Source organism: Paenibacillus brevis (assembly GCF_018919145.1).
Taxonomy (GTDB): domain Bacteria; phylum Bacillota; class Bacilli; order Paenibacillales; family Paenibacillaceae; genus Fontibacillus; species Fontibacillus brevis.
The window spans coordinates 1-115,343 of sequence record NZ_JAHLQJ010000002.1; the positions used below are offsets into that span (position 1 = coordinate 1).

At 50.2% G+C, this 115,343-nt stretch carries 94 protein-coding genes, 1 pseudogene and 1 riboswitch (1 of these 96 running past the window's edge); of the genes and pseudogenes, 59 read left to right on the forward strand and 36 right to left on the reverse strand.

Annotated elements, in window-relative coordinates; genetic code table 11:
- The first annotated feature begins 225 nt into the window (after positions 1 to 225).
- Positions 226 to 3,063, forward strand: a complete 2,838-nt coding sequence (locus KQJ23_RS02300; RefSeq protein WP_346779329.1) for a glycoside hydrolase family 2 TIM barrel-domain containing protein — start codon at positions 226 to 228, stop codon at positions 3,061 to 3,063.
- A 570-nt stretch (positions 3,064 to 3,633) separates the two neighbouring features.
- On the opposite strand, the gene KQJ23_RS02305 is transcribed toward KQJ23_RS02300, so the two are convergent.
- On the reverse strand, positions 3,634 to 4,224 hold the full coding sequence (locus KQJ23_RS02305; protein ID WP_216477072.1) for a GbsR/MarR family transcriptional regulator: 591 nt from the start codon (positions 4,222 to 4,224) through the stop codon (positions 3,634 to 3,636).
- A gap of 177 nt (positions 4,225 to 4,401) precedes the next feature.
- Here KQJ23_RS02305 and KQJ23_RS02310 point away from each other — a divergent pair, with 177 nt between their 5' ends.
- From KQJ23_RS02310 to KQJ23_RS02345, 8 genes are all read left to right on the forward strand, one after another.
- The gene (locus KQJ23_RS02310; protein WP_216477073.1) at positions 4,402 to 5,283 is read left to right on the forward strand and encodes a carbohydrate ABC transporter permease; all 882 of its coding nucleotides are present in this window, start codon (positions 4,402 to 4,404) and stop codon (positions 5,281 to 5,283) included.
- 24 nt (positions 5,284 to 5,307) lie between these two features.
- Positions 5,308 to 6,150 carry a carbohydrate ABC transporter permease gene (locus KQJ23_RS02315; protein ID WP_216477074.1) on the forward strand — a complete coding sequence of 281 codons (843 nt, stop codon included), beginning with the start codon at positions 5,308 to 5,310 and terminating at the stop codon, positions 6,148 to 6,150.
- Positions 6,151 to 6,193: 43 nt separating this feature from the next.
- The gene (locus KQJ23_RS02320) at positions 6,194 to 7,549 is read left to right on the forward strand and encodes an ABC transporter substrate-binding protein (protein WP_216477075.1); all 1,356 of its coding nucleotides are present in this window, start codon (positions 6,194 to 6,196) and stop codon (positions 7,547 to 7,549) included.
- Positions 7,524 to 8,336: an HAD family hydrolase gene (locus KQJ23_RS02325; RefSeq protein ID WP_346779330.1), complete on the forward strand. Its 813-nt coding sequence runs from the start codon at positions 7,524 to 7,526 to the stop codon at positions 8,334 to 8,336. Before KQJ23_RS02320 ends, KQJ23_RS02325 begins: the two co-directional genes overlap by 26 nt.
- A 25-nt stretch (positions 8,337 to 8,361) precedes the next feature.
- Positions 8,362 to 8,685 (forward strand): DMT family transporter, encoded by a 324-nt coding sequence (locus KQJ23_RS02330; RefSeq protein ID WP_216477076.1) that lies wholly within the window; start codon positions 8,362 to 8,364, stop codon positions 8,683 to 8,685.
- A 44-nt stretch (positions 8,686 to 8,729) separates the two neighbouring features.
- Positions 8,730 to 9,578, forward strand: coding sequence for a metallophosphoesterase family protein (locus KQJ23_RS02335; RefSeq protein WP_216477077.1), 849 nt, complete (start codon positions 8,730 to 8,732; stop codon positions 9,576 to 9,578).
- Between the two features lie 271 nt (positions 9,579 to 9,849).
- Complete coding sequence (locus tag KQJ23_RS02340; RefSeq protein WP_216477078.1) at positions 9,850 to 12,210, forward strand: glycoside hydrolase family 16 protein; 2,361 nt, start codon at positions 9,850 to 9,852, stop codon at positions 12,208 to 12,210.
- 263 nt (positions 12,211 to 12,473) lie between these two features.
- Positions 12,474 to 13,232, forward strand: a complete 759-nt coding sequence (locus tag KQJ23_RS02345) for an AAC(3) family N-acetyltransferase (protein WP_216477079.1) — start codon at positions 12,474 to 12,476, stop codon at positions 13,230 to 13,232.
- Between the two features lie 13 nt (positions 13,233 to 13,245).
- Here the strand turns inward: KQJ23_RS02345 and KQJ23_RS02350 are convergent, their stop codons facing one another.
- The 3 genes from KQJ23_RS02350 to KQJ23_RS02360 are packed head-to-tail and all read right to left on the reverse strand — an operon-like array spanning position 13,246 to position 17,184.
- The gene (locus KQJ23_RS02350; protein WP_216477080.1) at positions 13,246 to 14,439 is read right to left on the reverse strand and encodes a Ger(x)C family spore germination protein; all 1,194 of its coding nucleotides are present in this window, start codon (positions 14,437 to 14,439) and stop codon (positions 13,246 to 13,248) included.
- Complete coding sequence (locus KQJ23_RS02355; RefSeq protein WP_216477081.1) at positions 14,432 to 15,535, reverse strand: GerAB/ArcD/ProY family transporter; 1,104 nt, start codon at positions 15,533 to 15,535, stop codon at positions 14,432 to 14,434. The genes KQJ23_RS02350 and KQJ23_RS02355 overlap by 8 nt, the downstream gene beginning before the upstream one ends.
- A 20-nt stretch (positions 15,536 to 15,555) precedes the next feature.
- Positions 15,556 to 17,184: a spore germination protein gene (locus KQJ23_RS02360; RefSeq protein ID WP_216477082.1), complete on the reverse strand. Its 1,629-nt coding sequence runs from the start codon at positions 17,182 to 17,184 to the stop codon at positions 15,556 to 15,558.
- 295 nt (positions 17,185 to 17,479) lie between these two features.
- Here KQJ23_RS02360 and KQJ23_RS23610 point away from each other — a divergent pair.
- A pseudogene (locus tag KQJ23_RS23610) lies at positions 17,480 to 17,686 on the forward strand (helix-turn-helix transcriptional regulator); the annotation flags it as partial.
- Positions 17,687 to 17,767: 81 nt separating this feature from the next.
- A complete protein-coding gene (locus KQJ23_RS23615; protein WP_249529482.1) occupies positions 17,768 to 18,577 on the forward strand; it encodes a class I SAM-dependent methyltransferase in 810 nt (269 codons plus the stop codon).
- A 77-nt stretch (positions 18,578 to 18,654) separates the two neighbouring features.
- Here the strand turns inward: KQJ23_RS23615 and KQJ23_RS02370 are convergent, their stop codons facing one another.
- Complete coding sequence (locus KQJ23_RS02370) at positions 18,655 to 20,397, reverse strand: flavocytochrome c (protein WP_249529454.1); 1,743 nt, start codon at positions 20,395 to 20,397, stop codon at positions 18,655 to 18,657.
- A 351-nt stretch (positions 20,398 to 20,748) separates the two neighbouring features.
- Here KQJ23_RS02370 and KQJ23_RS02375 point away from each other — a divergent pair, with 351 nt between their 5' ends.
- Complete coding sequence (locus KQJ23_RS02375; RefSeq protein ID WP_216477085.1) at positions 20,749 to 21,189, forward strand: Hsp20/alpha crystallin family protein; 441 nt, start codon at positions 20,749 to 20,751, stop codon at positions 21,187 to 21,189.
- Between the two features lie 152 nt (positions 21,190 to 21,341).
- Here KQJ23_RS02375 and KQJ23_RS02380 read toward each other — a convergent pair whose 3' ends face one another.
- From KQJ23_RS02380 to KQJ23_RS02395, 4 genes are all read right to left on the reverse strand, one after another.
- Positions 21,342 to 21,620 (reverse strand): hypothetical protein, encoded by a 279-nt coding sequence (locus tag KQJ23_RS02380; RefSeq protein WP_249529455.1) that lies wholly within the window; start codon positions 21,618 to 21,620, stop codon positions 21,342 to 21,344.
- 80 nt (positions 21,621 to 21,700) lie between these two features.
- On the reverse strand, positions 21,701 to 22,528 hold the full coding sequence (locus KQJ23_RS02385) for a hypothetical protein (RefSeq protein ID WP_216477086.1): 828 nt from the start codon (positions 22,526 to 22,528) through the stop codon (positions 21,701 to 21,703).
- A gap of 471 nt (positions 22,529 to 22,999) precedes the next feature.
- On the reverse strand, positions 23,000 to 23,974 hold the full coding sequence (locus KQJ23_RS02390) for an aldo/keto reductase (protein ID WP_216477087.1): 975 nt from the start codon (positions 23,972 to 23,974) through the stop codon (positions 23,000 to 23,002).
- A 160-nt stretch (positions 23,975 to 24,134) separates the two neighbouring features.
- Entirely contained in the window at positions 24,135 to 25,223 is a 1,089-nt protein-coding gene (locus KQJ23_RS02395; protein WP_216477088.1) for an NAD(P)/FAD-dependent oxidoreductase, read from the reverse strand.
- Positions 25,224 to 25,464: 241 nt separating this feature from the next.
- On the opposite strand from KQJ23_RS02395, the gene KQJ23_RS02400 reads away from it, so the two are divergent.
- Positions 25,465 to 26,340, forward strand: a complete 876-nt coding sequence (locus KQJ23_RS02400) for a MerR family transcriptional regulator (RefSeq protein WP_216477089.1) — start codon at positions 25,465 to 25,467, stop codon at positions 26,338 to 26,340.
- A gap of 180 nt (positions 26,341 to 26,520) precedes the next feature.
- On the opposite strand, the gene KQJ23_RS02405 is transcribed toward KQJ23_RS02400, so the two are convergent.
- The 4 genes from KQJ23_RS02405 to KQJ23_RS02420 all read right to left on the reverse strand — a co-directional run bounded on the left by KQJ23_RS02405 (position 26,521) and on the right by KQJ23_RS02420 (position 31,025).
- Entirely contained in the window at positions 26,521 to 27,867 is a 1,347-nt protein-coding gene (locus KQJ23_RS02405) for a glycoside hydrolase family 5 protein (protein ID WP_216477090.1), read from the reverse strand.
- An 18-nt stretch (positions 27,868 to 27,885) separates the two neighbouring features.
- The gene (locus KQJ23_RS02410; protein ID WP_216477091.1) at positions 27,886 to 28,731 is read right to left on the reverse strand and encodes a carbohydrate ABC transporter permease; all 846 of its coding nucleotides are present in this window, start codon (positions 28,729 to 28,731) and stop codon (positions 27,886 to 27,888) included.
- A gap of 21 nt (positions 28,732 to 28,752) precedes the next feature.
- Positions 28,753 to 29,643, reverse strand: coding sequence for a carbohydrate ABC transporter permease (locus KQJ23_RS02415; RefSeq protein WP_216477092.1), 891 nt, complete (start codon positions 29,641 to 29,643; stop codon positions 28,753 to 28,755).
- 89 nt (positions 29,644 to 29,732) lie between these two features.
- The gene (locus tag KQJ23_RS02420) at positions 29,733 to 31,025 is read right to left on the reverse strand and encodes an ABC transporter substrate-binding protein (RefSeq protein ID WP_216477093.1); all 1,293 of its coding nucleotides are present in this window, start codon (positions 31,023 to 31,025) and stop codon (positions 29,733 to 29,735) included.
- Positions 31,026 to 31,266: 241 nt separating this feature from the next.
- Between KQJ23_RS02420 and KQJ23_RS02425 the strand changes: the two genes are divergently transcribed.
- Together KQJ23_RS02425 and KQJ23_RS02430 are read left to right on the forward strand one after the other, a co-directional pair.
- Positions 31,267 to 32,802 (forward strand): sensor histidine kinase, encoded by a 1,536-nt coding sequence (locus KQJ23_RS02425; RefSeq protein WP_216477094.1) that lies wholly within the window; start codon positions 31,267 to 31,269, stop codon positions 32,800 to 32,802.
- A gap of 131 nt (positions 32,803 to 32,933) precedes the next feature.
- Positions 32,934 to 33,644, forward strand: a complete 711-nt coding sequence (locus tag KQJ23_RS02430; RefSeq protein WP_216477095.1) for a response regulator transcription factor — start codon at positions 32,934 to 32,936, stop codon at positions 33,642 to 33,644.
- A 136-nt stretch (positions 33,645 to 33,780) separates the two neighbouring features.
- Here KQJ23_RS02430 and KQJ23_RS02435 read toward each other — a convergent pair whose 3' ends face one another.
- Positions 33,781 to 37,770 (reverse strand): carbohydrate-binding protein, encoded by a 3,990-nt coding sequence (locus tag KQJ23_RS02435; RefSeq protein ID WP_216477349.1) that lies wholly within the window; start codon positions 37,768 to 37,770, stop codon positions 33,781 to 33,783.
- Positions 37,771 to 38,063: 293 nt separating this feature from the next.
- On the opposite strand from KQJ23_RS02435, the gene hprK reads away from it, so the two are divergent.
- The 6 genes from hprK to sfsA all read left to right on the forward strand — a co-directional run bounded on the left by hprK (position 38,064) and on the right by sfsA (position 43,839).
- Positions 38,064 to 38,978: an HPr(Ser) kinase/phosphatase gene (gene hprK / locus KQJ23_RS02440; RefSeq protein WP_216477096.1), complete on the forward strand. Its 915-nt coding sequence runs from the start codon at positions 38,064 to 38,066 to the stop codon at positions 38,976 to 38,978.
- 223 nt (positions 38,979 to 39,201) lie between these two features.
- Positions 39,202 to 40,371, forward strand: coding sequence for an oxalate decarboxylase family bicupin (locus KQJ23_RS02445; RefSeq protein WP_216477097.1), 1,170 nt, complete (start codon positions 39,202 to 39,204; stop codon positions 40,369 to 40,371).
- Between the two features lie 140 nt (positions 40,372 to 40,511).
- Positions 40,512 to 41,192, forward strand: a complete 681-nt coding sequence (gene pnuC / locus KQJ23_RS02450; RefSeq protein WP_216477098.1) for a nicotinamide riboside transporter PnuC — start codon at positions 40,512 to 40,514, stop codon at positions 41,190 to 41,192.
- Positions 41,189 to 42,199 carry an AAA family ATPase gene (locus tag KQJ23_RS02455; RefSeq protein ID WP_216477099.1) on the forward strand — a complete coding sequence of 337 codons (1,011 nt, stop codon included), beginning with the start codon at positions 41,189 to 41,191 and terminating at the stop codon, positions 42,197 to 42,199. The genes pnuC and KQJ23_RS02455 overlap by 4 nt, the downstream gene beginning before the upstream one ends.
- A gap of 42 nt (positions 42,200 to 42,241) precedes the next feature.
- Positions 42,242 to 43,135, forward strand: coding sequence for an NUDIX hydrolase (locus KQJ23_RS02460; protein ID WP_216477100.1), 894 nt, complete (start codon positions 42,242 to 42,244; stop codon positions 43,133 to 43,135).
- Positions 43,132 to 43,839: a DNA/RNA nuclease SfsA gene (gene sfsA, locus KQJ23_RS02465; protein ID WP_216477101.1), complete on the forward strand. Its 708-nt coding sequence runs from the start codon at positions 43,132 to 43,134 to the stop codon at positions 43,837 to 43,839. Before KQJ23_RS02460 ends, sfsA begins: the two co-directional genes overlap by 4 nt.
- 5 nt (positions 43,840 to 43,844) lie before the next feature.
- On the opposite strand, the gene KQJ23_RS02470 is transcribed toward sfsA, so the two are convergent.
- Positions 43,845 to 44,237: a hypothetical protein gene (locus KQJ23_RS02470; RefSeq protein WP_216477102.1), complete on the reverse strand. Its 393-nt coding sequence runs from the start codon at positions 44,235 to 44,237 to the stop codon at positions 43,845 to 43,847.
- A gap of 243 nt (positions 44,238 to 44,480) precedes the next feature.
- Positions 44,481 to 45,353: an alpha/beta fold hydrolase gene (locus tag KQJ23_RS02475; RefSeq protein ID WP_216477103.1), complete on the reverse strand. Its 873-nt coding sequence runs from the start codon at positions 45,351 to 45,353 to the stop codon at positions 44,481 to 44,483.
- A 150-nt stretch (positions 45,354 to 45,503) separates the two neighbouring features.
- On the opposite strand from KQJ23_RS02475, the gene KQJ23_RS02480 reads away from it, so the two are divergent.
- A complete protein-coding gene (locus KQJ23_RS02480) occupies positions 45,504 to 46,229 on the forward strand; it encodes a MerR family DNA-binding transcriptional regulator (RefSeq protein ID WP_216477104.1) in 726 nt (241 codons plus the stop codon).
- Here KQJ23_RS02480 and KQJ23_RS02485 read toward each other — a convergent pair.
- Positions 46,226 to 46,690: a DUF2798 domain-containing protein gene (locus KQJ23_RS02485; protein ID WP_216477105.1), complete on the reverse strand. Its 465-nt coding sequence runs from the start codon at positions 46,688 to 46,690 to the stop codon at positions 46,226 to 46,228. The two genes, KQJ23_RS02480 and KQJ23_RS02485, sit on opposite strands and share 4 nt — an antisense overlap.
- Before the next feature lie 452 nt (positions 46,691 to 47,142).
- On the opposite strand from KQJ23_RS02485, the gene KQJ23_RS02490 reads away from it, so the two are divergent.
- The 3 genes from KQJ23_RS02490 (at position 47,143) to KQJ23_RS02500 (ending at position 50,203) form a co-directional block, all read left to right on the forward strand.
- Complete coding sequence (locus KQJ23_RS02490; RefSeq protein WP_216477106.1) at positions 47,143 to 48,024, forward strand: putative RNA methyltransferase; 882 nt, start codon at positions 47,143 to 47,145, stop codon at positions 48,022 to 48,024.
- A gap of 273 nt (positions 48,025 to 48,297) precedes the next feature.
- A complete protein-coding gene (locus tag KQJ23_RS02495) occupies positions 48,298 to 49,155 on the forward strand; it encodes an EAL domain-containing protein (protein WP_216477107.1) in 858 nt (285 codons plus the stop codon).
- Between the two features lie 70 nt (positions 49,156 to 49,225).
- Entirely contained in the window at positions 49,226 to 50,203 is a 978-nt protein-coding gene (locus KQJ23_RS02500; protein WP_216477108.1) for a GGDEF domain-containing protein, read from the forward strand.
- Positions 50,204 to 50,267: 64 nt separating this feature from the next.
- Here the strand turns inward: KQJ23_RS02500 and KQJ23_RS02505 are convergent, their stop codons facing one another.
- From KQJ23_RS02505 to KQJ23_RS02515, 3 genes are all read right to left on the reverse strand, one after another.
- Positions 50,268 to 52,265 carry a flavocytochrome c gene (locus KQJ23_RS02505; RefSeq protein WP_216477109.1) on the reverse strand — a complete coding sequence of 666 codons (1,998 nt, stop codon included), beginning with the start codon at positions 52,263 to 52,265 and terminating at the stop codon, positions 50,268 to 50,270.
- A gap of 271 nt (positions 52,266 to 52,536) precedes the next feature.
- Complete coding sequence (locus tag KQJ23_RS02510; RefSeq protein ID WP_216477110.1) at positions 52,537 to 53,850, reverse strand: alkaline phosphatase family protein; 1,314 nt, start codon at positions 53,848 to 53,850, stop codon at positions 52,537 to 52,539.
- The gene (locus KQJ23_RS02515) at positions 53,847 to 55,079 is read right to left on the reverse strand and encodes an MFS transporter (protein ID WP_216477111.1); all 1,233 of its coding nucleotides are present in this window, start codon (positions 55,077 to 55,079) and stop codon (positions 53,847 to 53,849) included. The genes KQJ23_RS02510 and KQJ23_RS02515 overlap by 4 nt, the downstream gene beginning before the upstream one ends.
- Positions 55,080 to 55,262: 183 nt before the next feature.
- Here KQJ23_RS02515 and KQJ23_RS02520 point away from each other — a divergent pair, with 183 nt between their 5' ends.
- Together KQJ23_RS02520 and KQJ23_RS02525 are read left to right on the forward strand one after the other, a co-directional pair.
- A complete protein-coding gene (locus tag KQJ23_RS02520) occupies positions 55,263 to 55,748 on the forward strand; it encodes a pyridoxamine 5'-phosphate oxidase family protein (protein ID WP_216477112.1) in 486 nt (161 codons plus the stop codon).
- 36 nt (positions 55,749 to 55,784) lie between these two features.
- Entirely contained in the window at positions 55,785 to 57,263 is a 1,479-nt protein-coding gene (locus KQJ23_RS02525; RefSeq protein ID WP_216477113.1) for a protein adenylyltransferase SelO, read from the forward strand.
- Positions 57,264 to 57,359: 96 nt separating this feature from the next.
- Here the strand turns inward: KQJ23_RS02525 and KQJ23_RS02530 are convergent, their stop codons facing one another.
- Both KQJ23_RS02530 and KQJ23_RS02535 read right to left on the reverse strand, forming a co-directional pair.
- Entirely contained in the window at positions 57,360 to 58,682 is a 1,323-nt protein-coding gene (locus KQJ23_RS02530; RefSeq protein ID WP_216477114.1) for a sensor histidine kinase, read from the reverse strand.
- Positions 58,682 to 59,359 (reverse strand): response regulator transcription factor, encoded by a 678-nt coding sequence (locus tag KQJ23_RS02535; RefSeq protein ID WP_216477115.1) that lies wholly within the window; start codon positions 59,357 to 59,359, stop codon positions 58,682 to 58,684. The genes KQJ23_RS02530 and KQJ23_RS02535 overlap by 1 nt, the downstream gene beginning before the upstream one ends.
- A gap of 316 nt (positions 59,360 to 59,675) precedes the next feature.
- On the opposite strand from KQJ23_RS02535, the gene KQJ23_RS02540 reads away from it, so the two are divergent.
- From KQJ23_RS02540 to KQJ23_RS02550, 3 genes are read left to right on the forward strand one after another with little or no spacing between them, the layout of a single operon-like run.
- On the forward strand, positions 59,676 to 60,455 hold the full coding sequence (locus tag KQJ23_RS02540) for a polyphosphate polymerase domain-containing protein (RefSeq protein WP_216477116.1): 780 nt from the start codon (positions 59,676 to 59,678) through the stop codon (positions 60,453 to 60,455).
- On the forward strand, positions 60,452 to 61,138 hold the full coding sequence (locus KQJ23_RS02545; protein WP_216477117.1) for a DUF4956 domain-containing protein: 687 nt from the start codon (positions 60,452 to 60,454) through the stop codon (positions 61,136 to 61,138). The genes KQJ23_RS02540 and KQJ23_RS02545 overlap by 4 nt, the downstream gene beginning before the upstream one ends.
- A gap of 24 nt (positions 61,139 to 61,162) precedes the next feature.
- The gene (locus tag KQJ23_RS02550; RefSeq protein ID WP_216477118.1) at positions 61,163 to 63,355 is read left to right on the forward strand and encodes a carbohydrate-binding domain-containing protein; all 2,193 of its coding nucleotides are present in this window, start codon (positions 61,163 to 61,165) and stop codon (positions 63,353 to 63,355) included.
- A 60-nt stretch (positions 63,356 to 63,415) separates the two neighbouring features.
- Here KQJ23_RS02550 and KQJ23_RS24060 read toward each other — a convergent pair whose 3' ends face one another.
- Both KQJ23_RS24060 and KQJ23_RS02560 read right to left on the reverse strand, forming a co-directional pair.
- The gene (locus KQJ23_RS24060) at positions 63,416 to 68,359 is read right to left on the reverse strand and encodes an S-layer homology domain-containing protein (RefSeq protein ID WP_216477119.1); all 4,944 of its coding nucleotides are present in this window, start codon (positions 68,357 to 68,359) and stop codon (positions 63,416 to 63,418) included.
- Positions 68,360 to 68,652: 293 nt separating this feature from the next.
- Positions 68,653 to 70,977, reverse strand: coding sequence for a helix-turn-helix domain-containing protein (locus KQJ23_RS02560; protein WP_216477120.1), 2,325 nt, complete (start codon positions 70,975 to 70,977; stop codon positions 68,653 to 68,655).
- A gap of 246 nt (positions 70,978 to 71,223) precedes the next feature.
- Here KQJ23_RS02560 and KQJ23_RS02565 point away from each other — a divergent pair, with 246 nt between their 5' ends.
- From KQJ23_RS02565 to KQJ23_RS02630, 14 genes are all read left to right on the forward strand, one after another.
- Positions 71,224 to 72,048: an endonuclease/exonuclease/phosphatase family protein gene (locus tag KQJ23_RS02565; RefSeq protein WP_216477121.1), complete on the forward strand. Its 825-nt coding sequence runs from the start codon at positions 71,224 to 71,226 to the stop codon at positions 72,046 to 72,048.
- Between the two features lie 158 nt (positions 72,049 to 72,206).
- Positions 72,207 to 73,142 carry an ABC transporter permease gene (locus tag KQJ23_RS02570; protein WP_249529456.1) on the forward strand — a complete coding sequence of 312 codons (936 nt, stop codon included), beginning with the start codon at positions 72,207 to 72,209 and terminating at the stop codon, positions 73,140 to 73,142.
- Positions 73,143 to 73,193: 51 nt separating this feature from the next.
- On the forward strand, positions 73,194 to 74,066 hold the full coding sequence (locus KQJ23_RS02575; protein WP_216477123.1) for a carbohydrate ABC transporter permease: 873 nt from the start codon (positions 73,194 to 73,196) through the stop codon (positions 74,064 to 74,066).
- Between the two features lie 58 nt (positions 74,067 to 74,124).
- Positions 74,125 to 75,696, forward strand: coding sequence for an extracellular solute-binding protein (locus tag KQJ23_RS02580; RefSeq protein ID WP_216477124.1), 1,572 nt, complete (start codon positions 74,125 to 74,127; stop codon positions 75,694 to 75,696).
- Between the two features lie 26 nt (positions 75,697 to 75,722).
- Entirely contained in the window at positions 75,723 to 76,682 is a 960-nt protein-coding gene (locus KQJ23_RS02585) for an MTP-1 family protein (RefSeq protein ID WP_346779332.1), read from the forward strand.
- A gap of 15 nt (positions 76,683 to 76,697) precedes the next feature.
- Positions 76,698 to 77,393, forward strand: coding sequence for an MgtC/SapB family protein (locus KQJ23_RS02590; RefSeq protein ID WP_216477126.1), 696 nt, complete (start codon positions 76,698 to 76,700; stop codon positions 77,391 to 77,393).
- Positions 77,394 to 77,405: 12 nt separating this feature from the next.
- On the forward strand, positions 77,406 to 78,152 hold the full coding sequence (locus KQJ23_RS02595; protein ID WP_346779333.1) for a Cof-type HAD-IIB family hydrolase: 747 nt from the start codon (positions 77,406 to 77,408) through the stop codon (positions 78,150 to 78,152).
- A 35-nt stretch (positions 78,153 to 78,187) separates the two neighbouring features.
- The gene (locus tag KQJ23_RS02600; protein WP_216477127.1) at positions 78,188 to 81,409 is read left to right on the forward strand and encodes an alpha-mannosidase; all 3,222 of its coding nucleotides are present in this window, start codon (positions 78,188 to 78,190) and stop codon (positions 81,407 to 81,409) included.
- Between the two features lie 58 nt (positions 81,410 to 81,467).
- Entirely contained in the window at positions 81,468 to 83,063 is a 1,596-nt protein-coding gene (locus KQJ23_RS02605) for a discoidin domain-containing protein (RefSeq protein ID WP_216477128.1), read from the forward strand.
- A 202-nt stretch (positions 83,064 to 83,265) separates the two neighbouring features.
- Entirely contained in the window at positions 83,266 to 83,805 is a 540-nt protein-coding gene (locus KQJ23_RS02610) for an NADPH-dependent FMN reductase (RefSeq protein WP_216477129.1), read from the forward strand.
- Between the two features lie 161 nt (positions 83,806 to 83,966).
- Positions 83,967 to 84,151, forward strand: a riboswitch (Lysine riboswitch).
- A 344-nt stretch (positions 84,152 to 84,495) separates the two neighbouring features.
- A complete protein-coding gene (locus KQJ23_RS02615; protein ID WP_216477130.1) occupies positions 84,496 to 85,320 on the forward strand; it encodes a transporter substrate-binding domain-containing protein in 825 nt (274 codons plus the stop codon).
- A gap of 18 nt (positions 85,321 to 85,338) precedes the next feature.
- Positions 85,339 to 86,052, forward strand: a complete 714-nt coding sequence (locus KQJ23_RS02620; RefSeq protein WP_216477131.1) for an amino acid ABC transporter permease — start codon at positions 85,339 to 85,341, stop codon at positions 86,050 to 86,052.
- Between the two features lie 18 nt (positions 86,053 to 86,070).
- Positions 86,071 to 86,805, forward strand: a complete 735-nt coding sequence (locus KQJ23_RS02625) for an amino acid ABC transporter ATP-binding protein (RefSeq protein ID WP_216477132.1) — start codon at positions 86,071 to 86,073, stop codon at positions 86,803 to 86,805.
- Between the two features lie 54 nt (positions 86,806 to 86,859).
- Entirely contained in the window at positions 86,860 to 87,822 is a 963-nt protein-coding gene (locus KQJ23_RS02630; protein WP_216477133.1) for an acetylxylan esterase, read from the forward strand.
- 54 nt (positions 87,823 to 87,876) lie between these two features.
- Here KQJ23_RS02630 and KQJ23_RS02635 read toward each other — a convergent pair whose 3' ends face one another.
- On the reverse strand, positions 87,877 to 88,452 hold the full coding sequence (locus tag KQJ23_RS02635) for a DUF421 domain-containing protein (protein WP_216477134.1): 576 nt from the start codon (positions 88,450 to 88,452) through the stop codon (positions 87,877 to 87,879).
- Positions 88,453 to 88,668: 216 nt separating this feature from the next.
- On the opposite strand from KQJ23_RS02635, the gene KQJ23_RS02640 reads away from it, so the two are divergent.
- Positions 88,669 to 89,964, forward strand: coding sequence for a GntP family permease (locus KQJ23_RS02640; protein WP_216477135.1), 1,296 nt, complete (start codon positions 88,669 to 88,671; stop codon positions 89,962 to 89,964).
- Between the two features lie 51 nt (positions 89,965 to 90,015).
- Complete coding sequence (locus tag KQJ23_RS02645; protein ID WP_216477351.1) at positions 90,016 to 91,158, forward strand: glycerate kinase; 1,143 nt, start codon at positions 90,016 to 90,018, stop codon at positions 91,156 to 91,158.
- 58 nt (positions 91,159 to 91,216) lie between these two features.
- On the opposite strand, the gene KQJ23_RS02650 is transcribed toward KQJ23_RS02645, so the two are convergent.
- Both KQJ23_RS02650 and KQJ23_RS02655 read right to left on the reverse strand, forming a co-directional pair.
- Positions 91,217 to 92,245 carry a CdaR family transcriptional regulator gene (locus KQJ23_RS02650; RefSeq protein WP_216477136.1) on the reverse strand — a complete coding sequence of 343 codons (1,029 nt, stop codon included), beginning with the start codon at positions 92,243 to 92,245 and terminating at the stop codon, positions 91,217 to 91,219.
- The gene (locus tag KQJ23_RS02655; RefSeq protein ID WP_216477137.1) at positions 92,233 to 93,096 is read right to left on the reverse strand and encodes an AraC family transcriptional regulator; all 864 of its coding nucleotides are present in this window, start codon (positions 93,094 to 93,096) and stop codon (positions 92,233 to 92,235) included. Before KQJ23_RS02655 ends, KQJ23_RS02650 begins: the two co-directional genes overlap by 13 nt.
- Positions 93,097 to 93,522: 426 nt before the next feature.
- Here KQJ23_RS02655 and melA point away from each other — a divergent pair, with 426 nt between their 5' ends.
- From melA to KQJ23_RS02670, 3 genes are all read left to right on the forward strand, one after another.
- Positions 93,523 to 94,821: an alpha-glucosidase/alpha-galactosidase gene (gene melA, locus KQJ23_RS02660; RefSeq protein WP_216477138.1), complete on the forward strand. Its 1,299-nt coding sequence runs from the start codon at positions 93,523 to 93,525 to the stop codon at positions 94,819 to 94,821.
- 203 nt (positions 94,822 to 95,024) lie between these two features.
- On the forward strand, positions 95,025 to 95,531 hold the full coding sequence (locus KQJ23_RS02665; protein WP_216477139.1) for an SRPBCC domain-containing protein: 507 nt from the start codon (positions 95,025 to 95,027) through the stop codon (positions 95,529 to 95,531).
- Positions 95,532 to 95,681: 150 nt separating this feature from the next.
- Complete coding sequence (locus KQJ23_RS02670; protein WP_216477140.1) at positions 95,682 to 96,743, forward strand: LLM class flavin-dependent oxidoreductase; 1,062 nt, start codon at positions 95,682 to 95,684, stop codon at positions 96,741 to 96,743.
- 71 nt (positions 96,744 to 96,814) lie between these two features.
- On the opposite strand, the gene serS is transcribed toward KQJ23_RS02670, so the two are convergent.
- On the reverse strand, positions 96,815 to 98,140 hold the full coding sequence (serS, locus tag KQJ23_RS02675) for a serine--tRNA ligase (RefSeq protein ID WP_216477141.1): 1,326 nt from the start codon (positions 98,138 to 98,140) through the stop codon (positions 96,815 to 96,817).
- A 294-nt stretch (positions 98,141 to 98,434) separates the two neighbouring features.
- Between serS and KQJ23_RS02680 the strand changes: the two genes are divergently transcribed.
- From KQJ23_RS02680 to KQJ23_RS24065, 4 genes are all read left to right on the forward strand, one after another.
- On the forward strand, positions 98,435 to 99,313 hold the full coding sequence (locus tag KQJ23_RS02680; RefSeq protein WP_216477142.1) for a TolB family protein: 879 nt from the start codon (positions 98,435 to 98,437) through the stop codon (positions 99,311 to 99,313).
- Positions 99,314 to 99,542: 229 nt separating this feature from the next.
- Entirely contained in the window at positions 99,543 to 100,580 is a 1,038-nt protein-coding gene (locus KQJ23_RS02685; protein WP_216477352.1) for an agmatine deiminase family protein, read from the forward strand.
- Between the two features lie 18 nt (positions 100,581 to 100,598).
- Positions 100,599 to 101,477: an N-carbamoylputrescine amidase gene (gene aguB / locus KQJ23_RS02690; RefSeq protein WP_216477143.1), complete on the forward strand. Its 879-nt coding sequence runs from the start codon at positions 100,599 to 100,601 to the stop codon at positions 101,475 to 101,477.
- Between the two features lie 131 nt (positions 101,478 to 101,608).
- Complete coding sequence (locus KQJ23_RS24065; protein ID WP_216477144.1) at positions 101,609 to 102,202, forward strand: CPBP family intramembrane glutamic endopeptidase; 594 nt, start codon at positions 101,609 to 101,611, stop codon at positions 102,200 to 102,202.
- A gap of 92 nt (positions 102,203 to 102,294) precedes the next feature.
- Here KQJ23_RS24065 and KQJ23_RS02700 read toward each other — a convergent pair whose 3' ends face one another.
- Positions 102,295 to 102,726 carry a MarR family winged helix-turn-helix transcriptional regulator gene (locus KQJ23_RS02700; RefSeq protein WP_216477145.1) on the reverse strand — a complete coding sequence of 144 codons (432 nt, stop codon included), beginning with the start codon at positions 102,724 to 102,726 and terminating at the stop codon, positions 102,295 to 102,297.
- A 117-nt stretch (positions 102,727 to 102,843) separates the two neighbouring features.
- On the opposite strand from KQJ23_RS02700, the gene KQJ23_RS02705 reads away from it, so the two are divergent.
- Complete coding sequence (locus KQJ23_RS02705) at positions 102,844 to 103,431, forward strand: NAD(P)H-dependent oxidoreductase (protein ID WP_216477146.1); 588 nt, start codon at positions 102,844 to 102,846, stop codon at positions 103,429 to 103,431.
- Between the two features lie 5 nt (positions 103,432 to 103,436).
- Here KQJ23_RS02705 and KQJ23_RS02710 read toward each other — a convergent pair whose 3' ends face one another.
- The 3 genes from KQJ23_RS02710 to KQJ23_RS02720 form a co-directional block, all read right to left on the reverse strand.
- Positions 103,437 to 104,918: an aminotransferase class V-fold PLP-dependent enzyme gene (locus KQJ23_RS02710; RefSeq protein ID WP_249529458.1), complete on the reverse strand. Its 1,482-nt coding sequence runs from the start codon at positions 104,916 to 104,918 to the stop codon at positions 103,437 to 103,439.
- 505 nt (positions 104,919 to 105,423) lie between these two features.
- Positions 105,424 to 105,903 (reverse strand): DsrE/DsrF/DrsH-like family protein, encoded by a 480-nt coding sequence (locus KQJ23_RS02715; RefSeq protein ID WP_216477148.1) that lies wholly within the window; start codon positions 105,901 to 105,903, stop codon positions 105,424 to 105,426.
- A gap of 189 nt (positions 105,904 to 106,092) precedes the next feature.
- Positions 106,093 to 107,169 (reverse strand): C40 family peptidase, encoded by a 1,077-nt coding sequence (locus KQJ23_RS02720; protein WP_249529459.1) that lies wholly within the window; start codon positions 107,167 to 107,169, stop codon positions 106,093 to 106,095.
- 172 nt (positions 107,170 to 107,341) lie between these two features.
- Between KQJ23_RS02720 and KQJ23_RS02725 the strand changes: the two genes are divergently transcribed.
- Entirely contained in the window at positions 107,342 to 107,632 is a 291-nt protein-coding gene (locus KQJ23_RS02725; protein WP_216477149.1) for an alpha/beta-type small acid-soluble spore protein, read from the forward strand.
- A 125-nt stretch (positions 107,633 to 107,757) separates the two neighbouring features.
- Here the strand turns inward: KQJ23_RS02725 and KQJ23_RS02730 are convergent, their stop codons facing one another.
- Positions 107,758 to 108,210 carry a hypothetical protein gene (locus tag KQJ23_RS02730; protein ID WP_216477150.1) on the reverse strand — a complete coding sequence of 151 codons (453 nt, stop codon included), beginning with the start codon at positions 108,208 to 108,210 and terminating at the stop codon, positions 107,758 to 107,760.
- 174 nt (positions 108,211 to 108,384) lie between these two features.
- Here KQJ23_RS02730 and KQJ23_RS02735 point away from each other — a divergent pair, with 174 nt between their 5' ends.
- The 3 genes from KQJ23_RS02735 (at position 108,385) to KQJ23_RS02745 (ending at position 111,808) form a co-directional block, all read left to right on the forward strand.
- The gene (locus KQJ23_RS02735; protein WP_216477151.1) at positions 108,385 to 109,089 is read left to right on the forward strand and encodes a response regulator; all 705 of its coding nucleotides are present in this window, start codon (positions 108,385 to 108,387) and stop codon (positions 109,087 to 109,089) included.
- The gene (locus tag KQJ23_RS02740; RefSeq protein WP_216477152.1) at positions 109,086 to 110,441 is read left to right on the forward strand and encodes a sensor histidine kinase; all 1,356 of its coding nucleotides are present in this window, start codon (positions 109,086 to 109,088) and stop codon (positions 110,439 to 110,441) included. The genes KQJ23_RS02735 and KQJ23_RS02740 overlap by 4 nt, the downstream gene beginning before the upstream one ends.
- Before the next feature lie 125 nt (positions 110,442 to 110,566).
- Positions 110,567 to 111,808: a hypothetical protein gene (locus tag KQJ23_RS02745; RefSeq protein WP_216477153.1), complete on the forward strand. Its 1,242-nt coding sequence runs from the start codon at positions 110,567 to 110,569 to the stop codon at positions 111,806 to 111,808.
- 32 nt (positions 111,809 to 111,840) lie between these two features.
- On the opposite strand, the gene KQJ23_RS02750 is transcribed toward KQJ23_RS02745, so the two are convergent.
- Both KQJ23_RS02750 and thrC read right to left on the reverse strand, forming a co-directional pair.
- A complete protein-coding gene (locus KQJ23_RS02750) occupies positions 111,841 to 112,428 on the reverse strand; it encodes a DNA-3-methyladenine glycosylase I (protein WP_216477154.1) in 588 nt (195 codons plus the stop codon).
- A 79-nt stretch (positions 112,429 to 112,507) separates the two neighbouring features.
- Entirely contained in the window at positions 112,508 to 113,896 is a 1,389-nt protein-coding gene (gene thrC / locus KQJ23_RS02755; protein WP_216477354.1) for a threonine synthase, read from the reverse strand.
- A gap of 751 nt (positions 113,897 to 114,647) precedes the next feature.
- Here thrC and KQJ23_RS02760 point away from each other — a divergent pair.
- Positions 114,648 to 115,088 (forward strand): hypothetical protein, encoded by a 441-nt coding sequence (locus KQJ23_RS02760; RefSeq protein ID WP_216477155.1) that lies wholly within the window; start codon positions 114,648 to 114,650, stop codon positions 115,086 to 115,088.
- A 64-nt stretch (positions 115,089 to 115,152) separates the two neighbouring features.
- Here the strand turns inward: KQJ23_RS02760 and KQJ23_RS02765 are convergent, their stop codons facing one another.
- Positions 115,153 to 115,343, reverse strand: partial view of a hypothetical protein gene (locus KQJ23_RS02765; RefSeq protein ID WP_216477156.1) — the 3' end only. 262 nt of this gene lie beyond the right edge of the window; only the last 191 of its 453 coding nucleotides appear in the window; its start codon lies off the right edge, out of view; its stop codon occupies positions 115,153 to 115,155.

Genomic DNA, 115,343 nt, shown 5'->3' on the forward strand with positions numbered 1-115,343 from the left:
CTGATTAAAACACAAATGACCCACAAGAGGGTCACTTTTTTCAAAGTGTCCTTCTTATGGGTCACAGTTCAGGATTCAGCGACGGGCTGTTTTTTGTTCCATGCTGTCCTGCGCGAAAGGGTTAGCAATTATGGACAGAAGGGATTATTCACCGTAAGGATATAGTAGTGAACGCGCGTTTATGATACGATAAAGCCACTAACGAATAACGAGAGGATGAGATCTGTGCTGGAAAAGATCAATTTAGCCGGAGAATGGAGACTGGAGCTCGATAAAGAGAAAAAGCAACAGCTGCCGCAGTCCCCTTTTCAAGATACGATCAACCTGCCGAACACCACTTCACATGCCGGAAAGGGACAGAAGAATACCGAGGTGCTGATTGGCAGTCTGACTGATGAATACGCTTTCGAGGGCTACGCCTGGTTTGAACGTGAAGTCGAGATTCCTGCGGCGCTCAGCGGCAAGAGCTGCTTCTTATTCCTGGAGCGGACCCGTGTGACCAAGGTCTGGGTAGACGGACAAGAGATGGGAAGTCAGAACAGCCTGAATACGCCGCATCTATATGATCTGTCGAAGGCTTTGAACCCGGGCAAGCATTTACTGACCATTCGCGTGGACAATACCGATTACCCGACAAAAGGCGGTCATCTGACCTCTCCGGATACGCAGACCAACTGGAACGGGATTACGGGCCGGATGGAGCTGCAGTTTTTAGGCGAGGCCTTTCTGGATCAGGTCCAAGTGTATCCAAGCCTTGCGGATCGTTCCTTCACCCTTACTTCGCAGGTTGTGGGGAACTTTGCGGATGCGGTTCTGTCCGTCACGGCGGAGAGCTATAACGGAGAACAGTCCCATTCGGCTGCCCAGCAGGATTACGTTATTACCTCCAGCCAACTGTCCATAACCTATGAGCTTGGAGAAGATGTTTTGCTGTGGAGTGAGGACAACCCTTATCTGTACAAGCTAACTCTTCGTATGAGGAATCCAAACGGCGATCTTCTGGATGAGCAAGAGCTGTCCACCGGACTGCGTGAATTCAAGGCGGATGGAGACAAGTTCTCGATTAATGGAAGGAAGACATTTTTACGGGGCAAGCATGACGGGCTTATTTTCCCGCTGACCGGGTATGCTCCGACAGATGTGGAGGAATGGGTGCGGATTTTGGGCATATCGAAGTCCTATGGGATCAACCACTATCGGTTCCACACCTGCTGCCCGCCTGAGGCTGCATTTATTGCCGCGGATCTGCTGGGGATTTATATGGAGCCTGAGCTGCCGTTCTGGGGAACGATTACGGATGAAAGTCATGAACAGCATAATCAGGAGGAGCAGGATTACTTGATCCGTGAAGGCTTCGCGATGCTGCAAGCATTCGGCAATCATCCGTCCTTTGTGATGATGTCGCTGGGGAACGAGCTGTGGGGCAGCCAGGAACGCTTGGACTCGATTTTAAAGGACTACAAGGCATTCGATGATCGCCACTTGTATACGCAGGGATCGAATAACTTTCAGTTTGTGCCGGTAATTCTGGAGCAGGAGGACTTCTTCTGTGGAGTGCGCTTCTCCAGAGACAGGCTGTTCCGCGGGTCTTATGCGATGTGCGATGCCCCGTTGGGTCATGTGCAGACGAACCGTCCGGGCACGATGATGGATTATAATGAGCGAATTGTGCCAACAACAGATGGAGCTGCGAGTGCGGCGTCTGCGTCTGGAGACGGTACGATTCAAATCCAGTACGGCACCGAAGCCCGGACCGTGAAGGCCGATGCAGCCGGTGAGGGCGAGCTTATTCCGCATATTCCGGTGGTCTCGCATGAAATCGGACAATATGCGGTCTATCCGAATTTTGAGGAGATTGAAAAGTATACCGGGCCTCTGAAGGCGAAGAATTTTGAGGTGTTTCGGGAACGGCTGGAAGCGAAGGGAATGGGGCATTTAGCTCGGAAGTTCTTTGAGTCCTCCGGACAGCTGTCGGTAGCTTGTTACAAGGAAGAGCTTGAGGCGGCGCTCCGTTCTTCAAGGATGGCTGGCTTCCAAATTCTCGATCTGCAGGATTTTCCGGGGCAGGGAACGGCGCTTGTCGGGGTGCTTGACGCATTTATGGATTCCAAGGGACTGGTTACTCCTGAGGAGTGGCGCACCTTCTGCTCGGATGCCGTGCTGCTCGCCCGGTTCGAGAAATATAATTACGAGGCGGGAGAGTCCTTCCGGGCACGGATCCAGCTTAGCTATTATCGGGCTGAGTCATTAGCTGGACGCAAACTGGTCTGGGAAATGAGTACTGGTCAACAAAAGCGTTTGGCTGGCGGGGAAATGGAAATGCCGGCGACAACGGAAGAGAATCTGGTTGAAATCGGCAATATCCAGCTGGTGATGCCTGATGTAGCAGCAATGACGAAGGTGGTACTGTCGCTTTCCATTCCGGGCACGGATATTTGGAAGAAGTACGAACTCTGGATTTATCCGAACCAGGTGAGCGTGGATCTGACGAATGCAGCGGGAGTGCATCTGTTCGAAGAGCTCTCGGAGGAAATGATCCGCTTGCTTGAGAAAGGCGAAAACGTCCTGCTGCTCCCAAGACCTGATGCATTATCCGGAACGATTGAAGGGCTCTATAGCACAGATTTCTGGTGTTACCCGATGTTCCGCTCCATTTCGGAGAGCATGAATAGACCGGTGCCTGTGGGCACAATGGGACTGCTCATTCAAAACGAGCACCCGGCTCTGAAGCACTTCCCGAGTGAGGAGCATTCCACGTATTCGTGGTGGAGCACAGTTACCTACTCCCATTCGATTATTCTGGACCGGCTTCCACAGGAGCTTACGCCGATCGTCCAGACCATCGACAACTTTGAGCGCAATCACAAGCTGGGTCTGCTCTCGGAGTTCAGCGTCCTAAACGGCCGGGTGCTGATGGGAGCGCTGGATTACGGCAAAATGCTGGAGACACCGGAAGGCAGACAGCTGCTTCATAGCCTCACGCAATATATGAATACGGAGGCGTTCAATCCTGCCGTAGAGCTCAGCCTGCAAGAGCTGCAAGGCTTGTTCAAGCAGAACTGAGGCGCGCAGCGGCCCGGCGAAAGTGTCTGTCTGACCTAATAATACAATGGGGTGTCCCCAAAGAAAGCTTTGGATCATCCTCAGCAATAAAATAGGGGAGTATTATTAAAAGCCAAGGGGCTAAGCGGTCTATCTTCGCTTAACTCCTTGGCTTTAGTTGGCCGTCTCGCATGTAGTCTCTTCCATTCGCATAAAGGCAGTGTCATGATCCGTTTTGCTGTAGCTGTTTCTCTTCCCTAATATCGCTGTCGAATATTTTAACTCCTAACGGACATTCTAGACTCTTAGCAGACTTGTTCTCATAATTCGAAGGGTTAACGGACACTTCGGGCGCTTAGGAAGCTCAAACGACTCTGGTTCACTCCATTCTACTCTCTTAGCAGCCAAAATGTCCGTTAGACCAAGTACTTCCTTCCCTTAGATCAAATGTATCGCATTGCTTATATTGGTAAACAGAGTTGATCCTTGTTATATCGAATGTTCAAAGAAACCAAAAACCTTCAAGAGTACAAGTTCGTATCCAACCCTCAATCCAATTGCCAAGCTAATTCAAGACTACCGGGAAGTACCCTACTTCGGATCATCCTCCCCCAATGTCCCTTCCGAAACCCTCTCGCTCACCTCAAAAAAATCATGTTCCTGCATCCGGTGGACGAATTGCTGGAGCCATTCATAGTAGCTGGCCGCATGCTTCAGCTTATGTAGATCCTCCAGACATAGCCGCCGCTCTTCTTCCGCCGTATCCTTATCCAGAATCGTCTCCGACAGCATCGGGATGGCGACATCCAGCGCACCGCACATGACATCAATCTCCCGCTGCAGCTTGGTGGCGAAGAATGCCTGGAAGGCTTTGAAGAAGTCAACCTCGGCGACAAACAGGTCCTTCCGGGCATCCTTCTCCTCCAGCTTGGTGACCATCCGGGAGCCGATCAGGGAACGGACGGCGTAGCTCATGTTGCTCTTGCTCATATTCATTTTTTGCTGCATTTCCTCCAGCGTCATCGGCCGATCCTCAAAGAACATAATCCCGTACAGCTGTCCGTAGGAATAGTTCACGCCGTATAAATCCATGGTCTGCGCAATCGCATCGATCACCCGCGCCCGCATTTCCTCGCGAAAATTAAGGGGATCATTCATTTTACCCGAAGTTGGATGCTTCATCCTTTTACACCTGCCTTGAAAATTTTACACAGATTTAATCGAGGTTTCACGCAGAGATAACCCTTTATATCAAACTTGAACGTACAATAAAAATTGAACGAAGAGCAAAAAAAGCATTTATTTAAGTCGATTATATCAAACATTCAATTATTATTGAATGGAATATAAGGAGGATTTATGAAGCGTCTGAAATGGGGGGAAGATCTGCGGGCTCTGCTATTTACGCTCCCTGCAATGCTCCCGTTGTCATTATTCTGGTTCTATCCGCTGGGCTACATTATTTATCTCAGCTTTGTGGAGTGGGACTTTATGAGCCCGAACAAGCTGTTTGTTGGACTGAGCAACTATCGCGCTCTTTTGGATAATCCGGCATTCTATCAATCTCTTCGGGTGTCGCTTCTGTTCTGTCTCGGGAGTGTCGTCCCTGTGATTGTCATCGGATTGGCATTCGCCTTATTGCTGAACCGGAACATGAAGGGTGGAGCGATTTACCGCCTGCTCATGTTCTCGCCATGGGTCACGCCCACTGTAGCGGTGTCCATTGTCTGGTCCTGGATTTACGAGCCGGAGGTAGGGATGGCTAACACGCTGCTGAGAGCCTTCGGTCTGGAAGGAGTTCGATGGCTGGAGGATCCGGCATGGGCACTTGTCGCTGTCCTAATTGTGACGGTCTGGAAGTCGGCCGGCTGGGGGATGGTCTTCTATCTAGTGGCTTTGCGGAACGTGCCCTCCGAGCTGCTGGAGGCTGCCGAGCTGGACGGCGCCGGCTCCTGGCGTAAGTTCTTGAATGTCACGCTGCCGTTGATATCACCGACGACGTTCTTCCTGGTCATTGTTCAGGTGATCTCGGCTCTGCAGGCTTACGACCAGATCAATGTTCTGACGCAAGGAGGCCCTGCAGGCTCTACACGAACCTTACTGTACCTCTATTATCAAGCGGCATTTGACTCGTTTCAGATCGGGGAGGCTTCCGCCGTAGCTATTACCCTGGTGATCTCTTGTATGGCGCTATCGCTGCTCTCCTTCGGGGTTGGGCGCAAGACGGTCCATTATCATTGAAGCTTTTAGACAGGAGGATAAGTGATGCGAAGGATGAATGGTCTAGCGGCGGCATGCCGTCATGTGCTGCTCGCGGCGGCAGCGTTAACGATGGCGTTTCCCTTCTACTGGATGGTGACTAACGCACTGAAAAGTAATGATGAGATTTGGAGGACACCACCGACTTTATGGGCTCAGAGCCCCAATTGGGGACAGTTTGCAGAGGCCTGGATGGCAGCTCCGTTTGGACGCTACATGTTCAACAGTATTTTCGTAGCCGGAGTCATTGTAATACTCCAATGTATTAATTCCGGCATGATGGCCTATGCCCTTACCCATATGAAGTTCCGCTTGAAGGGGGCATTCACGGGCTTGATTCTGCTTGGATACATGGTGCCCAGTACGGCCGTCTATTTGCCGGGATACATCGTGTTAAGCCGGTTAGGGCTGCTCGATTCCTATGCGGGACTAATCATATCCAATTGTGTCAGCGTGTTTTCGATATTCCTTGTCAGGCAGGCGTTTCTGCAGGTGTCCCATGAGATGGTGGAGGCCGGACAGATCGATGGAGCGTCCCACTTCCGGATTTTGTGGACGATTTTGCTGCCGCTGACGCGATCCTCATTCGCGGTATTAGGGTTGATCACCTTCATTGATCACTACAATAACTACTTCTGGCCGATGTTGATCACGAAGAGCCAGCACTTGCAGCTAGTCTCTGCCGGGCTGCGCAGTTTCTTTGTGGAGGGAGGGGCTTATGGATTGAAATGGCCGCTGATCATGGCTGCCAGTGCGTTTACGATTGCACCGCTGCTGATTTTATTCGGACTGACACAGAAGACCATCATGAGAAGCTTCAATATGTATGCAGGGGCAAGCAAAGGATAGGAAGCTGAAGTACACCAATATAAAGATGATGGAGGGAAATTCAATGCCTAAAGTTAAAAAGAGATTTATTGCCATACTGATGACTTGCATATTCCTGCTACTGAATGGCTGTGGCGGTGGGAATACCGCTGGAGTGAATACATCCGATACGGCTGCGGCTGCAGGGGATGGGGGCTCGAAGAACAATGCGCAGTCAACAGAGCCTGTGACGATTGAATTCTGGTACGGCCTGGGCGGGAAGCTCGGGGAGAACATGCAGGCGTTGATCGATAAGTTCAATAGCTCTCAAAGTGAGGTTATCGTGAAGCCGATTGTGCAAGCCGATTACAGTGAGACGGAGAAGAAGCTTCAGGCGGCTATTGCGGCAGGTACGGTGCCGGGTGCTGTACTGTCCTCCAATGTGGACTGGGCGCGCAAGGGATATTACGCATCGCTGGATGAACTGATTGCGGCCACCCCGGATTTTAACCCGGAGGATGTGGTACAGACCTTTCTGGAGCAAGGGCAGGTAGATGGCAAGCAATACTTCCTCCCGATGTACGGCACGACACAAGTCATGTATTATCGCAAGGATGCGCTTGAACAGCATGGTCTCAAGGCAGAGGATCTGAACACCTGGGAAGCACTGGCCGCTGCAGCGGAGAAAATGACGGTCAAGGAAGGCGATAAGACGGTATTCTATGGTTGGGAGCCGATGTGGGGCGCCGGCAACATGATAGATGCGGTCTATGGGAAAGGCGGCAAGATCCTGAGCGAAGACGGCAAGACGGTGCTGATCGATTCGCCGGAATGGGTGGAAACCTGGGATCTGTTCCGCAAATGGATTCATGAAGACAAGATTATGCGTATCCATTCCGGCGGTCAGGGCTGGGAGTATTGGTACAAGACGATTGATGATGTCATGAAGGGACAAGCGGCAGGATACACGGGCTCCAGTGGAGATCAGGGAGATCTGGACTTCGGCATCGTCGGTGCGATGGAGCAGCCTGGCTGGGAGGGCTTTGGCGACGGCAAGCCGGTCGCCGAAGCGATTATGGCAGGGATTCCGGCAGCGGCAAGTCCAGAGCAACAGCAGGCTGCGATGAAATGGTATGCCTTCTTTATGAGTGCGGAGAACACAGCCTTCTGGTCGATGAATACCGGATATATCGCAGTGCGTCAGTCCGCGTTGGAGAATCCGGAGTTTATCGCATTCAGCGAGCAGAATCCGCAGGCTTCAATTCCGCTAAAGCAGGCCACCCACGGCTCCAAGCCGTTCCAGGATCCTACCGGCGGGAAGATCAGTGATGCGTTGAAGATCGCTGCAGATAAGATTCAGATCAGTAATGCATCGGCTGCGGAAGCATTGAAAGAAGCAAAGGAGACGGCCCAACGTGAACTCGATCGCATCCAGAAGTAGTCTATCCTCATTGCCTGTCGCGAAACTGTGTGTACAGGACAAATCCTATGATGTGCAGGCAATCTTGTTCGACAAGGACGGCACCTTGCTGGACTTTACTTACACCTGGGGAAGCTGGGGCGAGCATCTGCTCGCTTCCTTCTCCAACGAATTAGCAAATAAGGGCCTCCCATTGCTAAGGCCGGAGCTGCTGAGCACTTGGGGGATGATTTACAACGAGAATGGCGAGATCTCCGGCTATGACCGTAACAGCCCGATATCTATGGGAACCATCAGCGATCTAATGAGTCTGCTTGCCCAAGAGGGCTATCAGGCCGGGTTGTCTTGGGCCGAGGGCAAGGTGCTGGCAGAGAAGTGCCGTCAATCGGCGGATGAGCAATTGGAAATCACCCGTACGGCGCGCCTGTTGCCTGACGCCCGAGCCTTTCTGGAGCAATGCCGTCTCTGCGGAATCCGCCTGGGCATTGTTACCTCTGACGAGACCGATGCAGCTCTTAAACATCTGGAGTGGCTGGGGATTCGCTCTTATTTTGATGTATGTGTGGGTGCCGATCTTGTAGACCGGGGCAAGCCTTATCCGGATATGGTAGAGCTGGCCTGCCTGCAATTGGGGGTGAAGACTGAGGGAACCGCCGTAATCGGAGATACCAATGGGGATATGCAAATGGCCCGGGAGGCAGGGGCAGCAACGGCTATAGGAATAGACGCAGGAGGCATTATCGGTAAGGAGGGCTATCCGGCGGCAGATGCGGTCATTGTCGATTATCTTGAACTGCAGGTTAGTTAACGAATCCGCATGGAAGGTGAAATAGATGGGATGGTTACTCCTGGTACTCGCGATCATGCTGGAGCTGTCCGGCACGGTGTCAATGAAGCTGTCGGATAGCTTTTCCCGCCTGGGTCCGTCAATTTTAATGTTTGTATTTTACGCGGCAAGCTTTACGTGTCTGAATTATACTTTAGGATATATGAAGGTGAGTACCGTATACGCGATCTGGTCCGGCGTCGGCATTGTTCTGATCTCGTTGGTAGGCGGATTGATCTTTCAGGAGAAGTTGACCCTGGCCTCCATGCTGTGGATCGGTATTATTGTGATTGGTGTGGTCGGTCTGAATATGAGCGGCAAGGAAGGGTGAGCGGAATGCATCAAGAGAATTGGACAAATCAGGAGGAGCAAGGAATGGAGCTGCAGAAGCCTTTGCTTTCCTTTCAAGTGATTACAGATACGCATATAAGAGCGGATGCCTCGCATGTCTATAACCTGAATTTGACGCGAGCCTTGGAGGATATTGCTGCGAATGGCCGAGGAAGTGCCGGCATTATGCATATCGGCGATATTACGGATCATGGCTTTCCTGAGGAATATGCGGAGTGGAAGCGAATCTGGAAGTCTGCTTCGGGTGCGTTGCCGCCGCTGTATCTGACCATGGGGAACCACGATGTCGGCTTTGGCGAATGGGAAGAGGAGCTGGGACGCTATTTTAAGGAGACCGGGACAGCATCGGCCTATCATGACCATTGGATCGATGGCTATCATTTTATTTTCATGGGCACCGAGGAAGGCATGGAGATTTTCTGCTCGTTATCAGATGAACAGCTGAAATGGCTGGATGCCAAGCTGCAGGAAGATGCTTCTCCTGATCGCCCTGTCTTTCTATTCCTACATCAGCCATTGAAGGATACAGTTGCCGGTTCGTTAGAGGAGCAGAGATGGTATGGTGTAGTCCAGGATACGGAGCTGAAGGCAATATTAGCACGTCATCCGCAGGCCATCCTGTTCACCGGTCATACCCATTGGGAGCTGGAGGCGCCACGCAGCTATTTTGATGGAGAGAAGCGGCTTCCAGCCATGTTCAATGCGGCTTCTATTGCCTACCTGTGGACTGATGAGGATGAGGCAAAAGCGGGAAGTCAGGGTTATTATGTAGATGTCTATCCGGACCATGTGCAGGTGCGAGGAAGAGACTTCACAAGCGGAAAATGGATTGACGCAGCTCAGTTCAAGGTTTCGTATCCGAAGGAATCATAGGTATAAATAATATTTTTGAGAGTGGAAGGCTGCCCTTGCCGGGCAGTCTTTTGTCATATTTCAGCTTAATCTTCTGCAAAACCCAAAAAAATGGGCTGTCATAAAAAACATTGTCCCTTTATCTGCATCTGGGGGTTGGTTAAAATGAAGGTGACTACAATTTAGGAATAAACTGGAGCAATAGAGAAAAAGAGGAGGTGAAATTTGTAAGCGTTATCAAAAATGGTTATGTTGAGGCATTTCATTTGAAATGAACTAAGGGAGGGTAATTATGAGACGTTATCAACAAAGGATGCTGAGTTTGATTCTGGCAATTGTCATGGCAGCCGGGATAGGGCTGCTGCCGGGTATGAAAGCACAAGCAGCAGACGCAGGGACTATTACGTCAATGGCTTATTTCTCGGCGGCGGATGGTCCTGTGATCTCCAAATCAGGTGTTGGACAAGCCAGCTATGGATTTGTCATGCCGGTATTTAACGGCGGAGCGGCAACCTGGAACCAGGTGTCCGGCGATTTGGGCGTGAAGGTGAAGGTTGCGGGCAACTGGGTGGATATCGATAGTGTTGCGGGCTATGTGTATAACCAAAACTGGGGACACTGGAGCGACGGCGGTGTCAACGGCTTCTGGTTTACCCTTTCCGCTACGACCGAGATTCAGTTGTATTCCAAAGCAAATGGAGTAACGCTTGATTATACACTGGTGTTCCAGAACATTAATACAACGACGATCACCTCCATGACACCGACCCAAGGGCCTGGAATTACCGCAGGCTTCACCGGCGGTGCAGGGTTCACTTATCCGATCTTTAATAATGATCCTGCCATCACTTACGAGGCTGTAGCTGATGATTTGAAGGTGTATGTGAAGCCGGTCAACAGCAGCACATGGATAGATATCGATAATAATGCCGCCAGCGGCTGGATTTATGACAGTAATTTTGGTCAATTCACCGAAGGCGGAGGGGGTTACTGGTTTACGGTAACGGAATCGATTAATGTCAAGCTGGAGTCCAAGACATCTTCTGCAAATCTCATTTACACAATTACGTTCAACGAGCCGGTCAGAAATTCTTATACGCTTACTCCTTATGAAGGAACCACCTTCACGGCCAACGAAAGCGGATCAATCGGATTCCCGCTGCCCAAAATCGACGGCAGTGCGCCGATTGGCTCCGAGCTGGGGAGATTCGTCTATGAAATTAATATCAATGGCCAGTGGGTGGAGCTGAGCAATTCTGCTCTAAGCGGATTCATCTACTCAGGCAACGGCTATAATAACATGTCTGATGCCAACCAGTGGGGATATTGGGCGGATTATGTATACGGACTGTGGTTCCAACCGATTCAGGTGGATATGCAAATTCGGATCGGTTACCCTCAAAATGGACAAGCCGGAGGAAGTGTTGGCAATAACTTTGTCTACTATACGTTCATTGGCAATCCAAACGCGCCTCGTCCGGATGTGACGGATCAAGAGGACATTGAAATTGGTACGCCAAGCAATCCGGCTATTGATGGCATGACGCTCGTCTGGCAGGATGAGTTCAATGGAACTCAGCTTGATACCGGCAAATGGAGCTATGAAACCGGTTATTATATCAGTGATGATCCGAATAGCTGGGGCTGGGGCAATGCGGAGCTGGAGCATTACACGAACAGCGAGCAGAACGTATTTGTCCAGAACGGTGTATTAAATATCCGCGCACTTAATGAGCCGAAGTCTTTCCCGCAGGACCCGAACCGGTATGCACAGTACTCTTCGGGTAAAATCAACACGAAGGATCACTTTACCTTCCAATACGGCCGGGTAGATTTCCGGGCCAAGCTGCCTACGGGCAACGGTATTTGGCCGGCATTGTGGATGCTTCCGGAAGATTCGGTGTACGGTGCATGGGCGGCTTCCGGTGAGATCGACGTCATGGAAGCGAAGGGCAGACTGCCGGGAACGACTAGCGGAGCTGTTCACTTTGGCGGACAATGGCCGGTGAACCGTTATCTGGCGGGAGAATACTATTTCCCTGAAGGACAGACGTTTGCGAATGATTACCATGTATACACGCTGATTTGGGAAGAGGATAATTTCAAATGGTACGTGGATGGCAAGTTCTTCTTCAAGGTGACTCGGGATCAATGGTATTCGGTAGCGGCTCCGAATAATCCGAATGCGCCGTTTGATCAGCCGTTCTACATCATCATGAATCTGGCGGTCGGAGGACACTTTGACGGCGGACTGGCGCCAAGTCCATCGGATATTCCGGCTACTATGCAGGTGGATTATGTTCGCGTATATAATGCGGGCAGCACGGGAGGCGGCGGAGAAAATCCCGGTCCCGGTCAAGGCTCGGTAATTATCGGCGATGCGGTGCGCGGGCTGAAGAAGACGGGTGACGACTTACTATTCTATGTAAATGGGGCGACCTTCGCTGATTTGCATTACAAGATCAACAACGGTGGCCAAATGAATGTGGCCATGACTTCAGATGGTAACGGGAATTATACGTATCCGGTCAACAACCTGCAATCCGGGGATACGGTGGAATATTTCTTCACCTATAATCCAGGTCAAGGGGCGTTGGATACGCCATGGCAGACCTATATTCATGGGGTTACCCAAGGGGTTGCAGCGGAATAAAGGGCTCAGGGTGGCATTCCTTCCGGCAATAGACTAAGATCAATATAGGCGTGGGAGAAGATGACGGACTTCTCTCCGCCTATTTACTATGAATGTACTTAAAATGCGAGTTCAAAAAGTCAACTGTTCAGCACCGCGCGCAGGCTTCAAGCGCGTGGTAGGACGATACGGGTGTCACCACACGCCGCACGGAGGGGTGAAGCAGGCGTTTCGTGATCAAAAGGTCACTTTTTGAACAAGCTCTTAAAAAGGGAGAGAAGGAATTGCACACCCAAGAAAGCTTGATGAAGCAATTAGAGCAGTCAGGTATCCAGTCCAATGGAACGTTGCTGGTTCATTCTTCTATGAAGAGTATCGGTGAGGTAGCCGGCGGCGCAGATACCGTACTAGATGTGCTTGCTTCCCATATGGCGGACGGCCTGCTTGTGCTGCCGACCCACAGCTGGTCTACGATTAATGCAGACAATCCGCGGTTTTATGTGGATCGTTCGCCATGCTGTGTCGGGATCTTGCCAGAGCTGTTCCGGCAGCGCCCGGGCGTAATTCGCTCATGGCATCCGACGCATTCTGTGGCAGCTTTAGGACGGGATGCCGAGGAATTCACCAGCGGAGACCACCGGTTCGATACCCCTTGTGCCCGGGGATCTGCATGGGGCAAGCTGTTGGACCGCAAGGCTGCCATTATGCTTGTCGGGGTTGATCTTAGGCGTAACACCTTTATTCATGGCGTGGAGGAATGGGTCGACATTCCCGGCAGAATGACGGATGATCATGAAATGCTGATCACGGTCTTGCCTGACGGAACAGAAATCTCGGTGCCTTCCCGCAGACATTCCGGACTGTCCTGGTCAGAGCATTTCTGGAAGGTGGAGGATGTTCTGTTGGAGCGCGGGGCCATGAAGATAGGACAGCTTGGTGATGCAGTCACGCGAATCTGCGATGCTGAAGCTGTGACCAAGGTAATTACTGAGATGCTTCTGGATAACCCGGATTTGTTCTCCGACAACGAGCCATTAGCTTAAAGAATAACACAGGTTACTTTTTCTCGGAAAAAGACCCAAAGTCTGTAATGCTCAGTTTGTAGGATATCGAAATTTTGGACTGGCTGAATCTTTCATCCCAGTCGTCCTTTACCTTTTTCCAGACCGAGGGGTACTTGATGGCTAGCTGATCTCCAAAGCCCGCAACATCCGCAGCGTAAGTATTCTGCAGCTTGTGGATCAGCTGTGTCATCATTCGAATAAGCTCTTCCTCAAAAATTTTGCTTGCCTCGTCTGCGTACTCCTGGGTGGTTGAGGTATCCCCTTTGCTCCACGTCTCAATGATTCTTCCTGTCGTTGTAATTTTCACATCAAAGGATATTTCTTCCCCTTCTACATGGGGAGTAATTTTGCTCTTTAATGATTTCATTTCAAAGACCAGCGGCTCGCCTTTTGAGTCGTTCACTTTAATGACTCCTCTATCCCCTTCGCCTCGGAGCCAAGTCAGGCACATGGTATCCTCTTCCTCCAATGACCCAATGGATTGTCCTATGGAGCCTTTAATGATTTCCGCACCCGAGAAGAGTGTCTCCTTGCCAGCTGTGATCAGCCTTTGCAGAACAAAGCTCTTTCTCGAATGAATCATCGCATCCAGCCTGGCCAGCGTAACAGGGCGCATGACTTTACTCGTTCGGGAACGGTTGCGCGACATGCCGATAAGAGCGACTGCAGGAATCTCTTTGTTTGGAGTGCCGACCAATACATCCATGGCCTCCCCTTCACTGACAAGTACAATGCAGCTGGGACGAATATCGTTGTCCCGAAGAAGGAAATCGGTCAATTGCTCGGCACTTTGCTTCTTCAAAAGATCCGCCGATATAACGATTACTTTGAGGTGATGCCCAATAATAGGGCGGTCCAGACGAATTGAGAACTGGCGGAATATTTGCAGAATCGAATCCCCGCTCCCGGAGATGTTGAAGAAGGGGGAACTCTTCTCCAGAGACTTGTCCTCATTAGAAGCTGCGCCCACAGCAGGAACAACTTGAATCGTTACCAAGAGTTTATCCTGCTTGGGGTACCTGGCTCCTTTACGTTCCAAATCTTTTTCCTTAGGCGCCGGCTTACCGGCATCCAGTGATAATCCAAGATAAAGAGCCAGATCCTCAACCTCCCTGCTGCTCCAGCAGCCTGACAGCAACAAGAGCACACAGAGGACACTTATAAGCTTGCGGAGACCTCTAAACATGACCTTTCGTTCCTTTCTTGCGTATCATCCAGATTAAAGAGAGCATCAGCGGCAACAGGAAGAACATTCCTAACCCGAGATAACCGATAGTATCTCCAAGTGTGAATACATCCTGCAAGCTTCTCGGAAGCATGGTGGCAATAAAAATGGCAGGGGCCAGCATGAAAATGATAGGCCTCAACTGAACATTAAAAATCTGGGATATGCCAAGGGAAGCTTGAAAGAAAAAACTGCTAAAATTACAGAACATCTGCATCAGCCAAATGACCATGAAAGGGAATTCCAGCCGCTCGATGAAAAAACCGGTGATCTCAAAGCTGCGGACAAGATCAATGGTGGGCCAAGTGCTGGTTACCACGCTATCCACGCTGAGGCAGCCGATGACAAACACCACAGTCAGCAGATACAGGAAGATGGGAATAGCGATGCCCCCCAGCATTGCCTTGACCGCCTGCTTTGGCTCCTGAACAAAAGCTACAAGCGTCAAAACGACTTCACATCCGGCATAGATGAGAATAGCCGTCTTCATTCCGCGCAGAACAGGCATTATTCCGGAACCGAGAACCGGGCGCAGATGGTTAATGTCAAACAGACGAAGACTCACGCCAAATGACACCAGCAAGACGAGAATCGAGATTGGAAGAACGATTTGAAACAGCCTTGCAATAGAGTTGATCCCGCCTAATACGAGGTATACCCCAACCCAGATAAAAGGAAGTACAACGGCCTCAGGAGGTGTTCCTTCAAGCAGAAAGAATGTCGTCACCTCCGCCAGTGTTCGGATCTCAAACCCGGCGACGCTGATGAAATACAAAATCAGGATCATTCCCACCAACTTGCCGGGGAACTTGCCAATGATTTTACCAGCGTATTGAAAGACCGTCTGCCCGGGGAATTGCAGGCATAGCTTCACCATAAGAAGAACAATGCCCAGCATTGCAGCTCCCCCCAGCAAAATGGTTAACCAGGCGTCCGGCGTCTCCATCGTCTGGGTGACATTTCGGGGAAGGGTGAGAATTCCTGCCCCCAGGAGCGTATTGGTCAGGAATACAGCAGCTTGCGAAGATGTTATTTTATCGTCTGTGCGAGTGAACACATTAAAGCCTCCTGACACAATTAGGTTTGGCGACGCTCCTGCCGCGTTTTCATCATAGCGGGTCGTTTCTTCATTAAAGAGATCGGAGCACGAATAAACAGATCCTTCCAATCCTGCAGCCGGTAAGGAGAGACTGGAGTCAGATAGGAGACACCGAAGCTCTTGAGCCGGGAGAGATGACTGCACAACAGCAGAAAGAACAAGATGGTTCCGAACATGCCCAGGATGGCGGCGAAGATCATCCCGAAAAAGCGTAATAGCCGCAAGGTAATCCCGGCGCTGTAAGACGGCATCGAGAAGGAGGAGATTGCGGTCACTGCCACCACGATGACAAGGATCGGACTGACAATGCCAGCTTGGACGGCTGCGTCTCCAACAATAATACCTCCTACGATCCCCATCGCCGGTCCGATCGGCTTCGGCAGCCTGATTCCCGCCTCACGCAGGATTTCGATAGCCAGCTCCAGGATCAGCACCTCGATTAATGAGGGGAAGGGCACTCCCTGCCGTGTCTCAATGATGGAGAGCACCAGTTCCGTCGGAATCAGTCCAGGATGAAAGGAAATAAATGAGATATAGATGGAGGGTGCCAATAGAGATAAAAAAGCAGCGAAAAAGCGAAGCATCCGAAGTAATGAACTGGGAATCCAACGCTCGTAATAGTCCTCCGGGGATTGAAGCAGCATACTGAAAGTAGCCGGCGCAATCAGCGCAAAAGGACTTCCGTCCTGCAGAATCGCCACTCTTCCCTCCAAAAGCCCATTGATAACACGGTCAGGCCGTTCCGTATTCTGGAGCTGCTGGAAAGGACTTAAATAGTTATCCTCAATAAGCTGCTCAATGTATCCTGAATCTGCGAGAAAATCAATGTCGATATTGCTTACACGCGCTTCGACCTCCTTCAGAAGGTCTGCATTTACGATATCTTTAAAGTAGGCAATGACCACATCCTTGGGAAGGGTGTTGCCGATTCGGTAGCTCCTCATCTCTAACTGTTCGCTGAAGCCCTGGCGACGGAGCATCGAGGTGTTTTCGCTGAGCACCTCCGTGAACCCGAGACGGGGGCCGCGCAGCAAGGCCTCGGACAGAGGCTCGACAATGGCGCGATTACTTGTATTTGGGTTCTGGATCAATAAGCCGCAGGGGACACCTTCTACAATGACTCCCGCATGCCCAAACAGGACGAGTCGGCTGAACTCTATTGCATCTGTTGCCTCTTTAAGGGTGTAAAATGGAAGGAGTCCGTTCCCGTTGAACGGGATGGAGAGCATATCGCGTGTAAGTTCAAACATGAAAAACTCAAGGATGCGCATGTTAAGCTCACGTTGCTGCTGCATTCCGTCCATATAGAATAAAGTCCCCTGGGCGTCAAGCTTGGACATCGGGAACTTTCGGATAACTAAATCGCTATTCTCGCCTATGACATGCAGGACAGAACGGATATCTGCGGCATAATCTCCGGAAAAAGGCATTCTTTCGACAGAGGACGAACTGGGAGACGGGGCCGAAGCAGTCTTAAAGTTACCGCCGCTCTTAATAAAGTCATGTACACGGGCAAATATTTTACTAAGAAGAAATGGGACCAGGAAGGCCGCAATTGAAAGAACCCAGATATGCCAGCTGGGTACAAACGACATCAGTGATGACATCAAGGAATGTTCACCCCATAATGGAATTAAAAGTCTTGCAATTAAGCTTTCCTAAGCGGGCTGATTTTAGTCACCATCTGAATGGAAGGGGCGAATGAAGAACGGTATCCGGAGCTTTATTTTGCATTTAAATGCGCCGATTGCAAAGCTTGTCCCCGGACGAGCAGATATAATTACAGCGAAGGTAACCGTAGGAGGTGATGTTGTGGATTGGCAGAAGTGCATGAACCAGGCCGTCGAATATATAGAGAACAACCTGTCCTCCGAGATTGATTACTGTACTGCCGCACAATTTATGAACTGCTCTGATTGGGAGTTTCGGCGAGTCTTTTCTTTTATAGCCCAGATCCCTTTATCCGAATATATCCGTCGCAGGAGATTAACCATGGCTGCTGAAGATGTTCGAAATGGTGACAAGATCATGGATGTTGCTTTGCGTTACGGTTATGAATCGCAAGCCGCTTTTTCCAGGGCCTTTAGGCAACTTCATGGATTATCGCCATCCTTGGCTCGTGACAAGAAGCTGATTCTTAAATCATTTCCGCGTCTAACCTTCAAGCTTATATTAATGGAGGGGTTAGGCATGGATAAAAAGTCGGGAAATCGCACAAGCATTATCGGTGGCGGGGAGGTCGGCTTCGCCATTTCGGTGGATTTAGACCAGAAGAACATCCATAAAACCAACAGCTCCTTTTGGGGCACCAAAGGGAATGATGTCTTAGGAACAACGGCGCTTCCGCTATACGGAGCTTATATTTCGGAAGAAAAATGTCAGCTGTTCGGTGATATATCAGGAAAGCGGGTGCTGGAGATCGGCTGCGGGACAGGCCATTCCTTGCAATATCTTGGTGATCGGAAGGCATCGGAGCTGTGGGGAATTGATATTTCGGAACAGCAACTGCAAAAAGCCAGGCAGCATCTGGAGGCATCAGGTCATTCAGCAGCATTGTTCTGTGCGGCTATGGAAGAAGAATGCGGCATACCGGTCAATTATTTTGATATAGTATATTCGGTGTATGGCATAGGCTGGACCACCGATCTTGAGGGTACCTTTCGACGGATCGCTTCTTACCTTAAAGAGGGAGGGACTTTTATTTTTAGCTGGTCTCATCCAATACATAAATGCGTTACAGCAGAAGACGATATCCTTGTTTTTAAAAAGTGTTATTTCGATGAATCCTGGTATTCGGTATCGCTGGATGGAGGCTCACTGTCATTATCGGACCGCAAGCTGTCAACCTATGTGAATGCATTGGCGAAGGCGGGGTTTGTTATTGAGGAAATGATTGAGGAGTCGGATGAGGAAATCATACAAGCGCAAGGTGAGAATGAGTTTTCAAAAAAGGCAAAGATGCTTCCCGTTACATTTGTAATCAAGGCTAGGAAATTATAAATGAGGAGCGGAGAGGCCCGCCTCACAAAATGGAAGCAACCATTTTTGCGAGGCGGGCCTCTGTTATATCCTCTTTGCTATTTCAATTCTGCCGCTGCAGTTTGACCTGCGATACGTCCGAAGACGATGATGTCGGCTACGGCATTACCGCCGATGCGGTTGCCGCCATGCACGCCGCCAGCGATTTCACCGGCTGCATACAGGCCTGCGATCGCGTGTCCATCCGGTTTCAGGACGTGAGTTTTCGTATCGATCTTCACGCCACCCATCGTATGGTGAATGCCTGGGGTTACAGGGATGGCGTAGTAAGGGCCTGTTTCAAGGGATTGAGTCAGGTGGACACGTTCGAATTCGGTATCCTTCCCGTCTTTAACAAATTGGGTGTAGGTCTTCAACGTGGCTTCCAAGGTAGCTGAATCGATTCCCAACTCGCTTGCCAGCAGGGAAAGGTCATCTCCCTTGGTTGCGTAGCCTTCTTTGATATATTTGGCCAAAGAAGCATTTTCGTCAACCATCTCCTGGTTTGTGATCAGGTAGGCCATTTTATCTATTTGCTTCAGGATATTTTGCGATACAACGTCACGTGTGAGCAGTTCATTTGTAAACCGCTTGCCTTCTTTATTCACGAGGATAGCGCCATCGCCGCGAAGCCCTTCTGTGAACATATAGCCTGATTCAGGATCGGTGGTCGGGTGAATTTGAATTTGCTCGATTTGCATCAAATCTGCGCCAACCTCTTGAGCCATGACGATCCCTGAACCGGTTGCTCCGGCATGGTTCGTTGTAGAGAAGCCTTCCAACTCAGGACGATATTGCACCACCATTTCGCTGTTGGCTCCAAAGCCGCCTGTAGCGAGAATAACCGCTTTTGCATTTACCTTAAACGGATTTTCATTCTTATCAATAGCTTCAACGCCTACGACAGCGCCGTCTTGTTCAATAAGCTTCACAGCTTTCGAATTGAGAAGAATATCAACCTCAAGCTCTTTTAATTTCTGTGACAGAACATTAACCACGACCGGACCAATCGCAGATCCGTCAGCCGGGGTGTGAATTCTTGGATTCGTTGCCCCGCCTGATAAGGAAACTCTGGAAATACCTGCGCCCATATCATTCAGCCAATAAATTGCATCAGGCGCATTATCGACCAGGGTGCGAAGCAATTCCGGATCATTAAGGTCATGACCGCCTTTCAATGTGTCTTCATAGAATGTCTGTTTAGAATCTTTAATGCCGTTCTCTTCCTGGATCGTTGTTTCGGCTGCATTAAGACCGCCGGTAGCACGGTTGGTGTTGCCGCCGATGATCGGCATTTGTTCAAGGATAACGACTGATTTTCCCGCTTCCTTGGCTTCAATGGCAGCCGAGAGACCTGCTCCGCCTGAGCCAACAATGACGATATCGACATTGAGATCCTCTTGCTTCGTTTGCTCGACGATTAGCTTATTAGCCGGATCCTTCAGGTCGGCAATATTTGCGCCGGCTTTTTCCAAGGCAAGGGAGACTGCCTCGATAATACCGGCACTGGATTCACTGGCGCCCGATACAGCATCGACGGCCAAGCTTTGGGTGTTGATAATATCAGCCGTCAGCTGTGCAACGGCTCCGTCTCCAATGCTGCCGGTTTCGCCATCGGCTGTAATTTCAATGGATTCGATCTTGTCTGCGGATACGGTTACCATAGCTTTAATTTCCCCGCCATGTCCCTTTGAGACGCCCTCGTAGGTACCAGGTGTAAATTTGCCGGCAGCAGCAGCGCCTTCATTGGCCGACTTTTCTTGGTTGCAGCCGACGACGAGCAGCATAATAAGTCCAACCATTAGAATTATGAATAAACTCTTTTTCACTATAATAACGCCCCTTTGTGTTTTATTTCACAATGTTGTGTTGACTTATGTTAGCATGATATATGGGATAGGCATTATTAGAATTGTCACACTGTCTATTAGAAAGGTCATAATATGAGGACCCCATCTCTTGAATATTCTTGCGTTCTCGATAAAAGGTCAGAAAAGGTCAAATAAACAGAAAAACCGTTCCCGATAAGGAAAACCATCAAAGACGGCAGATAATGGCTTTATGTGGCCTTATATGCTTTTTGTCAAGGTGAATAGTCGCGTCCTATAATAAAAGTGCAAGGTCAAAAAAAGTCAAAGAAAGGGGAATGTGTGATGTTTGATTTGGTTCCATTCGGAAGACGCAGAGAGGATGCATGGGGTCAGTTGGCGAAGGCATTTAATGATGTCTTTAGCGATGATTTCTTCACCTCGATGAGACCTCAGACACTATCCTTCAAGACGGATGTGCGCGAGACGGATCAGGCCTATCTGCTGGAGGCCGAGTTGCCCGGTTTTCGGAAAGAGGATATCGACATCGACTATGCAGCTCCTTACTTGACAATTCGGGCGGTTCACCAGGAAGATAGCAGTGTAGAGGATAACCAGCAACAATTGGTCCGTAAGGAACGGCGATATGGCGAGTATGTGCGCAGATTCTACGTGCAGGACATTGATGAAGATAGCATTCGAGCGTCCCTGAAGGATGGATTGCTGAAGCTGGAGGTACCGAAGCGTCATCCGACACCGTCGAAGCGAATTGAGATTCAGGATTAAAAATATCGAGCGTCAAAAACCCCAGAAATGCTACAATCACGGCATTTCTGGGGTTTCTACTAAATTTCCTTTCTTTGGAGTAGGAATATTAAGAAAAGAACAATTAGAAGGATACTTGTGGCTTAAGATTAAAAATATAATTACAGACTAAATTATTGTACTAATAAAGCAACATATACAATCAATACATAAAGTAATATTAATGTTAGAATAACAATTAAAGGAATAATCCAAATGGTTTTGGATTTAAATAGATCCAATAATTTGTCCCAACGTTTTAACAATTTATGACCAAGGGGCAATAACTCATACTCTAATTTATCTAGAACTATTTGGACTTTTTCTTCATCCATAGTAAGAAGTTGATAATCCCATATGTCTTCATAGCGGGTTCTTATCTCTTCTTTAGCGGAGCTATCTTTTAGCAACATTATTAAGTTCCTCCACACTTTTACTAAAGATAATAACATTAAGATATGGAGGATAGATTCAGTCTCCAGATCTTACTATTTTAATTTCCGTAAATATGACCTCGTATGGCTATACTGTTTCCAATGTCTTCATTTGTAGCTTTTAAATGAACCCCACTATATGTTCTTGAACTTGTTGTGATAGTAATGTAAAAGGCTGCTCCATCCCAGTAGTTCCAACCTGTATAAAAGGTTTGACCGTAAGCATCATCACTAAACAAGCCTTTTTTTACAATACTATATCGTACAGTGGTATCAGAAACGCTCCCAGCAATTTGTTGCCACCCTGTGACTCCTACAGCATTTTCGGTCATATCAAATTTATTGCTGTAAGCCGACTTTCCTACTTTTAGTAAAAATTCACTGTAACTTCCTAGCTCAGTAGCGGCAAGTGGTGAAATTACCACTGAATTCTGATGCTTAGTTAGTTTTTCCACTTTTTTGCTCATTGTCTCCTGCCCGTTGATCACCAATTTCCAACTGTTATCTTTATAAATAACTGGATAAGATACTGTATTTAATTCCCCGCTATCTTTTCTAGTTAATTCTACTAGCGCTGTGTAGCTATCATCTGGGTTGGGGGTTATACTCTTAAGATTAACTTCGGAGAAGGGATTACTAATCAAAGCTTCTTTATATTGATTTAACTGTTCCTCGGCGGTACTAAACCTTTCATCAATAACCCAATTTGCGGCTTTGTAAATATCTCCTTCTTGTACGGCCTTAATATAATTGTTTACAGATTGTTCTGCTAAATCTTTACTAGAGATGGGCTCTGCATTTGTGATCCCAGTAGATAACGAGAGTACGAGAAGAGGGACCAGCAATAATGACTTCTTTACCTTCCGTTTCAAGCTCAAAGTTTTCATAGTCAAATCCTCCTTTTTTTGTTTAATGGATTGTTAAACATGAGAGAGGGGTCAACATAATAAAAAGAAAGGTGCAGAACAAATAAATTCAAATAATCTGAATTTCTTATGCTTAGGATCCATCATCAACAACATACCATATTTTAGTATAATTGTATATTTTAATATTATAAAAATTTGGAAATTGTTTCATAACAAGATTTATAAGACACAATAAAGGTGTAGTGAGTTTCCTTTTTATATTGACGGATGTAAAAATAAGGGTTTTTATGCAAATACAAAATGTAAATCTAGCAAAAGATGGTGATATTTTTGGTTCTGATGTAAAACCATGGGCTTTCCGGAAGGGCATTTCTACAAACTATATGGCAATTGCTAGAAAATGCGTGAAAAAACCTTCGTTACAATAGAAAACCTCACCATGCCTCGAGCCTGGTATATGAAGAGCAGGGTAATTGCTTCGATTTTCCGCTAGCTCAAGCGGAAGTATCCGAACGGCTCCCCATTCCGGAAGGAGCGGCTGGCTTCATCCAGTTGCGTCATTGTTGCACTATCCAGCGCAAGCTCCACACTCTTGAGATTATCTTCCACCTGCTCCACGCGGGTAGCGCCCACGATCACACTGGACACCACAGGCTGCTCCATCAGCCATGCCAAGGATAGAGAGCTGGCTGAGCAACCGGCTTCGGAGGCAATCCGCCCGACTTCTCTGCCCAAGGCCAAGCTGTCTTCGCTGATACGCTGGGCGAAGGAAGGGTTCTTCTCCAGTCTGGAACCGGATGGTCCCTCCGTTGCCGAGGTGTATTTTCCCGTCAGAATCCCGCCAGCCAATGGGAAGTAAGGAATGATCCCAAGGCCTTGATCGATACACAATGGGATCACCTCGCGCTCCGGCGTCCGGTCAGCCAAAGAGTAGCTGGTCTGCATGGAGACAAAGCGGTTGAGTCCCAGGTGGTCACTGATGCCGAGCGCCTTCATCAGCTCCCAGGCTGCATAGTTCGATGCGCCGATATATCTTACTTTTCCCGAACGGATCATATCATCCAGCATCCGCAGCGTTTCTTCCAATGGTGTGTTTGGATCGAAGGTGTGAATCTGGTACAGGTCCACATAGTCCGTTCTGAGACGCTTCAAGCTCTTCTCCAGCTCAAGCATTAAATGACGGCGGGACGAGCCCTGCTCATTAGGCCCCTTCCCTGTAGGCAGGCCGGCTTTAGTCGCCAGAATGACTTGATCGCGCCGGTTCTGGGTGGCTTGTCCAATAATGCTCTCGCTGGCTGTGTCGGAATAAATGTTGGCCGTATCCAGAAAATTAATGCCTCGATCCAGTGCAGCATGGATGATCTGCTCCGAAGTTTTAGCATCCGCACGCGAGCCGAACGAATTTGTACCGAGTCCCAGTACCGATACCTCAAGTCCGCTTCGTCCCAGTCGTTTATAGTTCATGTTCGATTCCTCCAATCAATCCTATCGAGAATTTACTTTTAGTATAGCTAATCCGGATCAACAAAAGCCATACTTATCGCCCCTGTCGTAGCAGTCCAAATACCTTTAGATTGATTGTGCTCCAAAGGACTGGCTTATGACGGAGTGGAGGTGGGAGGTGTTATTGCGTCAGCTTAATGTAGGGACGGAGCAGATAACTGGCCATTTTTAAAGGATCCAGTTTCGGGTTTGTAATTAACTTCTCTCCCCATGAGCTATCGAGGTGCTGGATAATGGTATCCAGGGTTTCATTCGAGAGGCGCTCCATGGCTCTGCGCAGAATGATCGAGTTCTCATAGCTCTGTCTGATCGGCTTGGTGAGCTCCTCATAATGACCAAGTCCGCATAAATCATGGGCGGCATAAATTCCGGTCATCAAGGAGGCATGCTGGCCAAAACCCATGAACGGCATCATTGCTCCGAAGCAATTGCCGACATAAAACGTATTGCCAACCCTGCCGGTATGGCATAGCCCCATAGGGTAACCGGTAATTTGGAACCGGTCAGTGACAGACAGCCCTTGTTGAAGTTCCGCTTGTGCCTTCTGATAAAGCCGGTCCCAAGAGTGTTCAATATCTATTTCAATCTCAGAGAGATCGGGGAAGGCAATGACCAGGTTGGCTTCTTTCTCGGAGAAGGGGATGAGGTACCCATATCCGAAAGGAGCAATCTCATAGTCCAGCCAAGTCATGACTTCATAAGGATCAAAGCTGCCCTCGACCGTTGCTCCCTTGATGGATACTGTCAGATCTTCCCTGAAGTTGCGGGTCTTTTTCGCATAGTCGCTGTCACCGGTTGCCAGCACCACATGCGTGTACTCTGCGAGCAGCTCCTCATACGTTTTTTCAGAATGATAATGGATTTTCGACTTCACCTGCCTCCCCAACTGCGCTTCGAACGAATTCTTCTCTCTACCGCGAACATTCGTAAAACCCAGCTGTCCTTTCAGAACAGCCTTCTTATGCTTCGAATAAATCGTCATTTTAGAGATACCCGCAGCCGGTTGCAGGAAGATGCCGAATTGCTCCGATAAGTAGGCGATACTGTCGTTGACAGGACGAGTGAACATGGAGAGAAGAACCTCCCCGTTCACAAACCGGTCTCCGATCCTGCTGCGTTTTTCATAAATAACCGGTTCGATTCCATGCTGCTCCAGCGTAATGGCGCAGGCCAGGCCGGAAAGCCCGGCCCCCATAATAGCGACTCTCATCAAGCTCGCACTCCTTTAAAACATTTTTGTCTACAGGTTTCCCGAAGACAGAGGGAGTATTCGCTTGACTCGGGTGACCATCAACTGATTGTAACCCGGGGGACTTGATCATCCCTGCAAGCAAGCCGGCGGCAACGGCCAATACAACATACACTGCAGCAGCCTTTTTCAAAGGGTTTCGGCATAATTGATTTGACTATTCCCTTGGGACCTGGCTTATGATGGTCATGAGGTGGTCAAAATGTTGATTCAAGAGGCATGCAAGGCATGCTCTATTACGAAGAAGGCTGTAGAATACTATATCAAGCAAGGATTGGTGCACCCCGAGGTTGATGCTAACGGTTACAGGAATTTCAACGGCCAGGAGCTGGCTCGGCTGAAAGAGATCGCAGTGTTAAGGGGCTTGGGGTTGGGCATTCCGGAGATCAGAAATATACTTGAAAGCAAGAATAAGTCCGCCGCGGTATCCAAATACAGCTATTTGACTCATCTCAAGCATCAGCAACAGCTTGAACGGGAGAAGCGTCTTGAACGATTGGCGGAAGATTATGATATTGATCGGGAGCTGCAAGAGATGAATGCTTATCGGAACCGGATATTTTCCCTTCAGGAGAGATTGGTCCTGTCTTTTCCCGGCGCCTTCGGAATGTATTTGTCGATTCATTTCGGTCCCTTTTTAGATATAGCTGTAGACAGCGATGAAAAAGAGCAAGCTTTCATGAACATCATCCATTTTCTGGACAGGCTAGACATCCCGGAAGAGATGGATGCATTGCTCGAACAGTATTTTCCCCTCATGCGAATGGAAGATATGGCTGAAGTCAGCGGTTCGCTGCAACAGGTTATTCTTCATGCCCCGGAGTCATACATAGAGGAGCATCGGGAGAAGATTCAGGCCTATAACGAATATCGCAACTCGGAGCATTACAAGACGACATCCGCCTATAAGCTGCAACAAGTTCTGTTGGAATTCCAGCGGGATAGCGGCTACGCCGGCATCTTCATCCCTAATATGAAAATCTTAAGCCCTGCTTACCGGGAGTATGCTGACAAGCTGCATGCGGCGAACCGAATCTTTGTGGAGAAATTCCCGACGAGTGAAGGCAGTTCGGAGTAGAAAGCACCAGGGCGCTTTGAGATGACAGCATTGTCTAACAAATAAAAAAACAACAAGGGACTGGTATCGGCAGGGGTCCCTTGTTGTTTTGCTGCCTGTATTTCACTGTAGATGGAAGGGCTGTCCCCCGGTCATCTGGGAGGATCTTGGGGACAGCCTAGCTTAGTTTTTAAAGTTTTCTTATGCCTTCGTATACTTCTCAATCAATTCCTCAAGCTCGCTCCAATGCCCGCAGTTTTCCCAACGGAAGGATTCAGGCAGCTTGGACATTGCCTCCCAGGAGCGTTTTTGCAGATAGGGCTTCAGGTTCTGCTCGACACAGATCGCCTGCATAATTGTTCTCATGCGGAATTGCAGCGGATACCTTTCTTCCTTGGAGATCGGCTTGAAGTAGGTCTCGGCCATGTAGTCGACCAATGCTTCGCCCTTTTCCTGCTCCTTGTGCTGGTTCCAGACCAGTTTGATTTCTTCCGTCAATTGGCGCCAAGGCGTCTCGATCTTAGGATATACGATACCCATCACGTTAGCGTCTTTATAGAGCCACAGTGCCCAAGACACATTGTTTTGCTCGCACAGATCGAGCATATCCTCAATAATCTCCATTTGGAAATGGATATCTTCTTTCTCGAACACCAAGCCAAGCTCGCCGCACCAGAGCGGGCGCTTATATTTCTCGCGGATGTTCAGAAGACTATGGAATTCCTCGGCAAAAATCTTTTTCCGGCGTTCGCGGCTCATTTCATGCGTTAGCACGGCAGGATCTTTGACGAACGGATAGAAGTGGAATTCGTAAGCCACCTGCGGATCATCCACAGGGTCCAGCATGGAAAAGTCCGTCGTAAACGCGTTCCCTTCAATGAAAATAATGTGTTCCCGGTCATATTTGCGGATTTCCGCAAGCACTTTGCGGTAGAAATCATTGAACACTTCCGCATTCGTTACCAGGGAAGGCTCGTTCACGATATCGTAAGCGGCGATCCAAGGCTGGTTCTTGTAATACTGCGCGATGTGACCCCAGAGACCGATGACCGTATCCCGCAGCGCACCGTATTCCCAGAACAGCGGCAGACCGGAGTAGGTATCGCAGTGCCAGTCCGGGTTTTGTCCGCCGGGAACGGAGTGAAGCTCCAAAATCGCGTAGATCTCATATTTTTCACAAAGGGCAACAATATGGTCAATGTATTTAAAGCCGTCGTTCTTATAGACGCCCGGATTTTGATCATCGATGAAGTATTTATAATTGAATGGAAGCCGCAGATGGTTGACGCCAATTTTTTTCAAAAATTCAAAGTCCTTTTCGTTCATATACTCCATCAAGAAACGGTCGAAGAAATCCGCGGTGCGCTCCTTGCCGTACACTTCCTCAAACGTCCTTTTAATCAAGGTATCCGTGCCGGGAAGGCCGATCAAAAAGTGCTCGAGATTCATCCATGTGCCTAAGTTGAAGCCGCGGAACAGGATTTCTTCGCCGTTTACGGTGAAATTTTCGCCTGTAACCTGAACAAAATGCCGATTTGAAGCCGTCATATTCAACACCTCTATTTATTAGTTTTTCATTCCCGTGGTAGCTACGCTTTGCATAAAGAAGCGTTCGCCTAGGAGGAACACGGCAACCATAGGAATGGTCGCGATCACGGTGCCGGCCATCAGCAGGCCGTAATCCATCGTATGCTCGGTTTGGAAGGCCTTCATGCCCAACTGCAATGTCTTCAACGTATCGTCGTTCAAATAAATGAGCGGGGCAAGGTAATCATTCCACATGAACGTAAATGTGAAAATCGTCAGCGTCGACAGGCTTGCCGCCGACAGCGGCATCATGATTCTCCAGAATATTTTCCACTCATTGTAACCATCCACCCTTGCAGCCTCATTCAGCTCGTTCGGCAAGCTCATGAAGAACTGGCGCATCAGGAAGATGCCGAAGCCGCTAAATAATTGGATCAGAATGTATCCGGCGTGGCTGTTATATAACCCCAAGCTGCTGACGACCGAGAACTGCGGCACCATGATGGAATGCCATGGCATCATCAGGTTGGTCATGAACAGAATGAAAATGAGGTTCTTGAACGGCACTTTCAGCTTGGCAAAAGCGTAGGCCGCCATAGAGCAAATCACGACTTGCAATACGGTAATGATTACGGACAGCTTGACGGTATTCAAAAAATATTGCGCAAAAGGAATGGCGGTCCAGACTTCTTTATAATTGTTCAAATATAAGGACTGGGGGATCCAGTTCATCGGATTTTTGAACAGATCCACATCTGTCCGCAAAGAGGCCGATATCATCCATAGGAACGGAAAAAGAGTGGCAAGCGAAAAGATGACCAAGACCGCAAGCAGCAGCCAGTAGAGAGGCTTGGTACTTTTCAGTTTAGCAATCGCATCCTGCATAGGGTTCTCGCTCTCCTTTCCTTAGTAGGTAACCCATTTTTTCTCGAGCCGGAATTGAATCAGGGAGATGACCATGATGATCAGGAACAGGATAGTCGACATGGCTGCTGCGTATCCCATCCGGTAGTTGATAAAGGCCTCCTGATAAATCCGGAACACAAGCACGTTGGTGGAGCGGCCCGGACCGCCGTCGGTCATGACGGATACCAGATCGAACACCTGGAACGAGTTAATGATCGTAAGAATCAACACCATAAACAGCGTTGGCGACAGGCTTGGCAAAGTCACGTACAAAAACTGCTTGAACTTGCTGGCGCCGTCAAGCTCGGCGGCCTCGTACAGATGCTCGGGAATGCCTTGAATACCGGCCAGCAGGATGATCATGTAGTAACCGAAGCTCTTCCATACGGCGACCAGAATGATTGCGAGCAGCGCCCACTGGGAAGACATCAGCCATTCCGGAGGATTCGCAATCCCGATAGCCTTCAGCATGTAATTGATTGGGCCGGAAACGGGATTGAACAAGAGTCCCCAGGCGATGGCAATGGACACCATGGAAGTGATGTAAGGGAAGTAAAAGGCCATCCGCAAATATTTACGGAGATGGAGCACATTGTTCAAGGCGATTGCCGCAAACAAGGAGAGAACCATCGTTAGCGGTACAAAGAGGGCCGTATAGACCAGATTATTTTTTAGCGAAACCAGGAAATAATCGTCCTTAAATAAATGGGCATAGTTATTGAAGCCGATGAAATTCGGCGTAACGTTAAAGCCTCCGTAATCGGTAAAGCTCATAACGAAGCCGTAGATTAAGGGGACAAAGATAAATACCGCAAACAAGACAAAGGCCGGAAGAATGAATAACGTCCCCGGAACGTATGACTTGTAGTTGGCCAGACGTTTACTTGTCATCAATGCAACCTCCTTTGTGGATTACTGCCGGAATATCAGTTCGGCCTCCGCCAACAACGAAGCGGAGGCCGATTTGCTTGGCTTAAGAATTACTTATTAAGCACGGATTGGCGATTTTTGATAAAGTTTTGAATGGCGGTGGCCGAATCCTGCTCCTGGAACAGGAAGAGATCCCGTTGTTCGTTAAATACGCGGTTCACTTCGTCGATATTTGCGACCGGCTGGTTTTCCACGACCGTGTTTGCTTCAAAGAAGAAGCCGCTGCCTTGCAGACCGGTTGCCGTCAGGAAAGATTCTTGGGTCTTTTCGCTGGAGTACGCCGGCAATACGCTTGACTCGGCAATGATCGATTCGCCTTGTTCACCGGTTACAAATTGCACGAATTTGAAGGCGGCGTCAGCATTCTTACTTTGCGGGTTGATGCCGATAAAGGTGCTTACGCCACCGACCGTGATCGGATCGTTCATTCCCTCCGGCAACGGCATTGGAGCCATATCGAATTCCATATCGGTCTTGCCGGCGGCAATATCCGCCTTCAGCATATTGATCGTCCATTCCCCGTTAATCATCATGGCGACGTTACCGCTTTCAAATTGCTTAATCCAGTCAATGCTTTCTGCCTTCATTTGTTTGTAGCTCATATGGGAGCCGTCCTTATAGTACAAGCGGTCCAGATAGTCCAGCCAATTGGCTAACGGGTCCAGGCTGTCGTCAAGAACGGTGGAGCCTTCTTGCAAAGCGCCCAGCGGAGCGATAATCCAGTCGGCGTAATAACCGCCCCATTGTTTATCCGCGCCCTCGCCTTTGGTCAAGCTCTTGGCGAGATCGGCATATTCGTTCCAGGTCATTTGCGTCGGATATTCGATGCCCGCTTCGTCAAACAGCGTTTTGTTATAGAACAATGCATACTGGGAGGTACGGTAAGGAAGCGCGTAATATTTGCCTTCCGTCAGCACGCTCGTAATATCCTGAAAGCTGGGGCCATAGGCGCTGACATCCATGTTGGTCTCCTTGATTCGGTCGGTCAGTTCTACGAGCTGGCCTTTTGACGAGTACAAGCCGAGGCTTGATGTTCCGTTCATGCTGTATACGTCCATCTTGGAGCCGCCGGACAGATTATTCATGATTTTCGTGTTGTATTCGTCGGCATTGTTGCTGATCGTATTCATGCGGACTTCAATGTCGCCGTTCTGTGAGTTGAACGCCTCTACGACCTTGGTCATATAATCCTCTTCATCCGTCCAAGTGTAGTATTCCAAGACGGTTTTTTCGCCGGCGCCCGCATTTCCTGTACTATTGTTATTACCTTGGCCGCAGCCAGCCAAAGCTAAGATAAATGCCAGCGATAAAGATAAAGCGGCTAAGCTTTTCTTTCTAGTCATTAAGAACCCCTCCTGTATCTGGTTTATATTTTTAGTCTAAATGTATCGACGATCTCTGATAAGGTGGAACTTTTATCATCGGTTTCCGCGGATAAAACGGCTGGAAAGCGGGAATATTGGCGCATGAATAAGGGAGGATGCTTCGCACGCAGACCTCTCGCTCTGTTGGGGTTGTAGAAAATTTCAACCTCCGTCGATGATATAAATATAGTAAGTTTTAATTATAAAGAAGAGGGAAGGGATGGCCGATATGTTTATTTTCCTGGTGCTGATCTTGTTCATAGCCATATCCGTATTTCTCTTTTTCCAGCGGAAATATACCAAAGCCACTCTTTTTATGCTGTTGATGGGCTTTTCCTATTTAGTTGTGGTGTCCTGCATTATTATTTACATGTCAAAGGATGCGTACTATTACTACAGTCTTGAAGCTTACTTCGGAATCAGGAAGGACTTGCAGAACCGGCTCATGTTCCTGCCTATTACCCGTGAAAGCCTGATCCGGTTTTTGAATTTGTTCTCGATGACCTTCTTGTACGCGGGGCTGTGCTCGGGGATTTATTTTGCTTTTAATATGCAATTCAAGCGCCGGTTTATATTGCTCGCCTTGCTTGCGGTTCCTTGCCTCCTGCAGATTATTATGTATGATCCGGACTTTTACACTTACTTGTACTACAATCTGTATCCCGACTATGTAAGCTCGCAAGCTTTTGTCTCTGCGTATGAGACTTTGCACAGGATCACTTTGACGGTGAATACCTTGTATATTGCGGCAGGAACCGTTTTACTGGTCTATGCCTTGGTAAATGCGCCGAAGGTTCGACAGATCCGAAGTAATATTCTGATGATTCTGATTTCTTATATTTCTGTGCAAATCACCTATTATTACATGAATTACTGGGCGCCCGACGTACTGATTAAGGTATCGAAGGCGGCTCATTTCACCAGGTATTTGCCGATCAATTTGGTCGGTAACCCTTCCATCTATGTTTTGTTGCCGTATATCTCGGGATTATGCCTGTTAGTCAGTCTATACAGTATTTATAAATACACGCGAATTCAGAACAGCATCAAGAATCAGGAGTCGGTTATTTCTGAAAATATCGATTCAGCACTGTTCACCTCTCGCGTTTTTAGCCATTATATTAAGAACGAACTGTTGGGCATCATGGCGCAAACCGAGTTTCTCGAGCATATGTGCGAGCGTTCTCCGGAGGTCGTAGAAGAGATCCGCGTTATTGAGCAGCGCTGCCGTAAGGTATATGACCGCTTAGACGCCGTGCACCAGAAGACACTAAAGTCCAAGATCGAGCTAAAGCCGGTTATGTTGAATGGACTATTGGACAAATTGATGAAAGATATGCATTCTGAATACAAGCAAGTTCAAATCGAATATGCACCGTCGGGGCGGCAGGCCATAATTATGGCCGATCCTTACTACTTCCCGCAAGCTATTGAGAATATTGTGTCTAACGCGGTGGAAGCCCTTGAATCCATACCAGAGAAATCAAGAAAGATCGATATTGAGACTACGGTGAGAAATAAATGGGTTGAGCTGGTGATTACGGATAATGGTCCGGGGATCGCGGAGGAAGAGCTTAAAAATATTTTCCAACCCTTCTATTCTTCCAAACCAACAGCTACAAACTGGGGGATGGGCTTATCCATATGCCATACTATTATTACAGCCCATGGCGGCAAAATTAATGCAGAGAGCACATTGGGCGAGGGTAGCTCGTTTCATATCGTTATGCCTTTGCTGTCTATTGCCAATACTTAAAAGCCGGGAGTTTAGAAGGTTCGCTGGCCAAACTGCTGCTTAAAGTGCATGTTCAAAAAGTCAGCTTTTTAGAAAACCTTCGCGATCAAAAGATAACTTTTTGAACAACTGCTTAAAGGAGATGGAGCAGCATGTCAAGCGCCTCAAGTACGCCGATGATCAAAGTGCTCATTGTGGAAGACGACCCGTTAATTAGTAAGCGTTATCAAATGATCTTGTCAAAGGATAAGCAGATCGAATGCGTCGGCAGAGCCTCCAGCGGCTACGAGGGGACGATGCTTGCCGCACTTCATAAACCGGACATCGTCTTGATGGATATCGAGCTTGAAGATAAGCAGGCAGGCCTCCGGGCGACCGAAGAAATTCTGAACTATCTGCCGGGGGTCAAGGTGGTGATATTGACGGTCTGCGAAACGGACGATACTGTGTTCCGGGCCTTTGAACTGGGAGCTACCAATTATTTGCTGAAGAATATGCCCGCGAACGCCATCCTGCAAGCCATCAAGGACGCTTATTACGACCTTCCCGCATTGCACTCGAATATAGCAGGCAAGATTACACGCGAATTCAAAAGAATCAAGACCACCGAAGACAGTCTGATGCATAACTTCTATATTTTGACGACGCTTACCCCGACAGAGCTTGAGGTTTTGGAATTGCTCATGAAGGATTATTCCCGTCAGGAAATCTGCAAGCTGCGGCATGTGGAGACCTCGACCCTGAAGTCGCAAATCAACAGCATTCTGAAGAAGTTCAACAAAAGCAGCGTTCAGGAGACTTTGCCCGTGCTCCGTGAATTACACATTCCGGAAATCCTGGCTCAGCGGAAAGGGAAGCTGTGAGGAAAGGGAGAAGGTGGCACTATCCTCCTGGCTGCTTACCTGCAAAGCGAAACGAACAGAAAGCCGGGCGAAAACTTTATTCGCCCAGCTTTCTTTATAGGAGCTTTTTTGATAACTTATAGCGCAGTTCCAGCCGTCACCAGTTATTGCCTGACCCCCGAATTACGGTGAAGCCCGGACTCTTGTTCTCCCCGTAGATGGCGGCTACGCCAGGATTATTAATGATTACATTCGTAAAGCTTGCCGATCCGATAACCGGACCTTGTCCGTCCTCTGCCTTGGCAACCAGCTTGATGCCGTAACGGGAAGGATTATTGATCGTGATATTCTCCAGGCGAATGTTCTGCATCTGTACATTTTCCGGAGATTTGGATTGGAACATAATTCCGAAGTAAACCGGCTGATTAATATCTACATTTTTGATCAGGATATTTTTGAAATCCCGGTCTCCCCCATGCAGCCAGATGGCGCCGAAGTTTTGATATTCATTGATTTTGTCATCAGCTCCCACACTGGTCCAGAAGTCTCCTCCGGTTCTATCCAGGGTCACGCCGTCGATAACCGTATCCTGATCACCGAAGCCCAGTGTGTTATAGCCGAAGCTCAAGCTGCTGACCGTCAAGCCCGGATAGGTGAGGGTATCCGCACCGTATAGATTCTGAAACAAGTTGTCTTTCCCGCCATAGATGGCAAAGGCGGCAGCCCGACGGACATTGGTAGCAGTCAGGTTGATGTATTTGTTACCCACGTTGTAGGATCCGCCTGCGTCAATTGCGCTGAACAGGGCAAAGGCATCGTCGCCTGTCCCGCGGGCATAGTTGTTATCGATAATATTATAGGAAGAACCGTTAGTCATATTGATTCCGTCGGCGAAGACGTTCTTGATCCGGTTATTCTTGAATGTATTGTGGGAGGAATTCACACCCCAATACAGACAGATGAAGTGCTCCGCCCAAATATTCTCGATGGTGACGTTCTGCATTCCGTTGCCATCAATGAATTTTCCGGGACCATCCTGGCGATATACGTAATTGCCCCAGGCGGACAAGTCTTTAATAGTGGAGCCATTAGCCTGAGAGCTGATATTGAAGCCGATATCCGTATTGGTCTGATTCTGGGGAGCGACCAGCTTGGTATGCCATGGGCCAGCTCCAATGATCTCGGTTGCCCGCCCGTACAGATAGATTTTGGACGTCAAAGTCCACTCTCCGGCAGGAATGAAGATCCCCTTCTTGGAAGGATCTTGCCGGAACTCATTAAGAGCCTGTTCGATCGATTTGGTACTGGAAACCTCAACGTATTTGCCCGGATCAGGGTTAGAGGCAGGAGGAGCTACGTTCTCCGTCTCAATCATGTCCACATAGATCCAAGGCACATCTCCGGCATCTTTTTGAATCTTGATTTTGGTGCCGGCGGGATAGACTTGATCCAGCATCAATTGGGCATCTTCATAGAGCCAGTATGCCTTGGAGCCGGAATTGTCGTATCCCAGACGCCCTAAGGTCGAAGGGGTAGCATATACGTAAGAGAACTTGGAGGTCACGGTGAAATTACCCTTATCCACGCCATCGGCATAAATACTGATCGTTCCCGTCGTATTCTCATCAACCGCATTCCGCAGGACGAAGGCATTCGCCGGCGAGGTTAACGTGAATTCTACATATTCTCCCGTTGCATCCAGGTAGACTGCAGAACGACCGGAGGCTTCACCGGCAAAATCGCCCGGCGTAAAGTTCGGAGCAAGCCTTGTTCCATTGGTGCTGTTCCCCGGGGCTTCGGCTTCCAGGATCGTAAACGGCATATTTGCTCCCCGGCCGGAATACAGGCTGGATGTGCTTACATTGTTGGATTGCTTGGCAGGCACCTCATTCGCGTCTGTTGCGACGTTGACCGTCACGGTGTAGCTGCCGTTGACAGCCGTCCATGTTCCTAGCGTTAAGTTCGCCGATGCTCCTGCAGCGAGTGAACCGTTGTAGGAGCCGTTGAGGGTCTGGACGGTGGAGCCTGCAGCGTTTTTCAACACCGCTGTAACCCCATGAGTGCCGCCTGCCGAGGCAATCGTTCCCTGGTTCTTGAGATTGACGGTGAAGGTTACCGTGTTGCCCGCGCTAGGATTGCTTGGCGTCCAGGATACTGTGCCGATGAGATCGGAGCTTTGCACCTGACCTACTACCAACTGGGCAGGATGCGTGTAGTTGTTGTTTGCATTATTCGTTTCAATGACCGTATTGCTCTCGTCCACCTTGGCGTTGACGCTGTAGGAGCCAGCCTCCTTGACCCCGATATTCGCGGAGACAATGGCTGAGGCACCAGGCGCAAGCGTACCGACAGGAGCTGTTCCGGCCAACGTGCTGCCGAGGTAGAAGTTTACGCTCGTTGCGGGAGAAGCTACCTCTCCGATATTTTGTACGGTTGCGTTAAGAGTAATGTCCTGACTCTCGTTCGGAGATCCGGGTGACCAGGTCATGTCTGTTACCGTTAAGTCCGGATTCGGGGCCGGCGAACCGACGATTTGGAACTCGGCGATTTGCCCGCCCGGCGCTCCTGAGTTCGCCGTAATGCGCAGCTGCAAGCTGCTTGCGGTTGCGTTAACGGGAATCGTTACCGTATTTTGCGAAGCCGGGTTAAACGTATATGAAGCTGCGGAGACCAGATTGGTGAAGGCTGCGGAATTCTGATCGTGTCCCAGCACTTGAATCGTCTGCGTACGCGTTGCCCATGCGCTGGCCGGGTTCAGCTTGAGTACGACCGATGTGACGTTGGCGTTGGCGCCAAGGTCTACTGTGAGCGTACTCGGATGGCTGCCGCCTTCCCAATACGTACTCACATCGTTATCGTTGGCATTGGCGGCTACAAAGGTGAAGGTCGATGAGGAGGCCGAGATTGTCTTGCCAATGGCGAGGTTTGTCTCATTGCCGCCGCTCGAGCCGTTCCGCGTCACGGAATTGCTTGGGGCGGATGCGTTGCCCGCGGCATCCTTGGCGATGACGTGATAAGTCACTGTCAAGCTTGCGGGCTGGCTGTCTGTATAGGTCAGGGTCGATCCGTTGACACTGCCCCGAAGCTGGTTGTTGGCGTAAATGTCGTATCCGGTCACGCCCACATTGTCGGTGGAGGCATTCCAGGTGAGCCGGATCGTACCCGAACTGGGTTGCGTAAAGTCCAAATTGGCCGGCGCTGTAGGGGCTTGGGTATCGGATGCGTTGCCCGATGCAAATTGGAGCCAGTTCAAATTGAAGTCATATCCGCTGGCAAAGATACGAAGCGTCTGAGGTCCTTCGTTAAGCGTAACGATTGCAGATACGGTCTGCCAATTCTGCCATCCGCCGGTGTTCGGAACCGCTGTGGTAGCAAGCGTGGTTCCGCCGGATTGAAGCTGAATTTCACCTGCGGCAGAGTTGCTGGCTACCCGGTATTCTACAGTGTAGGTCCCGGCGCTTTGCACGTTCACGTTATAGTCCAGCCAGTCGCCGACGTGAATCCATCCTACGTTCAGGCCGCCTCCGGTGTCCGATGTAGGTTCAGTTTGGATCCCGTTCATCCCGCTGTAGCTCTCCGCTTCAATTTTTCCCGGAATCGGAGTAGACTCGGGTTGAGCGGCAGCGCCGTAGACTTCCACTTCGGACAACTGAGCTGCCGGCCAGCCGGTATTGGCGGTGAGATGGATTCGCACATAACGTGCGGCGGTTGCCGGGAAGTCAATCGTCACTGTGTTTCCAAGGTTCGGATCAAAGGTATAGTTGGATGAAGCCTTGAGATCAGAGAAGCCGGTGCCCGTTGTGCTTCCCTGCACGGACAGGGTTTGCGTACGGCTCTCCCATCCTTCGGGCAGCTTAAGGACAACCTGATCGACAGAGGCTGCGTTGCCGAGGTCAACCTGTACCCACTGCGGGAAGGCGTTGTTGGTGCTCTCCCAATACGTGCCTGCATTTCCGTCTGCTGCATTCGCTGCGACATACACATCGGCATGCCCGGATGCGGATACGGCTTTGCCTGCGGCCAGATTGGATCCTCCCGCCGCACGGGCGGAGTCCGGCCAGCCAACAGAGGTCAGGAGTGTTCCGGCGAATAAAGCTACAATGCACACCCAAGCGACAAATCGTTTTTGGCTGTTCACGAATTCGATTCTCCCTTCAGAATAAAGTTCCTTCGAGATTTTTCCATCTTGTGCATCTAATTACAATGTAAGCGATACCAAAAAAAGAAATGAACACCTCCTTCCACTTTTTTAAAAATAAGGAGATTACAAGAAGATCATAAATTAGGATCGATCTACAAATAAAGGAGTGATTCTATCGAAATCATGCGCAAGACTATGAAATGAAGGAGAAACCCTCTCGTTCGTGGAATATATCGAAAACGGCCGATTTGCATATCGGAGCGTATTTGAAGTACGCTTAGCTTCAGGAGGGAAGCAAGATGAATTCAATTACTGTTCAGAAGCTTAAGGACACCTTTTCATTGGAAGTATTGGCCGGGAACGGCCGTATGGACCGCATGATTACCCGTCCTCGAACGCATAGACCGGGCTTGGAGTTCGTCGGGTATTTTGATTTCTTCCCGATGGAACGCATCCAGATTCTCGGCCGCAAGGAAATTAACTACTTATTGACATTAAGCGTGGAAGAGCGCAAGCTGCATATCGGCAACATTGTCAAGTACCATCCCCCGTGCTTTATCGTGACGTCGGGTCAACAGGAGATTCCGTACTTGACCCTGTTCTGCGATCAAGAGGGAATACCGCTGCTTAGAACGCAGGAGACGACCACCGAATTCATCGCCAAGCTGGATCGTTTCTTGCTGAAGACGCTGGCTCCGGAAATTTCAATTCACGGCGTATGTGTGAATGTATCGGGCATCGGCATTCTGCTTCGGGGAAAGTCCGGGATCGGCAAGAGTGAGACGGCCCATACGCTAATCAGGCGTGGGCACCGGTTCGTTGCCGATGATATCGTAGTCCTGAAGAAGCTGGGTCCGGCAACGCTGCTCGGAACACATAACGAGACCACGCGCGAATTTCTGGCGCTGCGCAGCATTGGACTGATCAATGTGGTCCGCCAATACGGGCGCAAGGCCTTTCAGGATGAGACGCGCATCGTGCTGGACATTGAACTGGCCCCTTGGCAGGAGAATTCCTTGAACAATGAACTGGAAGTCATTCCGCAATTCACGGAATATCTCGGGGTGAAGATCCCGCATATTGAAGTCCAGCTTCAGCCGGGACGCGATGTGGCGGGACTGATTGAGGCTGCCGCCAACAATTGGTACCTCAAGCAATTGGGCTATAGCGCAGCAGAAGAATTCATGCAGCGTATCGAGAATGAGATGCAATAAGGAGCATATTGCAGAGGCTATCCTCTACCATGGACATTCGAACGATTGGACAGGGTAGGGGATATTTTATTGTCTGGTGTTCAAAGCAGATTTTACATGCTTATTGAGCCCCGATACTACTCCAAGAGGGACAAAGTTCCAATTCCTGACTCTATTCATAACTTATATTAGGCATTCACCTAGTGACGAGTACAAAGTGGATAGAACGAGGGGGGTATATAATTTGGAAAACAAAACCCGGAATGGAGATGTACCACAACCGATAAGAAATGATGGTGCTGGTTGGTGGGATCTAGGTCCACGGGATGTCATGCGAGACCTTGAGAACCCTGATATGCTAGTTCCGCCTGTCACCGATGCAGGATCACTTCCCAACCTAAAGTTTTCTTTCTCCGATACCCACATGCAGTTAAATCACGGTGGTTGGTCACGGGAAGTGACAGTTAGGCAGCTTCCGATCGCGACCACGATTGCCGGGGTGAATATGGCTCTGACTCCAGGGGGTGTGCGGGAGTTGCATTGGCATCAGCAAGCGGAATGGGCGATTATGCTTGTGGGGCGAGCGCGCATTACATCCGTTGATCAGCAAGGGAGGAACTTCATTGCTGACGTAGGTATAGGCGACCTTTGGTACTTCCCTCCGGGAATTCCACATTCCATTCAAGGGCTGGAGGAAGGCTGCGAGTTTTTGCTTGTCTTTCCTGACGGCAGCTTCTCTGACCTCAATACTTTAGCTATCTCTGATTGGTTCGCACATACGCCAAAGGATGTACTGACGGTGAATTTTGGTGTCCCGCCAAGCGCTTTTGCCCATATCCCGAACCATCAGTTATATATTTTTCAATCCAATGTTCCCGGTCCGCTTGAAAGTCAGCAGGTGCCTGATCCTTACGGTTTAGTACCGAAAACCTTCACACATCGGCTGCTCGCCCAAGAGCCGATCGTAACTCCGGGAGGGAGTACGGTGCGTATAGTCGATTCTGCCAACTTTCCTATTTCCACACAAATTGCCGCATCGTTGTTGGAAATTAAACCTGGCGCAATGAGAGAAATGCATTGGCATCCTAACCAAGACGAGTGGCAGTATTATATCTCCGGCACGGCGCGCATGACGGTTATGGCACCTAATGGTACGGCTCGCACTTTCGATTATCGTGCTGGGGATGTAGGATATGTACCGCGGGCCTTCGGACACTACATCCAAAACACTGGTAATCAAAGCGTATGGGCATTGGAGATGTTCGCGAGTGACCGCTTTGAGGATATTTCGCTGAATCAGTGGATGGCGCTCACACCTCATCAACTGGTACAACAGAACCTAAATGTGGGACCAGAACTAATGAACGTATTACGAAAGGAAAAGCAATTTATAGTACAAAGTACGATAGGTTAACAATACAAATGCTGTCACTACCTGAGTGGCGGCATTTCTTATTGCATTTGTTAGTAACAATATGTTATTATCAAAATATAAATAAGAAAAAGCCGGTAACGGATACGAACCGGCAACCGAAGGAAGTGGAGGGAACACGGATGAATAAAGTGTGGAGCGGCTGGAACAGGTTTGAAATCGGTTGGCTGGCTTTGTTTACTTCAATCGCTGTAGTGCTGACTGTGCTCATGAAGGATTCTTTATTCGGATTCACGGTGTTTATTACTGGAGTTCTCTGTGTCGTACTGGCAGCGAAGGGCAACCTGATGAGCTATGTGTTCGGGATGTATAATACTCTCGGTTATGCGTATCTCTCCTATGCAAACGGCCTGTTCGGAGAAGTGATGCTGAACCTGCTGTTCTTTGTTCCAATGAACGTAATCGGCTTCTATATGTGGAAAAAGAATACACAAGAGAGCGGTAAGCTGACCATGCGGAAAATGAGGCTCCAAGGACTGCTGACAGTTGCGGCAATCTGTATCCTGGGCAGCGTGCTGCTGGGCTTCGGGCTTTCGTTCATCCCCGGACAGAACTCGCCTTATATCGATGCGATGACAACGGTGTTATCAGTCGTCGCCACCCTGTTGATGGTGAGAAGATTTAAGGAACAGTGGCTGGTCTATATCGTGTTGAACGTGTTCACCGTATTGTTATGGGTGATTCGAATGGCGGATGGAAGCCAGGAAGCGCTGCTGATGATCGTTATGTGGGGAGCATATTTAGTGAACGCGGTATACGGTTACTATAATTGGAGCAAGGGTGCCAGGGAGGTATTGGCATGAAGACATTAGGCTTGACGCTGGGCAAGTTCGCCCCGCTGCATAAAGGGCATCAGTTCATGATTGAGACGGCATTGCGAGAGGTCGATGAATTGATCGTCGTCATTTATGAGACTACAGTTACTCCAATTCCGCTCCATATCCGGGCTGGCTGGATCCGCAAGCTCTATCCGTCCGTTCGGGTAATCGAAGCCTGGGATGGTCCTGATGGATATTCCAACGACCGGGAGCATGAAATTCGGGAGGAGCAGTACATTTTGGGGCTGCTGAAAGGAGAGCAAGTTACCCACTTCTATTCCAGCGAGTTCTATGGCGAGCATATGAGCATCGCGCTTGGGGCCATCGACCGGAGGGTAGATGAAGCACGCGGACAGGTACCGATTTCGGCGACGATGATCCGTTCAGATCCTTATAAGTACAGGGAATTTGTAAGAGATGTGGTCTACCGGGATTTAATAACCAAAGTCGTATTTGTGGGCGCAATGTCGACGGGCAAATCGACGATTACCGAAGCGTTGGCGCGGCGGTATCAGACGACATATGCCAGTGAATATGGCCGGGACTACTGGACGGAGCATCAGGTGGACCGGAGAATCGGCCTGGAGGCGTTCGATGAGATCGCTCTGGGGCATATCGAGCGGGAGGAGCAGGCGCTTCTGGATGCCAACCGGTTCCTGTTCGTCGATACGAATGCGATTACGACTTATATGTTCGCACTGGATTATCACGGACGGGCACCGGAGTTGCTCAGCCGGATCGCGCTGGAGAATGCGCAGCGCTATGATCTATTCTTCCTCTGCGACGACGATATTCCTTATGACGATACATGGGACCGCAGCGGAGATCAGAAACGGCATATTTTCCATAAGCAGATCATTGCGGATCTGAAGGAACGGCGGATTCCCTACATTACGCTGAGGGGGAGTCTGGAGGAACGGATGGGGAAGGTAGACGAGGTGTTGGCAAAATTCGAGCCCTACCGGAATTACTTTGGAGAACTGGGCGGCTGAGCATGGCTAAACATGCCTTAGGAGATGAAGGAGGCGAAGAATTTGGATCTGAGGGATCACAATGGACTTACGGAAAAGGAATTCCTGGCGCAATACCGGGCCGGAGATTACGAACGGCCGTCCTTGGCTACGGATATGGTTATCTTTACAGTGACCGATACGGAAGCGGACAGCTACCGCAGGCTTCCCGAGAAGGAGCTCCGCATTCTGCTCATTCGCCGGGGGGGACATCCCTATTTCGGACAATGGGCTTTGCCCGGCGGGTTTGTCCGGCCGGATGAGACGACGGAGCAGGCGGCGGCGAGGGAATTGCAAGAAGAGACAGGCGTGGCCGATGTCTATCTGGAGCAGCTGTATACGTTCAGCGATGTGGGCCGGGACCCCCGCACTTGGGTCATAAGCTGCAGCTACATGGCTTTGATTTCCAGCGATCAGATGCAACTGAAGGCAGGCGATGACGCCGACGCCGCAGTCTGGTTCAAGCTTACTTATCGCTTGCTTCGGGAGCGGCGGGAGGTCCTGGAGGACGGATACGCCAAGACAATGGAATACGAGCTCAAGCTGTGCGCGGAAGGCGAGGAGCTTACAGCAGTCGTGGCACGTACGGTAACGGTAAGGGCTACCTCGACGGCAACGAACTATAATATCCTATTGAGCGAGGGCTTGGCGTTCGATCATGCAAAGATTATTGCTTGCGCCATGGACCGGCTCAGAGGGAAGGTAGATTATACCGATATCGCCCTGCATCTGATGCAAGAGCGGTTCACTTTGACCGAGCTGCAGCAGGTTTACGAAGTCATTCTGGACAAAGAACTGCTGAAAGCCGCTTTTCGGCGCAAGGTAGCCCATCTCGTGGAGGAAACCGATCACTATACGGAAAATGCGGGCCACCGTCCATCTCGGTTGTACCGGAGAAATTGGGAGGGAAACCGTTGAAGTATAGGAATTTGGTGCCCGGCCTTTTGGAGCGAAAAGTGAACCGCTTCATTGCAGAGGTCTTTGTCCATGGGATCAAGGAACAGGTGCATATTAAAAATACCGGCAGACTGACTGAGCTGCTGCAGCCAGGTGCGGAGGTTCTGCTGGAGCCCGGCAATCAGCCGGGAAGGAAGACCCGCTTCTCGCTTGTAGCGGCAGCCAAGAACGGGGAATGGGTGAATATCGACTCCCAGGCACCGAATAAGCTTGCCTATGAGGCAATTGCCGCAGGACGGCTAAAAGAGTTCGGGGCGGTCTCTGCCCTGAAGCGAGAGGTTACCTTTGGCGGCTCGCGGTTTGATCTCTATGTGGAAGCTAATGGACAAGCGGGGTTCATCGAGGTGAAGGGGGTCACGTTGGAGAAGGATGGTATGGCACTCTTCCCGGACGCGCCAACCGCGCGGGGGACGAAGCATGTGCTGGAGATGATTCAGGCTGTGCAGGCGGGATACCTTGGCGCAATTTTGTTCGTAATACAGATGAAGGGCTGCCGCGGATTTACCCCCTATCGGGAAATGGACCCAGCCTTTTCCGAGGCGCTGGAGCAGGCATCACTTAAAGGAGTGCAAATTCTAGCTTACGACTCGTATATGGAAGGCGAGCGTTTTATACTCGGCCATCCGGTCCCGGTGCGGCTGTATCCCTTGTCATCGGATTACTGAACTGTTTAATGTTTGGGCTGCAGCAGCTTGGCAATACCGCCAATTAGCAGCCCCCATACCGCATTGGTGGTGAAGATGCTGACCAAGGCGAGCGGATTCGTCAGGGGACCTTGCAGCTTGCCGTCGAGCAGAGGAGATACGATACCGCTAAGCAGTATGGCGAATAAGGCATAGCTTAGACCGGCGCCGACCAGAATGGTAACCGGCGAGGATACCTTTTTTCTCAAAACGACTATAAGCCATATCAAGGAAATAAGAACCGTCATTAGAATACTGCCGAATTGTTGGCCGAGCAGATCCATAACCCCGGTGATTTTCATAACAGGTCGCACCAGAGCTATTGCCCCTAGAACCAGCATAAGAACGAGATGCTTCTTTAAGATCTCTTTTGTCGTCATTTCAGTTCAACTCTTTTCTTGTAATTTGATGGAGGGTCGCTTCCATGACCTGACTTTAACAAAGAAATGTTGTGAACTTATGACGATCTCTTGAAGAAGCGATGAAATCAGCAGAACGGAGTTTACGCTGGAATGTATCAGAATCAGTTTGTGCAGGGCAATCCTGCATGATCTGCAACAAGAACAAGGCACTTCCGCAGCCATCACGCTGTAGAAGTGCCCATTTTTATACGGCTAAAAGTGTCAACCCGAAAGCTTGGCCCTCAGCCAAGGCTTAATTAAAGGCAGCACAACTTCCGGTTGCATGGCCCGGGTGTGATCCATATGCTCTCCTTGCACGATCTGCACGTCCCAACCGAGTTGCCGTAAAGTGTCCTCGTGTTTGCTCAACCGCCCGGAGATATCGACGGTGACCCCGCCGAAGTTCTCGCCGTACACAATCGTATCCTTCTCCCCGGCAAAGGCCAGCTTGGGAAAGCAGAGCTTTCCCTGAATCGCCGTATCCTCAAAATCTGTCAAGTGATTATATAGGGTAAGAAATTGCTTGGTTCGATCCGGATCGATCGTGACCTCAATATGATCCCAATCCACCTCGTCCACAGAACTTTGATCTTTAGGAGCAGATCTTGGTTTCTCGATATTTTGGACAGCCTGCTCATGCGTTTTGGCGGTGACGGTTCTCATTTCAGCATAAGGCCCATCATAAGGAGGAAATCCGCCCATGAGAAGCGCCTCTAAACGATCGGTCCTTATAGCGAGCTGTAAGCCGGCAAGTGCCAGCCAAGAGTATCCGTAATAGCAGAAGGCGTTGACACCCATCTCATCGGCGATCTGTAGGAAATCTCTGGCGATGGCTTCTGGCGTAAGCGAATCCGGGCGTGGGTGCTGAAACAAATGACCTTCATAGTCAAAATAGATGACCCCGAACTCATCGGCAAGCCCGTCCACCAGCTTCCTTCCCAGCTCCGGGTCTACGCCCCACAGCCTTAGTGTTTCCGCCTCTGTGCCCGTCACACTTTCTTTTGTCCCCGGAAGCATAATCAATCTGCCCTTACTGTTGCCCTCAAGCCTCACCTCCAGCGCAGAGCCATCGTCCAAAGTGATTGTTCTCTTCATGTTCATCCCTCCAAATCTGATATACTATAAACATACAACATAGATGCAATCTTCAGGTTTGTGTACCTAAAGTATAGATAGATTGGGACTCTCCCCAATCAATACTTAACGTAGCACTTTAAGGTATTACTTTAATTTAGGAGTGGGTAAATGGTACGTTTTTATACACCGGCAGAGTTAGCCTTGGAATTCAACGTGAGTACAACGACCCTGAGGAGGTATGAAGAGCAGGGGCTGCTTCCTCATGTAGCCAGATCGACGGGGGGACACCGTCAGTATGCTTCCCTACACCGTCTGGCCTTTGCCGCGATTCGATCCATGCTGGTCGGCTTTGAGATTCCTGTTGTCTATGAGGTGATGCGCAGCGTAAAGAATGGAAATGTGACGGAAGCGCTTTGGCAGATTAACCAGCAGCTCCACCGGATCCAAGAGGAAAAAATCCGCGTTGGACATGTACTCGGAATGATCCAGCAGGCTCAGCTTGGCTCTTATCAGAAGATGAAGACACCCGACGGACCGCTGCCGATTGGCAAGGCAGCAGAACTAGCAGGAGTGAATACGTCTGCAATCAGGCATTGGGAGAAGGAGGGGCTGATTGTTTCAATCCGGGATAAGGAGAATGGATATCGGCTGTACGATTTGACCGAGCTGCGCAAGATATTGGTCATTAGCAGTCTGCGGCGGACCGTGTACTATGTAGATCATTTGAGGGAGCTTCTGAGCGAACTGGAGGCCCATCAATTCGAACGGATTGATAGGTCGTTCCAGCTTGCTCTTGCGAAGTTAAGTGAACGGCTGCAGGCTCAGCTTGAAGGCATAAGGCATCTGATGGGCTACATCGAGGCCTACAGGCAGCACATACACAAAGAACATTAACGCTTTACGTAGTTACCAAAAATGAATCTTACAAGGGGTCCCATTACGATCATCTGCAAAGGCAGCGCTACAATAAAGTTCATGCCCAGGATGCGTATATAATCTCCTAGGATGGAGTTCCACCGAATTCCTTCCGCGATGGAGGAGGTGATCAGTCCATAGACCGACATGAGGGAGGCCATCCCGATGACCATGCAAGTGGAGATCGCGAGGACCTTATAGAGCGGCTTGGCCGTTTTACCCGTTATTTTCAGTGCGGCTTTCTTGGCATACGGGCCGACGAGGAAGCAATCCAGCAGAAAGGCGACCGCGAATCCGAGCAGAAAATCCATTATCCCTTGTGTAAGCGTCAGACTGGAAAAGGCATTATGGAGATAAAAGTTGTACATGGTCATGACAAGCACCATGCCAAAGCACATCATCCCCCCGAAGATCAAACTTTCTTTTCTTGTTGTAGGCATCGATCATTTCTCCTTTCTATCACTCGGATTATTATAGCGACCTGTCATTGAGGTATATAAGTGAACATTATGTGAACAATGCAAGAATAATAGAGAAGCTGCGTCTGCTTTACATCCTCCAACGCATGTTTTATACTGGACACAATTGTTGAGACAGGAGGATAGATGATGATCCACTATATCAGATTGCGCTCCCTGACTTTGAATCCGTAATTAAATACGTTCAAAGGCTCTGCTTGCATTAGGCAGGGTACACGGGATCAGTCTGTCCTTTTGGGTCATCTCATCTTCAATTCATATAGAGGTTGTTTTTGAATCGTGAAGAGAGGCGGATTTGTCGCGCCTTTCTTTTTTTGTTGTCTTCTCGGCCTTTGCCTTTTGGTCGTGAGATCCCGTTACCTTGCCGTGCTGGCCGAATGCCTGTGATTTTCTATGGCAAAGGAAGGGATTTCATGAGCAAAAAAATACAAAGCGCAAATCTGGTAGATACATGGTCATCCAGCTTAAAATGTCCGCTCTGCGGAAGTCCGGTGAAGGTTAATGAGTACGCCGGTCTGGTCTGCTTGAAGCACCACGCGTTTGACTTTTCCAAGCACGGCTATCTGAACCTGTTAACCCGGCCGGCGGTCGGCAAATACGGCAAATTCTTATTTGATGCAAGGCACCATCTGATTACGGAAAGCTCTCTATATAAGCCCTTGCACAAGGTTCTCCGGGATCTCATCCTCAAGGATGCTCCCGAAGCGGAGAACTCATGGATGATGGCCGACTTGGGCTGCGGTGAGGGCTCCCACTTGCAGAGTGTGCTTAAGGCATGCGATTTGCCCCTGGTGACCGGGCTTGGCCTTGATATCTCGAAGGAAGGCATCACCCTGGCCGCAAAGAAATACGAGGGATCCATTTGGCTGGTGGGCGACTTGGCCAGCTTGCCGCTTGCGGATCGGTCTTGCCGGGTACTGCTAAACATACTATCACCGGCTAACTACAAGGAGTTCACGCGGATCTTGAGGCAGGACGGCATCATCGTGAAGGTCGTACCTGGTCCTGGCTACCTGAAGGAATTGAGACAAGCACTTTATGGGGATAACGAAAAAAGAAGCTATAGCAACAAGCATACATCAGACCTATTTTGCCGGCATTTCGATCGTTTGGACACGATTCAGCTGAACTACAGACAACGTCTGAACGGCGCGGAGCTGCAGCTTCTGGCGAGCATGACACCGCTGGCCTGGTCTTCGGACCCTGAGCGTCTGCAGGACTTTGTTCGGCAGGAGTCGGCATGGGTGACCGTGGATTTGGATATTTTAGTGGGAAAAAGCGATAGAACAGACTAGAGTTAGTAAGACCTGCTTAATTTGGGGCAAGGGCTCATTGGGCCTCGGGCTGGATTTATTCAGGAACTAGGTGGTCCAGCCCTCCCGAAATTACACAATTCGTTGTAATGTAGGAATTTTCGACAGAATTCGGCGCCCGGATTAGCGCATTTTACCTCTCGTTAACACTAAGTTGATGCTCTCTAGGTATCGGAGGGGTACAATAGCACTATAGAGACGGGCATTTCATTTTTCCAGTCTCGATTATATAGGCATAAAGGATGAGATTGGAAAATGAAAACACCGCTCGCTCCTTCTGGAGATAGAAGCGGTCTGTTAAACCACATGACCTACTTCTATCAAGCAACCCGGACGTATTATCAATCCTGCAGAAGATATACCGAGCTGCACAAGATCATGAAAGGGCAGGCGCTGACCACCTTTTTCCAGCCTATTTATAATTTGCAGGACAAAAGTCATCTGGGCTACGAGGTGCTGAACCGTCCTCCGGTGTCGGCGCAGTTTCCGACAACCGATTTTTTCTATGATTTTATCGGGCATACCGATCAAGTCTTCTCTTTTGAATTGTTTTGCCGGGACTTGTCCTTGAACCGTTTTAGCTCGGCACTGGAGCAGGCGGCTCATCCCAGAGATACAATTTTGTTCATCAATATCCATCCCCAGGTGCTGTCTGATCCGGGCTATCGGAGCGGGCAGACGATTCAGCTCCTCTCCCGCTACAACCTCTCTCCGCAGCAGGTGGTATTTGAGTTAACGGAGAAGCAGGCCGTTCAGGACTATGTGGAGTTTGAACGCATTCTTTCGCATTACCGCGCCCAGGGATTTCGCATTGCCATTGATGATGCGGGCTCCGGCTATAACAGCTTGAAGGCCATTGTAAGCCTGAAGCCGGAGTTTATTAAGCTGGACAAGTCGCTAGTTCACAATATTCACCTTTGCCCGAATCAACAGCGCATTGTAACCTTACTCCAAGAATTTGCTGCTGATTCGGGCACCCATATTATCGCCGAAGGTATTGAAGCCTCAGAGGAAATCTCATTTTTACGCCAGAAGGGCATCCAGTACGGACAAGGCTATGCATTAGGAAGGCCGGCCAGGGAACTAACATACCCTTATCTACAACCTTTTTAGTACCAGTTGAACTTAAAGACGCCCGCGTAGATAGAAAAGGCAAGTGTGCAGTGTTCACGGAGGGGATAACTTGTTCACGAAAATTGGTGAAATGGCCGAGACGATTCCCATCGTCGAGCCGGATACGAAATGCCGGGTTGTAAATAACCTATTCGTACATAACCCTAAATTGGAAGGTATAGCTGTAGCCGGAGCAGGAATACCTCCCGCACTTGTGATGCGCTCCCGATTCTATCAACTGCTGGGGACGCAATACGGATATAACCTGTACATGGGCAGACCGGTCAGTCTGGTCATGAATAGTCATCCGCTTGTTGTCCAATATGAGGAGCCTATTACAGAAGTGAGTATTCAGGCGATGAACCGGGCCGAAGAGGAGCTATATGACGGAGTGCTGGTGGCTCAGGAAGAAATGCTGTACGGCTTCGTCAGCATTCGACGTCTGCTGCTGGAGGTAGCCGACCTTCGGGCGGAGATGGCGGTCTTCATGAACGCCTTGACCGGCTTGCCCGGCAACCGGATTATCGACGACCGGCTTCAACAATCCGCAAACCAGAAATGCTTCAGTGTACTCTACATCGATTTGGATCACTTCAAGTCCTATAATGACAGCTATGGCTTCAAAATGGGGGACTCTCTGATTCAGGCAACCGCTGCCCTGCTGCGGGAGCAGTTTTCAGGGCAAGGCTCATTCCTGGGACATATCGGAGGGGATGACTTTATCGCGATTCTGAGCCATCATGATTATCAAGACCCCTGCAGCAAGGTGATTGAGGGCTTTGAGCAAATCAAGCAATCCTTTTACAGCGCAGAGGATCTCAAGAACAATTTTGTGAAGGGGGAGAGTCGTTCCGGGGGCTATGGCGCGATTCCGCTTGTCTCCATTTCGATCGCTGTAGTGACGAATCAGAAATGCGATTTTCAAAGCATGGATCAGATCGTTGATGAAGCTACCCGAATGAAGAGAATTTGCAAATCCCATCCGGGAAGCATCTGTTATGCTAACAATGAGCCGGATTCTCAGAGCTTGGGATTACGATTAGAATAAAAAGGCGCGCCTTGCTATTGTACGATAACAATAGCAGGGCGCGTCTTCAATTCAGCAGCAAGAATTACTTGCCTGCCGCACTTGCTCCGGCAATCCGTCCAAAGGTGAATATATCCGTAATCGCATTGCCGCCAAGACGATTGCCGGCATGAAGCCCACCCGCAACCTCGCCAGCCGCAAACAAACCTTCAATCGGTTTGCCTGCTGTATCCAGCACCTGTGCCTTCTCATTGATCTCAAGTCCGCCCATAGTGTGGTGAACCGAAGGTGTTCTTGGCGTAGCAAAGAATGGTGCCGTCTCCAGCTTTGCTCCAAAGTTTTTCTTACCGAACTCTGGATCCAATTGCTTCTCTACATAAGTATTATACTTTTCCATCTCCGCTATAAAGGTGTCTGCAGGTACACCCATTTGCTTCGCCAGATCTTCAAGCGTATCGGCCATAAAGATATTCTTGTTCTTGATCAGATCCTGGTAGTTATCGCCCCACACGCTCTTACCGTTCAAGTCCGGGTTGCCGAGTGAAGTCATGTCACTGATGATAAAGAAGGTTTCGTCTGTTTGTTCCAGGGCAGCAGCAGCCAACACATCCCGTTCTGCGTATTCGTTCACGTACCGCTTGCCTTCTTTATTAACAAAGATCTGTGTCTCTGCGCTGCCCCATACGCCGCCGGACAATGCTCCTGTTCCAGGTTGACCGCTTGGCATCAATTGAATAAAGCCCATGCCCCACAGACTTGCTCCCACTTCTTCACCCATAATAATTCCATCGCCAGTAGCATTGGATGTATTGGTTGTCTTGATATTCTCGTTCATATCAGGCCAGTAATTGTTGTATTTCACAACCATTTCCGAATTTGCCCCGAAGCCGCCGGTTGCCATAACTACGCCTTTGGAAGCCTTCAGAGTGACAGGAGTGCCATCCGCTTGCTCAGCCGTTACACCGACTATTTTTCCATTCTCAACGATCAGCTTGGTTGCCTTTGTGTTCATCATGATCTCTGCCCCAAGATCTGTTGCACTCTTTTTCATCGTATTGATATAGCCCGTCCCCAGAGGCTCGGCATTGTGATGTGTTCTAGGCCACAGAGCGCCAAGCACAGTTCCGATCCCGTCCTGAAACTCAGCTCCATGGCTTTCCAGCCATTCAATCGTTCCATAGCTGTTTTGTGTGAGTGTGTTCACCAGCTCGAACTTACCTGAAATCTCCTTGCCATCCAGATCTGTTCTCTTACCGCCAATATAAGTATGAATAGCATGCAGCTCCGGTGAATCAAATAGCTTCGTAGTATCCCCATTGCTCAAATACTCTTTGATTTGTGTCTTAAGAGTCTTCAGGGTTTCAGCATAATCGCCGAATTCTGTTTCATTGTATTTCAAAATCTCATTCAGCTCATCGACCAGCGCCTTGGTCATTTCTATGTTAGGTTGTCTGACCGGATCATAGGAGTTGAACTCTCCTCCTGAACGAATAGTATTACCACCGAGTGAAGGTGATTTTTCAATGAGAATGACCTTTGCTCCGTTCTCGGCAGCTGATACTGCTGCGGCTAGACCTGCTCCGCCTCCCCCAACGACTACAACGTCCGTTTCCTTCGTAATAGCTTCTTTTGCTGCTGCGGCAAGCGGCTCTTTATTTCTCAAAGCCTCCACATCAGCGCCTGCTTTGGACAGTGCATCAGCGATGGCATCAATCAGGCCGTTACTCGATACAGATGCTCCGGATACCACATCTACCTTCAAGCTCTGTCCTTCTACTACCTTTTGAGGAATAGTCTCGAATACTGCATCACTGACTCCTTCAGTGTCTTGCTGTTCCAGTACCTTTACCGATTGAATTGTATTTGCGTCGACCGTAACCTCAACCTTGATCGTACTATGCAGACCCTCGGCTTCGCCTACATACGTTCCCGGCGTAAATAGTCCTTCTGTGGCTGCTTCAGGGGCATTCGGCGCTTCATTTTTATTGCCGCCTCCGCTGCAACCAATAACTCCCATGACCAGAATAATTACCATTGCAACTGTAAACCCGATCCTTACTCCCTTGAACCCATAACGCTTCATGTGAATTTCTCCCTTTTCTTGAAGGTGTATTTTTTTCACATTATAAGTGAAAAAAATCACATAAGTAACTATAAGCGACCTTCTATTCATTAAACATTATAATCTTCCATAGTCGCCCTTAATGTGAAAAAAATCACAAATAAAATAGCTGAAGATTAGTCTGGATTACTATTCGTCACCACTAATTCATGTGATCACAGAAAATATCCAGACCATTCATCTGAAGGATGTGTAGTTAAAAATCCCATCCGGGCAGTATCTGTTATGGCAACTAGTCCGAGTGACAGGTGAAAATTTCGTCCAGGGCTCTTCCATCACAAGGGCCAAACGGAATTCCCAATATTCTGGCCATCGTAGGAGCAATGTCTACCATATGGATATCTCCGATCCTGTAGCCAGACTTCACCGGATTCCCGGAGAAGACCGCATTACAGCGGTATCCTTCCTTGTCCGGAGCGTAGCCGTGCGTTGCATACTTGACGCCGTGCTGCTGCAGGTCGACAATCGTTGGCCGATCCAGAGCCTCGTCGAAGGCATAATTGCGTCTGGCCTCCAGCATTGCGCTTGCCGCTCGGCTTGCGTGTATCCGGGTCAATTCTTCCTCCGTGTAGAGCTGCTCTATGCCGAAGGCAGGGTTCCGCATAACTATCCGGATCGTGTCCAGAGCCAAGGCTGCGGCCTCTTCATCTCCCGGCTGAATATGCAGGTAGGCGGATCCGCCGCCGCACTGGAAATAAGCTCTCCACATCATTTCCCCATTCTGCTCATAGATCAGGCCTCGCTCCTGCAAAAGATTGTTCAGATGCACCTTGTATCTGACATTAAATTGTCCATGATCACCAAGCACGGCTATCACGGTATCCTGCTGAATGCCTGCTTCTTCAACGGCCTGCATCATTTGCCCGATTCTATGATCCATCCGCAGGATGACCTGCTTTACCTCTTCGCTGTCCGTTCCATGGGCATGCTTGGCATCATCCAGATCAATCAAATGCAGCATAAGCAGGTTAGGCTTCTTCCGCTTGATCGTGTCCACCGCACATCGGGTCGTGAAATCATCCAGATAAGGCTGTTCAATTCCCTGTCTGATCCGGCCGTGCTTCATTTCCATCTCAAGGCAGTAGAGCGGACTTCCGCTCTTCAGCACCTTCAGCGCCTGGTTCTCCTTCCCGATCGCTCTAATCTCGGGGATATTGTACTTGATAGAGGATTTGCCGGATACCGGCCATAAAATGCTTGCTGTGCTTAAGGAATGCTCCCGAGCGGCATCATAAATGGTAGGGACCTTGATGGCCTCCCGAAACCAGAACCAGCTCTGCTCCTCTTCCTTGACAAAGGGCTGAAACGGATTGTTGTGATGGATGCCGTGCTTATCCGGATATACGCCGGTAGCAGTAGTGCTGTGCACTACATAGGTTAGCGTGGGATAAACACTTTGCAGTTGATGCGTAAATGCACCGCGTTCAATTAGCTTGGATAAATTCGGCAGACGGCGAGCCATCTCCCAGTTATCCTCAGAGAAAGCATCATAGGAGATGACGATCAGGTGCTTCGCGATGGCCGGTGAAGCCGATATGGAGCTCATAGATTTACTCCTTTAGGCAAAGTTAGGAATATGAAGAATCCGATGACGAACAATGGAATAATCGCCAGTACACTGACATTTGCATTGCCGGTCAAGGTCGTTGCCAGCGACATCAGAGCCGGACCGATAATGGCTGCGAATTTTCCGAAAATATTGTAAAACCCGAAAAATTCATTAGAGTTCTCTTTAGGTATGATTTTGGCAAAATAGGACCTGCTCAGCGCCTGAATACCGCCCTGCGCGGACCCGATTAATGCTCCTAACGCGAATACATGCCAGATCGAGGAGATGAAGTAAGCGGCGATACAGGAAACGATATAGGTGAATATTCCGACGATAATCATCGTTCGGGCGGAATAGGTTTTGGCCAAATTGCCGTAAAGAATAGCGCAAGGAAAGGCAATGATCTGGATAATTAAAAGAATGCCGAGCAAAGAGAAGGTATCCAGCGCATCGGAGCCCAATACGGAAGTAGCATAAGGCACAACCATTTTGATGATGGTGTCTACGCCGTCAATATAGAAGAAGTAAGCCAGCAAGAATACAAATACGGCCCGGTGCTGGCGAATATTCCGAAAGGTGCCGGCTAAGCGCCGGAAGCTGTTAATAACAGGCTTTGGTTCCGGATCGATATAATGCCTTTGCCGTACATCCCGGATAAGCGGCATCGTCAGCAAACCCCACCACAGTGCGGTAATCATGAAGCCAATCTGATAGCCGATGGCTTTATCCATGCCCAGTATCAGAATCAGGAGCAGGCTAATGCCAAAGGGAATTACACTGGAGATATATCCGTAGGCAAACCCTCGGCTGGAGACCTTGTCCATTCGTTCATCCTTCGTCACGTCGACGAGAAAGGAATCATAGAACACATTCGCCCCGGCGAAGCCAACTGCTGATAAGATATAGAACAAGATGAGTATCTGCCACTGTCCGCTTTCCGGTGCAATGAAGGCCAGGGAGGCGGTTGCAAGAATGCCGATAGCCGCAAAGAAGATAAAGAAACGCTTCTTCATATCCTTATAATCGGCAATTGTGCCTAGAATCGGACTAAGCACGGCAATCAGAATGCTGGCAATTGAATTGAAATACCCCAAATCCATACTGCTGCTTACATTGTCGAACATACCGAAGACGATCGGCAGAAGTGCGGTTGTAACGGCCATCGAATAGGCTGAATTACCGCAATCGTACAAGATCCAGGATTTCTCCTCTTTGGTTAGCTTCATAACCCGCCAATCCTCCTATAGTCTCATTGTTCCAGTTATACCATGTGTAAGTATGCTTTGTATTAAATGAATGTAAAAAGAGCGGCAGAAGATTAGAGGAGCCGTATTTTGTTTACAATACCGGGTGTAACGAGTATTAAAGTGCGAGATCTCTTTAAAATAACGGTATGAGGTGAATGAATCATGACAACTTCAGCAACAGAGCATCAGGAAGCGATTGAGACAGTACGTAAATTAATCAAGGGAATCGACACCGCGATGCTGACGACGGTAACCAGCGAGGGTCTGGTCTCCCGTCCGATGAAGACGCAAGAAGTAGAATTTGACGGAGACTTGTGGTTCCTTACGATGAAGGACACCAGTAAATTTGATGAGCTTAAGGATCATCCCGATGTGAACGTGGCTTATGTAGGCAAATCTTATGTGTCTATCCGCGGGAAGGCGAAGCTGGTGGATGACCGGACCAAAATCAAAGAATTATGGAACGTCGCTTATGAGAAGCTGCTTGATACAACCAGTGATGATCCAAACCTGGTTCTCATTAAGGTTCAGGCGGAGACAGCGGAATATTGGGAGACAGGCAACTTGATCAAAGTCGTCAAACGGCTGTTTGCCAAGATGACCGGGCACAAGAGCGATACGGAATTGAACCGCATTGTTGACCTGTAAGCTGTCTGTTCCATACGGCAAAGGAGGTCGGTGGAGATGAGCGGTCAGACTGGCGTACCGGGATTTGCGGGCTGGCGGCTGGAGCATAGCTATGCCGGGCTGCCGTCAATCTTCTATACTCGGCAGGAGCCGGAGCCTGTCCGCGCGCCCCAGCTCGTTCTATTGAATGATGCGCTGGCAGAAGGGCTGGGGCTGCGGATCGAGGAGCTGCGCAGCCCGGAGGGAATCGGGCTGCTGTCCGGATGTCGGACGCTGCCCGGCTCCAGACCGTTGGCGCAGGCCTATGCCGGCCATCAGTTCGGGTACTTTACCATGCTGGGGGACGGCAGGGCATTGCTTCTTGGAGAGCAGCGAACGCCGGAGGGCAAGCTGATGGATATTCAGCTAAAAGGCTCAGGGAGAACGCCGTATTCCCGTTCCGGCGACGGGCGCGCTGCACTTGGCCCAATGCTGCGGGAATACGTGATTAGCGAGGCCATGCATGGTCTGGGCATTCCGACGACCCGGAGTCTGGCGGTAGTCACTACAGGTCAGCCAATTCAGCGGGAGCGGGAGCTGCCGGGTGCGGTGCTGACCCGGGTGGCTGCCAGCCATCTTCGGGTGGGTACGTTCCAGTTCGCCGCTGCCAAGGGCTCGCCGGAGGAGGTGCGGGCGCTGGCCGACTATGCGGTTGAGCGCCATGATCCCGACTTGAGAGGGACTGACCAGCCTTATCTAGCCTTGCTTAATGGGGTCATCTCCCGTCAGGCCAGTCTGATTGCGAGCTGGCAGCTGGTCGGGTTTGTGCATGGTGTCATGAATACGGACAACATGACGATCAGCGGGGAGACGATTGACTATGGTCCATGCGCCTTTATGGACACTTACGACCCGGCGACCGTCTTTAGCTCGATTGATTCCCAAGGGCGCTATGCTTACGGCAATCAGCCTGCGATTGCCGTCTGGAATCTGGCCCGGTTGGCTGAGGCGTTGCTGCCGCTGCTGCATAAGGATCAGGAACGTGCCGTGGCGCTCGCCGAGCAGGCACTCGCTGCCTTCTCCGATTTGTACCAGCAGCACTGGCTTGCGGGCATGTCACGCAAGCTGGGCTTGTTCCATCCCGTGCCGGAGGATGAGAAGCTGGTGAGCGGATTGCTTCGGATCATGGAGACAGCGCGGGCGGACTACACCCATACCTTCCGGCTGCTGACGCTGGGCGATCCGGAGTCTTCCCGGCTCCAGATCGCCGATGCGGAAGGGTATGGGGAGTGGCTGAGCCGCTGGCAGGAACGGCTTGGCCGGCAGCCGGAATCAACGGAGCAAGCCCGCGAGCTGATGAAGCGCAGCAATCCGGCAGTCATTCCGCGCAACCACCGGGTCGAGGAGGCGCTGGATGCAGCAGAGCAGGGCGAGCTTGCCCCGCTGCATCGGCTGCTCGCTGCCCTGCGCAATCCGTATGCGTATTCGGCTGAGCAAGAGCCGTATACGGAGCTGCCGGCGCAGGATTGCGCCTATCGTACTTACTGCGGAACTTGAGGCGAAGTTGCGCCGCGCCAGATTTCCGAATGAAAAAGGGATTGTCCATAGGGTCATAGCAGCCCGGGGACAACCCCTTTTCGTTGTGCTGTATTGTTAACCTAATTGAACGTAGAAGCTCGTCGTTTCCTGAGGGACGCTCTTCACTTCGATTTTCCCTTTATGCTGCTCCACGATTGATTTGGCAATGGCCAGGCCTAGTCCGTAGCCGCCGCTCTTCCGGGTACGGGAAGCATCGGCGCGATAGAAACGATCGAAGATTCTGCCGACATGCTCGGGGGCAATCCCCTCTCCGGTATTGCTCACCGTGAGCCGAAGATGGTTATGATGCTTCTTCAGCTCCAGCTGAATGTTACCCTTCGGATTCGTGTACTTAATGGCATTATCAAGCAGAATCATGATTACTTGCTTCATTTGTTCACTGCTGCCGGTCAGCTTCAGCCCGGGCTCAATCTCATAGCTGAAATTCAGATCCTTCTCGAAAATGACGGCTTCCATCGTCAGAATGACACTTTCGACGGCTTCACTCAAGTCGAACGGTACATACATAACATGCTCCACGGCATCATCCATCTGGGTGAGGTAGAGCAGATCATTGGTCAGCGTCTTCATCCGCTCGGTCTCCGACTTGATATGATGAAGCCATTTGGCCTGGGAATCGATGGTCTCGTCGCCCGCCGCAAGCAGCACGTCGGCATTCGTATTAATAACAGCGAGCGGTGTCTTGAGCTCATGGGAGGCATCGGCGATAAATCGCTTTTGCTTCTCAAAGGCTTCCCGAACCGGGGCGATCGAACGGTTCGCGAAATATCGGCTTGTCACATAGATGACCATCAGCATCCCCAGCGCAACGATGGAGAAGGTGTAGATCAGCGTGGTCATAATCCGAAGCTGAGCGGTGACATCGAGATAGACAATCATCTCTCCGGCGGGGGTGTTCTGGATGCTGTAAGCCCAGCGGGTTCCATCCAGAGTGAACTCTCCCTCCCGGGAAGAGCTGGTCGTGGCCTGCGCCAGAGCTTCATTGTAGAACTCATCGTCCATATCGAAGCGGGAGTCTGTCTCCAGAAGATTTCCGTCTTTATCCGTCATTAGTGCGAAGGAGACGGATAGCTCTGGCGCCTGGGTTAGCCCTTTATTTCCTCGCGGGCCGCCCGGGCTATCGAACGGAGCTTCAGCCTTGCCCTGGATTCCCTCTTCCGGCGCCGTCTCGGGAATTTCATCAAGCGGTCCCATCCCATTGGGACGGCCTTCTCCATTTTTATGATAGAACTCGGAGACCTGCTGCAGCTTCATATTAATATCACGGTGAACGTTCTGATTGGTGATGATGTAGATTGTTAAAAAGGCCACGATCATGATAATGGAGATGATCACCATGTTCATCAAGAGGAACCGGTTGCGAAGTCTTTTGAACATCAGGAGCTCGCCTCCAATACGTAGCCGACACCACGGATTGTGCTGATCCGGACCGAGGCATTCAGGAAGGTCAGCTTTTTGCGCAGGAAGGAGATATAGACCTCCACATTATTATGCTCTGCTTCGGAATCAAAGCCCCAGAGCTTCTCAATGATCTGCTCCTTGGAGGTGACGGCCTGTTTTCTCGTCAGGAGCAGCTCCAACAGCTCGCTTTCCTTCAAGATCAGCTTCAGCTCCTTGCCTTGGCAGCTCAGCTTGAGGGTCGAAGTATTCAGTTCAATATCCCCGAATTTCAGTGTGTCCTCCGGAACGACCTCGCCCTTGCGCCGCAGTGCCGCACGAATCCGGGCCAGCAGTTCGCCAGTGGAGAATGGCTTGGCGACGTAATCATCGGCTCCATAGTCCAGCCCGGCAATCTTGTCATCGGTCTCTCCCTTGGCGGTCAGCATGATCACCGGAGTGGCCATCCCCCCGGAGCGCAACTCCTTTAATATGCTGATGCCATCCATCCCGGGCAGCATAATGTCGAGCAGCAGCAGATCATAAATCCCGCTCAACGCAAAATCCAATCCTTCCTTGCCGTCATGAACGGCGTCAACGGAGTAATTATTTTTCCGCAAAATTTGTACTAGTGCCTCCGCCAGATTCACTTCATCTTCTACTATTAATATCCGCATAGGATGAACGCTCCTTCACATCAAGGTGTCTCAAATTCATGTTGCATGTTACTGCTATACAACCATTATAGGAAGGAAACCTTTAATCAACCTTAATCATAGCATGGGGGTCCATATAAGTTGAACTGAATGTGTAGCGGGAGAAGGTGCAGCGGGTTCTTACGATCGCTGTTGTGAAAGGACCTCACTTCAGCTCAACTTATACGTTTGTTAACGGAACGTAAAAATGTTTTCGGAGTTTAAGGTTCGTTAAAGGTTCTGGCCTTAAGATACAGACATGAGCAAGAGAACGCACAACCGAAAGGAGCTGAAAAGCATGGCGATTGAAGTATTTAATCGTTATGAGAACAAGTATCTCATGGATACGAAGGCCTTCTATAAAATTTACAATGACCTGATGGAATATATGGAACCCGATGAACACAACAAGGACGATAAATTTTACACCATCAGCAATCTGTACTACGACACCGAGCATCACAGCCTTATCCGCAACAGCCTTTCCAAGCCGAAATATCGGGAGAAGCTGCGAATCCGGGCTTACGGCGTTCCTGAAGCCGATGCGAAGGTGTACCTCGAATTGAAGAAGAAGGTATTCGGCCTGGTGAACAAACGAAGAACCTCGTTGAAGCTGGACGAAGCCTATGACTTTGTCGGTACCAAAGCGGCTCCGGAGTTCCGAAAAGGCATGAACCAGCAGGTCATTTCAGAGATCGAATACTTTTTGAGCAGATATGACCTCAAGCCGGCAACTTATCTGGCTTACGATCGGATCGCCTTGTTTTGCAAAGGGAACCGCGATCTGCGCATCACCTTCGATACGAATATTCGCTCCCGGCGTCATGATCTTAAGCTGGAGGCCGGCGATTACGGCGAGCAGCTGATGGAGCGCGGACAGTGGCTGATGGAGGTCAAGGCCGAGAAGACGGTGCCGGTCTGGCTGGCTCATATGCTCTCCGAGCACGGATTGTACCGGACGAGCTTCTCCAAATACGGCAATGAATACAAGAAGTCCATTCGAAGCACGTACGCTGCCTCTTCTATTCATTTACCAACGGAACAACCTTTATTTGAAAAGGAGAGAATCTCATTATGAATTCATTTATTGACTCCATATTTGCTGCAACAGCATCGGAAACCACGCTGACCTTCGGATATGCGATGCTGACTCTAGGCATAGCCGTTCTGCTCGGCGCGATCATCAGCATGACTTATATGAGGACACAGCCTGCTTACTCTCACAGCTTCACGCTCACAATGATAATCCTGCCGACGATTGTCGCAATCATTATCCTGTTAATCGGCAGCAACGTGGCTAGAGCATTCAGCTTGGCAGGGGCTTTCTCGATCATTCGGTTCCGCAGCGCACCGGGCGATGCGAAGGATATCTCTTACGTGTTGTTCTCAATGGCAGCAGGCCTTGCTACAGGGGTTGGGGCCTATGGATACGCGGTTCTTTTCACCATTGTTCTCTGTGTATTGATGCTGGTATTAAAGGTTGTGAAGTTCGGGCAGAGAAAGCAGGTTTCCAAGATGCTGAAAATCACCATTCCCGAGAATCTGGGCTATGAAGAGGCTTTTGAAGAAGTATTCACCACATTTCAAGTAGGGCATGAGCTTAGAAAGGTAAGAACTACCGAGCTGGGAAGTCTGTATGAAGTTGTCTATGCCGTTGAGATGAATCCCGAGACAAATCAGAAGGCATTCCTGGACGCGATTCGCACCCGGAATGGAAATCTGGACATTACACTGACGATGAACCCTGTCACGCAAGAATAAAATTCATGAAAGAAGGGATTTACCATGAAAAATACACAATATACGATTAAGCTGGCAGCCTTGCTGCTCTTGTCGGCGGTAGTAGCTAGCGGATGCGGAACGGCGAATTCAGCTGCAACTATAGGCAACTCCAATTCTTCCGGTACGGCCGGGGTTACCAATGCTTCGGGAACGTCAGGTGCAGCAGCCGTAGAGCTGGCTTCGCTTCGAGCAGATGAACTGGTCACCTACGATGAATATGATGACGATGCGAGCTGGAGTGCGGAGAGTTCCACCCAGATTACATTGAATGGCTCAAGCGCTTCGGTGAGCGGTGCAGGTGCTTCGGTTAATGGCAGTACCGTTACGATCTCTGCCGCGGGAACCTATGTGTTCAGCGGCAAGCTGTCAGGCAGTGTCGTTGTTGATGCAGGGAAGGATGAACTGGTTCATCTGGTGCTGAATGGAGCTGAAATCAGCAATGCTTCCGGATCTGCGATTCATTCCAAGCAGGCAGACAAGACGGTATTGACACTCGCTGAAGGAACGGATAACTCGCTTGTTGACGGAACCGCCTATACTAACGCGGAGGAAGAGGATGCTCCGACCGCTGCTCTGTTCAGTCAGGACGATCTGACGATTAATGGTACAGGTAAGCTTACGATAACAGCTAATTATAAAGACGGCATTACTAGCAAGGACGATCTCAAGGTTGTCAGCGGAACACTGGATATTACGGCGGCCGATGATGGTATCGTAGGCCGGGACCTGGCTGCATTCAAGGGCGGAGACATTACCGTTGAAGCCGGGGGAGACGGTGTGAAGACAACCAACACAGATACGGACAAGGGCTATCTTGTTATTCAGGATGGAGCTTTCCAGATTAACGCAGTCAACGATGGACTTCAAGCAGAGAACTCTTTGCTGGTCACCGGCGGCAACTTCGACATCGTCACCGGCGGAGGCAACACCAAGGCCGAGAAGAAGCAGGAAAGTGATCCGATGCAGCGCGGCGGCTTCGGACAGAGCAGGGATTCATCCACACAATCCTCCGCAGCGACAACAGAGTCCGCGACGGATACTGTCTCTGAGGAAAGCGAGTCCGACAGCGCAAAGGGCTTGAAGGCAGGCGTAGATCTCTATATTCAAGCCGGTACATTCAAGCTGGATACGAAGGATGATGCAGTTCATAGTAATACCAACATTGCCATCTCAGGTGGAGAACTGAACATCGCTTCAGGTGATGATGCGATTCATGCGGATCAGGCTGTGATCATCTCCGATGGCGTCATTGAAATTACAGCAAGCGTGGAAGGTATCGAAGGTGCGGACATTCAAATCTCCGGCGGTGAAATTAATCTCGTAGCAAGTGATGACGGTATTAATGCTACAGAAGGCTCAGAAAGTGAGGACATGACGGTTCCTTCCGGAGATATGTCGCAAGATCCGCCTGCTGATATGCCCCAAGGTCAACAGCCTGATGCAGGGGGAACAGATGAGACAGCTGCGCAGCAAGCCGCAGGTCAACAAGCCGGAAGCATGCGCGGATCAGGAGGAATGGGCGGCGGTGGCTTTGGAGCCGCAGGCAGCGCGAAGCTGACGATCAGCGGAGGTATGATCACGGTAAATGCAGCCGGAGATGGTCTGGACGCCAACGGTTCGATCACCATGTCCGGCGGCACAGTGATTGTGAACGGACCTACGAACAGCGGTAACGGCAGTCTTGATTATGACGGCACATTTGAAATGACAGGTGGAACCTTGATTGCGGCAGGCAGCGCGGGCATGGCGCAGGCGCCGTCCGAATCCTCGGCCCAAGCCTCGGTCATGATGACCTTCCCAAGCGCGCTCGAGGCCGGAACACTTGTCACCTTGAAGGATAGCACGGGCAATGCGCTGGCGAGTTATGCGCCGGTCAAGGCGTTCCAGACGATTATTATCTCGACATCTGAGCTGAAATCCGGTGAGACCTACAGCTTCTTTACCGGCGATACAGAAATGGTCAGCTTCACTCTTGGCGAATCCGTAACCTATGTGAATGAATCCGGCGTAACGACAGGCGGCGGCTTCGGCGGCGGTATGGGCCAAGGCCGCGGACAAATGCCGGGACAAGGCCAAGGTCAAGGACGCCCGGGCCAAAGCGGCTCTGCGGGAGGAAGTGAAGGAGGAGTGCAGCCTCCAGCTTCAGGAGAGCAGGGAGCGACAACGGATATAAGCGGAACAAAGGTAACGGGATAAATAGAAAGGAAGCAGCTCCAACGGTTGTCTGACCGGAGGAGCTGCTTTTTTGTTGTGCTTCTAATCTAGGCTTTTCAGCAAATTATAGAGCACCTGGACACTTTCGGCGCGGGTAAGCCGTTCCTGAGCAGCAAATTGTCCGCCGCCCCTGCCATGGAGCAATCCTGCCGCGCTGGCAGCAGCTACAGCATCCTTGGCCCATGCATCGATTTGATCAGCATCGTCGAACTCGCTTTCCGTTGGAACCAGGAGCTGACGGCCTGCTTTCATTTCATAGGCCCGGACCAGCATGATGGCCATTTCCTGCCGGGTTAAAGTACTTTCCGGAGCATATTCGTTACCGCTCCGGCCTGTTATCAGGCCTGCCTGTGCAGCGGCCTCCACGGCTGCCGCATACCAGGCTTCCTGCGGCACGTCAACAAACCGGGTTGCCGCGTTGCCGCCTGAAGCCGGGGTCATCCCGAGCGACCGCACCAGCATGGCGGCGAACTCGCCTCGGGTGAGCGCCCGCTGAGGCTCAAATCTGGTATCGTCAATTCCATTGATGACATGCTTTGCCGCCATCCGTGCAATGACGGCTTTGGCCCAGTGATTGTCACTTACATCCTCGAAACTGCGGGCATATGCCAGTACCGCATATTGTCCTCCCAGCGGGATTTCAGCGGTAATCTTGCCCTCGTTCCATTGGCCTCCCACATAAACGGGCTTCCCATCGGTTCCGATCGCATATATGCCCAACAACTCGGAGTCGGCATCGTAACCAGTCATGATGGTTAACATAACCTTCTCATTTTCCAATGCAGAGGCCTGGGCGTACGGATCGCCGTTTTGGCCTATAGCCTCCAATTTAATGCTGTACGCCTCACTGGCCGCTGTCCATTGGACGGCTCCCGGAAGGGTTGCCTTCTCCACAGCTTGCTCCATTAATCCGGGATCGGCGGCAACAGCCGTAATCCTGATTTGTGCTTCCTGTGCACCTTCCCCGGCATCTTTCAGCAGCTTGCGAAGGGTTTGCCCGCGGAGCTCAAGAGTTAACGGCTCCTTCAACAGCTTCAGAGTGCCGCTTTCTTCTATAGCGCCAACCACATTCGCCGGAAGGAGCAGTGTTTCCTTCTCCTTGCTCCACTGTACAGTGAAGCTTCCCGTTCCTTCCGGCTTCAAATCCTCTTGGCCCAGCCGCTGGATCCCATCGGGCTGTTGGTGCACAGGAACTGGTGTAGTAGGCAGCGACGGGGTCCAGAAGTCCGGACTTTCCTCAACTCCCGGATGATTCACGGGCGCGGCAACATGGACTGTGCGGATGACTTCCACTGCCGCGTTGCCCGCCGCATCCTGCACATTATAATGAACCTTGTAGGCTCCGGCCAACCCGGTATTCACGGCATCTACCAGCTTGTCGGCAAAAGTAACGGTGGTTATCAGATGATGCGTAATATCTCCGTCCCGGTCATCTGAGGCAACGGCTCCGGCATCCACGTATACCGCGCCGTTCGCCACATATACCGTTACATCGCCCAAGAGCGTGATAACCGGCTGCACCGTATCTAATTCTTCATCTGTTCCAACAATTACTGTCCGTATGACTTCGTTGGCCGCATTTCCGGCCAGATCCATGACATTGTAATGGACCTTGTAGGTAGCTTCCGTCACGGTGCTGATTCCGTCCGCAGGAAGCCCATTCCAGCTGTAAGCGGTGATGATCCAGTCTGTAATATCTCCATCCTGGTCATCGATAGCAGTAGCGCCGGCATCTGAATATTTGGAGCCTACATCCAGGGTCACCAAATCTTGCCCCCGCAAGGTAATCACAGGTTTTACCGTATCCTCGCCTTGGGAAGGCGCTTCCATTTCCTCGAAAATCAAGTAGTCGATATTTCCGACATACGTTCTATCCGTTGAAAACGTAAGAATGATATCATGTACGCCAGTAACAGACTTCTCTATTAATCCTGTATACAGAAGATAAGTATTATAGTTGTCAGGGGCATCCGCAGCAACCGTAGCGGTGAGATGGCCGATTTTATGGGCATCATCAACGGTGTCGGCATAGATGGTGACGGTCCCTCCGCAGTTTGAACTCTTGAGTGCCATGTTCATCATGAAGCTTTGGATGCCGTTATTCCCGAAATCGACGGAGTTAATGGTCATGCTGCCACTGTCGACCACATCCCCTATATAATTAAAGCCATTGGTCAAGTTTCCGGACATGCCCGTAGCGGCTGCAGCAGCCTTCTTCGCATTAGGCGTTTTGTCCTTCCCGGGAGTGAACTCAGAAGCCCATTCTCCTTCTATATAGCTAAAAGCGGACACTTTATAGTTGGTAGACAGGGTCGGTGTCGTGTAGGTATTGAACAGCGTATAGTTTGAATATACGGAAGCCTGTACAGAAAAGTCTCCGTATCTCAGCACGTTGATCAGGCCGGTTGTTTCATTTATGGCCGCAATATCAGGACGAGACGATGACCACTTGATTGAAAAATCGGCATTTGACGGCAAGTAGGTTGCTTCCGCGCTCATGGTGTAGGCTGTTTTCCCCTGGACGGCATTCAATGGGGCATCTGCCGTTAACGGTTCACCGTCCAGCAGGAAGGTAAGCCCGGTCAGTTCTGTCAGATCAGCTTTGGCCACGTACGGAATGAATATGAAATAATCCAAATTCCCCACATACGTCTTTCCTGCATTCGGCTTAAACAGCAAGGTGACATGATGCGTACCTGTGATCCGTTCGCTGAAGTCAACATCAAATTCCTTAAAAACACTCCAATCGGCAGCCGTCGGTGTTGTGGTTAGGGAACCGATTTTTTTGGCGCCTGCCAGACTGCCGTTGGAATCGCCGTCAATGTAAATCTCGATGGTGCCGGCTGCGTTGCTTTCCTTTACCGCGGCTGAGAAAGTGGCCGATTCAGCCCCGTTGTCTCCGAACTGGACATTGGAATAAAATGCCCATGACCCGGCGAGAGAACCGCCCAAATTATCCATATGATCGCCTTCCGCATGCACAAGATGATAGGTGTCATATTCACCTGCTTCAATTCTCGCGTATGCATCCTTAGGTTCGTTGCCAATTTTCTTATCGTATACGCCGGGCGATGCATAAAGGGCGTCTATGAGGTCAGATGCGGCAGCAATCGTCTGGCCTTCTACATATTTGAATTTGAACAACTGGTTTGATGTCAAATCTTTTGTAGAGATGGATTTGTAGGAGGAGACCGAGGCAGTCGGACCGTTAAACGAAGAATTTGTAGATTTTTTCGTCCACCCATAAGATTGTCCCTGGTTATCCTTTGCATAAGCAATACGCATTCCCCGGTCTTTATTCGCTCCCATGATGAAGGCTACTGTCTTATCCGGATCTGTATCGGAGACGGAGTACCCCTTAAAGGCTTGCGATGTGCCGAAAATAATGATGTCATCTGCTGTAAGGCCGGTATAATAGTGCGCATTAAAGTCTGCAACGGTCGGCTCATGGGAGAACACCCCATCCGTATTATACGTAAACCAAAAAATTACGGATGCGCCAGGCTTGATGATTCTGTTTTCGGATAATTCCAGCCGCCCTTCCCAATTAACGGCAGCATCTCCCTGGGCAGTATCCTCTCCGATATTTCCCCAGAGGAACGCGTATTCATCCGTGGACATGGACTTTGTGCCAAGATTTGTGACTTCAAAGTATTTATATCCCGGACTTGCATTAGGAAAAATCTCTGAAATTACCGGATTTGCTTCCCCGGATTCTTGATAGATTCTTAAGGTGTAGGCTGTCATGCGCCCGGCGGCATCCGCTACGTAAATAAGTACGGAATTATCCGCCTTTGTGATATCGAAATGGAATGTGCTTTGTCCCCCGGGTCCGGTAAAATCCTGATTCGGACCTTCGTTGATACGAGCGGTAACCGTATACCCAACATTGTGGTTCACGTTCAGGGACAGATCGTTTTCAGACAAGAACAGTTCATAGGAAAAGCGATTTCCTGAAAGCCCCGCCACAGCTATATGATTTACTTCAATAGCGTCTAATTTCGGCATTTGGTTCAGCGATAATTCCGCGTATACGGCAGAGTGATCGGAAAGATACTCATTCCTGATAATGTCATGCTTATAGACACCGATATTGCCTGCCGAGACGAAGATATGGTCAATAACGTCTTTGGCTCCCTCATTGTAGTTATTGCCGAAGCCCGCTGAACTGGGAAGCGTCGAATAGTCATGGGTCACATATTTGGCATTCAGATAACCGTTTTCCCCACTTGCAAGATAGTTGTAGCCCTCCGATTTCTCCGTGGCGTTAATATCTCCCGTCAAGACGACAGGCGCATGATATTGGGAGACCAGCTCATCCGCCGTTTTTTTGACCTGAATGGAGCAAAGCCGTTGGATATAGTCCGAGGTTTGGTGGTCATAATGGGAATTGACATGGATGTATGCGATTTCATTTGTACCCTTGAGTTTAAAAACCGCGTATGACATGACGCGGGGCCTGGACATCCCTTTATACAGAACTCCGCCTTGGGCATCCAGAATATCCGTATATTTGGAGGTTTTATCGTTGGGAGTCTCCGAGAACCAGTACCCTCCGGTTTTTTCTACATCATATAGATCGCTTCTGTAGAGAATGGGTGAATACTCGTTGTAGCCGCTTGTTAAATCTGTAGTACCGTCTTCTGCCTTATTGCCTGTGATTGCATATTTAGCTCCGTTCTGATACCCGTAAGTGAGTACGCTTCTCTGAAGATAGTCCAGCCATTCCGGCGTAACTTCATTCAGACCCATGGAATCGGGCTGCTTCCCATCAATCAGAGCCGTGAGCATTTCTCCCCGGGTCTTCCCGTCTTGTTCCCGTTCAATCGTTTCGGTCGAACTTGTCATCACATTAAAGCTGATGATCTTCAGTTTGTCATCGTTCGTTTGCGCGCTTGCACCCCTTATACCCATGCCGGAGAACATCGGAACCATCATCCCAATCAAAAGCATATAAGATACTGCCTTTACTGCCTTCCTTTTCACATTAAGCCCTCCTCGTTCCTTATTCCTCTTTGAGCGATAGCTTTCCGTGAGCATATCCCCCCTTTGTTATCGCAGTACTCCTTCATCATAGATAGCGCTTTATGAAGCGTCTATTTTAAAAATAGGTTTCCTCTTTCATATATTAATTAAGAGCTTTCAAATTCAGGTAAGCGCTTTCGATATGCGGCGATTATATTAAGCAGGTGCTATATTGATAAGCTTGAAGGCGGGAATAAACAGGAAAGCAGTCGACCCGACCAGGCCGCCTGCTTTTTTATTGAACGATATCTTTCTTACTTGTTGTCGCGCATGTCCGTTGACCTCATTGCGACCTGCTCCCGGTAAGCGGAGGGGGACAGGCCGTACTTCTTCTTAAACAATGTAGAGAAATACGAAATGTTATATATGCCTACCGATTCACTGATTTTTGCCGCAGTCTCTTGAGTGGATGCCAGCAGCATCTTCGCTTGCTCCAAGCGGACATGGTTCAGGTACTCGCTAAACGATTGCTGGGTAGCGTTCTTGAACAGCTTGCCAAGATAGCTGGGTGAAAGACCGGCGATACTGGAGACCATCTCCAGCGAAAGGCTGGGCTCGGCATAATGTTCTTGAATGTAATTCTGCACCTTTTCAATGACAATATTATGCTTCTGCGCATTCATCCAATGATTCTTCTCTTCAATCAGCATATAGATATTCGCACAATAACGGTTAAATATATCTTTGATTTCCGTTAAGTTTTCGGCGACCTCAATATCATTAATCGCATCCAGATACTCGTTGAAGTTGGAGTCCGGCACATGCTGAAGATATTCAAAGTGCTTGAGCAAAGAGAGCATCAGCTGAATGCTGTACGTAATGACCTGATTAATCGAGCCTGAGGAGATTTGTTCAATGAAATGCTCAAGGGCCACTTGTATAGACTCAGGCTTGCCGGATTGTACGGCTTCAATTAACTTCTTTTCACAAGCGGAGGGATAGCTCAAGACAGTCATCATATGCGGACGGATGACTTGAGCATCCAGGATGGATTCTTGCCCGTATATCAACCGATACTTCACATACTGCTGAGCCGAAGTGTAGGAAGAAGGGACATTTATTCTGCCAAAGCTTACATCTCCTACGCCGATCGATACCGTGACTTTGAAGTAATGGTTCAGGAAGTGCTGAACGTTGAGCAAGGCAGGCTTAAGCTCCTCCGGAAGCTCGTTCTTGGGATACTGCATGATCACTACGGCTTCATTCTCCCCTGTAATCAGGTAATCACAGGTTCCGATATGCTCCAGCATTTCTTTTGCAATATTGCCTAGAGCGAAGCGAAGTAAAGGCTGCTGATCGGCATCCCCTTTTCCTGTTGTCAGCTTCAACTGATCAATCTTAAATACCAGCACGCAGAAATAGGGCCCTGATACCTTTTCGGCGATATGTTGAATCAGTTCGCCAGGCACCGAGTTGTCGAGCGGATGACTGCGAAGCAGGGAATGCAAATAATGTTCCCGGAGCGTCAGGGAGGAGCGGTTAATGACAAATTGCATCGACCTCTCGCGTTCTTCCAGTGAATGGAATACTTCGGCCATCATCTTATACTCGTCGATAAACGGCGATGTGGGGATAGGGGAATCTGTGTCTGGCATAATTTTTTCGAATAATGTCGATAACGGCTTATAAATATTTTTCGTCAGGAAAATAGAGATCAGAAGACCTGCCAGCACGATTCCGGCCGTCACAAGCAGCGTCACGTTACGGAGCTGGTCAATATTGGAGATAAGCCCGGAGTATGGGGTAACGCTTACAAAATACCAGTCCATTTCCTCCGACTTCACATAGGTGATCAGATGCTTTTTATTATGAATATTTACCGTAAAGCTGTTCTCTGCATCATCCTGATCCAGAATATGCTGTACATACTTTTCGTCGGACAAGTCCTCCAGGAACAGATTGACGTCGGTATGGGAGATCACCTTGCCTTCGTTATTAATGACAAAGACATTGTTGGCGGCATCCGCTTTACTGATCTTGCGGATCGTGGTAAGGATCGACTGCTCTTCCACATTGATGTAGATGAGCGGGTTATCGGTGGTCCGGAACGAAAAATCCGGGTACAGCAAAAAGGTCAGCAACTGCAAGGGCGTCTGATTGCGGTCAGGAGCGATCAGGCCCCGCGGATAGAACTCCATATATTTCTCTGCACTGATGGCGTAGAGTGAGGAGTCAAACGGAAGGCCGGCTGTATCAATCGTTGTCTTCGTCGACGGACGATAGATTCCAATGCTGTAAATGTAAGGATACCCGCTTTTAAACTGGGACAGCTGTTGAAAGACATGATAGTTGCTTGTCTTGTCTTCTTTTGAGTCATTCAGGAACGAGATGATCTCCGGTTGGGTGAGGAGTGCATCGCTGATCGTCGTGACTTGATTGTAGACCACGTCAGAGGCATAAGTGATTTGGGATAACATTGCTCTGGAATTGCGGTCGATTTCCTTCACGGCGCTTCGGGAGAAGAGGTAGAAGAGAACGCTGGACAGCAGGCTCACCGTGAGAAGAATGAGAAGGAAATATGAGATTGTAAGTTTTTGGAACGCCTTATATCGAACAAGCCGATTCATGGTGGTCCGCATGAAGAATTCCCCCCCAATGCAGCTAATGTAGCCTCTTCACTATAGGGCATATCCGGTCAAAAAGGTACTCTGTTTCACAAAAAATGAAAGTCAGTTCGGATATTTGGAAGCCCTGCATCACATTATGAAAGGGTTCCTCAGATTTCAAAATAGACAATAACAAGATTAGCTGACTACGCTAAAAGCAGACATCACCTGCCGAAGTGAAGCGGCGGAGAGATGCCGTTCAGAAGGAGAGTGGAGCAGATGGAGACAGAACAAACGGAAACAACTTCACAACAAATCAAAATGATGACCTTCAATATCAGAAACCGGACAGGCACAGGTGATATTGCCTGGGTGAACCGGCGGTCTCTCGTGATTCGGGCTATCGAATCTTTCGAACCCGACCTGTTGGGGATGCAGGAAGGATATGCCAACCAAATTCAAGATATTCTGGACGGGCTTCGTGCCCCGTACAAAACAGTAGGCTTATCGCGCTTTGGCAATGCGGAAGACGAGTACAACAATATCTTGTACCGCTCGGACAAATTCCAGGCAGCTAAATGGGGCCAGTTCTGGCTCAGTAATACCCCGGACTTGCCGGGGAGCTTCAGTGAACACGAATCGAAATATCCGAGAATCTGCACCTGGGCCAAGTTCGAGTCAATTCAGCCGGCAGGAGCCCCGCTGTATTACTTTAATACTCATTTGGGATTGACTGAAGAGGCCCGTGCACAAGGCGTCAATATCTTGCTGGAGCGCATGGAACGCCATGTGGATTGCTCCCAAGCCTCTGTATTTCTTGGAGGAGACTTCAACATGGAGGAGACCAGCCCGCTCTTCAGGCAGATTGAACTGGCGGGATTCCAGGATACCTGGGCTGCCTTGGGACACAGCTATACCAATGACGGCACGTATAACAATTTTGAAAACACTCGAAATCTGGAGCATATCGATTGGATCTTTCAGCGGAACTGCACGGTCTTAAGTTCCATTGAAATCAACGGTTATCACGAAAACGGACGGTGCCCTTCCGATCACTTTCCGGTTCAGCTGGTTGCGGAAATCCCGTATTTGCCGGGGAGTTAACTAAATATTAAAAGCGGGCCATTGATTTTGAAAGCCCTTTATCCGGATCGTGGAAGCGATATCCGGTATTCAAAATAGGCAGCATCTCCGCTGTGGAGTACAGTTTAAACCAGGCAACGCGTAATCGAGAAATGCTAACTGCATGGGAGGATAAGAAATTGGAAAAGAAACGGCAACGAGGATTCGGCATGCTGTCCGATATCCGAAGAAACGGCACGTCATATCTGCTGGTTCTGCCTGCGATGGTCTATACCTTTATCTTCGGATACATGACCTATCCGTATATGATTATTGCTTTTCAACGATTCAACTATACGAAGGGGATATTCCACAGCGAATGGGTAGGATGGAAGAACTTCGAGTTCTTCTTTCGCTCCAATAAAGCATTCACGGTCACCTTCAATACAATATTTCTGAATCTGCTCTTTATTATTTTTGGCACGCTGATGGCGCTGGTCATTTCGCTCGTACTGAACGAGCTTCGCAAGAAGCTGTTCGTCAAGATCAGCCAATCGGTCATGCTGTTCCCGAACTTTATCTCCTGGATCGTAATCAGCTATGTGCTGTACGCATTCTTCTCCATGGATATGGGGATCGTGAACAAAATGTTGAACCAGCTCGGAATCTCCTCGGTCAATTGGTATACCGAAGCAAAGGTATGGCCGGCTATTCTGACCATGATGCATGTGTGGAAGGGAGCGGGGATGAGCGCCGTAATTTATCTGGCTACGATTACCGGGATCGATGAGACTTTGTACGAGGCGGCCGAGATTGACGGAGCCAACCGGTGGCAGATGTGCTTGCGCATTACGATTCCTTTGATGATGCCTACCGTAGTTATTTTGTCTCTGCTCTCCATCGGTAAAATCATGTATGGCGATTTCGGCATGATCTACGCGCTGGTCGGCGATAATGGCACTCTGTACTCGACCACCGATATTATCGACACTTATGTATTTCGTTCTTTGCGTCAGATCGGCGATCCTTCCGAAGCGATGGCCGTGGGGCTATTCCAGTCCGTCGTGGGGTTCATTCTCGTCTTCGGCACGAATGCCATTACCCGCAAGTTTTTCAAAGACGGCGCTTTGTATTAAAATCCGGCACGGGCTGCGGCCTGCCGAAGGAAGGTTTTAGGAGGAATAGAAATGAAGAAGTTTTCCCTCAGCAAGACGGTCATGTATGTTATGGTCACGATTTATTCGGCATTGTGCCTGCTTCCGATGCTGTTGGTCCTAATGATCTCGATCACGGACGAGGATGCCATATTGAAGAACGGCTACAGCCTTTTTCCCGAAAAATTTTCCCTGTATGCCTATAAGCTGATTTTTACGGGCGGCTCCCAGGTCATGCAGAGCTATACGATTTCCATTTTCGTCACGATTGTCGGCACCGTACTGGCGATTTTGGTAACTTCCATGGCTGGATATACACTGGCGAACAAAACCGTGAAATACCGCAATTTACTGGCGCTCTATTTCTTTATTACAATGATCTTCTCTGCCGGGATTGTTCCATGGTATCTAATGAACCGCTCGCTCGGATTGACCAACAACATTCTTGCTTTAATTATCCCATCGTTGCTGTTCAGTCCGTTTAATCTCTTCCTAGTACGCAATTTCATGAACGGCGTGCCGGACTCGCTGCGGGAATCAGCGACGATCGACGGAGCGAACGATATTACGATCGCGTTCCGAATCTACCTTCCGCTCTGTAAGCCCGTGCTCGCCACGATTGCGCTCTTCTACGGACTGGATTACTGGAATAACTGGTGGAATGCGATCATGCTGATCGACAGCAAGGATTTATATCCGCTGCAATTTATGCTTCTGCAATTAAAATCTGAGATCAGCATGCTGAACGAGATGACGATGCTGGCAGGAGCGGGCGATATCACGCTTCCTTCGGAATCGGTCAAGATGGCGACGGCGATCGTGACGATCGGGCCGATCATCTTCCTCTATCCCTATTTGCAGAAGTACTTCGTGAAAGGTCTGGTTATCGGTTCGGTCAAAGGCTGATATATCCCCTTCGGGGTTTATATAAATAAAGAACTACATGAGGAGGTCAATATTTTTTATGAAAAAGCGTTATGCATTTCTATTAGTTGCGGTGCTCGTCCTATCAACATTGATGGGCTGCGGCGGCAAGGATTCTAATTCAGGCAACACTGCGGATAAGGGAGGCAACTCTTCCTCCGCGCAATCGGAGAATACCGACAAGCCGGCTGAGACGGTCAAAATCAAATACGTCGTTCCCGGCACCGAGCAGAAAGACTACGAAGAAGTGTTCCGGAAAGTGAACGAGAAGCTGGCTGCGGACGGCGTGGGCGTTGAGGTAGAGAAGATCTACATTCCAAGTGATGCGTGGGATCAGAAGCTGAACCTGATGCTGTCCACCGGTGAAGACTTCGACCTGTTTCATATCATGCAGGACCGTACTCCGTTCTCCAGTTACTATAATCGAGGCGCATTGGCCGATATCACAGATGCGATTGACAAGTACGGCGAGAATTTGAAGAAGTACATTCCGGACGATATTTTCGATGGAGCCAAAATTGACGGCAAGTACTATGCGGTACCATCCTATTGGGTAGAAATGGCGAGTGAAGGCGAGTTTAACATCCGCCGCGACGTTCTTCGCCAGAACAATCTGGAGGAGCCGAAGACTCCGGAAGAGCTGATCAGCGCATGGGAGATCGTCATGAAGAACTGGAAAGGCAGCAACAAGCCGTATTACAGTACCCGTGCCGACTTCGATCCGGTTTCTCTGCATACATCCATTTTGCACCGGACTTATGATACGTTCCCGTTCACAGTAAAGGATAAATTCTTCTACGTGAATCAGAAGGGTGAAGTCAAGTCCTGGATCGAGACCGAGGAGTTCAAGAAGGATGCGGCATTCATGCGCGAAATGTATACCAAAGGCATTACTAACCCTGACATTCTGGTCATGAAGCAAGAGCAAGTAAAGGCACAGCTTGATAGTGGCGAATGGTTCGTGAACTTTGGCACCGGCGGTAACCTGGGTTCGCTGCAGAAGAACAATCCGGAAGCTACCGTCGATGATATCGGTGTGGTATGGTTCAATCCCGAGAAGGAATACCTGCGTCCGCTTACCTTCAAGAACGGTAACGCGGTTCCTGTGAACAGCAAGCACCCGGAGGCAGCGGTGAAATTCATGGACTGGATACTGGCCAGCCAAGAGAACTATGACCTGGTTCAATACGGTATCGAGGGCAAGCATTATACCAAGGATGGCGACAAGGGCTTTAAGGCAATCAACGATCCGGATAACAATAACAAGCCTGGATACAAAGGCTCTGACTCGCAAAACGGCAACGTAAACCTTATGCGGTTTGACCTAGAGAACAGCATTCCGGATAACAACAAGGTCCTGTTCGAGCCTAATTCGAACGCGGTGAACAGTGTTGCGGCGAACTTTGTATTCGATCCGACCGATGTAAGAGCAGAGTATACCAATATTGTGTCGGAAGCAGCAGCAAGCATCACTCCAATCTATATGGGTGTTCAGGAATATGATAAGGCTTTCCCTGCCGCGCTTGAGAAGATGAAGAAAGCGGGTCTGGACAAAGTCGTTGCCGAATACCAGCGTCAATTCGAAGAATATCAAGCTTCCCAAGCGAAATAAAAGTATAAGAAAAATATCGAATAGGGGTGGAGAGGTTGACTTTACAACAACAAAGAATTCAGTTTGAAGACAAGAAGAAAATTTATGAGAGTGCGACTTTAAAGTTTCATGGCGTGGACGGATTCGATGTCTACAACATCTCGATCCCGTTCGTCCGGGATGGCAAGCGCTACTTGTTCGGACGTGTGGAACGCCGCGAAGAATGGGCCCGTTCCTGGGTCCGCTTATTCGAAGAGACAGGACAGGATGATTGGACCCTGGTAGAGGGTAGCATGGTCTATACGCTGGAGGATCCGTATATCAGCGAGATTGGCAATGAACTCGTATTGGGCGGTACCCATGTGCAGTATCAAGGGGGAAGAGTGAGCACCTATTTCGGCTACTTTTTCCGGGGAACCGATCTTCATAATCTGTACTACTTCACGAGCGGCCCCAACAAGATGAAGGATATTCGTCTCGTTCAGCTCGCGGACGGCAAGATCGGTGTCTTCTCGCGCCCGCGCGGGCCGGAGACAAAGGGGAAATACGGAAGCGAGTCGATGATCGGCTTCACGGTCATCGACCGGCTGGAAGAATTGACCGCCGATGTCATCGAGAATGCGCCATACATTCATGGTATTTTCGGTGAAGGCGAATGGGGAGGGGTTAATCAGGCCTACCTGCTCGACAGCGGCAAAATTGGTATAATCGGCCACATTTGTTACCGGGATAAGGATGAGAACGGAGGCGAGGTGAAAGTATACCTGAACATGTCCTTCGTCTTCGATCCTGCTACGCGCGAGTCGACGGATATTCAGCTGATCGGCAGCCGGCCTTGTTATCCGGCCGGGCCTGCCAAGACGCCTCATTTGGTGGACTGTGCCTTCACTTCGGGGATCGTGATGCGTCCGGACGGCAAGTGCGACCTGTACAGCGGCATTGGAGATAGCCAGGCGGGGCGGATCGCGATTGATTATCCGTTTGAAGGACACGGGCGTCTTGTCTAGGGAAGGGGAATTGGAATGACCGCAAATCCCGCGATATGGCACATTGACAACCTTGAGATCGCCATCCGTATCGGCATTTCCCTGTTTGTTGGCGGTGTGGTCGGCCTGGAGCGAGAACGTGGCCAGCATCATGCGGGGTTTCGCACGCACATTCTGGTCTGTCTCGGTTCGACGTTGATCACCTTGATATCGACTTACGGCTTCGGCCAGTTCGCCAATGAACCGAATGTGCGCATGGATCCGGCACGGCTGACGGCTCAAATCATCAGCGGTATTGGATTCCTGGGGGCAGGTACGATTCTTCGGAATGGCAATAAAATATCTGGCCTCACGACGGCGGCCTCTTTATGGGTTGTCGCCGCTATGGGGATTAGTATCGGGGCCGGATTTTATTTTGGAGCCATACTTACCTTTGTATGTGTACTCATCAGCTTATTCGTATTGCAGCGGGTGGAGCAATGGCTCCTCCCGTCAAGTAAAACGACATCTTACACCGTCACGGTTGACCGTGACGGTGATCCCGGGATGTTTTTGAATTATTTCCGGGATGAAGGAATCCGGGTGAAATCGTTCAAGATGGATATGCTTGAAGAAGGCGCAGTGCGTATTCATTTCGTATTATCCAACAAGGCCCCTGATTTGAGGAAGCAGCTGTCGGCGCTTGCCGCCAAGAGCGATTCTCAAATTACACATATGGAGATCAAAATGTAGGGAGAGAATTTAGTGTCAAAATATAAGCTGCTCGCACTGGATATGGATGGAACCGTGTTGAACCGGGATCATGAAATATCAAGGGAGAATTGCGAGTGGATACACCGTGCTATCGACAGCGGTATTGTGGTAATGTTCGCCACAGGTCGGGAAGTACAAAGTATTGAGCAATATGTGAAGCAACTTGGATTGGAATCGCCGTTGGTTTCGGTGAATGGAAGCGAGGTGTGGACCTCACCGGGTTCGCTGCTGGTACGCCATATCCTGACGGATGAGTGGGTGGAAGAGCTGCATAGGATCGCTAGGAACACAGACTGCCGCTACTGGGCTTACACCGTGAACCAGGTGTTTACTACAAGGGATTGGCCGGATAGGATTGACCGCCCGTCCGGTGATCCTTGGCTTAAATTCGGGATTCATTGTGATGATCTGAATCTGCTGCCAGAGCTTCGGGGACGGCTGGAAGCAATGGGACATTTTGAAGTGACCAACTCCAGTCCCCGCAATCTGGAGATCAATCCGAGCGGCATCAACAAAGCCAGCGGACTCCGGGAGGTCTGCAGACTCCTGGATATCCGAATGGAGGAGGTCGCCGCCTGCGGAGACAGCTTGAATGATCTGGAGATGATTCGTTCCGCAGGGCTCGGTATCGCTATGGGCAATGCGCAGGAGGCAGTGAAGCAGGCTGCTGATGCCGTGACAGGCACGAACGATGAGGACGGGGTTGCGCAAGCAATTCGCATGATCTTAGGAGAGTAGCTTCTGACGGATGACGGAGGAAGAGGTGTGCAAACGTGAAATTTTTGGAGCGGAAATTGTCGTGCAGAATTCAGGAACTCGCCGGACTCAGATATAGGGAAGGGCGGGCTTTGAACAATGTACGGCTTATTCCGGATATTGAGGATTTGAATATAGCACGGGGGCTGGCCGCATCAGCGGACACTGTAGCCGCCGGTGATCACTGGGGAGGGGCCGACAGGTATGCCTGGTTCATCACGAGGGTGCAGTTCCCCGCAGATTGGAAGGATAAAGATCCCGTGGGATTGTTTCGGCTAGGAGAAGCTAGTTCCGGCGGCACCCGAGGGTGCGAGGCCCAGGTTTATCTTGATGGGCAGCTATGGCAGGGCTTGAGCCGCAACCATGCGGAGCTGTTTTTTCCGAAGCCTGCCCTGACCAAAGGGTCTGTAGAGCTGGCGATCTATGCCTGGAGCGGGCTCAAGGTACCGGATGGCCGGACGTCGTTCAGGCATCGCATTGAACAACTCGAGCTGGCTATTCTGGATGAAGACGTGGACGATCTTTATTACACGTCGCTTCATATCTTGCAAACCGCTCAGCGGTTGGATGAAAGCAGTCCGGAGAAGCATCTGCTCGCCGAAGCGGTAGATGAGGCATTCCTGCATCTGGATTGGCGCCAGCCCGGTTCGCCAGCTTTCTATGCTTCCGCTATGAAATCCCGGCGTGTCTTGAAGGAGCGGTTGAAAGAAATTCCACGCGGACCGCGTCCCCAAATTACTGCTGTCGGTCATTGTCATATCGATGTAGCCTGGCTTTGGAGAATCCAGCATAGCCGCCAGAAGTCGGCCCGTTCCTTCGCAACAGCCCTCTCGTTAATGGATCGATTTCCTGAATATGTATTTTTGCAGTCCCAACCTCAGTTGTACGCATATCTAAAGGAGGACTTCCCGGAACTGTATGAAAGAATCAAAGAGCGAGTCAAGTCTGGAAACTGGGAGCCGACCGGTGCGATGTGGTTGGAGTCGGATTGCAACATCCCTTCCGGCGAATCGCTTGTGCGTCAGATTATGATCGGCAAACGCTTCTTTCGGGAGGAGTTCGGCGTTGATAACCGGGTTCTGTGGCTGCCGGATGTCTTCGGCTATAGCTGGGCACTGCCTCAGATTCTCAAGAGAAGCGGAATCGATTACTTCATGACCACGAAGATCAGCTGGAGTCAGTATAATCGCTTCCCTAACGATACTTTCACCTGGAGAGGTATAGACGGCACGGAAATTCTGACCCATTTCATTACGACCCCTGATAGCTATGGCAGCACCTATTATACCTACAATGGAAATGTAACCGGAGAGACCATTCAGGGACTGTGGGACAATTATCGCCAGAAAGACCTGAATGATAACTTGCTGATTGCCTATGGATGGGGAGACGGAGGCGGAGGCCCAACAAGAGATATGCTGGAGGCCGTGCGGCGTTATGAAGATCTGCCGGGAGCTCCGCAGGTTATTCCGGGGGGTGCAGAGCATTATTTCGCCCGGTTGGAAGAGCGCGTCAAGGAACACCCCAAGCTTCCGCTCTGGGATGGGGAGTTGTATCTGGAATACCATCGAGGGACCTATACCTCGCAAGGATGGATAAAAGGGATGAACCGGCGGATGGAGTATCTGCTGCATCAGGCTGAATTCCTAAATGCCTTCGGGTTGGCGCTTGATCCGGAGCATGCTTATCCAACAGAGCAGCTCAATAAGAGCTGGGAGATCGTACTGCGTAATCAGTTCCATGATATCATTCCGGGCTCGTCGATCCGTGAGGTCTACGAGGACAGCAGGCGGGAGTATGAGGAGGCGGAAAAGCTCGCACTTTCGGCTATGGAGATTGGCTTATCCGTCTTAGAGAGAACCGCATCCACTGGGGGAATCGAACCATCGGCATCCGGGGAAATGGCAATACGAGTCTATAATGCGCTGGGATGGGAGCGCTCTTTTCCGGTCTCTATTGACGCTTGCTTTACCCGGGACGGTTCATGGTCTTGGTACTCGGCATCAGGTACGAAGCTGCAATCCCAGCGGGATGTATTGCAACCCGGCAAGGTACTCGTACAAGTCGAAGGCGTGCCGGGGTACGGCTATACTACACTTTACGGACGGCTTGAGGCTGATCCTGGGGCTCAGCTTCACGCATCCATCATGCCGCTACAGGAGGAATCGACCTGGGCCATTGGCAGCGATCGTCTGGAGACTCCTTTTTATACAATCACATTGAACGAAATAGGGCAATTGAGCTCGGTGTATGACAAGCTTGCAAGACGAGAGGTATTGAAGCCGGGAGAGCCGGCCAACGTGCTCCAGGTATTCGAGGATAAGCCTTTAAAATATGACGCCTGGGATATCGATATCTTCTATCAGGATAAGATGCTTGTCATCGATGATTTGCAAGAGATTACCGTCTTGGAGCAGGGACCCTTACGCGGCGTGGTGAAGCTGGTATATCATTATCAAGACTCGACCGTCGAGCAGTACTTGACGGTATACAAAGATCATCCCCGTATCGACTTCAAGACCCGTATCCTTTGGCACGAGCATCAGCAGTTGTTGAAAGCAGCCTTTCCGGTGCAAATTCGCTCGACTAAGGCAACTTATGAGATTCAGTTCGGAAACGTGGAAAGACCGACACACTGGAATACAAGCTGGGATAGGGCTCGTTTCGAATCGGCGGCACAGCGCTGGGTGGATCTATCCGAGGGGGGATACGGAGTCAGCTTGCTTAATGATAGTAAATATGGCCATGACATTCATAATCATATCATCCGCCTCAGCTTGATTAAATCTCCCGTTTATCCGGATCGCGAAGCGGATCAAGGGGAGCATATATTTAACTATTCTCTATTACCGCATTCTGGAGGCTGGTATGAAGCGGGAACGCAGGAGGCGGCGTGTGAACTGAATGCTCCTTTATTGGTCTCACCCGTTCGGGGAGCGGCAAAAGTGCCGGATGAGCTGGGCATGCTCAGGGTTGATGCCCGCAACGTGATGATTGATACGATAAAAAGGGCTGAGGATGGCAGGGGACTGATCGTCCGCTTATATGAATTCGGAGGTATCCGAACTATATCCGCGCTGGAGATGAATCCGGCCCTTGGTACTGTGCAGACAGCACAGGAGACGAATCTGTTGGAAGAATTCGAGGCAGAGTTGACGCTATCCGGGCAACGAGTTGAAATATCATTGGCACCCTATGAAATCAAAACTCTTAAACTGATATTGAATCGTTTTTCATAAGAGCTTATTCAAATAGCAATCCTTTTTTTGTAATCACGATTACGAGGAGGAAGAGACGATGAAAAGAACGGTTTGGATGGTTATGCTTATTCTGGCTATCGGATTTGGAGGGCTTGGAGGATGGACGGGTCAGGCTCCGAAGGCGGCAGCCGACGCAGAGACGGCAAGGCTGAAATTGATGACGTTCAATGTACGCAACCTTAACGGAGACAACGGCACGGTCAATTCCTGGGACAACCGCAAGGATCGGGCCGTTCGGGCTATCGATACATTCGGTCCCGATATTATCGGCATGCAGGAGGCATATGCTGTTCAAATCGACTATTTCATAAGCCATTTGAACGGAAATTACGAGTCCATCGGTACTTCGCGACAAGGCAACAAGACGGATGAATACTCGAATATCGTCTATAGAGCTGACAAGTTTAATATTATTGAAGCCGGACAATTCTGGCTAAGCACGACCCCCGAAGTGGAAGGAAGCCGCTATTCTGAAGCCGACAAGTGGCCCCGGATTAGTACCTGGGCCAAATTCCAGGCCAAGGACAATCCGCGTACGGTCTTCTATTATTTCAACACCCACTTCTCACTGGATGCAAGCATTCGGGCACAATCTTCCCAGCTAATGCTGAATAAGATCGCAGAGATTGTTCCTTCCTCGGATATTCCGGTATTCATCGGAGGGGATTTGAATGCTCCAGAGACGGAAGCGGCGTATACGATCCTGGAGCAGTCCGCTTTTAACGACATGTGGACGCAAGCAGGTCATTCCTTGGTGAATGCGTCGACGGTCAGCAACTACAACGGCAACACCTCCGGGCATCATATCGATTGGATTTTCCATCGCGGGGCATCTGCCATCCAATCGATCGAGATTAATTATTATAATGAAAACGGCCTGTATCCATCGGATCATTACCCTGTTCAAGCCGTGGTCGATATTCCTGTAAAAGGTAAAGCCTTGGCGGGTGGATATGTGAATGTTGCAAGACAAGGAATAGCGACAGCTGATGGATATGTGCAGGCAGAGACGCCGAGCAAGGCAATTGACGGTATGGTCCTGAGTAACAGCAAGTGGTGTGCTACCGGAGCTGAACCGCATTGGCTGCAGATTGATCTTGGAGAACGTTATAATCTGTACCGGTTCGTCTTGAAGCATGCAGGCGCGGGAGGAGAAAACCGAAAGATCAACACGAGGAACTTCGTGATCCAGGTCAGCGACAACGGCACAAGCTGGACGGATGTCTCTACCGTATCTGGAAACACTAAGGATATTACGCTCCATGAGGTCAATACCTTCGGGCGGTATATCCGATTGTACATTACGGATGCAGGCAATCTTTCGAGCGATACGGCGGCTCGAATCTATGAGCTGGAGGCCTACGGTTTGAAAAAAGGCGCGGTATTTTACAAGGATGGGAGCTACGGCGGCTATGCCGTTTCATTGGCTCCGGGATCTTATACCCTTGCTCAATTGCAACAAGCGGGAATCCAGAATGATGATATTACCTCGCTTCGGGTATATGGGGGAGCGACAGTTGAACTGTATGAACATGATCATTTTTTAGGGAACATGTTGGTTCGTACCGTAGACGACTCTTCCTTGACACCTGAAGGATGGAGTGATATCACCTCTTCCATTAAAATATATTAAGCATGAAAGAAAGGCTATTTGAGCAAATTAATGCTCAGGTAGCCTTCTTTATTATATGGCAAAAAAATAATCTACAAACATAAAGTAAGTTACTTGACAAAAGTAAAGTAGTGGATTATGATTATCTCAGCTTCAAGATACTTAGGATTTAGGCAGCGATGAAGGAACAAATAAACAACACACATTTAAGGAGGAAGTTAACATGTCTAAGCTGAATATCGGTATTATCCTGGGAAGCACCCGTGAGGGTCGCGTAAGCCCGCAAGTCGGAGAATGGGTGAAAAGCATTGGTGACGGACGCGGCGATGCCAACTATGAAATCGTAGATATTGCGGATTACAAATTGCCGCTGCTCGGCGAAGCGGACGCTACAGAGCAAGCAACAGCATGGAACACCAAGCTGGCTGAGCTTGATGGCTTCGTATTCGTTGTACAGGAATATAACCACAGCATCACTGCTGCACTGAAGAATGCACTTGATTATGCTCGCGATGCTTGGAATAACAAAGCTGCCGGGATCGTCAGCTATGGTTCGGTAGGCGGCGCTCGCGCGGCAGAACATCTGCGCGGAATTCTCGGCGAATTGTCTGTAGCAGACGTTCGTGTGCATCCAGCCCTGTCCCTGTTCACTGATTTCGAAAATGGTTCGGTATTTAAGCCTGCTGATTTGCACCTGACCAATGTGAACGGCATGTTGGATCAAGTATTGGCTTGGAGCGGCGCATTGAAGAGTCTTCGCTAATTAGTAATTATAGGAACAGCCCGTCCTGGGAAAGTCAGGCGGGCTGTTCTCTTTTTGCCTGCGAACCGCATCAGGACGGGCATTTTTAGAGGTTGTCAGTTTGACAGAATGGCCTTAGTATTGTATCCTACAAACAAATTGAATATGACCTCACTTCTACAAGGTGAGGTAGAGGCGCGATATTTAACAGTCTGTGACAGAGCTTGAGCAAGCTATGACGTCAGAGAGAAGGAAATATCGCCGAAGCGAAGGATCAGGCTCTATGCTCCTTTGCTGGGTCTGCAGTGAATAACTGCAGGACTGTCTTGACCGACTTCCCGGTTTGTCAAGTTGTGCTATCTCGTCGAGGGAAAGAGGGCTTTTAGGACACGATGATTAAATCATACGACCTCGGGCTAACACTCGGGGTCGTTTTTTTTGTTCCTAATTAGAGGTTGTTCAAAAAGTCACCTTTTGATCACGAAGTGTTTCAATAGGATAACTCGACGTTGCATCTTGCGTTCACCCTCGAAGTCCAAGCGGATGCTTGCGAGGTATGCTTCCTTTGGAAGCATTTCACTCATGTAGGTTCTGCCTACACTCCGTTCCTCCTTCTTCGGATTCTCGCAACCTTCTCGGTGCTGAAAAGCTGACTTTTTGAACTCGCACTATTATTCATTTACTACTACTATTTTGGAGCGTGAAAAAAGAATGAAAAAGACATTATCCTTATCCTTATTGCTGCTGATGTCAGCCATGGTTATTCTTGCCGGGTGCAGTTCAAGCTCGGCGAATAAAGACAGTGATACGTTCAAGGTTGGACTTGAGGCAGGCTATGCGCCATTTAACTGGACCCAGAACGGGGATGGCGACGGGGGCGTGAAGATCGACGGAAGTGCCGAGTATGCGGGCGGTTATGACGTGGAGATTGCGAAGAAGATTGCTGATGGGCTGGGTAAGAAGCTGGTCATCGTGAAGACGGAATGGGACGGCCTGGTTCCTTCCCTGACCTCCGGTCAGATCGATGCGATTGTGGCAGGCATGTCTCCAACCGCGGAACGTAAAGAAGCGATTGATTTCACGGACAACTACTATAAATCGAACTTGATTATGGTAGTTAAAAAGGGCGGTGCCTATGAAGGCGCAACGTCCGTTCAGGACTTTAGCGGAGCCAAAATTACAGCTCAATTGAACACCTTCCACTACTCTGTTATTGATCAGATTCAGGGCGTTAGCAAGCAGCCTGCTATGGATAACTTCCCGGCCATGCGCGTAGCTCTTCAGGCTGGAACAATCGATGGCTATGTCTCGGAACTGCCGGAGGGAATCAGTGCGGCGGCGGCCAACGAGAACTATGCCTATATCGAGTTTGCGGACGGCTTCACTACATCGGATGATGACACTGCCGTTGCTGTCGGATTAAAGAAGGGCAGCGGGCTTACGGAGAAGATTAATGAAATTTTGGCAGGCATTTCGGAGGAAGAACGAGCTCAGATCATGGAAGATGCAATCAAGAATCAGCCGGCAGCGGAATAACTAAAGTGAGGAATTAAAATGACGTACGAATGGATCATTCGAATCATAACGGAAAACTGGCCTATGTTTTTACGCGGTGCCGCCGTTACCTTATATATTTCTCTAATCGGGACGGTCATTGGGGCGGCAATCGGTCTGTTTGCAGGCGTCGTCCGCACAATTCCTGTTCCGGAACGAGGGTTAAAACGCATTTTTCTGAAAATCGTAAACGGGATTCTTACAATTTATATTGAATGCTTCCGTGGAACGCCGATGATTGTGCAGGCAATGGCTATTTTCTATGGCTCATCCCTATTGTTTAATCTGGACATGAACCGGACCTTCGCGGCAATCTTCATCGTATCGATCAATACGGGAGCCTACATGGCCGAGATTGTCCGCGGCGGGGTGATCTCCGTAGATAAGGGACAATTCGAAGCGGCTCAAGCGATCGGCATGACTCACTGGCAGACGATGCGCAATGTGGTGCTTCCGCAGGTCATCCGCAATATTTTACCGGCAACAGGCAATCAATTTGTGATCAATATCAAGGACACGTCCGTGCTGAACGTAATCTCGGTATCGGAGCTGTACTTCATGACCAAATCCATTGCAGGGAACAACTTCCACTACTTTGAGTCGTTCTTTGTCGCAAGCATTCTGTATTTGATCATGACCTTGACCGTCACGAAAATATTGCATCGTCTTGAGAAGCGGATGGATGGCCCGGAAAGCTATTCACTGCAGCGTTAGCAGAAAGCAGGAGTGAAGATGGAAAAGGTAATTGAGATACGTCATTTAAACAAGTTTTTCGGAGCCAATGAAGTTCTAAAGGATATCAATCTATCGGTAGGCAAAGGAGAAGTTGTCAGCATTATCGGCTCCTCCGGCTCGGGGAAGTCCACGCTGCTTCGTTGCATTAATCTGCTGGAGAAGCCCAGCGGCGGAGAGATCGTTTATAACGGGCAAAATATATTGGCGGAGAAGCACAATGTTTCGCTCTATCGCAGACATCTAGGCATGGTGTTCCAGCAGTTTAACTTGTTCAATAATCACAATGCGCTGAGCAACTGCGTTGTCGGGCAGGTTGAGGTATTGAAGCGCTCCAAGGATGAGGCGACGGAGACGGCGATGAAATACCTGCGCAATGTAGGAATGGAGCAATACATCCATGCCAAGCCGAAGCAGCTGTCCGGGGGTCAGAAGCAGCGGGTAGCGATTGCCCGGGCACTGTCGATGGATCCGGATGTTCTGCTGTTCGATGAACCCACGTCTGCGCTCGATCCCGAGATGGTGGGCGAGGTGCTCAAGGTGATGAAGGATCTTGCGGGCTCCGGCCTGACGATGATTATCGTTACGCATGAGATGGAGTTTGCCAGAGAAGTCTCTGACAGAGTAGTATTTATGGATCAGGGAGTTATTGCGGAAGAAGGAACACCGGAGCAGATTTTCAACAATCCGAAGCAGGAGCGGACCCGGGAATTTTTGAAGCGGACCTTGAAATAATAAGGGAAATAAGGTTCCAAGCATAGCAGTCTAGGGGAAGAGGAGTCGCAGGCCATGGGTTATATCGAAAATGTCTCGAAAGAGCTGTATCAATACTTTCCTCCGCTAACAAAGCAGGATGATTTCGATGCGTTCTGGTCGAAGACCAAGGAGCAAGCAGGCAAGGTTGAACTCGCCCCGGAACGAATCAAGGTATCGTATCCGGGCAGGCGGGCGGAAGTATACGACATTTCCTACAACGGCATGGACGGCACCCGTATTCACGGTTGGCTTATTCTTCCCGCTTTCCGAAGCGGTGAGCGGATCCCGTGCCTGATTCATTATCATGGCTTCTCCGGCGACCGGGGCAAGCCGTCTGAATTCATGCATTGGGTAATGCTCGGATTGGCCGTTCTTTCCATCGATTGTCGTGACCAAGGAGGGAAGACGGGGAATCAGGCATCCTACTCGCACGGATTCGTTCAGAATGTCGCCAGCAAAGGAGTGCATTGCAAGGAAGAGTACTACTACCGTTATGCCTATATGGATTGCGTGAAGGCCATTGACTTTGCCTGTGCACAGCCGGAGATCGAGCCGGGCAAAATCATTCTGGAAGGCGCCAGCCAGGGAGGCGCATTGGGAATGGCAGTGGCAGCCCTTGATGAACGGCCTGTTCTGGCGATGGTAGACGTGCCAAGCAACAGCAATCTCGTTGCTCGTATTGAAGGATATCATGGAGCCTTTGCCAGTGTCGCCGAATATTTGAAGAAGCATCCCGAACAGAGCGATCTCGTGATGAACAATTTAAGCTATTTTGACACGATGAATCTGGCGAGCCGCATCAAATGCCGGGTATTTGCTTCGGTGGCCTTGAAGGACGAGGTGTGTCCGCCGCTGATGTATTTTGCAACCTACAACCGGATCAAGAGCGAGAAGCAAATCGTTATTTATCCCTTTAACGGGCATGAGGGCGGAGGCGCGGGCCATACAGAGGTCAAGCTTGCGTTTCTGCAAGAGCATTACGGACAATGGCTGTGAGGAAAATAATATAAACCCTGCGAGGCGTCGGACATGATCCGGCGCTTCTTTGTATTACTGCAGCTCCGGGAAATCCGGCTTGGCGTGTCTGCCAATCCGCACTTCCTGGAACAGGGGGTCCTGATCGGCTTGCAGAGGCAGATGCTTTGCCAGCAGCAGTTCTAGGTCCCCCAGCGTAACCGGCCGCGCGTGCGGCACCAGCTCGCAAGCAAGCTGACCATTGGATTCCAGCGTACCGAGCTGCACGTCGCTGAGACTGCGAATTCCTTGCTGCCGGAGCTGCATCTCCAGCTTATCGGCGGTAACTCGCATCTTTCGCATACTTTCCGGCAGGAATTGTCCATTCTCGATGACCACCTGAGCTCTGCCGTTCAGCAAGCGCTCCAGCCAGTCAAACTTCATCTCCAAATATTCAATGACGAAAAGCGTCACGATAAATACCGAAGCTGAACCGATGGCGATGGACAGATGATGATTCGCAATCGGCTGCACGATCGTAGTTCCGATAGAGATCATAATGACGGTGGTGACGACGCTCATTTGCGAAATTGATTTCCGGCCGGCCGCCCGAAGCAGTATCATTCCAATGACCACCAGCAGCGCCGACTTCCATATCCATTGCAAGTCCATTAATATTCCTCCCGTCAATTTTCGTTACCAGATAGGATGCTAAATCCAGGATCAGGCTATTCTAAAGATTAACGAGGTCACTTCTTATGAGAAATTTCTCGTGCATTTGCACAATACATTTCGTCCCGATATCAATATAATTTTCAGCCGGAAGCTTATATACTGAAAGCGTGTTCATCAAGATCATTACACAAACATCATTGGGAGGTACGACAGATGGAAGGATTAACAATTAGTTGGATCGGCGCGTTGGCAGGTCTTGCAATCGCTATCATTTTGATCCTTAGAAAACTCAATCCGGTATATGCCCTGTTTACCGGGGCGATCGTAGGGGCGCTGATCGGAGGCGCGAATCTGGAACAGACGGTTAATGTTCTCGTAAGCGGAACACAAAGCGTTATGGGCACTGTGCTGCGGGTTCTCGCGGCAGGCGTGCTGGCTGGGGTGATGATGGAATCCGGTGCGGCGGAGACGATTGCCCAAGCCATAGTAAAGAAGCTAGGAGGCGGCAAGGCCATTCTGGCGTTGGCACTGGCAACGATGATCATTACGGCAGTCGGGGTGTTCATTCCGGTGGCAGTCCTGATCGTTGCTCCTATCGCGTTGTCCGTAGGCAACAAGATGGGAATCTCGAAAATCTCCCTGCTGCTCGCTCTCTCCGGCGGCGGCAAGGCCGGCAACATTATTTCACCGAACCCGAATACGATCGCGGCCGCGCGGGGGTTCGAACTGGACCTCAGCAATGTCATGCTGGCGGGCTTGGTTCCAGCCATTTGCGGCTTGATTGTAACCGTTGTCGTAGCTACGGTGATTAAAAATAAAGGTGTAAAAGTAACGAATGAAGAAGCTGTAGACGGAGATATCGACACCTCGAAATACCCGTCGCTCGGCCGGGCGATTGTTGCTCCGCTGGTAGCCGTTGTATTGCTGATGATCAATCCGATCGGTTCTCTCTCCGGCATTGAAGCACTGTCCAGATTCAAGGTGGATGCATTGTACATTTTGCCAATTGCCGGGATTATCGGAATGCTGGCTATGGGCCAAGGTAAGAAGATTCTGGAATACACAGCTTCAGGTCTTAATAAAATGACGGCTACGGTGTTGATTCTGATCGGCGCAGGCGGTATTGCAGGCTTGATCTCGGCATCGGATTTATCGGTACAAGTGGTGAAGCTGATTGAAGCTTCAGGCATTTCGGGGACCTTCCTGGCTCCGATTGCAGGTATTTTGATGGCTGCTGCAACCGCGTCCACCTCAACCGGGGTTATCCTCGCTACCGGCTCGTTCGGACAAGCCATTTTGGATATGGGTACTGCACCGCTTGCCGCCGCAGTTATGGTTCATACCGGTGCAACCGTGATCGACTCCTTGCCGCAGGGCAACTACTTCCACGTGACGGCAGGCGCGATGAAGATGACGATCAAGCAGCGGATGGGTCTCATTCCTTACGAGGCCATCGTAGGCGGAACCATGACGATCGCGGCTACGCTAATGTACGGATTTTTCTTATAAGGCAAGATGTTGTGTTACATGCAATTAATGACTAAACATGGGGTGAGAAGAATGAGCAAGCAGGTTTTTGTACTGGCGCCAGATTCCTTTAAAGAGAGCATGACAGCAAAAGAAGTATGCAATGCCATGGAAAAGGGGCTTCGCAAAGTGTTCCCGGAAGCAGAATATGTTCATGTTCCGATGGCGGACGGGGGGGAAGGCACCGTTCAATCCCTGGTGGATGCTTCAGGCGGGGAAATGTTTGAAAAGGTAGTTACGGGCCCGCTTGGCCAGCCTGTTACTGCGAAATTCGGCATCATGGGCGATGGCGTAACCGGAGCGATCGAGATGGCCTCGGCCAGCGGCATACATCATGTTACGCCGGAGACGAAGAACCCGTTGATTACGTCTACCTACGGGACGGGAGAATTGATTCGGGAATGTCTGGATCGCGGTATCAAGAGAATTATAATTGGTATCGGCGGCAGCGCAACCAATGACGGCGGGACCGGGATGGCAGCAGCCTTGGGCGCTAAATTCATAGACGAAGCGGGGCAAGAGCTCCCGCGTGGCGGCGGCAGCCTGGATAAGCTGTCCCGGATCGACGTATCGGCATTGGATCTGCGCCTTGGAGAATTGGAAATGATCGTCGCCTGCGATGTCACTAATCCGTTGTGCGGCGAGCATGGGGCTTCCCGTGTATTCGGGCCCCAGAAGGGGGCCACCCCGCAAATGGTAGAGCAGCTTGATAGCAATCTGGCTCATTATGCGGAAGTCGTGAAGCAGCAGCTTGGCAAAGATGTGCGTGATGTACCCGGAGCAGGCGCGGCCGGCGGCTTGGGGGCGGGGCTTCTGATCTTCACTCAGGCGAAGCTGCAGAAAGGAATCGAGATCGTCATCGAATACACGGAATTGAAGCGGCAAGTCGACCGTGCCGATTATGTGTTCACCGGCGAAGGAGGGATCGATTTTCAGACCAAATTCGGCAAGACGCCTTATGGCGTGGCGCGCACGGCGAAGGAAGCGGGGAAGAAGGTCATTGCGGTAGCCGGATACATCGGCGAAGGCATCGATACGCTGTATGACATCGGTATTGACGCCGTATTCGGTATCGTCCCGGGTGCGCAGGAGTTGAAGAAAGTGCTGGAGGAAGGGCCTCAGAACTTAGAGCGGACCTGTGAGAATATTGCAAGAGTACTGAAGTTCAACCGATAGATGAATATGAGAAAGGCCCTGAAGACATTATTCTTCGGGGCCTTTTGCTGATCGGATTTCATTTGTACAGAGATAGCAGCGCATGCGTCAGCTCGAACAGTTGAAGCAGGTCCCTCGGATCTTTGCCGGTAAGCGTCTGGATTCGCTTGAGCCTGTACTGAAGCGTGTTTCGATGGATATTGAGCTCAGTAGCCGTCAGAGAAATGCTGCAATTGTTATGAATGAAGCTTCGGAGCGTCTCCAGCAAATCGTGCGTGTCCTCGAGCTTGGCAACGGCATTGGCCTGGCCAGTGGGATTCATGCGGCTTAACCGGATCAGAAAGGTCACATCCACGTATCTGATCATTTGCACCGGAGGCTTCAGAGCCATTAAGATGCCGAGTGCCTGTCTGGCTTGGAGGTAGCTGTCCGCAACATTGCTCTCCAGCTTGCCGATCCCGATCAGCACGCCCGGTTGCTGCTTGATGATTTGATGGACCAGGTTATCAAGGTCCTCCGGCTTTTGAATCAACAGCAGGAAGTCCTCTTCCTTCATTGGGAAGCTGGAGTAGGGCAGCAGCAGCTTCGACAGGTTCTCATCCCATGTTAGATGCTTGAGATAGAGCACGACTGTTTTAAGATTCAGGTCGATGCTGTAGGCAAAGGCTTCTTTTTTGAATTTTTGGGTATAAGCCCCTTGATGGCTTAGGAGCAGTTCGAGGAATGCCATCTTGCGGTTGGCTGCGTTAGCCAGGCTTTCCAGAGCTGCTTTTTGCTCGATCAGCAGGGCTACGGTAGTTCTCACTATATTGCAGAAGGGACGCACTTCATCGGGATAACCGGTAATTCCGATTACGCCGACCCGCTCGTTGTTGATGACGATAGGCTCATTGGTCCCCTTTTTTTCGTAGCGGGCATCCGCCCACACCTCTACCATCTTTCCGGTAGCCAGAGCCTTTACGGCACCTGGGTGGACCGTTCCGATCCGCTCCTTTTTGCCGCTGCCTACGATGACTCCCTTATCATTCATGATATTGATGTTGTAAGGAATGTCTTCCATCATTTTATCTACGATCTCTTGGGCTTGCTGGTTGGTTAGTCGGAACAACCCGGGTCTCTCCTTTCGGAAACGAGTGCACTTTTTTCTCGGAACAAGGTCGGAGCCTGGCCAATGATCTTTTTGAACATTTTTGAGAAGAGGAACGGGTCGGTGTAGCCCACAGAGCGGGAGACGTCGCTAACAGAGAGCTCCGGGTTCTGAAGCAGCTCGGCAGCCCGGTTCATGCGGTACTCGAGGAGATAGGCTTGCAGAGACACGCCGATCCGCTCCTTGAACAACCCGGACAAATAGGTACGATCCAGGCCGACAAACCGGGCAATCTCAAGAACGGATATTTTTTGGCTGTAGCTGCTCTCTATGAATTCAATGGATTTGCGAATGTACCCTTCGCGGGACGCAGAGGACTTTCGCTCATCCCGGGTTTCAGGCGAGAAGCGGATCAGGTCGGACAGAACACGATAGAGGACGCTTTGGCTATGCACATCGCTGCCGCGGGTCTCGTAAGTTGCTTCCAATTCTTCGTAAAAATCTCCCAGATAACTTCCCGCAGGCGCTTCGAATATAGGCCGCTCCGCATCAATTTGGGCACGCTCCAGCAGGGAACGGGCATTTACCCCGCTGAAGCCGATCCAGGAGTAGAGCCATGGCTCGGTGTCGTGGGCGCTGTAGTGGACAAGCGTCTCCGGCATGATCACGAAGCCTTGGCCTGCCTCAAGCTCGAAGGCTAAATCTTTGGTTCGAAATATGCCGCGTCCGGCATGGATGTAGTGAAGAATATACGCATCCCGAAGCCCTGGCCCCCAAGTATGCCTTGGCTCGCATTTTTCCAGGCCGAAGAAGAGTAAATTCAAATCGATCTTTCTCTGCAAAGAAGAGACAGTATAATTAAAAAACTCCATGAGATGGATGATCTCCTTTATATAATTAACTTTTTCAGTTTGCGATAGAGATATGTACGATTCTTCGTACAAATGGCGCCAAAAACTAACAGAATCAGCTGACTTGCACGAAAAAACATACAAATTCTCCATATCCATCAGTATTATACGAAAAAACATACAATTGCTCCCAGTATTTCGCCGGATGCCTGATGCTTGTACGAAATTCCGTATAAAGTTCTCGCTCTGGCTCACCCATGGAAAGATCTTGGTCGAATCAACTTTATAGTATCCATCTTATCATAGCCATGATTTATAGCCATGACGAAAAAATGGGATTATGACATGCGAAACATGCTTTTCTCCATGTCCGGGCAAGGAAAGGAAAGGTATAGTTAGGGTGAAGCTCAAGCCATTCCATCACTAGGAAAAGAGAGGGTATTAATCATGCCGAAAGTGACGTTTATTGGTGCGGGAAGTACGGTTTTTGTAAAGAATGTGCTCGGCGATGTGATGACGACACCGGCCTTGCAGGGATTCGAGCTGGCTTTGTTCGACATTGATCAGGAGCGGCTCCGTGATTCCGAACGCCTCTTGAACAGTATAAAAGCCACGCTGGGCAGCACCTGCGCAGTGAAAGCCTATACCGATCGCAAGGAAGCGCTGAGAGGGGCTAAGTACGTCATCAACGCCATCCAGGTAGGAGGCTACGATCCTTGTACGATTACGGACTTCGAGGTTCCGAAAAAGTACGGACTGCGGCAGACCATTGCCGATACGCTGGGGATCGGCGGTATTTTCCGCAACCTGCGCACAATACCTGTCATGCTGGATTTCGCCAAGGATATGCAGGAGGTGTGCCCGGATGCCCTGTTCCTTAACTATACGAACCCGATGGCCGTACTGACGAACGTCATGAATACGGTGGGAGGCATTAAGACGGTAGGACTGTGCCATAGCGTGCAGGTCTGCGTGGCCGACCTGTTCAAGTCATTGGATATGGATGCTGCCGGCGTCGAATCGAAAATTGCGGGCATAAACCATATGGCTTGGCTGCTTGAGGTGAAGAAGGACGGGGTTGATCTGTATCCGGAGATCAAGCGCCGCGCCGTCGAGAAGCAGAAGGAGAAGCATCATGACATGGTACGTTTTGAACTGATGCTGCGGTTTGGTTATTACGTAACGGAATCGTCCGAGCATAATGCGGAATACCACCCTTATTTCATCAAGAAGAACTATCCGGAACTGATCGAGAAATATAACATCCCGCTGGATGAATATCCGCGCCGCTGTATTAACCAGATTAACGGATGGAAGGAAATGCGCGAAAAGATTTTTGCAAGCGAGAGCATCGAGCATCAACGTTCAAAGGAGTATGCCTCATATATTATGGAAGCGATCGAGACGAACATTCCTTACAAAATCGGCGGCAATGTCATGAATACCGGCCTTATCACCAACCTGCCGAGGGAAGCCTGCGTCGAGGTTCCTTGCCTCGTCGATCGTTCCGGGATTACGCCGACCTATGTCGGGGACCTGCCGCCACAGCTGGCTGCCCTGAACCGGACCAACATCAATACCCAACTGCTCACGATCGAAGCGGCGGTAACAGGTAAGAAGGAGCATATCTATCATGCTGCCATGCTTGATCCGCATACTTCGGCTGAGCTGTCGCTGGACGATATCACGGCGCTCTGCGACGATCTGATTGAAGCGCACGGCAACTGGCTTCCCAAGTTTATATAAAGGAAAAATGCTTAAACAAGCCTCCCTCCGGTTTACCGGAAGGAGGCTTGTTTGGCTTCGGCTATCGGGATGAATAGGAAGCAGGAATATGGAAAAGTATGCTAGAATTAATAGATATCTCAATCTTACTTAACTTGAATCATGCTGCTTCTCAGCCGGAAAGTTATCCTTACCAAACCAACCAATGACCAGGAGGAATTTCAATGAGCAGCAAGCCAATTGTCAATGTAGAGGGCCGGGAATTTGTGATGGAGCAAATCTTTGATGCACCGAAGGAGTTGGTTTTTCAGGCGTTTACGGAGGCGGAGCGGCTGAAGCACTGGTGGGGCCCTCGAGGGTGGAATCTGAGCACATGTAAAGTCGATCTGCGTGAAGGCGGGATCTGGCATTACTGTATGACGTGTGAGGATCAGGCGCAGGGTGAATTTTATGGCATGGAATCCTGGGGAAAGGGAGTTTACCGGGAAATCACTCCGGGTGAACGCCTGGTATACACCGACTATTTCTCCGATGCTGAAGGGAATGAGACGGAAGGGATGCCGGCTACCGAAATTATTCTGGAGTTTTCAGAGCAAGATGGAAAGACTAAAGTGACCAGCCGCTCCATCTTTGAATCCGAGGAGGATCTGAATTCTACGCTGCAGATGGGCATGGAGCAGGGTATCGTTGAAACCTGGGAACGTCTCGGAGAATATGTGGAGCAGCAATAATAGAATCGCATCAGAGCCTGGTTCCGAGCCGTTGGGACGGGCTCTTTTTCATTCCCTTGCGGGAGCTTGTAAATCTCGAAGAAAAACTTCAAAATAAAGATATAATGTCGTATTGCATGTATTGAACATAGATCCCGGGAGGAATACGTTATGGAAATCGGACTCAGTACCTTTGTTGAAACTACGCCGGATGTCGCTACTGGTGAGACCATCAGTCATGCGGAGCGTCTGCGTGAGATCGTGGAGGAGATTGTTCTCGCCGATAAGGTGGGACTGGATGTCTTCGGCGTCGGGGAGCATCACCGCAAGGACTACGCGGCCTCCAATCCGGCTGTCGTATTGGCTGCAGCGGCCACCCAGACGCGCTGGATTCGCTTAACCAGTGCAGTAACGGTGCTATCCTCGGCGGATCCGGTACGGGTATTTCAGGACTTTGCAACCTTGGACGGACTCTCGAATGGACGGGCGGAAATTATGGCTGGACGCGGCTCGTTCATTGAGTCTTTTCCTTTGTTCGGATATGCGCTGGATGACTATGACGAGCTGTTTGAAGAGAAGCTGGATCTGCTGCTGAAGCTTTGTGAATCCGAGAAAGTTACCTGGAGCGGTAAGCACCGTGCCCCGATTAACAATTTGGGCGTGTACCCGCGGCCCGTACAAAATCCGCTGCCAGTTTGGATTGGCAGTGGCGGCAACACCGAATCGGTCATTCGCGCGGGCTTGCTCGGCTTGCCGCTTGTGCTGGCTATTATCGGCGGAAGACCTGTACAGTTTGCCCCATTGGTTCAACTATACAAGAAGGCAGCCAAGCAGGCCGGTCATGATGTATCCAAGCTGACAGTGGCTTCCCACTCGCATGGCTTCGTTGGAGAGCAGCAAGAGGAGGCCGTCGAGCGCTTCTTCCCTTCCACCCAAGCGAGCATGAACATCATCGGACGGGAGCGGGGATGGGGCCATTACGGCCGTGCTTCTTATGATGCCGCGCGCAGTCTGGAAGGTGCGCTTTATGTGGGCGATGTGGAGACCGTCGCGAATAAAATAATTTATCTGCGGAAAAAGGTTGGCATAACGCGCTTTATGCTGCACTGTCCGTTAGGAACGATGCCGCATGCGGACGTGATGCGTTCCATCGAGCTGCTGGGTACGGAGGTAGCGCCGCGGGTGCGTGAGGAGGTAGCTCGTTGGGAAGCAGCGGGGGAACCGGAGGAATAAGAAAGTTCCGATAGCAGATAGCAAAACACCGAAGTGCCTGTTGGCGGGCTGCTCCGGTGTTTTGTTTTGGCTCAAGGCTCAACTAATAAGTTTTGCCAAGCACCATTGTTAGTCTGAATAGGCGGAGTCAGCCGCTCCATTCCGTTCATATATTTGCGCAGTGCAGCCGGGATGCGGATGCTGCCGTCCGCTTCCTGATGATTCTCCAGCAGCGGAATCAGAATCCGCGGCGAGGCGACAGCAGTGTTGTTCATCGTGTAGCAATAGTGCAGCTTGCCATCCCGGTCCCTGAACCGGATATTGGACCGACGGGCCTGGAAATCAAGCAATTGGGACGACGAATGCGTCTCCCCGTAGGCTTGCCTGCCGGGCATCCAGGTTTCAATATCAACCTGCTTGTAGGTCTTCTGCGACATGTCGCCGGTACAGACCGCCATGACCCGGTAAGGGAGCTCCAGCAGTTGAAGGATACGCTCGGTGTTTGTGGTAATTTCCTGAAAGAGCCGCTCCGACTCCTCCAGATCATTTCGGCAGAGAACAACCTGCTCTACCTTGGCGAATTGGTGTACCCGGTACAAGCCGTGCACATCCCGGCCAGCCGAGCCGACCTCGCTCCGGAAGCAAAGCGAAGCAGCGGCCAGCTTGATCGGGGAAGAAACGTCAATGACCTCCTGATCATAGTAGGAGACAAGCGGAACTTCCGAGGTTCCTGCGAGCCAGCGGTCTCGTTCGGTCATTTGGAAGGACTGATCTTGACCAAGCGGAAAAAAGCCGGTATTCATCATAGCCTCCGTACGTACCATCAAAGGAACATCCATCAGGGTAAAGCCATCCTCTAGCAATACATCAACAGCCAATTGCTGAACGGCGCGATGCAGCAGTGCTCCCGTCCCGGTCAAATAGTAATTGCGGCTTCCCGCTGTCTTCACCCCTCGAGGGATGTCGATCAGTTGGTGGAGTTCTCCCAGAGCCACATGATCCTTAGGCTTGAAGTCGAACTCAGGCCGCTCTCCGATCCGTTTCAGTTCAAGATTGCCACGATCCGACCGGCCTTTAGGAGTGTCTGGCGAGACGATATTCGGGACGCAGGCCATCTGCCGCCGATACTCTCCTTCAGCCTCTTGAAGCAGTCCTTCCGCTCCGGCCAGCTTTTCGTTCAGTTCCTTAACGTCCTGTCTAAGCGCCTCGGCCGAGGCGTCCTCCCCCTGCTGCAGCAGTCTATGGATACGCGGGGTCAACTGGTTGCGTTCTTGCCGGAGCTGCTCTGTTTCCTGAAGCAATGCGAGACGCTTATCATCCCAGTTCAGCAGCTTGGCAATGGATACCTCGATTCCTTTCGCTTCAGCAATTTCCTGTACTTGCTCCGGGTGTTGCCGAATCCACCGGATGTCTAACATGGCAATCCGCTCCTTTTCGTGAAAATACAAAAAGCGCCCTCAGTCCGTTGGGACGAGGAGCGCTTGTATTCTCGCGGTGCCACCCAAATTGATTGAACGGGATATTCGTTCAATCCGCTTTGACTCCGCGATAACGGGCGGAAGACCGGTAAGCTTAGGAGGAGACTCGCCAGATTTCCCGCGAACCCTCTTGACGAAAACGCCTCCGAGTTGGATGCTCTTCATAGGCATGATTTCAATATTTTTAATAGTATAGCTTGAGCAACCTAATTTATTCAAGGGGGAATTTGCGGAATGGATAGATTAATAAGCAACGAGACCGAGAAGGCTCATCAAACGACGAGCGTATTGGAGACGATAGATGTCTTAACGGGCGAGCGCAGGGTATTGGCGGAGTTCGATCATCTGATTGAGGCGCCGAACTGGACCAGCGACGGCGAGCGCCTGATTTATAATAGCGGGGGAGACATCTATGCCTTTGATATCGACGCCCGTACAAGCACCCGGATCGACTCCGGGTTTGTGCGAAGCTGCAACAACGATCATGTGCTGTCTCCGGACGATACGCAGCTGGCGGTAAGCCATCATACCAGGGAGGATGGACAGTCGCGCATTTATACTTTTCCCTTGGAGGGCGGACAACCCGCATTAATTACACCGATGGGGCCGAGCTATCTGCATGGCTGGTCGCCGGACGGCACGACGCTTGCCTATTGTGCTGAACGGAACGGGCAATATGATATTTACACGATTCCCGCGGCAGGAGGAGTGGAGACGCAGCTGACAAATACGCCTGGGCTGGATGACGGACCGGAATATTCGCCGGATGGGCAGTATATCTGGTTCAATTCAGTACGTACAGGTCTGATGCAGGTCTGGCGCATGAACGCTGATGGCAGCGAACCCGTACAAATGACGTTTGACGAGAGCAATAACTGGTTTCCGCATGTATCGCCAGACGGACAGACAGTGTCATATATAACCTATCGCAAAGGTGATGTCGCTCCAGGAGACCATCCGGCGAACAAGCATGTGGAGATCCGTCTCATGCCGAGTGAAGGCGGCGAATACCGTACTCTTGTGAAGCTGTTTGGCGGGCAGGGGACGCTCAACGTCAACTCCTGGTCGCCGGACAGTACCCGGCTGGCATTTGTAAGCTACCGTCTGGCATAGATTGCAGGCGAAAGAACAGATTGTTTCATTGTAGCCGGACATTTTTTGTTAAGATTATAGAATTTATAAGTTTTCAGCGGTGAATAATTCTATAATCGCAAGAAAAACTACCGCTAAACGCGGCCTGGCTTCAAGATAGTGCTTCGTTAGACGTTTTTCTTATAAGATATCCATGGTAAAATGGGTATTTATTGATGGACCCTACTATATTTCCTGCATGGAGGAACAGATGTATCCAAGAGAACTGAACTATACCATGCCTGCCGAATGGGCAGAGCATGAAAGAACCTTTATATCCTGGCCGGTACAAGCCTCGATGTGCTATCCCGAGCATTATGACACGGTATGCCATCAAGGCTATGCCGAATTTATCCGTGCCATGGCCGAGTTTGAACCGGTGACGGTCATCGTCAATCCGGACGATCTGGAGAAGGTGAGCGGGCTGTTTGAAGGCAATGAGCGCGTAAGCTTCCTGCCGATTGAGCATAATGATGCCTGGCTCCGGGACAATGGGCCGACCTTTCTGTTGAATGAACAAGGGGAGTTGGCGGGCGTCAACTGGATTTTTAACGCCTGGGGCGGCAAATATTCTCCTTGGGACCTGGATGATGCCGTTGCCCCTCAGATTCTGGATGCATTTGGCATCAGGCGGTTTGACGCACCGTTGGTGTTGGAGGGCGGTTCGATTCACACCGATGGCGAGGGTACGCTGCTGACAACAGAGGAATGCCTGCTCCATCCGAACCGGAATCCGCGGCTTAGCCGAGAGGAGATTGAAGCACTGGTTCAAAATCATGTGGATGTGCAAGAGATCATTTGGCTCAAGCGGGGACTCAGCGGCGACGAGACCGACGGGCATGTCGACAACGTAGCCTGCTTCGCCGCACCGGGCAAGGTGATTCTGCAGGTCTGCGACGACCCGGCGGATGAGAACTATGAGATTACCCGAGAGAACCGCGCCACTCTGGCGAAGGCGGTTGATGCTAAGGGCCGGAAGCTTGAAGTCATCGAGATTCCGCAGCCGCCAAAGACATTCCACGAGGGACAACGGCTAACCTTGAGCTATCTGAACTTTTACTTCGTCAATGGCGGCATTATTTTGCCGGTGTTCGGCGGGGCAGCTGAAGAGAGTGACCGGAGAGCCGCTGACATTTTGGCTGCGGCCTTCCCCGATCGCAAGATTCGCACGGTAGACGGCATGGCGATCATCCGCGAGGGCGGGAATGTCCACTGTACAACCCAGCAGATGCCGGCCGGACGCAGATAATTTCTAAGGAGGATGGATATGAGAAACGTCAAAGTAGCGGCTACACAAATGAGCTGCTCTTGCCATAAAGATGAAAATATCGCAAAGGCGGACAAGCTCGTCCGCGAAGCGGCCAAGCAAGGCGCACAGATCATTCTGCTGCAGGAGCTGTTCGAGACGCCTTACTTCTGCCAGAAGGAAAAAGCCGATTACTATGTGTATGCAAGAGAGATGGAAGAGAACGAAGCGATCCTCCATTTCCAGAAGGTCGCGAAAGAGCTCCAAGTGGTGCTTCCGATCAGCTTCTATGAGAAGAAGAACAACGCCCGCTACAACTCGCTGGCTGTGATTGATGCGGACGGGCAAATTCTTGGGCGTTACCGTAAAAGCCATATTCCGGACGGTCCCGGCTACGAAGAGAAGTTCTACTTCAATCCGGGAGATACCGGGTTCAAGGTATGGAAGACCCGCTATGCCAAGATCGGAATCGGCATCTGCTGGGATCAGTGGTACCCAGAAGCCGCGCGCTGCATGGCCTTGATGGGAGCGGAGCTCCTGCTTTACCCGACTGCCATCGGTTCGGAGCCGCAGGACGGATCGATTGATTCCAAGGATCATTGGCAGGCGTGTATGCTGGGACATGCCGCATCGAATCTGGTGCCGGTCATTGCTTCCAACCGGATCGGTCTGGAAGAGGATGAGGATTCCAGCATCACCTTCTACGGTTCCTCCTTTATTGCCGGGCCGCAGGGCAACAAGATCGTTGAAGCGGGACGTGATGAGGAGGCCGTACTGGTTGCTGAATTCGATCTGGATCAGTTAGAGGTACAACGAATCGAGTGGGGCATTTTCCGGGACCGCCGTCCGGACCTTTACAAGATCATTACCTCGTACGACGGGGAACTGCGCATCGACTAATGGCTTTGAAATGTTCCCGTCCTGTTGAAGAATCCAAGATATGATGAATAGCGCTGCTTCCCGAGAAGCAGATTGCTATAATAAGGCATATTTTACTTTCGGAAAAAGGACGGGAACTCGTGGAATTATTAGTGAACAAACTCATTAGCAGTATCCTGCAAATCCTTCTTTTTGCCGCCATTCCATTCATTTGGTGGGCGGTATCGTCCAGAAAGCAAACCTCCTTCTGGAACTGGATCGGCTTGAAGAAAATCGGAGAAGTCAAAGGCAAGAGCCTGTATGTATGGACAGGGGCAATTATTGTTGGATTTCTCTTGCTGTCGCTATTGATCCTTCCTTTGGTATCCGACACAGCTGCTTCGGAATTTAACGGTCTGGGAATCGCTGCCTTGCCGGCTGCATTGGTATATGCATTTTTTAATACGGCGCTGCCGGAGGAGATCATTTTCCGGGGCTTTTTGTTAAAAAGGTGCTCGGCAAAGCTTGGATTTCCCATCGGAAATGCAATTCAGAGTCTAGTGTTCGGTTTGATGCACGGAGTCATGTTTTTTGCAATCACCGGCGCCCTTACGGCTTTGTTGATTATTATTTTCACAGGAGCCATCGGCTGGTTTATGGGGATGATCAATGAAAAGAAGGCGAATGGATCGATTCTTCCGAGCTGGCTGATTCATGGCATTGCCAATACATTCTCGGCCTTCATGGCCATGTTTTTGATTCTCTAAGCTGAAAAATGAGAAGAGCGGAGCAGCCCGATGGCTATCTCCGCTCTTTTGCTGTTGGAAGGAAGCGAGGGGAACCGGCCTTGCCCCAGGGATCAAGACCGGAACACCTTGGCTTGCAGCAACTGCAATGCATCATGAACAGCCTCCAGCTCATGCTCTGTTAGATGACTGATGTGCTGCTGGAAGCGGCTCTCCACTCGTTGGAAGGCTTCATCCATCAAGGCTTGTCCCTGCGGGGAGAGACGAATGTATTGCACCCTGCGGTCCTCAGCGGCCGTATCCTTCGTGCAGAGTCCCTTGTCCAGCAGCTTCCGCATTTCCCGGCTGGCGTTCGGCATCGATAGATGCTGACAATCGCTGATTTCGCTCAGTGTTACCGGCTGACTCACGGCAATATACTCCATAATACTATACTGAACAGCCGTCAGATCATGGCCCCGCAAATCCTTGGTCATCCCATGTTTAACCTCATGCACAGCTGTCGTAAACGCGACAAATTGTTGAAATAATTGATGACGATTCATATGCTCACCTCTGATTCAACATAACAAAATACATATCAACAAACAATTATCATTTGACAACTATATACGGAATGATTATGATTTTGTTATCAAATGATAATTAATGAGGTGAGGCGTATGAAGGTCTTGGTTATCTACTGCCATCCAAATCATCAAAGCTTGAGCTACGCTTTTTTGCAGCAGGTATTGCATGGAAGTGAAGGGAATGGCTCTATTTCCGAGGTACAGGTGCTGGATCTGTATGAAGAGCGCTTCGATCCGGTATTAGTATTCCATGAGCGTAAACGGCGCAGAGATATGCATAAGGATCCGGAACTGGAACGCCATCGGGAACAATTAAAGTGGGCAGACAAGCTAGTCTTCATCTATCCGATCTGGTGGGGGAGACCTCCGGCTATGCTGCTCGGGTATATCGACCGGATGTTCGCTTCAGGCTTTGCTTACAGAGATCATGGCAAGCTGCTGCCTGAAGGTCTTTTAAAGGGGAAATCGGCTGTCTGTATTTCCGTGATGAGGGGGCCGACATTTTACCCGCTGTATTGGCTGAACAATGCCCATAAGGTCCTCATGCGCAAGGCGCTGTTGCAGTATGTGGGAGTCAGAAAGGTCAAATTTTTTGAATTCGGGAATATGGAAAATGCCAAGGGCAACCATGCAAAGAAGCTTCAGCGAGTGCTGGAATATTTCCAAGGGCTTGCGGGATAGGGAATCTACCCTTCGAGGCGCTGCGTCAGACGTGAGAGATCAAACCAGGAATGCAATTCGGCCTTTATCGCAGCGGATTCATTCCGATGATGCCATTCCCCGCTTTGGACATCAACCGCATAGTCCCTTTTCCAAGAGGAACAGTACCTGATACATGTGTGAATGGCATAGACGATATACGCAATTTCCTGCTCGGTCATAGTTGGATGGATAGAGACACGCACCCAGCCGGGCTTACCGGTCAGATCGCCGCAGAGAATGGCCTCGGCCATCTGCTTGGAAGGCTCAGGACCAATGCCGAGCAGATAGTGCCCATAAGTTCCGGCACAGGAGCATCCGCCCCGGACTTGAATTCCGAAGCGGTCATTCAGCAGCTTGACCATCAGCGCGTAGGGTACGGACTGAGTAAGAAAGGAGACGATTCCGAGCCGGCGGCGTTCCTCGCCTCCGAGGATGGTTACCTCCGGAATAGCGCTTAATTGACGCAGCAGCAAGGATGTGAGCTTCCGTTCCCGCTCCTGAATCAGCGGGATGCCCATCTCTTCCTTAAGACGGATGCAAAGAGCCGCACGAATGGCTTGCATGACCCCGGGGGTTCCGCCATCTTCTCTGGATTCGGCGTGGCTATTGTAGATCCAGCCGCCCCATGGATCTGTCCACAGCACGGTTCCACCGCCGGGATGATCCGGGACCCAGCCCTGGTGCAGCAGCCGAGCGTTCATGACCAGCACGCCGCTTGTGCCCGGACCGCCAAGGAACTTGTGGGGAGAGAAGACAATACCATCCAGCCAGCCCAGGGGGGACTCCACTGGGTGCATATCGATAGTTGTATAGGGAGCGCTAGCGGAGAAGTCGATGAAGCACAGGCCGCCATAACGATGGAGAATCTCTGCCAGCTCGGTATAAGGTGTTTCGAATCCCGTAACATTGGAGCAAGCCGTGAATGCACCGATCAGAGGGCGGCCGGCATATTGCCCGGCAAGCCTTTCGAGACAGGAAGGGTCTACGTTGCCGTCGGAGGCTGGCGGGAGGCAGATCACATCGCCAATCGTCTCCGACCAAGAGATCTGGTTGGAATGATGCTCCATATGGGTGATGAAAATAACCGGACGTTGACTTACAGGAATAATAGAGTGCAGCGGTGCCGGGAGCTTCAATCCTAGCAGCCTCTGAAGCTTATTCACCGCACCCGTCATTCCGGTGCCTGCAAACAGGATAATATCATGCTCGCCGGCGTGAACATGCTGTTTGATGATACGCTTCGCTTCCTCATAGGCCAGCGTCATTGTTCCTCCCGAAATATTGGACTGGGAATGGGTGTTGGCTGCGTAAGGCCCGAAGTCCCTAAGCAAGATGGCCTCGATGGGCTCGTACAATCTTCCGCTGGCAGCCCAGTCGGCATACAGCAGCTGTTGCGGTCCGTAAGGAGAATTGAACCGGTGTCGATGTCCGACGATGTTTTCCCGATAATGCGTAAAATCATTCATGTCTTGCCCTCCAAACATCTATCCTCTCCATAGGGTACTCAGAGGAAGTGGGCGCGGTCTCTCCTGACTAAAAAATTTATAAATTCGGCACATGTTTTAGGCCCGTTATTGGCTTGGTCAACTAAGCGAGAGCGCGCAAAAAGGGCTGCCCATTCGGCCAGCATGCTTTGTCAGCATTACTGGACCAGTTGGACAGCCCGCATGTTAATGTTGGCTGGAGTGCGTAAGGACATAGAGCCTTTTTGTACGATATTCCATATAAAGACGGCTCTTTTCAGGCTATAAGCGGGAATTTTATATGGAAAATCGTATAACTTTTCGATTTTTGGATCCCAATGCTTACTTTTTATACGACTTTACGTACAACATGCATTGGTTGGATTGGCTTGGGAGAGAACTTGTGCGGAAAATCGTATAAATCTCCTCGCACTTCATATAGGTGTTCGGGCTGGAGAGGTATTCCGGACCTTCACATCACGCCAAGCACTGATTTTAAGGTTGAACCTTAAATAAACAGCTGGATATCCGACTGAAGCGCATCCCGAAGATAAGTCTGGGCATCTACGATCTCCAGCTCGGGAATCAGCTCCTCGGGCTTGAAGCCCATGATCTCAACCGATAGCTTGCAGGCATAGAACCGGATGTTCTTCTTTCGGGCGCCCTTCAGATAATGAATCAGCTTCGGTGCCTCGTTATCCTCGATCATCTCGGTCAGCATCAGCTTGCCGAGTCCGCCGAAATTCATCCGCGACAAGGGCAGATCTTCCGGCCCTTTGGGGGTCATCCAGGACATCATTTTTTCGTAGACGGATTTGTCCTCGGTCGTCATCTTGTCCGGATCCCGAAGCAGGGTCAGCCCCCAAAAAGCAAAAAACATCGTGACATCCACTTCAATATCCTTTGCCGCATTTGCCAGAATTAGCCCGGCCATCGCTTTGTCATACTCCCCGCTAAACATCAGCAGGCTCATCTTTTTGTCTGTCATCCGCGCTCGCCTCCATAACTATGCTCGATAAGCATAGTATGGATTCACGGGCACAGCCTATGCAGGTTCACGGAGTCGACATACTTCAAGGCCCGGATTTTAATAAGTTGTTCCCGAAGTCGTCTCTTGATCACGAAGCTGATTCAGGAGGTTGATTCGGCATCGAACCTTGTCTTTTGAACATGTGCTTTAATAAACCCGGCGGGCTGTCACGAACTTCTCCTTCCACGAGGCGGAGAACTCCTCCAGCTTAACACCGTACTTCACTGAATACGTATGGAGAATCTGATTGTCGCCCGCATAAATGCCGACATGTCCGATCTCAAGCCCCCGTGCGCCGAAAAAGAGCAAATCTCCTTTTTGTAAATCGCTGAGAGCGACTTCTTGTCCTTGGGTAGCTTGGTCGTAGGAAACCCGAGGCAGTTCGATATCGAGCACCTCGCTGAAGACGCGCTTCACAAACGACGAGCAGTCAAAGGTGCTTGTCTGATCCGGCGAAGCGCCAAATTCGTAAGGTGTGCCGAGATAAGTCATTCCGTAAGCGATCAATTCGTTTGCCTGCTGCTCCCGCAGCGCCGCACTGGAATAATCGCTGTATTTCGGCTTGGCGGAAATATAGCCTGTCCGCTGGTCCCGGGTGCGCACCTCCAGCCACAATGCGCCGGCTTCCCGCATCACCTGAATCTGCTCCCCTTTCGGGAGCATCTCTCCAACCGTCTCGCTTGCGGCATCCGGTGCGTTCCGCAGGTTGACGCCCCACTGGATCGTGGCATTTACCTCGATCGGAGAATAAATCCGGACGGAGCGTGCCGTCTCGTCCCAATCCACCTTGCTGCCGAGCGATTCGCTGACGAAGCGCAGCGGAACCAGGGTGTACCCATCCGCAATTCGTCCGGGAACAGCAAGCTGCATCGATTGCCCGTTGAGGTCGGCCGTGCTGTCGCCAATACGGTAGATGAGCTTGGTATCTGCCTTCTCCGCGGTCACGGTCTTGGTGGTGCCGTCCCAGGACAACTTGGCGCCCTGCGCCTCGAATAGACTGCGCATCGGTACCAGCACAGACCCGTCGACCATGCGGGGGGCGATTTCCGTCTGCAGCTTGCTGCCGTCCAGATAGACGGCTACGGCAGAAGCAGCCTCCGTGCCCGAGTCAACAGCGGCTTCAGCGGCCAAAGCCGGTATCGCCGGAACCGAGGCCAAAATAGCAGCCGCCAAGCTGGAGGCAAGCACTGCCATGCGTGTGTGTCGAAGATATGTAGGAATCATATATGCATCACCTTTATGCCAAATTTAGTTATATAAGGTTAAACGCAGGGAAACTCATATTAGTTGTGGCGGAAAATATATCCAATTGACGAAAATGCTCGAAAAAGCTAGAAGGGATATGTCATCCTGTTTCGGGGTATCTTAAACCCAAACACATAAAGGAGGGTTCCCATTGTCGAGAAGAAGCCGCAGATATGCCGTTCCGGGATCGGAATGCGATATGCAAGCCTTCAAGGCGGAAGTGATGAAACAAGAAGGCTATCAGGTGAATCCGGACAGGCCGGATGACGTGAAGTATGAGGTAGCCAAAGAGCTGGGCGTTCCCCTTCGTACGGATGGGGAGAACGGGGACTTGACCACGGAAGAAGCGGGACAGATCGGCGGACGAATCGGGGGCTCCATGGTTCGCGAGATGGTCAGAATGGCACAGGAACAGCTGTCCGGGCAAAAGCAGAAGCCTTAGGATGCAAAAAAAACGGCATATTTTTGAAATCATCAGATTAAGAATTTGGCAACAGAATGGTACGGCAAAATACCCGCCGAAAGGGCGGGTATTTGTGCGTGCAGATCATGGGCGGCATGCTCTATTTATTGCTTGCGTCCACCGGACAGAACCAGATGCAGGAGCCAGCCGATCAGTCCTGTGACAGCACCAGCAACAGCGCCGGTTACCAAGCTGCTGATGAGCATGAAGCTTCTCATCAGAACCGCCTGTAATGCCGGGGCCATTCCGCTTAGATTGCCGCCCAGCACCGGCGGGGTATCGAAGGCGAATACCCAGAGTACAAGATGGATCACGCCTAGATACAGCCCATAGATCAAGCCGATAGCCAGCAAAGCCTGAAACGGCTTGTTTGTCTTGCTGACCAGCACAAAGCCGATCCACAAAATAAAAGGCACCACGGCGAGAAGCAGATTGAGAGTACCGTGCGGATCCGCGAGATGGAGGTCGTGGAAGAAGACGCGCGGTGCGCCCAATATGGCCAATATCGCCAGGCTAGGTAAGGAAAGACCGGTAAAGCTTTTTATTCGTTGATTCATAATAATGCAGCCCCCTTGGCAGGTATTGATGATAGATGAACGTTGATCTGAATTCATCATACCGGGAGAATGTTGTGAACTTATGACGATCCTGCACGGTCTCCATGAAATGTCGCGAATCGCAAGTGACGGACCAGATCCTGTGGCATAATGGGAGAAAAGGGGGGATTGTGCGTGGCTTATGAACTGTTGATCGTGGACGACGAGCAGAAGGTGCTTGATTTTGTCAGGCCATTCCTGGAGGAAGAAGGGTATGCCGTACGGACGGCGACGAATGGCCGGGAGGCGCTGCGCATAGCGCGCGAGCTGAAGCCGGATCTGATTGTGCTGGATTGGATGATGCCGCAAATGAACGGGCTTGAGGTGTGTACCGAGCTGCGTAAGTTCAGCGATGCAGGGATCATCATGCTTACGGCCAGAACGGAGGAAGTGGATAAGCTGGTTGGCCTTGAAATCGGGGCTGATGATTATATGACCAAACCCTTTTCGTTAAGGGAGCTGGCTGCTCGAATTCGCTCCGTGTTAAGGCGGGTGCGCAAGCAGGAGGAATATCCCGAACCGCAGCTGCTGCAGCGGGGCGGCTTGACGATCTCTCATGCGGAATACCGCGTATGGCGGGGAGATGAAGAACTGCTCCTAACGCCAACGGAATACAAGCTGCTTACTACCTTGGCCGACCGGCCGGGAGTGGTCTACAGCCGTCTGCAGTTGCTTCAGCTGGCACTGCCGGATGATCTGCTGAACGATGAACGCACGGTGGATGCCCATATAAGCCGTCTCCGTAAAAAAGTGGAGGAGGACCCGGCGCATCCCGTTTATATTCAGACCGTATACGGATTCGGATACCGGTTCTCCCAGTCCGGAAAGGAACCGCTATGAGTGTTCGCCGCAAAATGTTCCTTGGCTTCTCCATGCTGCTGCTCGTGATGGGGATACTGTCCTTTGCCGGTACGTATTCGGTCGTGGATCGGCTGATGAGCCAAATGGCGGAAGCGACGCAGCGAGAAGTGGTGGACCGGGCCGTGGGCCAGCTGGTATCGATGTACGACAAGGCTTCAGGCTGGAGCCATCTGCTTGAGACGGAACGGCTGCCCTTGAGTAATGACAATGACAGCGTGCTGATTATCAATGCGAAAGGTGAGCCTTCCGCGCGGATCGGCGAGCTCGGCGACCGTGCGCTGGAGCGCTTCGGGATGAAGAAGAACGTGACTACTGATGACGGACAAGCCTGGACCATCTATTATGCAAATTCGGCGATCCATTTTGTCGGATTATTCAAATATGCGTTTCGAGATTCTCTGGTGTTTCTTCTGGGCGGGCTCGCCGTGTTGTTAACCGCGGTGGCCCTGGTTGCGGCGTATGGGCTGGCGCGTCATCTTACGGCTCCGATCCGCCGGATGATTCCGGTGATCGACCAGCTTGTGGCCGGTCAATATCAAGCTAAGGTGAAGGTGGATTCCAAGGATGAATTCGGCAGGATCGCTGCCGCGCTGAACAACCTGTCGGCCGGGCTGGAACAGGCGGAGCATGCGAGGAAGACGATGACCGCCGACATTGCCCATGAGCTCCGTACACCTCTGTCGATTATCGGTGGGCGTCTGGATTACTACCAGCAGAGCGGCAGGCCGGTGCCGCCGGAGCAGTTGCTCCCGCTTCAGGATGAATTGATTCGGCTGGCACGGATCGTCAACGAGCTGCAGGAGCTGTCCCGGGCGGAGGCAGACCAATTGATTCTGCAAAAGGAGCGGGTGGATATCTCCGAGCTGCTCGGGCGGATTGTGGAGAAGGTGCAGCTGGAGGCGGAAGAGCACGGGCTAACGATCACACTTAACACATGGCCTGCTTTCTCGAGCGATTGGCCGCCGGTATGCTTGGGAGACAGGCACCGATTGACTCAAGTCTTCCTCAATCTATTGATGAACGCGATCCGCTATACGCCTTCGGGTGGGACTATTGAAGTAACGGTCGCCACGGAGCCCGATGAATTGCTCATTTCGGTAGCCGATACCGGAATCGGGCTTTCTCCCGAGCATTTGCCGCATCTGTTCCAAAGATTTTACCGGGCGGACCCTTCGAGAGATCGGCACAGCGGAGGCAGCGGACTGGGTCTAGCCATTGCAGCCGAATATGTCCGGGCCCACGGCGGAGAGATTACAGCGGAGAGCGAGCTCGGCGAGGGAAGCGTCTTCCAGGTCAGGCTTCCGCGGGATCAGGCTAATTCCGCGTTATAGGCTCATAGGCTCTAACAAGTGAAACAAGTACATCAATGCAACTCTTTCTGCCGAACCTTCTTCTGTCGTAACCTTTCTCCATTTATCTCCGTCTAGGCATAAAAAGGAGTAAGGAGGTACGTATATTGAAGAAGCTCGTCGGCATCATGATCTTTTCGTCGGCATTGGTTCTGTCCGGTATGAACCCGCTGGCTGGCGATCCGAGTCCGCGTGTATCGATTTTGGCAGCACTGGCGCCATCGGATGAGACGACAAATAAGTTTGAGAGCGAAACGGATATCGCCAAAATATACCTGATCAAGCATCGAATGACGATGGAACTTGGATCAGACAAGACGAAGGGCAACCTCGACGGGAGCGAGGTTCAAGTCGACCCCGCAAGCTTACGGGACGGGCATATGTATATATCGCTGCGCACCTTGAAGCTAAGCGGAGCCGCCGCATCGGTCGGTTGGGATGCACAGAAGCAGGAGGCTAAAGTCACTATGAAGCCGGAGCTGTCTTCATCCTGGCAGGAGCTTATCTTCCGGGCCGGCTCCTCAGGGGCCTTTCGCCCGAACGGAAATGTGCTTGCCGGGGCTGAGATTCCCGAGCTGCTCTTGTCCGAAGGAAGAGTATATATCCCGGTCAAGTCTCTTTCGCTGCTGGGAATTGCTGCATCAGCGGATCAAGGGAGGTTGGTGCTGGAGTGGAGTGAGAAATTCATTGAAGTAACTAAGCAGCTACAAGAATCGAAGGGGACACAGGTGACCTTCTCCGCTCTGTATCAGCAGGAGATGTATGCGCCGCAGATTTTGACCTCTTATGGCAGCGGGGCCTGGGGCGGCGGTACCGGGCGGCAGACAGGCAGCGGGATTGACCTGGACGGCCGGATCTATAACCGGATGGAATATACCGTGGAATTGCGGCCGGGAGTGAACCCGCTTAGACTGTATGCGGTATCTGCCGGGATGGCGGATTTCTCGGTCACGCGGACTGTGGATAATCCGGAGCAGATTCCGGTATCCTTTACGGAGCAAGGTGCAGAGTATGTCGAACTCATCCTGCCGGAATCCGGATATGTGAAGCTGAATGCCGGCAAGGAATTAACTTTGGCCGGGGGACTCAAGAAGGCTGGTTCCGGCCTGGACGAACTGACGATCATTCAGCAGAGATACGAGTCTGACGATAATGATGCGGGGAAGCCGGGGTATAAGACGGTTAACACCGCGACCCTGTCAATCTCAGAAGGCGAATTTAACGGCAAGATCTTTTTCCCGGAGCCTGGAGACTATCTTCTGCAGGTCTACAGTCCCCGTTACATTCCGATGCCTGAATCGGAGCCGGCTTCCGTGCTCTGGGCAGAGCTCGTTGTGAAGGTGGAATAATACGGACAGATCCGGGAGTTTGATCTTCCAGGCTATTTTTGACCCCCTGCAGCCGCTTCCTGCCTGCACAGACAATCGACGGTATGGTCATTCACCATCCCGGAGGCCTGCATGAAAGCATAAAGGATCGTAGAGCCGACGAACTTCATTCCTTTTTTCTTAAGCGCCTTGCTCATGGCATCGGATACCGGGGTCGAAGCCGGAACCTCTTTGATATGTGTCCAGTTGTTGATGACAGGCTCACCGCCTGCAAAGCTCCACAAGTACTCGGAGAAGCTTCCTGATCCCGGGTCCTCCATGATCTCCAAATAAATACGCGCATTCGTAATGACGGACTGAATTTTAAGCCGATTTCGGATAATCCCGGAGTTTTGCATCAGCTCTTCGACCTTCTCAGGACCGTATCGAGCGATGATATGGGGATCGAATTGGTCGAAAGCCTCACGGAAATGCTCGCGCTTTTTCAGGATCGTATACCAGCTTAACCCGGCCTGCATTCCCTCTAGGATCAGCAATTCGAACAGCTTACGGTCATCGCGAATCGGCTTGCCCCATTCTTCGTCATGGTAGGCGATGTATAACGGATCGGAATTGACCCAGGCACAACGGACAGTATTCATATAACAAGACACTCCTCATTAGGTAGTTGAAAAGGAAGGGGCCTAACCGCACATTACTGGTTAAGCCCCTTTGTTGTTATTAATAAAATTGCAGCAACTCCGCTTTCACGGCTTCATTCGTACCGCTGACTTGCTTCTGATGCTGCGTCTTATCGAACAGTGCCTGGATCTGTGCCGGGAAGGTCTGTTCAATCTGGATCAACTCAATAGCCTCATTGAATTTCGCTGGGTGGGCAGTAGCAAGCGCGACCGTAGCCTCTCCCCGAGCGCCAAGCTGCCCGGCAGCCGCGACACCGCAAGCGGTATGCGGATCAAGCAGGTAGCCTTCATCATCATGTACCTGTCCGATTGTAGCAAGGCAATCGTCGTTCTCGACACTTGCGGCAGCAAAATCTTGCTGCACCTTAGCCAGCAGGTCACCCTCTACGGAAATGCGTCCCTCGGTGCGGAAAGCGTCCATCCGGGCGGATACGGCCGCTCCGTCTTCACCTAGCAGATAGTAAAGATAACGCTCGAAGTTGCTCGCAACCTGAATATCCATCGACGGGCTATAGGTCATATGGAACTCGCCCGGCTGGTAGACGCCATTATTTACGAAGCGCTCGAGGATGTTGTTCTCGTTCGTGGCGAGAATCAGTTTGCCTGCGGGAAGCCCCATTTTTTTCGCCAGATAACCAGCAAAAATATCCCCAAAGTTCCCGGTCGGAACACTGAAATGGATCGGACCTGTCACGCCATGATTGAGCAGTTCAAAGTAAGCGAAGAAGTAGTAGACGGTTTGAGCCAGAATCCGTGCGAAGTTGATGGAATTAATCGCCCGCAAATGGTATTCATTCTTGAAGCCGATATCCGCGAACAATTCTTTGATGATCCGCTGGCAGTCATCGAAATTGCCGTCTACAGCCAGATTCAATACATTTTGGTCCTCCACCGTAGTCATTTGCAGCTCCTGTACCTTGCTGACCTTGCCCTTAGGATGGAGAATGCAAATTTTGATGCCTTCCTTGCCCCTTACGCCCTCGATGGCCGAAGCGCCCGTATCTCCGGATGTAGCCCCGAGGATGTGAATGATGGAATTATTCGTACGGGAAATGTAAGAGTACAGATTCCCCAGGAATTGCAGGGCAATATCCTTGAATGCAAATGTCGGTCCGTGGAATAGCTCCAACACGTACAGATCATCCTTGAGCTTGCGAACCGGAGTAACATCCTTGCTGCGGAAAGTAGAGTAGCTGCTATCGATCAGCGCCTTCAGCTCATCACGCGGAATCTCGCCATCCACATAGAGCGACATAATCTCTAACGCCAGCTCCGGATAACTTAGCTGCTGCCACTTGGCCAGGGTATCTCCTGACACCTGCGGAATCGCCTTCGGTACGAGCAATCCGCCATCGTCGGCGAGTCCCATCAGGACGGCATCAATAAAGCCGAGGCCTGCGGTCTTCCCTCTAGTACTGATGAATTCCATATTGATCCCCTTTACGACAATGATTTTCAACTATTGTAACAAAAAAAGCCGGCTTTCCCAACTGAATATTCTATTAAACTGAATTATTCGGGAATACTTCCGCAGAAGAATAGAGTACCAATAATACGTTGGAAGTTACATCAGAAGTTGTGTAAGAGGTTCTTTAACTTTATATTATCCTTTACTACCAATATTGATCGTCCAGTACTATATTACTAATTTGAAACTAATGCTAATTGACACAATCATAGTACTTTGAAGATTCATACCCTATTAAATATAAGGGGCAATATCAAATTTAACTGAATTGAAAGTAGGATAAACCTGTATTGGATCCCCTTAAAATTGAGAAGCAGGCGCCTAGCTCTCAAATAAATGAAAAAGGAGGAGGTGTAGTCTCTATCATTGCAGATCCTATTACATCTGAAAAGCAAGATCTTGAGGGTATGGTACGAACCGGATACTGGAAAATGGGGTACTTGGAAGACTCTAGTTGATAATTCAAACTGTGATTTGCTTGAAGTGAATTTTCCATCCATTGAATATGAGACAGCAGGGGTTCGTTTTGTAACAGGGAAAGGTGTAGTTACCCGGGGGCGCGTAAAAACTCGGATGTATGTTGATGAAAATATTTGATGCTTGTGAATTAACTATACTAGGTTGTTAAAAGATCCTTAAGAATTCCTTCATAATACGAGAGTAAAGCGAACGTGCCTTTCTCATTAATATTAAAAAAGGGAGAGGTTTTAAAATGGCATTCACAAAAGAATATGCAGCTAAAGTTATTTTAAGTTTGGATGGCGTAAGACAAACTCAAAGAGCACAAAGAAACATCTATGACTCTGGCATCATAAATCCTGTATCTACTAGTGCCTTAACAAATTTGTTGAGTTATTCATCTGGTATTTTAAGTCTCTTTTTAGCAAATACAGCAGCTGCTTTGGCAGCTGGTGTATTAGGCCTTGTAGCTAGCCTCACACCAAGTGAAAAGGATGTTCTCCAGTCTATGGTATATTCAGGATATTGGAACTTAGGGTACCTTGAAGATTTTCTTGTTGATAATCCTGGATACGATCTAATTGAAATTAATTTCCCATTTATTGAATATGAGACAGCGGGGGTTCGTTTTATTACAGGGAAGGGTGTTGTAACAAGAGTTCACTCAACCAGTGGAGGATGGGTAATCTTGTAAAAAATTCATGCATTTAAATAAAAGCGGCCAATAGAATTTGGCCGCTTTCTTCCATTTATTAGAATCAATTATTAAACCATTTTTCAATAGTCTCTACATCGATTTCATTCTCATTAGTTATCTTATATGAAAAGGTTAAATTGGGTTGATTTTCAGTATACTTAAAAATACTTATATAAGTGTTATCATAGAGGGTGATTCCAAATCTTCTTTTGTCATCATCTCTTAATGTTATCCAGTATGAATCTGTATACT

Coding starts and splice junctions, on each gene's coding strand:
- KQJ23_RS02505 (WP_216477109.1), bottom strand. CDS start 52,265: ATGAAGCGTTATGGGTTCAAGGGAGTAAGGATCGGGTTTACAGTTGCA.
- KQJ23_RS02370 (WP_249529454.1), bottom strand. CDS start 20,397: ATGGTTGGACTTATTATGCTGCTCGTCGTCGGCTGCAACCAAGAAAAG.
- KQJ23_RS02415 (WP_216477092.1), bottom strand. CDS start 29,643: ATGACAAGTAAACGTCTGGCCAACTACAAGTCATACGTTCCGGGGACG.
- KQJ23_RS02315 (WP_216477074.1), top strand. CDS start 5,308: ATGCGAAGGATGAATGGTCTAGCGGCGGCATGCCGTCATGTGCTGCTC.
- KQJ23_RS02540 (WP_216477116.1), top strand. CDS start 59,676: ATGGCGATTGAAGTATTTAATCGTTATGAGAACAAGTATCTCATGGAT.
- KQJ23_RS02620 (WP_216477131.1), top strand. CDS start 85,339: ATGACGTACGAATGGATCATTCGAATCATAACGGAAAACTGGCCTATG.
- KQJ23_RS02340 (WP_216477078.1), top strand. CDS start 9,850: ATGAGACGTTATCAACAAAGGATGCTGAGTTTGATTCTGGCAATTGTC.
- aguB (WP_216477143.1), top strand. CDS start 100,599: ATGAGAAACGTCAAAGTAGCGGCTACACAAATGAGCTGCTCTTGCCAT.
- KQJ23_RS02335 (WP_216477077.1), top strand. CDS start 8,730: ATGGAGCTGCAGAAGCCTTTGCTTTCCTTTCAAGTGATTACAGATACG.
- KQJ23_RS02535 (WP_216477115.1), bottom strand. CDS start 59,359: ATGCGGATATTAATAGTAGAAGATGAAGTGAATCTGGCGGAGGCACTA.
- KQJ23_RS02305 (WP_216477072.1), bottom strand. CDS start 4,224: ATGAAGCATCCAACTTCGGGTAAAATGAATGATCCCCTTAATTTTCGC.
- KQJ23_RS02490 (WP_216477106.1), top strand. CDS start 47,143: ATGAGCAAAAAAATACAAAGCGCAAATCTGGTAGATACATGGTCATCC.
- KQJ23_RS02710 (WP_249529458.1), bottom strand. CDS start 104,918: ATGAATGATTTTACGCATTATCGGGAAAACATCGTCGGACATCGACAC.
- KQJ23_RS02420 (WP_216477093.1), bottom strand. CDS start 31,025: ATGACTAGAAAGAAAAGCTTAGCCGCTTTATCTTTATCGCTGGCATTT.
- KQJ23_RS02485 (WP_216477105.1), bottom strand. CDS start 46,690: ATGCCTACAACAAGAAAAGAAAGTTTGATCTTCGGGGGGATGATGTGC.
- KQJ23_RS02580 (WP_216477124.1), top strand. CDS start 74,125: ATGAAAAAGCGTTATGCATTTCTATTAGTTGCGGTGCTCGTCCTATCA.
- KQJ23_RS02425 (WP_216477094.1), top strand. CDS start 31,267: ATGGCCGATATGTTTATTTTCCTGGTGCTGATCTTGTTCATAGCCATA.
- KQJ23_RS02730 (WP_216477150.1), bottom strand. CDS start 108,210: ATGAATCAACGAATAAAAAGCTTTACCGGTCTTTCCTTACCTAGCCTG.
- KQJ23_RS02530 (WP_216477114.1), bottom strand. CDS start 58,682: ATGTTCAAAAGACTTCGCAACCGGTTCCTCTTGATGAACATGGTGATC.
- KQJ23_RS02360 (WP_216477082.1), bottom strand. CDS start 17,184: ATGTCATCACTGATGTCGTTTGTACCCAGCTGGCATATCTGGGTTCTT.
- KQJ23_RS02615 (WP_216477130.1), top strand. CDS start 84,496: ATGAAAAAGACATTATCCTTATCCTTATTGCTGCTGATGTCAGCCATG.
- KQJ23_RS02605 (WP_216477128.1), top strand. CDS start 81,468: ATGAAAAGAACGGTTTGGATGGTTATGCTTATTCTGGCTATCGGATTT.
- KQJ23_RS02405 (WP_216477090.1), bottom strand. CDS start 27,867: ATGACGGCTTCAAATCGGCATTTTGTTCAGGTTACAGGCGAAAATTTC.
- KQJ23_RS02715 (WP_216477148.1), bottom strand. CDS start 105,903: ATGACAGACAAAAAGATGAGCCTGCTGATGTTTAGCGGGGAGTATGAC.
- KQJ23_RS02395 (WP_216477088.1), bottom strand. CDS start 25,223: ATGAGAGTCGCTATTATGGGGGCCGGGCTTTCCGGCCTGGCCTGCGCC.
- KQJ23_RS02455 (WP_216477099.1), top strand. CDS start 41,189: ATGAAGACATTAGGCTTGACGCTGGGCAAGTTCGCCCCGCTGCATAAA.
- KQJ23_RS02495 (WP_216477107.1), top strand. CDS start 48,298: ATGAAAACACCGCTCGCTCCTTCTGGAGATAGAAGCGGTCTGTTAAAC.
- thrC (WP_216477354.1), bottom strand. CDS start 113,896: ATGGAATTCATCAGTACTAGAGGGAAGACCGCAGGCCTCGGCTTTATT.
- pnuC (WP_216477098.1), top strand. CDS start 40,512: ATGAATAAAGTGTGGAGCGGCTGGAACAGGTTTGAAATCGGTTGGCTG.
- KQJ23_RS02685 (WP_216477352.1), top strand. CDS start 99,543: ATGTATCCAAGAGAACTGAACTATACCATGCCTGCCGAATGGGCAGAG.
- KQJ23_RS02515 (WP_216477111.1), bottom strand. CDS start 55,079: ATGAAGCTAACCAAAGAGGAGAAATCCTGGATCTTGTACGATTGCGGT.
- KQJ23_RS02655 (WP_216477137.1), bottom strand. CDS start 93,096: ATGGAGTTTTTTAATTATACTGTCTCTTCTTTGCAGAGAAAGATCGAT.
- KQJ23_RS02635 (WP_216477134.1), bottom strand. CDS start 88,452: ATGGACTTGCAATGGATATGGAAGTCGGCGCTGCTGGTGGTCATTGGA.
- KQJ23_RS02510 (WP_216477110.1), bottom strand. CDS start 53,850: ATGAGCTCCATATCGGCTTCACCGGCCATCGCGAAGCACCTGATCGTC.
- KQJ23_RS02610 (WP_216477129.1), top strand. CDS start 83,266: ATGTCTAAGCTGAATATCGGTATTATCCTGGGAAGCACCCGTGAGGGT.
- KQJ23_RS02470 (WP_216477102.1), bottom strand. CDS start 44,237: ATGACGACAAAAGAGATCTTAAAGAAGCATCTCGTTCTTATGCTGGTT.
- serS (WP_216477141.1), bottom strand. CDS start 98,140: ATGTTAGACATCCGGTGGATTCGGCAACACCCGGAGCAAGTACAGGAA.
- KQJ23_RS02430 (WP_216477095.1), top strand. CDS start 32,934: ATGTCAAGCGCCTCAAGTACGCCGATGATCAAAGTGCTCATTGTGGAA.
- KQJ23_RS02625 (WP_216477132.1), top strand. CDS start 86,071: ATGGAAAAGGTAATTGAGATACGTCATTTAAACAAGTTTTTCGGAGCC.
- KQJ23_RS02665 (WP_216477139.1), top strand. CDS start 95,025: ATGAGCAGCAAGCCAATTGTCAATGTAGAGGGCCGGGAATTTGTGATG.
- KQJ23_RS02350 (WP_216477080.1), bottom strand. CDS start 14,439: ATGTTTAGAGGTCTCCGCAAGCTTATAAGTGTCCTCTGTGTGCTCTTG.
- KQJ23_RS02550 (WP_216477118.1), top strand. CDS start 61,163: ATGAAAAATACACAATATACGATTAAGCTGGCAGCCTTGCTGCTCTTG.
- KQJ23_RS02750 (WP_216477154.1), bottom strand. CDS start 112,428: ATGAATACTGTCCGTTGTGCCTGGGTCAATTCCGATCCGTTATACATC.
- KQJ23_RS02645 (WP_216477351.1), top strand. CDS start 90,016: ATGAGCAAGCAGGTTTTTGTACTGGCGCCAGATTCCTTTAAAGAGAGC.
- KQJ23_RS02575 (WP_216477123.1), top strand. CDS start 73,194: ATGAAGAAGTTTTCCCTCAGCAAGACGGTCATGTATGTTATGGTCACG.
- KQJ23_RS02410 (WP_216477091.1), bottom strand. CDS start 28,731: ATGCAGGATGCGATTGCTAAACTGAAAAGTACCAAGCCTCTCTACTGG.
- KQJ23_RS23615 (WP_249529482.1), top strand. CDS start 17,768: ATGGATAAAAAGTCGGGAAATCGCACAAGCATTATCGGTGGCGGGGAG.
- KQJ23_RS02330 (WP_216477076.1), top strand. CDS start 8,362: ATGGGATGGTTACTCCTGGTACTCGCGATCATGCTGGAGCTGTCCGGC.
- KQJ23_RS02640 (WP_216477135.1), top strand. CDS start 88,669: ATGGAAGGATTAACAATTAGTTGGATCGGCGCGTTGGCAGGTCTTGCA.
- KQJ23_RS02720 (WP_249529459.1), bottom strand. CDS start 107,169: ATGATTCCTACATATCTTCGACACACACGCATGGCAGTGCTTGCCTCC.
- KQJ23_RS02385 (WP_216477086.1), bottom strand. CDS start 22,528: ATGAAAACTTTGAGCTTGAAACGGAAGGTAAAGAAGTCATTATTGCTG.
- KQJ23_RS02545 (WP_216477117.1), top strand. CDS start 60,452: ATGAATTCATTTATTGACTCCATATTTGCTGCAACAGCATCGGAAACC.
- KQJ23_RS02525 (WP_216477113.1), top strand. CDS start 55,785: ATGAGCGGTCAGACTGGCGTACCGGGATTTGCGGGCTGGCGGCTGGAG.
- KQJ23_RS02565 (WP_216477121.1), top strand. CDS start 71,224: ATGGAGACAGAACAAACGGAAACAACTTCACAACAAATCAAAATGATG.
- KQJ23_RS02740 (WP_216477152.1), top strand. CDS start 109,086: ATGAGTGTTCGCCGCAAAATGTTCCTTGGCTTCTCCATGCTGCTGCTC.
- KQJ23_RS02705 (WP_216477146.1), top strand. CDS start 102,844: ATGAAGGTCTTGGTTATCTACTGCCATCCAAATCATCAAAGCTTGAGC.
- KQJ23_RS02520 (WP_216477112.1), top strand. CDS start 55,263: ATGACAACTTCAGCAACAGAGCATCAGGAAGCGATTGAGACAGTACGT.
- KQJ23_RS02475 (WP_216477103.1), bottom strand. CDS start 45,353: ATGAAGAGAACAATCACTTTGGACGATGGCTCTGCGCTGGAGGTGAGG.
- KQJ23_RS02560 (WP_216477120.1), bottom strand. CDS start 70,977: ATGCGGACCACCATGAATCGGCTTGTTCGATATAAGGCGTTCCAAAAA.
- melA (WP_216477138.1), top strand. CDS start 93,523: ATGCCGAAAGTGACGTTTATTGGTGCGGGAAGTACGGTTTTTGTAAAG.
- KQJ23_RS02630 (WP_216477133.1), top strand. CDS start 86,860: ATGGGTTATATCGAAAATGTCTCGAAAGAGCTGTATCAATACTTTCCT.
- KQJ23_RS02680 (WP_216477142.1), top strand. CDS start 98,435: ATGGATAGATTAATAAGCAACGAGACCGAGAAGGCTCATCAAACGACG.
- KQJ23_RS02760 (WP_216477155.1), top strand. CDS start 114,648: ATGGCATTCACAAAAGAATATGCAGCTAAAGTTATTTTAAGTTTGGAT.
- KQJ23_RS02480 (WP_216477104.1), top strand. CDS start 45,504: ATGGTACGTTTTTATACACCGGCAGAGTTAGCCTTGGAATTCAACGTG.
- KQJ23_RS02390 (WP_216477087.1), bottom strand. CDS start 23,974: ATGAACTATAAACGACTGGGACGAAGCGGACTTGAGGTATCGGTACTG.
- KQJ23_RS02590 (WP_216477126.1), top strand. CDS start 76,698: ATGACCGCAAATCCCGCGATATGGCACATTGACAACCTTGAGATCGCC.
- KQJ23_RS02400 (WP_216477089.1), top strand. CDS start 25,465: ATGTTGATTCAAGAGGCATGCAAGGCATGCTCTATTACGAAGAAGGCT.
- KQJ23_RS02320 (WP_216477075.1), top strand. CDS start 6,194: ATGCCTAAAGTTAAAAAGAGATTTATTGCCATACTGATGACTTGCATA.
- KQJ23_RS02310 (WP_216477073.1), top strand. CDS start 4,402: ATGAAGCGTCTGAAATGGGGGGAAGATCTGCGGGCTCTGCTATTTACG.
- KQJ23_RS02700 (WP_216477145.1), bottom strand. CDS start 102,726: ATGAATCGTCATCAATTATTTCAACAATTTGTCGCGTTTACGACAGCT.
- KQJ23_RS02375 (WP_216477085.1), top strand. CDS start 20,749: ATGTTTGATTTGGTTCCATTCGGAAGACGCAGAGAGGATGCATGGGGT.
- hprK (WP_216477096.1), top strand. CDS start 38,064: ATGAATTCAATTACTGTTCAGAAGCTTAAGGACACCTTTTCATTGGAA.
- KQJ23_RS02380 (WP_249529455.1), bottom strand. CDS start 21,620: ATGTTGCTAAAAGATAGCTCCGCTAAAGAAGAGATAAGAACCCGCTAT.
- KQJ23_RS02670 (WP_216477140.1), top strand. CDS start 95,682: ATGGAAATCGGACTCAGTACCTTTGTTGAAACTACGCCGGATGTCGCT.